This window comes from Enterobacter sp. Li2LvB3, assembly GCF_056156645.1.
In genome coordinates this window covers 1-115,343 of sequence record NZ_JBSICG010000018.1, presented here as the reverse complement: position 1 = coordinate 115,343, position 115,343 = coordinate 1, and the positions used below count along the sequence as shown (strand labels likewise).

Below are 115,343 nucleotides of genomic sequence, written 5' to 3'. Positions count from 1 at the left end.
CACTCCCACAAAGTAACGGCGGCCATCTTCCGTGTAGCTGTAATCGTCACGGTTCAGGTCTTTATCCAGCAAGTTCTGCACGCCGGCACGTAGCTTCACGCTTTTCGTTGCCTGCCATGCCGCGCCGGTGTTCCAGATAACATAACCACCCGGCGTCGCTTCCCCCGACGTCAGCGCACGCTTCTCACCGGTGTAGTTCCCCTGAACATAGAATGACCAGTCCTGCGTTGCCTTCCAGTCGACGGTACCATTGGCGGTATGGAACGGCAGCTCAGACAACGGTTTGTTACCACCGTTGCTGATATCACGGCCATCGTTATAGGTGTAGTTCAGCGTCACTTTCCAGTCTTCTGCAACCGGGAACTTCAGCTCAGTTTCTACCCCACGGATACGGGCCTTATTGACGTTGTAATATCGGAAAATAGGTTCGCCGTCAGCGTTCAGCCCGACATAGTTCGGGTAGCTCTGAGCCTGGTTTACGTTAGCGGTACGGCTGATGCTGATCCGGTCATCCACATCGTTCTGGAATGTGGTAATGCTGGCCTGCACGTCTTCTAACCAGCCCTCTTCCCCGCTGTAGTACAGCCCAAGTTCGACGCTTTCGCTGGTTTCCGGTTTCAGATCCGGGTTACCCACAATTTCGCAGGCGCCGCGGCACGAACCGGTCACCCAGTCCGGGCTAAGTTGCAGCAGCGATGGTGCTTTAAATGCGGTTGCCCACCCCCCTTTCACCGTGACGGTATCGGTCGCGTTATAGACCAGATAGGCACGCGGGCTCCAGTGATCGCCGTAAGTTTCATGGTCATCCATACGGATGCCGGTGGTCAGTGCCAGCGGTTCAAAGATCCGCCATTCGTCTTCCAGGAAGAGTGCATACTGGCTCGCAGATGTCGCACTGCTGGAGCTGCCCGTCAGGTTAACCGGGTCTTTAAGCTTGTCGTGACGCCACTCCCCACCGAAGGTCAGAAGCTGGTTAATCTCAGACAGCGGCAACACGTATTTACCGTCAACAGAATTGCTTTCGGACGTAATAGTGCCGGTGTTCCCCGGGTTCTTGTTATCAACTTTCTCACCGTAGAATTTGAGCTCACTATTGCCCATCCCCCAGCGACCATTGTGGCTCAGGGAGTAGTTTTGGCGCTCCAGGCGGTTCTGGTCCAGCGAATCGGAATCACGATCCTGGCGATCGAAACCATAGCCCGCGGTAAAGTCATGATCTTCATTTGGTGTCCAGGCGAATTCAACGTTGGCATCGCGGCTGGTGAAGCCCTCAATACGCGGCGTTTCCCCGGTGGCAGACGTGGAAGATTGTTGTTGGTCGTCTTTTTCGCGCTTAGACAGGCTACCGTAGGCTTTCAGCCCCAGAACGCCGTCCACCAGCGGACCGCTGGTATAGAATTGGCCGTTATAGGTGTCGCCACGATCGCGGTGTTCCTGAATGGTGGAATCTGCACTCAGCGTCCCCGTCCATTTCTGGCCGATTTTTTTAGTGATGATGTTCACCACCCCGCCCAGGGCATCAGAGCCGTACAGCGAAGACATTGGCCCGCGCACCACTTCGATACGCTCAATGGCGTCTACCGGGACCCAGTTCAGGTCAAAATCGTTGTGACGGAAAACCGCATTGCGGGAGTTCACGCGTTTTCCGTCGACCAGGATCAGCGTATAGCTGCTGTCCAGGCCACGGATGCTGACCCCTTTGCGGTTATCCCCTTCGTTGGTGAGCTGTACACCCGGCACGTCCTGTAACACATCTTTCAGGTTCTGGACGGGTTTACGCTGCAAATCTTCCTGAGTAATGACGCTGATACTGGCCGGTGCATCTTTCAGGTTTTGCTCGGTAGCGGCGGCCGTCACCACCATAGTGTCGCCGGATTCGGCTGCGATGACAGGCAGTGCCAGGGACATTGCGGACGCAAAAAGTCCTCCCCGGACGAAGGGATTCAACCTAAACATTCCATATCTCCATGAGGTAAATACAATTAAAACAAATAATTATTGCTCGCAATGCCTTGCTGCCCGCCCGCATCTCCGGCTGGTCGGGTTGCTGCTTATTTTTCCGTAACGATAAAGCAAACGATAACTATTATCAATTTAATTGTTAAGAAATATATCTGTTCTTCATAATGTGGAGATAAAAAAACCCGCTCAGTTGAGCGGGTTAAAAGAGAGGAAGTGCGATTATTTTTTAAATCGTTCCGGGAAATCCATTTCGCTGTAGCGAACGAATTGGGTTCCTTTCGTCAGTTTGTAACCAAACCAGATGACCAGGAACAGCGGGATACCAATGTACGTGGCCGTTACTGCGCCCCAGTCAATGGTGTCCGCAAGGAAGGCTTCATAGTTCTGACCAAGCGTAATAATCAGGCACAGAATGAAGGCGAAAATCGGCCCCAGTGGGAAGAAACCTGAACGGTACGGCAGGTTGTTAAGGTCATGCCCCTGCATCACATAACCGCGACGGAAGCGGTAATGGCTGATAGCAATCCCCAGCCAGGCGATGAAGCCCGTCATACCGGACGTGTTAAGCAGCCACAGGTAGACCGTCTGGTTGCCGAACATCGAGGTCAGGAAGCACAGACCCGCAATCACAGTGGTGGCATACAGCGCGTTACGCGGCACGCCGCCACGGGACAATTTGGCGAAGATGCGTGGCGCTTTACCATCGCATGCCAGGGTGTAGAGCATACGGGTTGAGGCGTACATACCTGAGTTACCCGCAGACAGCACCGCGGTCAGGATAACGGCGTTCATTACCGCAGCCGCAGAGAGCAGGCCCGCGTGCTGGAAGACCAGCGTAAACGGACTCACGCTGATGTCTTTCACATCATTACGCAGCAGGCTCGGATCGGTATAAGGAATGATCAGGCTGATAATCAGGATGGCGAACACATAGAACAGCAAGATACGCCAGAACACCTGACGCACCGCGCGCGGAATGTTCTTCTCTGGATCTTCGGATTCCCCTGCGGCGATACCGATAAGCTCTGTCCCCTGGAAGGAGAAGCCAACAATCATCGCCACACCAATCATTGCTGAAAACCCGCCAGCAAACGGTGCATCGCCAATCGTCCAGTTGCTCCAGCCCACAGGTTCAGCACCTTTGAAAATACCGACGATCATTGCCACACCGACAACGATAAAGATAATGACGGTCGCCACTTTGATCAGAGAGAACCAGTATTCTGCTTCACCAAAACCGCGAACGGAGATGTAGTTCAGCAGGAAAATTACGCACAGGAAAAGTGCGCTCCAGATCCAGCCCGGCGTATCCGGGAACCACCAGTTCATGACCAGCTGTGCGGCCACCAGGTCCACGGCGATAGTCACCGCCCAGTTGTACCAGTAGTTCCAGCCCAGCGCGAAGCCAAAGCCTTCTTCAACGTATTTTTGACCGTAGGTTGAAAACGAACCCGACACTGGCATGTATGCCGCCAGTTCACCCAGACTGGTCATCAGGAAGTACACCATCAGGCCAATCAGGATATAAGAAAAGAGTGCCCCACCCGGGCCTGCCGCGGAAATCGTTGCGCCAGAGGCAACGAAAAGACCTGTACCGATAGAACCGCCGATGGCGATCATCGTCAGGTGGCGCGCCTTAAGTTCGCGACGTAGCGCGGGCGCTTCTGTGGTTTTAATTTCTGAAACCATGTGAAAATGCTGTCCATTTAATAAATGAGGCGCGATTGTAACAGACGATAAGCGTTCCTTCTGGCAGAAATGCCCAGTTATAAGAGAGCTTCATGACTCGGCCTGGATTATAAGTAACGTAGAAAAAGGCAGGACAAAAAGAGGCCCTTCCCCGGCCCGCGAAGCGCCACCGGGGAGAGAAATTCAGATTTCGCAGTAACGCAGAAAACGCTGGAGCGAGCTGGAAAGGTGCTTTTGACGATGGTGAATGCACCACAGCGTTCTCACCAGTTTAGGCAACGGCACCGGAATTTCGACCAGGGAGCCGGATTCAAGCTGTTCTGCAATCACTCGCCGGGAGAGGCAGCTGATCCCTAATCCGTGGCGCACCGCGTGCTTGATGGCTTCGGAATTCCCAAGCTCCATCCCCAGCTGAAACTGCGGCAGGTGGGATAACAACAGATAATCAACTATTTCGCGCGTCCCGGAACCGTGTTCGCGTAAGATCCACTGCGCCTGGGCCAGACGCTCCAGGGTTACCTCTCCTTCTAATAAAGGAGAGGCAGGAGATGCAAACACCACCAGCTCATCTTCCAGCCAGGGTTCAGCAATCACATCCACGTTATGACAAGGTCCTTCGATAAGACCGATGTCCACACGGAAATCGATCACCGCATTAATGACGTCCTGGCTGTTTCCCACGCTCATCTCCAGCGGCAAGGTGGGAAAATCACGGCGATAGCGGGCAATCACTTCCGGGAGAATGTAGTTACCAATGGTACTGCTGGCGAAAACGCGGATCGCGCCGTTGTCTTCGCGGAACAGCTGCTCGATTTCTGTCGCCTGCTCCAGCAATGCCAGCGCGCGCGGGTAAAGCAGACGACCATGTTCGTTCACCACCAGGCGCTTCCCTACCCTGTCGAAGAGCTGAACGCCGAGCTGCCCTTCAAGATCGGTCAACGCCGCACTGACCGCAGACTGAGACAAAGCCAGCATCTGCGAAGCCTGGGTTGTTGACCCGCTTTTCAGCACTTCGGCAAAAACTTCCAGCTGACGCAATGTAATGTGCATGGTTGCTTACCACTTATAAAGATTAATTATAAATATATAATCAATTTTATTTTTAAGCCAGACCGCCGTAACCTTTTAGCCAGATAAAGGAGAAGGTTATGACAGAACTCACCCTACAGAATCATCGTACAGTGTGGCACTTCGTGCCCGGTCTTGCGCTCAGTGCCGTTATCACGGGCGTGGCATTATGGGGCGGCAGCATTCCGGCGGTCGCTGGCGCAGGTTTCAGCGCATTAACGCTGGCTATTTTGCTTGGCATGGTCGTCGGGAATACCGTCTATCCACATATCTGGAAATCCTGCGACGGCGGCGTTATCTTCGCCAAGCAACACCTGCTGCGTCTGGGGATCATCCTGTATGGCTTCCGCCTGACCTTTTCGCAGATTGCAGATGTCGGTGTCAGCGGTATCGCCATCGATGTACTCACGCTGACCAGTACCTTTTTACTGGCCTGCTTTATTGGGCAGAAAGTCTTCGGGCTGGATAAACAAACCAGCTGGCTTATCGGGGCAGGCAGCAGTATTTGCGGCGCCGCAGCCGTGCTGGCAACCGAGCCGGTGATTAAGGCTGAATCCAGCAAAGTGACCGTGGCCGTGGCGACCGTTGTTATCTTCGGTACGCTGGCGATATTCCTCTACCCGGCCATGTATCCGCTGGTCGCTCACTGGTTTACACCTGAAACCTATGGCATCTACATTGGTTCAACAATGCATGAGGTTGCACAGGTGGTGGCCGCCGGTCACGCCATTAATCCGGATGCAGAGAACGCGGCGGTGATTGCCAAAATGCTGCGCGTGATGATGCTGGCACCGTTCCTGATTATCCTGGCGGCGCGTGTTAAACAGCTGGCTCCGGCAGGCAGTAGCCAGCAAAGCAAAATCACTATTCCGTGGTTCGCCATTCTGTTTATTGTGGTGGCAGTGTTTAACTCCTTCCATCTGCTGCCTAAAGCCGTGGTTGATATGCTGGTCACGCTGGATACGGTTTTACTGGCGATGGCGATGGCGGCGCTGGGTGTCACCACGCACGTCAGCGCGCTGAAAAAAGCCGGTGCTAAGCCGCTGCTGATGGCGCTGGTGCTCTTTATCTGGCTGATTGTGGGCGGCGGCGCAATTAACCTGGTCGTTCACAGTTTGATGGCATAAACCACCTCGTCCTTCTCCTGTTAACCCGCTATCATAAGCATTTCGGGTTAACAGGAGTTCTTGTATGAAATATGTTGGAGCGCACGTAAGCGCTGCCGGTGGCCTTGCGAATGCCGCCATTCGTGCTGCTGAAATCGACGCGACCGCTTTCGCTCTGTTCACCAAGAACCAGCGCCAGTGGCGCGCCGCCCCGCTTACCAGTGACGTGATTGATGATTTCAAAGCCGCCTGTGAGAAATATCACTTCGGGCCGGGCCAGATCCTTCCCCACGACAGTTATCTGATTAACCTCGGCCATCCGGTTGAAGAAGCGCTGGAGAAATCCCGTGAAGCCTTCCTCGATGAAGTGCAACGCTGCGAACAGCTTGGCCTGACGCTGCTGAACTTCCACCCGGGCAGCCACCTGACGCAAATAGATGAAGATGCCTGCCTGGCGCGCATTGCGGAGTCCATCAACATTACGCTGGATAAAACCAAAGGCGTGACGGCGGTTATCGAAAATACTGCCGGTCAGGGCAGTAACCTCGGATTTAAGTTCGAGCATCTGGCGGCCATCATCGACGGCGTGGAAGACAAGACCCGCGTCGGTGTGTGTATTGATACCTGCCACGCCTTCGCCGCCGGTTACGATCTGCGCACCCTCGAAGAGACCAAAAAGACCTTCGACGAATTCGAGCGCATTGTCGGCTTTAAATACCTGCGCGGGATGCACCTAAACGATGCCAAAAGCACCTTTGGCAGCCGTGTTGACCGCCATCACAGTCTGGGTGAAGGCAATATCGGTCATGACGCTTTCCGCTTTATCATGCAGGACGCCCGGTTTGATGGTATCCCGATGGTGCTGGAAACCATTAACCCGGATATCTGGGCAGAAGAGATAGCCTGGCTGAAAGCACAGCAGACTGATAAGGCGGTTGAGTAATAATGAACGACAGAGAGAAGCAGATACTCAAGATCCTGCGTCGTAATCCTCTTATCCAGCAAAACGAGATCGCCGATATTTTGCAGATCAGCCGTTCACGTGTGGCGGCACACATTATGGATTTAATGCGCAAAGGGATGATCAAAGGGAAAGGCTACATCCTGACCGAGCAAGAGTACTGTGTGGTGGTCGGCGCGATTAACATGGATATTCGCGGCGTGGCGGATATCCATTATCCGCAGGCCGCATCAAACCCCGGGAACATTCAATGTTCGGCGGGTGGCGTGGGCCGCAATATTGCGCATAACCTGGCCCTGCTGGGGCGCGATGTGCATTTGATCTCCGCCGTAGGCAGCGATTTTTACGGCGAAACCCTGCTGGAGCAGACCCGTCAGGCAGGGGTAAATATCTCCAGCTGTATCCGTCTGCATGGGCATAATACCTCCACCTATCTTTCCATTGCCAACCAGCAGGAAGAGACGGTTCTGGCAATTAACGATACCCACATTCTGGAAAAACTGACCCCGCAACTGCTGAACGGCTCCAGGGATCTTATCCGCCACGCCGGAGTTGTGCTGGCTGACTGCAACCTGACGGCTGAAGCTATCGAGTGGGTATTTACCATTGCGGGCGATATCCCGGTCTTTATTGATACCGTTTCTGAATTCAAAGCAGAAAAAATCAAGACCTGGTATTCGCGGATCCACACTCTGAAACCGACGCAAAAAGAGCTGGAGATCCTGTGGGGCCAGCCAATTCACTCCGATGCCGACCGCATAAAAGCGGTGAATGCGCTCCATCAGCAGGGTGTTGAGCACATTTATGTGTGCCTGAAAGATGAGTCGGTCTTTTGCAGCAAGAAGAATGGCGAACAGTTTCTGCTTACGCCCCCAGCTCACACGGTAGTGGACAGCTTTGGCGCCGATGATGGCTTTATGGCCGGGCTTATCTACAGTTTTCTGGAAGGGAGCGATTTTCGCGACAGCGCGCACTTCGCCATGGCCTGCGCCGCGTTATCGCGCGCCAGCGTCAGCATTAACAACCCGACACTTTCCGCGGATAACGCACTTTATCTGCTGCAAACCGCCCAGGCGTAATGCCCGGGCAGTTTCGTTATGAACCAATAAAAAACCCTGCAATAGTGGCATCACTCCAGTCCACGCCCATAATCCTGGCCAGTGGAGCCAGCATGTAACCGAAGATCCCTACCAGCGAGCCAAAAATAAAGGCACTTCCCGCGTCGCTATAGGACATCACCTTGTGAACGTCGAACGCGGCCTGCTCCACCAGCCATTTCCCCGGTGGAAAATAGAGCATAACCCCGCCGATAGCGATTTGTAGCACCAGCGCAGCGCTCACGGTTCGCAGGCTGATGCGCTTTTCATTTACTGACAACAGGAAAGCAATTGCCAGTAATACCACCATCCCCACAACACTTCTCATGATGTCCATAATGAATTCCCTTCATGCCAGGAAACCCGGCGCTATCGGCAGGTTTCCTGGCATAAAGGCATAAAAAAAGGGCAGAGAAATCTCTGCCCTTGTGAAGTGGAGTGGGATCAGGCAACTTTTGCTGCGGATTCCACTTCTGGACGTTTCAGCACGGCATAAGACAGACCTGCTATAAGCGTACCGGCAATAATCGCCATCAGATAACCCAGAACCGGGGTGATCGCGCCGGGGATCAGCAGAACAAACAGACCACCGTGTGGTGCCATCAGTTTCGCGCCAATCGCCATAGAGATTGCGCCTGTCACCGCACCGCCAACGATACAGCATGGCAGTACACGCATCGGATCACGCGCTGCAAACGGGATTGCACCTTCAGTAATGAAGCACAGACCCAGTACCAGTGCGGCTTTACCACCTTCCTGCTGCGCTTTATCGAACTTACGACGCGCAATAATGGTCGCCAGACCCAGTGCCAGAGGAGGTACCATACCCGCAGCCATAATCGCCGCCATCGGAGCGTAGGTCTGAGTACTCAGCAGGCCCACACCAAAGGCGTATGCCGCTTTGTTCACCGGCCCACCCATGTCGGTACACATCATACCGCCGAGGATAGCACCCAACAGAACCGCGTTCGCCGTACCCATCGTTTGCAGCCAGTGGGTCAGACCCGCCAGGATGCCAGCAACCGGTTTACCAATCAGGTAGATCATCGCCAGACCCACCACCAGACTGGAAATCAGCGGGATGATCAGGATCGGTTTCAGCGCTTCCATACTTTGCGGCAGTTTCAGTTTCGAGCTGATAAGTTTCGCAACATAACCAGCCAGGAAGCCCGCAATGATACCGCCAATAAAGCCGGAACCGGTGCTCACCGCCAGCATACCGCCGATAAGACCCGGGGTCAGGCCCGGACGGTCCGCAATGGAGAAGGCAATAAAGCCTGCCAGAACCGGAACCATCAGTGCGAAGGCTGAACCACCGCCGATTTGCATCAGCGCAGCCGCCAGCGTGCCTTGTTCTTTAAACGCCTGAATACCAAACGCAAACGACAGCGCGATACACAGACCGCCAGCCACCACCATCGGCAGCATGTAGGAAACACCAGTCAACAGGTGACGGTAGGCCCCCGCAGACTCTTTCTTACCTTCAGTCGCGCTCTGTGCAGCACCGGTTGCCTGATAAGGTTTGGCTTCCACCAGCGCTTTATCAAACTCCTGAGCGGTCTTTTTCAGCGCCAGGCCGGTAGAGGTACGGTACATTGGCTTACCGGCGAACTTCGCCAGATCCACTTCGATATCGGCCGCGACAATCACCAGATCGGCTTCAGCCACCTCTTCCGGGGTAATCGCATTGCCCGCACCCACGGAGCCGCGGGTTTCAACTTTTACCCACCAGCCGCGTTTTTTGGCTTCAGTTTCAATGGCTTCAGCAGCCATAAAGGTATGTGCAACGCCGGTCGGGCACGCGGTGACTGCGACAACGCGTTTTGGACCAGAGGCGGCAACTGGAGCGGCCGCAACAGGTGCGCTGTAAACAGACGCGTGACCTTTCGCTTCACTCAGGAACAGTTCCGGGTGTGCCACTGCGCGATTAATATCGCCCAGCCACACTTTTTTACCGTTCAGCGCGCTATCCGCCGGGATGTTATCGCCAAGAACAACTACCAGTTCGGCATCGCTCGGGTTATCGATAAACTCCAGATGTGCTTTGCTTGCCGCCGCTCCCAGCAAGGTCTTCGCCATATAAGTGCGAGCCTGTCCAAGACCGGAGTCAATAATCAGCAGCGTTTTCATTATTCCTCTCCTGCTGTTAGTTAAAAGGTTTTAAGTCAACGCGCGCCATCATCGCGGCTAACTGGGTACGATCGGTAATACCGACATTGCTCTGACTCACGGCCAGGGCAGCAACGGCGGTGGCAAGACGTAAGGTATGTTCACTGGATTCGCGCATCAGCAGGCCATAGATCAGACCGCCAACCATTGAATCCCCTGCACCAACGGTACTCACAACTTCAACCGATGGCGGTTTGGCGATCCATTCGCCAGAAGCGTTAACCCACAACGCCCCTTCTGCACCCAGAGAAATCACCACGTGAGCGATACCTTGTTCGCGCAGCGCATGTGCAGCTTCAATCACATCTTTTAATTCTGGCAGCTTACGGCCAGCCCAGATCTCCAGTTCGCGGCGATTTGGTTTAACCAGCCACGGCGCAGCTTTAAGACCCGCAACCAGCGCATCGCGGCTGCTGTCGAAAATAATGCACGGGCACTGGCTGCGCAGGCGCGTCATCCAGTCGGTGAACGCTTCCGGGCTCACGCCGGACGGCAGGCTGCCGCTGACACACACCATGTCGAACTGACCAAGCCAGGTCAGGGAATCATTAACAAAACGCTCCCAGTCTGCCGGCGTCACTTCAAAGCCGGAGAAGTTCAGGTCGGTAACTTCACCGTCTTTCTCCGTCAGTTTGACGTTGATACGGGTACGGCCCTGCACAACCTGGAAACGGTTAGCAATTCCCAGCTCGCTGAAAAGCTGCTGGAAACCATCCTGGTTATCTTTGCCGAGGAATCCGCCCACGGTGACATCGATACCGAGATCCTTGAGCACTTTCGCGACGTTAATCCCTTTGCCTGCTGCATGAAGGCCAGTGGTACGCACGAGGTTTACTTCGCCACGCTCAATCTCCGGGCAAAACCCCACCAGGTCGTAAGCCGGGTTCAGCGTAATAGTCGCAACACGTCTGCTCATTATGCGCCCTCCCCAAGACCTGCCGCGATGGCGTCGCCAATCGCTTTCAGCGCCTGTTCTGCATCAGCACCCTGTGCAGTGAAACGCAGGCGGTGGCCTTTTTTCACACCCAGAGCAACCACTTTCATCAGGCTACGGCCATTCGCTGGCTTACCTGTGCCATCAAGGTTCGCTACGGTGATTTCACTGTCGAATTGTTTGATGGTATTCACCAGCATAGTACCTGGACGCGCGTGCAGGCCGTGTTCGTTACGCACAACGAATTCAGCATTCAGCACATCGTCAGTCAGCGCATCATCGCTGGTCAGCAGCGCCAGTACGGTCGCCGCATCTGCGTTCAGCAGTTTTTCAGCTTTATTGTTCAGCAGCAGATCGCCCAGACGCTTCAGCACGGAAACCGGCTGGTCATCAGTCATTGCTACGGTCACCAGCATCTCGGCACGGTCACCGTCAACCTCAAAGGCGTTTGCCGCACGGCTCACTGCGACAGCGCTGCGCAGGTTGCCTTCCGCACTGTCGTTCAGCCAGATACCCTGGCCCAGATTCAGCGGTTTATCGTTGATGACGTGCGCGACAAATGTTGCATCAGCAGCGCCTGCCTCTTTCAGACGGGCAGCGTTCAGTGCCTGCAAGGTCACCAGATCGGTGGCAGCCACATCCAGCGTCAGCGTTTCATTATCCAGTTTCAGCGCTTCGCTCTGTTTTTCACCCATCAGCAATGCACGCAGCTCTTCAGCTGTGGTTGCTGATTGCAGCTGTTCTGCAACTGAGTCATCGCTCAGCACATGCGTCAGCTGACGCAGCAAACCTAAGTGCTCGTCGCTGCTGGCGGCGATACCGATAGCCACGTAAGCCACCTGCCCGTCACCCCACAGCACGCCCTGAGGGAACTGATAAACCTGAACACCGGTTTTCAGCACCTGGTCGCGGGTGTCAGTTGTCCCGTGCGGAATAGCGATACCATTGCCGAGGAAGGTAGAGGTTTGCTGCTCGCGCGCCAGCATCCCGTTAACGTAGCCGTCAGCAACGTTGCCTGCCTGTACGAGTGCAGCGGCAACCTGGCGAATGGCCTCTTCTTTATTCCCGGCCTGAGCGCCCGGGTGAATATCCTGAACAGATAACTGGAACATGGTTCTCCTCTCCTGCTGAACTTGAATCGTTTCAGCCCAAATGAGAAAAAATGCGCTAACCTGCTCCTTCAGTTAAAACAAGATAGCGCTGAAACGTTTCAAGAAGTCTTGCTCTTTCTACAAGGCGTTGCAAGGAAAGTTACATTTCTCGTTTCAGAATTTAGAGATGCAGCACATTTCTTCTTCGCTCAGCTGAAACTTGCTGACGTTCAGCAACCAGTTTCAGCTAAACTCAGCCTGAATGTGTAAGTTGAAATGCCATTTTGATTTTTGTGGCGAAATTGACCGCACCATCTGTTTATTTTCTGACAAGCGGCGTACACTCCGCGTCTCTCACGCAATCACTGATATAGAAACATGCATAACACCCCCGCTGCCGCCTCACCAAAGCCTTTTGATTTGACGTCAACGGCGTTTTTGATTGTTGCCTTCCTCACCGGAATTGCCGGTGCGTTACAAACACCAACGCTAAGTCTATTTCTGACCAACGAAGTCCATGTCCGCCCGGCTATGGTCGGCTTCTTTTTTACCGGAAGCGCCATCATCGGCATCCTGGTCAGCCAGTTTCTGGCCGGGCGTTCGGATCGAAAAGGCGACCGCAAGAGCCTTATCGTCTTCTGCTGTTTGTTAGGTGTTTTTGCATGTGTGCTGTTTGCCTGGAACCGTAACTACTTCATTTTGCTGTTCGTAGGCGTGTTTCTGAGCAGCTTTGGCTCCACTGCCAACCCGCAAATGTTTGCCCTCGCCCGCGAGCACGCCGACCGCACCGGACGTGAAGCCGTCATGTTCAGCTCAATTCTTCGTGCTCAGGTATCCCTTGCCTGGGTGATTGGCCCGCCGCTGGCCTATGCGCTGGCGATGGGTTTTGGCTTTACGGTGATGTACCTGAGTGCGGCGGTTGCCTTTGTGGTGTGTGGCGCGATGGTGTGGTTTTTCCTGCCGTCGATGCGTAAAGAGCCCAAAGCGGCTACCGGCGCACTGGAAGCTCCCCGCCGTAACCGCCGCGACGCACTGTTGCTCTTTATTATCTGCACCTTAATGTGGGGCACTAACAGCCTCTATATCATCAATATGCCGCTATTTATTATTGATGAACTGCATCTGTCGGAAAAACTGGCCGGGATAATGATGGGTACGGCCGCAGGTCTGGAAATTCCCACCATGCTGATTGCAGGTTATTACGCAAAGCGCTTCGGAAAACGTTTTTTGATGCGCATAGCAGCAGTGGCAGGATTGCTGTTCTATATTGGAATGCTGACCGTTCACACACCGGCGTTGCTGCTTGCTTTACAGCTGCTGAACGCGATTTATATCGGGATCCTCGCCGGGATTGGGATGCTCTACTTCCAGGATCTTATGCCGGGTCAGGCGGGGTCAGCAACAACCCTTTATACCAATACCACCCGCGTGGGCTGGATAATTGCCGGTTCAATGGCCGGTGTCGTTGCCGAAATCTGGAACTATCACACGGTGTTCTGGATTGCGCTGGTGATGTGCACGCTGACTATTGGCTGTCTGACGCGCATTAAGGATGTTTAAGGCGCAGTGAGGGATTCCAGCTCCAGAAGATAAGTCATGGCCTGCGCACGGGTGTTACCGCACATCTCAGCCGACGGCATCAGCCCGGAACACACTTTTGGGCGCAGGGGTGAGCCAAAAATCATACACAGATTGTTTTCAGAAAGCTGAACACAGCGCGTATTAGCAGGCTTGCCATCCGGCATCCCAGGAATGGAGCTTGAAATGGACGGTGCAGTGCAACATGCGCCACAGTCTGGACGGCAATCCATAAATGTTCTCTTTCAGCGACGGATACCCGCACAATCGGGCGTGGCGCGCACAGTAACACCTTTTGCGTATTGATAGCAAAAGCCACGAAATCCACTTGCCTGAAAGGCCGCGCGCGAGTAATTTGGCGCGATATTTTTTACCTCCCGTAAACAGGATTACTGCAATGCCAAGAGCGAACGAAATTAAGAAAGGTATGGTACTGAATTACAACGGCAAACTGCTGATTGTGAAAGATATCGATATTCAGGCCCCTAGCGCCCGTGGAGCAGCAACGCTGTACAAAATGCGTTTCGCCGATGTTCGTACCGGCCTGAAGGTAGAAGAACGCTTTAAAGGTGACGATATCGTGGATACCGTGACCCTGACCCGTCGTTATGTGGATTTCTCTTACATCGATGGCAACGAATATGTGTTCATGGATAAAGAAGACTACACCCCGTACATCTTCACCAAAGATCAGATTGAAGAAGAGTTGCTGTTCATTCCTGAAGGTGGGATGCCGGACATGCAGGTTCTGACCTGGGATGGCGTGCTGCTGGCGCTTGAACTGCCGCAGACCGTAGACCTGGAAATCGTTGAAACAGCACCTGGCATCAAAGGCGCTTCCGCCAGCGCACGTAACAAACCAGCCACCCTGACCACCGGCCTGGTGGTACAGGTTCCTGAATACCTGTCCGCTGGCGAGAAGATCCGTATCCATATCGAAGAAAAACGTTATATGGGTCGTGCTGACTGATTGTGGCATTTGCCGGGTGGCGTCTCCGCCTTACCCGGCCTACGAAAGCGCGAATAAAAAAACCGGCCCGATGGCCGGTTTTTTTGTAGGCCCGGTAAGCGCAGCGCGCTCCGGGCAACAGAACCTACAGCAGTTCCGGGTACTTCGTCATCTTCAGTGCCAGCTCAACGCCGCGTACTTCCGCCATCCCTTTCAGTCGGCCAATGGCTGAATAGCCTGGGTTGGTTTTCTTACGCAGATCGTCCAGCATCTGATGACCATGGTCAGGGCGGAACGGAATAGGACGTAAATCACCTGCGTGTTTACGGCGCTGCTCTTCCGCCAGAATAGCGTCAACCACTGCCACCATGTTCACATCACCACCCAGGTGTGCGGCTTCGTGGAAGGTTTTCGGGTTATCTTCACGGCAGGTTGCGCGCAGGTGGGTGAAGTGAATACGATCGCCGAAAGTTTCAATCATTCGCACCAGGTCGTTATCCGCACGCACGCCATATGAACCGGTGCACATGGTAAAGCCGTTGTAGATGCTGTTTACCGTCTCTTTCAGCCACTGCATATCTTCAATGGTGGATACAATGCGCGGCAGGCCGAGGATTGGACGCGGAGGATCGTCAGGGTGCACGGCCAGGCGTACACCTGCCTCTTCGGCTACCGGCACAATCGCGCGCAGGAAATGCGCCATGTTTTCACGCAACTGGTTCTTATCTATATTGCCGTACTCCGCCAGACGCGCGCGGAACTGATCCAGCGTGTAGCCTTCTTCGGCACCCGGCAGGCCAGCAATAATATTGCGGGTCAGTTTTTCGATATCGGCTTCGCTCGCGGCGTTAAACCATGCCAGCGCCTGCTGCTGCTCTTCTGCGGTATAATCCGCCACCGCACCTTCGCGCTTCAGGATATGTAATTCAAATGCCGCGAACGCAATCTGATCAAAGCGCAGCGCTTTTGAACCGTCCGGCAATGTGTACTCCAGGTCGGTACGCGTCCAGTCCAGAATCGGCATAAAGTTATAGCAAACCGTGTCAATCCCGCAGACAGCCAGGTTGCGAATGCTTTGCTGATAGTGAGCAATCCAGGTTTCACATTCGCCTGAATGCGTTTTGATATCTTCGTGAACCGGGATACTTTCAACAACAGACCAGGTTAAGCCCTTTTCAGCCAGCAGTGCCTGGCGCTTTTTGATTTCGTCTACCGGCCAGACCTGGCCGTTAGGGATATGATGCAGCGCGGTAACGACACCCGTTGCGCCAGCCTGACGCACATCATCAAGAGAAACCGGATCGTTCGGCCCATACCAACGCCAGGTTTGTTCCATTGTCTCACCCTCTCAAGTTGTTATACCAATACATGTTAATGCAATGACGACTACCATACATGTTTAATGGGAAGGGTCAACACACCGCGACACATTGATTGATCAAACTCACAGAACAGGGATATTTACGGCTCACCAATTTAATTTGTTGTCATATAACTTTACACTGACGTTGTTAATTAATGGTTAATCAGGTGTGTACTTAATGAAGACTATTGCCTCCGCCTCGCTTCCTGCCCACGTCCAGCAGCCACGCTACGATCGCCAGCAGTTACGCTCACGTATCGTTCACTTTGGGTTTGGTGCTTTTCACCGCGCGCATCAGGCACTATTGACCAATCGCGTACTGAATGCGAAAGGAGGCGACTGGGGGATTTGTGAAATAAGCCTCTTCAGCGGTGATGTGCTGATGAGCCAGCTGCGCGCACAAGACCACCTGTTTACCGTGATGGAAAAAGGGGCCGACGGAAATCAGCCGATCGTTGTCGGTGCCGTCCATGAATGCCTGAATGCAAAGCTGGATTCACTGGCTGCCATCATTGAGAAATTCTGTGAGCCGCAGGTAGCCATTGTTTCACTCACCATCACTGAAAAAGGCTACTGCATTGACCCGGCCACCGGGAAACTGGATCTGAACAATGCCCGCATTGTTCACGATCTGGAAACACCTTGCGAACCGCATTCCGCACCAGGGATCCTGGTGGAGGCCCTGCACAGGCGTCGCGAGCGCGGCTTGCCGCCATTTACCGTACTCTCCTGCGATAACATCCCGGACAACGGCCATGTCGTGAAAAATGCGGTACTGGGGATGGCCCAGAAGCGTTCAGCCGAACTCGCCGAGTGGGTTAGCGCACATGTCAGTTTTCCGGGCACGATGGTAGACAGAATTGTCCCCGCCGCTACGGACGCCTCGCTTTCGGAAATCACACAAGCGTTGGGCGTTGAAGATCCCTGTGCCATCAGCTGCGAACCTTTTATTCAGTGGGTCGTCGAAGACAACTTTGTCGCCGGACGCCCTGAGTGGGAATTGGCTGGCGTGCAGATGGTGCAGGACGTTTTACCCTGGGAACAGATGAAACTGAGGATGCTGAACGGCAGTCACTCTTTCCTGGCCTACCTGGGTTATCTTGCCGGATACGCACATATCAGTGACTGTATGCAGGATGCCAGCTTCCGCACCGCTGCACGCAGGCTGATGCTGGATGAGCAAGCTCCTACGCTGCGTATCACCGACGTTGACCTCACGGCGTATGCCGATAGTCTGATTGACCGTTTTGCCAATCCGGCGTTACAGCACCGCACCTGGCAAATCGCCATGGACGGTAGCCAGAAACTCCCTCAGCGAATGCTGGAGGGTATTCGTGTTCATCTGGAGCGTGGCAGCGCGTGGCCGCTGCTGGCGTTAGGCGTTGCTGGCTGGATCCGTTATGTCAGCGGTGTGGATGACAGTGGCAACGCCATTGATGTGCGCGATCCGCTCAGCGATAAGATCCGCGCGATTGTCGATGCCAGCAGTAATGACGAGCGCGTAAATGCTCTGCTGACGCTGAATGAAATCTTCGGCCAGGACCTGCCGCAATCGCCGCTGTTTGTTGACGCGGTCAATCAGGCCTATCAGCGTATTGTACAGCGTGGTGCGCGCCAGGCTGTTATCGAAACGTTAAATATTTAGCGATAATTGCGCTTAACGCGAATGGAAATGTTCTCCGTTCGCCTTTCCCCCTTCTCATTGCGCTCTTTTTTCGTCAGGATAATGTGCATAGCATCACACTGATTTCTGGAGCGCACGTGACCAAAACCAACCTTATCACCGGCTTTCTCGGCAGCGGTAAAACCACCTCAATTCTGCATTTGCTGGCCAATAAAGATCCGGCAGAAAAATGGGCCGTTCTGGTGAACGAATTTGGCGAGGTCGGTATTGATGGCGCATTGCTGGCGGACAGCGGCGCGTTGATCAAAGAGATCCCCGGCGGATGCATTTGTTGTGTAAATGGTTTACCCATGCAGGTTGGACTAAACACTCTGCTGCGCCAGGGCAAGCCAGACCGTCTGCTGATTGAACCGACCGGGCTCGGCCATCCAAAACAAATTCTCGATTTGCTGACCGCGCCCGTGTACGAGCCGTGGATCGATCTGCGGGCGACGCTGTGCCTGCTTGATCCACGTCAGTTGTTGGATGAACGAGCCGTTAACAATGAAAACTTCCGTGATCAACTTGCCTGCGCCGATATTGTCATCGCCAATAAAGAGGATCGCGCAACCGCAGAAAGCCATGTGGCGTTTGATACCTGGTGGCAACATTTTGGCGGTGAACGTCAGCGTGTTTACAGCACACAGGGCAAGATTGACAACGCCCTGCTCGACCTTCCCCGGCTGAATCAGGCTGAACTGCCTGCCAGCGCAGCGCATAGCCACAGCCAAAGCGCCAAGCAGGGTCTGGCAGCACTGAGCCTGCCTGAACATCAGCGCTGGCGTCGTAACCTGAATAGCGGCCAGGGGCATCAGGCCTGCGGCTGGATTTTCGATGCCGATACGGTTTTTGACACCATTGGGATCCTGGAGTGGGCGAGGCTTGCCCCGGTGGATCGCGTGAAAGGGATCATGCGTACGCAGGATGGTCTGGTTCGCATCAACCGTCAGGGAGAAGATTTCTTCATTGAAACCCAAAATGTCGCGCCGCCTGATAGCCGAATAGAGTTAATTAGTGCGGTTAACACCGACTGGAACGCCTTGCAGTCCAGCCTGTTGAAGCTTCGTTTAAGTTCGGGCGGCTAACGTTGCCCCTGATTTAACTGTATGCTGAATAGTGATGACGACTCGATTTCCCCTGATTTTATTGCTTAACGTTGCCGGCCTGGCGCTCTTTTTCTCCTGGTATCTTCCAGCGAATCACGGTTTCTGGTTCCCGCTGGATTCCGCGATTTTCCACTTCTTTAACGAAGAATTAGTGAAGAGCCAGGCTTTTCTGTGGCTGGTAGCCCTCACCAACAATCGCGCTTTCGACGGCTGTTCGCTGCTGGCGATGGGTGGCCTGATGCTCTCTTTCTGGCTGAAAGAAGATAAATCAGGACGCCGCCGTATTCTGATTATTGGTCTGGTGATGTTACTGCTGGCAGTAGCGATTAATCAGCTGGCATCCAACATTATTCCCGTGAAACGCTCAAGCCCAACGCTCTTTTTCGACAATATCCATCGCGTCAGCGAGCTGTTGTCTGTTCCGACAAAAGATGCCTCTAAAGACAGTTTCCCGGGTGATCATGGAATGATGTTGCTTATTTTTGCTGCAATCATGCTTCGTTATTTCGGTCAAAAAGCGTTCACGGTTGCCCTGATTATTTTTGTGGTTTTTGCCTTCCCACGGGTAATGATTGGCGCTCACTGGTTCACTGATATTGCCGTTGGCTCCCTTTCCGTTGCGCTTATAGCGCTGCCGTGGTGCCTGATGACACCTTTGAGCGACTGGATAATAGAGCTATTTGATCGCCATCTGCCCTGTCGAATGCAACAAGTTCAAAACAAATAATTAACTTAAATTCAAGTTATCCATCAGGGATCATTTTCGATCCTTGATGGATTTTCACCCAAATCCTGCCGTTTCTGTCATAATCTCGTAATACTATTCGTGATATAAATGAATGCATTGCACGGTTTTTAACCTAAATTGACTTCATTTTGAGCAATTCCGTTTATTCACTTTGTGTATCACAATTTCTTATAAAAAAACGGATATTTTTGCTCGCAATGCCCCTGCCAATCGGTTAATCTCGAACTCGTTTTGCCCCATAGAGACAATTATTTTCAGGGTGAATAATTTTGTGCGTTGTGCCACAAATCTGACCAGAAAGAATTGTCTCATTGTGAACAGATAATTAGTCTCGTCACGGTTGGCATTTTTATAACGATATTTATCGTTAAGGACTTCAAGGGAAAATAAACAAAATGGTCAAATCTCAACCGATTTTGAGATATATCTTACGGGGGATCCCGGCGATTGCAGTTGCGGTACTGCTTTCAGCATGTAGTACATCTAACACCGCGAAGAATATGCATCCTGAGACGCGTGTTGTGGGAATGGAAGATTCCTCTTCACTGCAAGCCTCTCAGGATGAATTTGAGAATATGGTTCGTAACCTGGACGTGAAGTCCCGAATTATGGATCAGTATGCTAGCTGGAAAGGCGTGCGTTATCGTCTGGGTGGCAGCACCAAAACAGGTATCGATTGTTCCGGTTTTGTACAGCGTACTTTCCGCGAGCAGTTTGGGTTAGATCTTCCGCGTTCAACCTATGAACAGCAGGAGATGGGCAAGTCGATTTCTCGTACCAAACTGCGTACAGGTGATTTAGTCCTGTTCCGTGCAGGCTCTACGGGTCGACATGTTGGCATCTACATTGGTAACGACCAGTTTGTACATGCTTCCACCAGCAGTGGTGTGACTATCTCCAGTATGAATGAACCTTACTGGAAGAAGCGCTACAACGAAGCGCGACGAGTTCTGACCCGCAGTTAATCTGTCATGTTGCTGGTTATCCCTTGGCTAGTAACACGACAAAAAAAAGCACTGCTTCGGCAGTGTTTTTTTTTGCCTGTCACTCGAAATTCACTTTACGCTGTACCAGGCTGTAGTCTTGTCATAACGTAAGTTTAGCCGTGCTGATGGCACTCACGGCAATCCAGGAACCACGACGTCTATGTTCACCCGCTACCTGTCCAGTAACCGCAAGATCCTTACCGTCAGTATTCTCGCTGGTTTCTTCATTGCTCTGCTCCTGGGGACATTGCAGTTTTTCTGGAGCTACCATAAGCGGGAAGTCAAATTCGACACCTTAATTACGGATTTGAGCGTTTACATGGAGAGCTATTTCGAAGAACTAAAAACCTCAATTGATACGCTCCAGCCGCTCACCCTGAATAATTGCCACGACGTTAGCGCTGAGTTAACCTCCCGCGCCGCCTTTAGCATCAACGTTCGCGCTTTTTTGCTGGTGAGGGATAAAAAGGCGTTCTGCTCTTCCGCGACCGGGCCGATGGACGTCCCACTGGAAGAGCTAATACCTGAGCTGCATATCAACAAGCCACTCGATATGGTGCTGTTGCCTGGCACGCCTATGCTGCCCAATAAGCCTGCAATAGCTATCTGGTATCGAAATCCACTGGTGAAAGACGGCGGTGTCTTTACGTCAGTTAATATCAATCTGACCCCTTATCTGCTCTACACTGCGCGCCAGGACGAGTTTGCGGGCATTGCGGTGATTATTGGCGACCAGGCGTTATCGACGATGTCTGGCTCTCTGCTCAAGGCGCACGATCTCCGTGAACCCCCTTCCCGCACCGCCACACTGAAAGATTTTCCCCTCACTATTAATCTGTATGCCGAACAGTGGACGACGGATGAGCTGCTGTTTGCGCTCTTTTTTGGGCTGGTGTGTGGTATTGCGGCTGGCTCGCTCAGTTTCTATATCCTGACTATCCGCCTGAACCCGGGAAAAGAAATTTTAACCGCCATCAAGCTTGGCCAGTTTTATGTGGTCTACCAGCCGGTAGTGGATGCTAAAGAACTCAAAATGCGCGGCGTTGAAGTGCTGATGCGCTGGAAACACCCGACAATGGGAGAGATCCCACCGGATGCCTTTATCAATTTTGCTGAAGCACAGAAACTGATTGTCCCGCTCACGCTCCATCTTTTTGATCTCATCATCCGGGATGCCCCGGTTTTACAAACGATGCTACCGCCGGGGGCAAAACTGGGGATTAACATCGCACCAGGGCATCTGCACGCTGACAGCTTTAAAGAAGATATGCGCACCTTCAATGCCGCTCTCCCGCGGGATCATTTCCAGACAGTACTGGAAATAACCGAACGCGACATGATTCAGCAGCGTGAAGCCAACCAGCTTTTCGAGTGGTTACACAACGAAGGGTTTGAAATTGCAATTGACGATTTTGGCACCGGCCACAGTGCGCTGATTTATCTTGAACGTTTCACGATGGACTATCTCAAGATTGATCGTGGTTTTGTGAACGCAATTGGTACTGAAACCGTCACCTCTCCGGTGCTTGATGCCGTTTTGACGCTTGCAAGACGCCTGAATATGTCCACCGTGGCAGAAGGGGTAGAAACCCCCGAACAGGCCGCCTGGCTGCGCGAGCACGGGGTGAATTTCCTGCAAGGATACTGGATAAGTCGCCCGATGCCGCTGGAGCAATTCAGAAAATGGCAGCCGGATATGCACCCTGACCGTGAATAATTTCACAACGGTGGCGGCGTCACTTATTATTCAGCTTAACTAAGTGCGCCGACGCGCATGAGTCAGAATAAAAGAGGGAACCGCCGCAAGATGTTAATGCGCTCCGTGTTGCTGCTGCTGGCATTCGTCAGTTTTTCCGGTCAGTCGGAAACCATCAAAGAAAACTACGCATTTGCCGTGCTTGGTGAGCCTAAGTACGCCATTAACTTTAATCATTTCGACTACGTCAATCCTGCAGCCCCCAAAGGCGGGAAAGTGACTCTCTCGGCGACCGGGACATTTGATAACTTTAACCGCTTCGCGTTACGTGGCGTGGCGGCGGCGCGTACTGAATCACTTTACGACACGCTCTTTGTCACCTCTGACGATGAGCCTGGCAGCTATTATCCGCTGGTGGCAGACAACGTCCGCTACGCAGATAACTTCTCCTGGGCAGAAATATCGATTAACCCTCAGGCTCGTTTCCATGACGGCTCGCATGTTCAGGCAAGCGATGTGGCCTTCACGTTTCATAAGTTTATGACCGAAGGTGTTCCCCAGTTCCGCCTGGTGTATAAAGGCGCAACGGTTAAGGCCATCGCCCCGCTGACTGTGCGCATCGAACTGAGTGAACCGAATAAAGAGAACATGCTCAGCCTGTTCTCACTGCCCGTCATGCCAGAGTCTTTCTGGAAAAACCATAAACTTAGCGACCCCTTATCCACACCGCCGCTGGCGGGCGGGCCTTATCGCATTACGGACTGGAGCATGGGGCAATATGTGGTCTATTCCCGCGTAAAAGACTACTGGGCTGCCAATCTGCCCGTAAATCGTGGCCGCTGGAACTTCGATACCCTGCGCTATGATTACTATCTCGACGACAACGTGGCGTTCGAAGCCTTTAAAGCCGGTGCCTTTGATTTACGCGTGGAGAACAGCGCCAAAAACTGGGCCACTCGCTATATCGGCAAAAACTTCACCAATGGGTATATCGTCAAAGACGAACACAAAAATGAGTCTGCGCAAGATACGCGCTGGCTGGCGTTCAATATCCAGCGCCCTGTTTTTACCGATCGCCGGGTTCGCGAGGCCATTACCCTGGCATTTGATTTTGAATGGATGAACAAAGCGCTGTTTTACGGCGCCTACAGCCGCGCTAACAGCTATTTCCAGAATACCGAATATGCCGCGCGCAATTATCCGGACGCCGATGAACTCACCCTGCTGGCCCCACTGAAAGCGGAGATCCCGCCAGAGGTGTTTACCACCGTGTTTCAGCCACCGACATCCGACGGTAAGGGCTTTGATCGCGAAAACCTGCTGAAAGCCAGCAAACTGCTGGATGACGCGGGTTGGGTTCTGAAAAATCAAAAACGGATCAATACCCAAACAGGTAAACCGCTGAGCTTTGAGCTTTTGCTCTCTTCGGGCGGAAATGACCAGTGGGTGCTGCCGTTTAAACAGAATCTTGCCAGACTTGGCATCACCATGAACATTCGCCAGGTCGATAACGCGCAGATAACCAACCGGATGCGCAGTCGCGATTACGATATGATGCAGCGTCTGTGGTCCGCCCAGCCGTGGCCAAGCTCTGATCTGCAAATCTCGTGGGCCTCCAGCTACATCAATTCGTCCTATAACGCACCTGGCGTTAAAAGTCCGGTTATTGATGCGCTGATCGCCAAAATCGTGGCGGCACAGGGAGATAAGGACAAGCTGTTACCTTTAGGGCGTGCCCTCGACAGGGTGTTAACCTGGAATTACTACATGCTGCCGATGTGGTATATGGGGGAAGACCGCGTGGCCCAATGGAACAAATTCTCGCAGCCCGCCGTACGCCCCATTTACTCACTGGGATTCGATAACTGGTGGTACGACGTTAATAAAGCCGCCAAACTGCCCGCAGAGCGGCGTTAAGGAACCAAAATGGGTGCTTATCTGATACGCCGCTTATTGCTGGTTATCCCTACGCTGTGGGCAATTATCACCATTAACTTTTTTATCGTGCAAATCGCCCCAGGCGGCCCGGTTGATCAGGCTATTGCCGCCATTGAGTTTGGCAATAACAGCGGAATGCCCGGCGGCGGCGGTGAAAACCTGAGCGCCAGCCACGCCAGAACCGGAACAGGTAATATCAGCGAAAGCCACTACCGGGGCGGACGCGGGCTTGATCCCGAAGTGATCGCTGAGATAACCCACCGATACGGTTTTGATAAACCCATTCATGAGCGTTATTTCAAAATGCTCTGGGACTATGTACGTTTTGACTTTGGCGACAGCCTGTTTCGCAGCGCCTCAGTCCTGACGTTGATCAAACAAAGCATGCCTGTCTCCGTGACGCTCGGTCTGTGGGGAACGCTGATTATCTATCTGGTGTCTATTCCGCTTGGGATCCGCAAGGCGGTTTACAACGGCAGTCGGTTCGATATCTGGAGCAGCACATTTATTATCATTGGTTACGCCATCCCGGCGTTCCTGTTCGCGGTTTTGCTGATTGTCTTTTTTGCTGGTGGCAGTTACTTCGACGTCTTCCCGCTGCGCGGGTTAGTGTCAGCCGATTTTAGCACTCTGCCATGGTATAAAAAGATCGCTGATTACTTCTGGCACATCACGCTGCCCGTCCTCGCTACGGTGATTGGCGGGTTTGCGGCGCTGACAATGCTTACTAAAAACGCCTTTATGGATGAGATCCGCAAACAGTATGTAGTGACCGCGCGCGCAAAGGGCCTGGCTGAGAAGCAGATTATGTGGAAGCACGTGTTCCGCAACGCCATGCTGCTGGTAATTGCCGGATTTCCTGCCACGTTCATCAGTATGTTTTTTACCGGTTCGCTGCTGATAGAAGTCATGTTCTCGTTAAACGGCCTGGGTCTGCTGGGTTATGAGGCCACCGTCTCGCGCGACTACCCTGTGATGTTTGGCACACTCTACATTTTCACCCTGATTGGCCTGCTGCTGAATATCATCAGTGATATCAGCTATACGCTGGTTGATCCACGAATCGATTTTGAGGGTCGCTGATGCCGCGTTTAAGCCCCGTCAACCACGCCCGCTGGGGCCGTTTTCGCCACAATCGCCGCGGCTACTGGTCACTGTGGATTTTTGCCGTGATCTTTATATTCAGCATGTGTTCTGAACTGATTGCTAACGATAAACCGCTACTGGTGCATTTTAATGACCGATGGTATGTCCCGGTGCTGGCAAACTACAGCGAAAGCGATTTTGGCGGCCCCTTTGCCACGCCGGCGGAGTATCAGGATCCATGGCTTCGCGAACAGATAGACCAACACGGCTGGGCGCTCTGGGCCCCTGTCCGCTTTGGTGCGAACAGCATTAACTATGCGACATCCACCCCCTTCCCGTCGCCCCCTTCCACGCAAAACTGGCTGGGAACCGATGCAAACGGTGGTGATGTTCTGGCACGCATTCTCTACGGTACGCGTATCTCCCTGCTTTTCGGACTGATGCTGACGCTTTTCTCAAGCGTGATGGGCGTTGTGGCCGGTGCGGTTCAGGGCTATTACGGCGGAAAAATCGATCTCTGGGGACAACGCGTGATTGAGGTCTGGTCCGGGATGCCAACGCTGTTTTTAATTATCCTGCTCTCAAGCGTGGTGCAGCCAAACTTCTGGTGGTTACTGGCCATTACGGTGCTCTTTGGCTGGATGGCGCTGGTGGGCGTGGTTCGCGCCGAATTTTTACGCACCCGTAATTTTGATTATATCCGCGCCGCGCAAGCGCTGGGGGTCAGCGATCGGGGGATCATCTTCCGCCATATGCTCCCCAATGCCGTAGTAGCTACCCTCACCTTCCTGCCATTTATTTTGTGCAGCTCCATCACCACCCTGACGTCGCTCGATTTTCTCGGGTTCGGGTTGCCGCTTGGGTCGCCTTCGCTCGGTGAATTATTGCTGCAAGGCAAGAATAACTTGCAGGCGCCCTGGCTTGGCATAACAGCCTTCCTTTCTGTGGCAGTATTGCTCTCTCTGCTGATTTTTATTGGCGAAGCGGTGCGTGATGCCTTTGACCCGAACAAGGCGGTATAAGATGACGCAACCCCTTCTCAGTATCGATAATCTGTCGATTGCGTTTTCGAATCAGGGTGAAACTCGCACCGTGGTCAGCGATTTGTCGCTGCGCATCCAGGCGGGCGAAACGCTGGCGCTTGTGGGTGAGTCGGGCTCAGGTAAGAGTGTTTCCGCCCTTTCCGTACTGCGTTTGCTGCCCTCGCCGCCGGTGAGTTATCCCCAAGGCGATATCCTGTTTCAGGGTAAGTCGCTGTTACATGCCGACGAACACACGCTGCGTGGCATTCGCGGGAATAAGATTGCCATGATCTTTCAGGAACCGATGGTGTCCCTTAATCCGCTGCATACGCTGGAAAAACAGCTGTACGAAGTCTTGTCGCTACACCGGGGAATGCGTAAAGAGGCGGCACGGGGCGAGATCCTGGATTGTCTTGAACGCACGGGTATTCGCCATGCGGCTAAACGGCTGAGCGATTTTCCACATCAGCTTTCAGGGGGAGAGCGCCAGCGCGTGATGATTGCGATGGCCCTGCTGACACGCCCGGAACTGCTGATTGCCGACGAACCCACCACCGCACTGGACGTAACGGTACAGGCGCAAATCCTTCAGCTTCTGCGGGAGCTGAAAGATGAGTTAAATATGAGCCTGCTGTTCATCACGCATAATCTTAGCATCGTGAAAAAACTGGCAGACAGCGTTGCGGTGATGCAAAACGGGCGCTGTGTTGAGCAAAACACCGCGCACATGCTCCTGAACGCCCCTCAGCACCCTTACACACAACGTCTGCTTGATAGTGAGCCTTCTGGCGACCCGGTCCCGCTTCCCGTGAACACCGTGCCTTTGCTAAGCGTTACCGATCTGGCCGTTTCGTTCCCGATACGCAAAGGCCTGTTAAGGCGCATTGTCGATGAAAATCCGGTGCTGAAAAACATCAGCTTTTCCCTGCGGCCAGGAGAAACGCTGGGGCTGGTCGGTGAATCGGGCTCGGGCAAAAGTACCACCGGCCTGGCGCTACTGCGCTTAATCACCTCTCAGGGGACAATCCAGTTTGACGGAATGCCGTTACACAGCTGGAACCGCCGCCAGATGCTGCCCGTTCGCCCGCGAATGCAGGTGGTGTTTCAGGATCCCAACTCCTCACTCAACCCTCGACTGAGCGTTTTGCAAATTATCGAAGAGGGACTTCGCGTTCACCGCCCGGCCCTCACGCCACAGCAGCGCGAAGAAGAGGTGATAAGGGTAATGGAAGAAGTGGGTCTGGAGCCCCAGGCCCGGCATCGCTACCCGGCGGAGTTCTCTGGCGGGCAGCGTCAGCGTATCGCCATCGCCCGCGCCCTGATCCTCAAGCCTGAGTTGATCATTCTGGATGAACCTACGTCGTCGCTCGACAGAACCGTACAAGCGCAGATCTTAGCGCTTCTGAAGGGGTTACAGGAAAAACACCGGCTGGCCTATATCTTTATCAGCCACGATTTACAGGTCGTCCGTGCGCTATGCCATCAGGTGATTGTGTTGCGACAGGGGGAAGTGGTAGAGCAAGGGGAGTGCCAGCACGTGTTCACTGCACCGACGCAGAGCTACACGCGCCAGCTGTTAGCCTTAAGCTAGCACTTAGAAAGGATATTGCCCTGAAAATGGCTCTGCAATCGCCACACCGAAGTTTTTCAGTCGGCAGGTAGCGGCAAATTCGTCCTGGCTTTTAACAAACAGGCACGGCTCACCTTCACACTCCAGTACTGAACTGTCGACTTCGATATCCGTCAGCGCCTGGCTCAGGCGCTCCATTACCGGCCATGCGCTTTCATCGCTTGGGCTCAGCAGTTTGAGCGCGACCAGACAATTCTCGCACCCGGCCACGTTTTGCGGAATCGGTTCAACTTTCGAACCTGCAAAACCCGCCGACCAGCGATAGCTCTGGGGCAAGCGATGGACTATGGAGAGTTGTAATGTATTCACGTTCGTTCCCCGGAAGCAAAATTTACTTCACAATTTATTTACATTCATAGTAACACATCGTCGCTAACCTGCCCTGTTTTTGATAAGAAAACGCTTACAGCCGCAGTTTACGGGCATTAGCATCTTATTTATCCGAGCTTTTTTAAAGGAGGTGCAGGTTCGCGTCGGCGCTATATGTACCCGTTTCTGCGATCTAACTCAACCTTTTTAACTACAATGATGTGACTTTTTACATAAATAGATTTTACATAAAAGAAACAAATACGGGGTAAACGAACGATGCTTTGGTTGATATGCATCAACAAAAAGGCCCGTAACGGGCCTTTTAAGTGATTCAGTGCGCCGTTTTTCGCGGGCGACTAGCGTAGAGATAGAACAGAATGGAGCTGGTTGCGCAAAAAGCGATAGCCCACAGCATCGGCCAGGCGGTGTTAAACGTTGCCATCGACAGCAGCGCCCCCACAATAGCACCAATGCCAAAGCGAAACGTCCCCGCAAGCGATGAGGCCGTCCCCGCCATATGAGGGAACTCATCAAGAATAACGGCCATCGCGTTTGAGGAGATCATCGACACGCAGCCCACAAACGCCGCAACGCCCAGCACCAGTGCCCAGAAACCGATCCCCAGAAACGCGCTCACCACAAGCCAGATAGCCATCACAAACTGGATCCAAAGCCCGGCACGGAACATGTTCAGCGCCCCAACCCGCCGGACAAAACGGCTGTTGATAATGGTCAGGATAAACAGGAACACGATGTTCAGCGCAAAGTAATAGCCAAAATGCTGCGGTGAAACATGGTTAAGCTCGATGTAAACAAACGGCCCGGCACTCAGGAAAGAGAACATCCCGGCGAAGCTAAAACCGCTCGCCAGCATATAGCTCAGCACACGCTTATGGCGGAACAGTGAAGCAAAGTTACCCAGCGTGGTGCGGATGTGGAATTTCTGCCGACGCTCAACGGGTAGCGTCTCATCGATGAAGAAGAAAATCATCGCCGATGCCAGCAGCGCCGCAAGCGCCAGGATCCAGAAAATCGCATGCCAGCTAAACCACACCAACACCGCCCCACCCGCCATCGGCGCAATCAGCGGGGCAATGGTTGTGACCAGCATGACAAACGACATCATGCGGGAGAACTCTTCTTTCGGATACACATCGCGCATCAGGGCGTTAATTACTACGCTGGCCGCCGCCGCTGCAAGCCCGTGGAAAAAGCGCATGACAATCAGATGATCGATAGTTTGCGCCAGAGCACAGGCGACTGCTGCGCCCGCAAACACCAGCGTGCCACCCAGAATGACCGGTTTACGGCCAAGACTGTCGGCCATTGGCCCATATAACAGCTGCCCAATCGCAAAGCCAAGAATATAGGTACTGAGTGTCATCTGCGCGCTGCCCGCCGGTACGCCAAACTGCGCGGAAATGACCGGCAGTGCTGGCAAATACATATCGATGGACAATGGCATCAGCATGGCCAGCAGGCCAAGGATGAAAACAATTTTGAAAGACGAGTGTGGCCTGGTGGTCACAGAGTTCTCCTGAAATTAGCGCGAAGGCAACCCTACGCTGGCGATTTCTTCTTCCGTCAATGGGCGGTATTCACCTGGTTCAAGTTCCGGGTCGAGTTCAATCGCACCAATACGCTCACGGTGTAAGCCCACAACATGATTTCCTACAGCTGCAAACATGCGCTTAACCTGATGATAGCGGCCTTCGCTGATAGTCAGACGCACCTCGGTCGGGGCTATCACTTCCAGCACAGCCGGTTTCGTCAGGTCTTTCTCATTATGCAGCTGAACGCCTTTTGCGAATTGTTCTGCTGTGTCATCGGACACCGGCGATTCCAGCGTCACAAGGTAGGTTTTTTCGCAGAGATGGCGCGGGGACGTAATGCGGTGTGACCATTGACCGTCATCAGTCATCAGCACCAGCCCGGTGGTGTCGATATCAAGACGCCCGGCCGCATGTAGCTTGTGCGCCACAGGCTCGTCGATAAAATAGAGGACCGTCGGATGATCGGGATCATCCGTGGAACAAACATAACCTTCCGGTTTGTTCAGCATGAAATAGCGTGGGCCATTTTGCTGAGTCAGCGGGTTACCGTCGTACTCCACCTGATGTTCAGGCTGAAGTTTGAAGGACGTGTCTTTTACAATGTCGCCATCCACGGTAACGCGGCTGGCGCGAATTTCACGCCCGGCAATAGCGCGGCTAACGCTGAGTTGCTGAGCGATAAACTTATCAAGTCGCATGAAGTCTTTTTAGCCTTAATGGTGCTGGAAGTCGGACGACGCGTCCGAAAAAAGAAGCAGTCAAGAGTGGTTCAGTATAATGGTCTGGTTGCGCCACTCAAGGGAAAAAGTTTCGTGGCATACTATGGATGAGTTAACCAATCAGAGAACCCATGACTTTTACACTTCGCCCCTATCAGCAGGAAGCCGTCGACGCCACCCTCTCCTGGTTTCGAAAACATAAAGAGCCGGCTGCCATTGTGCTCCCGACGGGGGCTGGAAAAAGCCTGGTGATCGCCGAACTGGCGCGCCTGGCGCGTGGGCGCGTGCTGGTGCTGGCGCACGTAAAAGAGCTGGTGGCGCAAAACCACGCCAAATATTGTGCGCTTGGCCTTGAGGCTGATATTTTCGCCGCCGGGCTTAAACGTAAAGAGAGCCGCGGCAAAGTGGTGTTTGGCAGCGTGCAGTCGGTTGCGCGTAATCTGGAACATTTTCTAGGCGAATTCTCGCTGCTGATTGTCGATGAGTGTCACCGCATCAGCGATGATGACGATAGTCAGTATCAGCAAATCCTTTCGCACCTGAAAGAGGTAAATCCTCACCTGCGCCTGCTCGGCCTGACCGCCACGCCGTTTCGCCTGGGGAAAGGCTGGATTTATCACTTTCATTATCATGGGATGGTTCGCGGGGATGAGAAAGCGCTGTTCCGCGACTGCATCTATGAACTCCCGCTGCGCTATATGATTAAACATGGTTATCTGACGCCACCCGAACGCCTGGATATGCCCGTGGTGCAGTACGATTTCAGCCGCTTACAGGCGCAAAGCAACGGCTTATTCAGTGAAGCCGATCTCAACCATGAGCTGAAAAAACAACAGCGTATTACCCCGCATATCATCAGCCAGATTGAAGAATTCGCCCAGACGCGCAAAGGGGTGATGATCTTTGCCGCCACCGTTGAGCACGCCAGGGAAATAACCGGCTTACTTCCGCCAGGGGACGTTGCGCTCATTACCGGCGAAACCCCTGGCCCTGAACGTGACGCGCTGATTAACGCTTTCAAGGAACAGCAGTTCCGCTATCTGGTCAACGTCTCGGTGTTAACCACCGGATTTGATGCGCCGCACGTCGATCTGATTGCCATTTTACGCCCCACAGAATCCGTCAGCCTGTATCAGCAGATCGTCGGGCGCGGCCTGCGTCTGGCACCGGGTAAAACCGATTGCCTGATTCTGGACTACGCCGGAAACCCGCACGATCTCTATTCCCCGGAAGTGGGTACACCGAAAGGGAAAAGTGACAATGTGCCGGTTCAGGTCTTTTGTCCGGCCTGTGGTTTCGCCAATACCTTCTGGGGCAAAACCACCGCCGACGGCACGCTGATTGAACATTTCGGGCGCCGCTGCCAGGGCTGGTTTGAAGATGACGAAGGGCATCGTGAGCAGTGCGATTTTCGTTTCCGCTTTAAAAACTGCCCACAGTGTAATGCCGAAAACGACATTGCCGCCCGACGCTGCCGGGAATGTGACACGATACTGGTCGACCCGGACGATATGCTGAAGGCTGCGCTTAAGCTCAAAGATGCGCTGGTGCTTCGCTGTTCCGGTATGGCGTTACAGCCGGGTGCAGATGAAAAAGGTGAGTGGCTGAAAATTACCTATTACGACGAGGACGGGGCCGACGTCAGCGAGCGATTCAGGGTGCACACACCAGCCCAGAGAACGGCCTTTGAACAACTTTTTATCCGCCCGCATACTCGTACGCCAGGAGTGCCTCTGCGCTGGATAACGGTGGCCGATATCGTGCATCAGCAGGTGCTGTTGCGCCATCCAGATTTTGTCGTCGCCCGCAAGAAAGGCCAGTTCTGGCAGGTGCGTGAAAAGGTCTTTGACTATGAAGGACGCTTTCGCCGGGCGAATGAAATGCGCTAGTGTGGGATCTCGCTGTAGTTCATGGCATTGGCGACAAAGCAACTGGAGGATATCGCACTGGAGTTTTCGACATTTATCGTTGATGGGCGACCGGACTTAATCATGATGGTTATTAACCCCGCAGACGACGAAAGCCAGCGGCGGCTCCGCCAGGTGACAACCTCAGCGGTATAGTCCTTTATTTAATCCTGAAAAATGAGATAAGCCACGCTTTCAGAGAGCACAGAATAGTATCAGCATTCATGCTCAAACCTTTACTTATTGCAACCTGTGAATAATAAAACGGTTGTATCTCATGGTGTAAGAAATATAAACAACCACTTTAAGATAAACCTGATATGAAATAATTTTAGCCATTAGAATGGCTACACTCAAAAATGTAAACCACCTCTCAATATCACTTTCATTATCATTTAGTGCACTTTATTCATTGAGACTGCCTGATTGAGAAGATATTTACACCCTAATAGTTCTCTCTTAGTGAGACTGAAAAAATCCTTCGATTAGGTGAATGAAGAACCCCCTACTTAGGGGGATAATTTCGTTTGGAGTTGAAAAAGTATAACAACTATAAAACTTATGCGCCTGGTCTCCGCAGAGGGTTGGTTGTAATGCGGGATAACGGTCACGGTAATTTATTGGTCTAAACATTTATAATGTATAGGACTGATATACTTTATATTTTATTTCCTTCGGTATCTGACTGAATCTTTCGGAATTGACAGATGCAAAGGCCGATATTCTACGCTGACGTGCCAGGATAAAACGACAGGGTAAAAACAGACGCTTACTAACCGTGTACAGAACAAATGCAAACAGGAGAATCAAATGTACAACCCTACTTTAGTACCGATTGATATTTCTGAAAGCGGCCTCACAGAGATGGTTATACCTCACGTTCAGAGGCATACGGTCCTGAATACAACAAAAGTCCATTTTCTTACCGTCGTTCCTTTTTTTCCTTACTACTCTTCTCTTGGGATGGGCTATGCGCCGGAAATGTCGGAAATAAGTGAAATGACACAGAAAGCACTAGCAAAACTCAATGAAATCGTTAAAGAATTCAAGTTACCTGCCGAGAAGGTTGTAACACATGCAGTCGTCGGAACGCCTAAAGATAAAATTCTCGAATATTCTGAGGAAATTGGAGCAAAGTTGATCATTATTGCCTCTCACCGTCCTGACCTGACAACCTATCTTTTAGGATCAAATTCATCTGCAATTGTACGACATTCGAAATGCCCAGTGCTGGTAGTTCGTTGAATCAGCTAACATCCGCAGAGGCAGTTATGTGGGTAAGATAACGTTCATCGTTAAAATTAAAAGATATATATCTGTTTATCCAGGAGACAATGTTAAACCAGACAACGGTTAATGGTTCATATGTTCTACTTTTAACCGACCCAGGAGCATAGCTCTGGAGGCAAAAACCCATGAAAAACAGCCGATTATTACTCGATATTATGCTGTTAATTTTCCCTCTACTGGCTTTGATGCTGTATATCTTCAATCAGGATGCTACCTGGGTACAGAGTATCTCCATTATATTAATCATTTCGACTATCCCCTCTTTGCTTTTATTAATTTATGAAGTGGTTAAATCATTATTAAATCATAAGTTTGGGGTGGATTTACTCGCCATTCTTTCAATGTCAGGGGCTCTCTGGATGAATGAACCGGCCACTGCGGCCGTCATTGCTGCTATGACGGCTTCAGGCCGATTTCTAGAAAACTACGCCCGGGGTCGTGCAGAACGTGAAATGGTTGCGTTGCTGTCCAGAGTCCCTCGTGTCGCCAACCGACTGACTGAGGATGGCATTCAGGTCATTCCCGTTGAATCCATTCAACCTGGTTATCTACTACTGGTTAAGCTGGGAGAAACCATTCCAGTAGATGGTCCGTTGGTGAGTGTGAGCGCTGTGCTAAATGAATCCTCTATTACCGGGGAATCGTTGCCGGTCACCAGGCAAACTGGTGAATTACTGCTAAGTGGTACCATTAATGCTGGTGATGCTCTGAAAATGCACGCTGCCCGTGCAGCTAAAGACAGCACACTTCAGGGTATCATCAGTGTGGTTGAACAAGCAGGCCAGGCTCGTGCGCCAGCAGCCAGACTCGCTGATCGCTATGCGGTCTGGTTCATCCCTTTCACCCTTATTGTTGCCTGGCTGGCCTGGTTAGTGAGTCAGGATCCAATACGTGCACTGGCCGTTCTGGTTGTTGCAACGCCTTGCCCCCTCCTGCTGGCTGTGCCGGTGGCACTGGTATCCGGGATTTCTCGTTGTGCAAAGCGGGGAATTTTGATCAAAGGTAGCGCTGCGCTGGAACAACTTGCCCGGGCTGATTATTTGTTTTTTGACAAGACCGGCACTCTGACTGGTGGTATGGCAAAACTGATGTCGATTCACAGTTTCTCTCCCCATTTCTCACAACCTGAATTGCTCAGACTGGCAGCCAGCATGGACCAGCTTTCCTGTCATGTTATAGCCAGTGCCATTTTGCAGGCTGCACAAGAGCAAGGTCTCGGATCCTTGCCGATGCCAGAGTCAGTACAGGAAGTGGCTGGAGCAGGCCTGACAGGAAAAGTGAACGGACAACAGGTTTGTCTCGGCACACTGGATTTTGTCCTGAGCCAGGCGCGCGCGGGAAGCTGGCTGGAGTCTGCCCGTCAGCGCTTATTTATTGAGAACTCGACGGTCGTTGCGATTGCGGTGAATGCCGAACTGGTCGGCTGGTTGTTGTTTTCTGATCAGTTACGACTTGAGACCCCGCGGGCTTTACGTATGTTACGCAAATCAGGCGTTCACGAGATCGTCATGCTGACAGGTGATAAGCAGGAAGTAGCGGATAGTATTGGCACCGGTCTCGGCGTAGATCAGGTACTGGCAGAATTAACTCCAGAGATGAAACTGAAGTATGTCTCAAGCGCTTCATCCGCTCACTGCACAATGATGGTTGGTGATGGGGTGAATGATGCCCCAGCTCTGGCAGCTGCGGGCGTCGGGGTTGCAATGGGGGCAAGAGGCACGGCTGCCGCAGCAGAAAGCGCAGATGTTGTATTGCTGACAGACCGCTTAGACCGGCTGGCTGAGGCCAAAGCCATAGCCAAACTGTCAATTCGTATTGCCAGACAAAGTGTCTGGCTAGGGATGGGTCTGTGCTGTGTTGCCATGGGCTTTGCCGCCCTGGGTCTGCTTCCCCCCTTTGAAGGTGCCCTTTTGCAGGAGTTAATAGATCTGCTGGCCATTATGTCGGCATTGCGGGTTCTTGCGAGTGGGATAGCTCGCCCGGCGGACAAGACAATGAGTGCAGAGCAGGTTGCTACCTTACGTAATGAACACCAAATGTTGCAGCCACTACTCCAGCGTTTGACCGAGGTTGCAACACAGTTACCTCTGGCAAGTCCGGAAGAACGACGCACGCTCATGAAGACACTCCATGAGCAACTGACCCAGGATATCCTTGCTCATGAACAGCAAGACGAACAAGGGCTGTACCCCACCATGACATTGATGCTGGCCGGTGATGACCCTCTGGCTGCCATGAGCCGAAGTCACCAGGAGATTTATCTGCTTGTCAGAAAACTGGGCCAGTTGAGCAACCTTCTACAGAATACAGACGGCTCTTCAGGTACTGTTCAGGATATTCAACAGTGTCTTTATGGCCTTGATGCGATTCTGAGATTGCATTTTGCCCAGGAAGAAGAATTATTTAGCGGTCTTCAAAAGTAGCCTCTACCATCCACTTTCTGAGAGTTTCAGTGAATAAAGACAAGCCGTGTCTCTCCCGCAATTTCTCGCTGGCAAGTGTAAAAATCAGCGTAGCTGTCTCTTTAATCATGAAAAATCCCCCCGAGAATCGCCTGGGGACATTACAGCTTAGGATTAACAGACCGTAGGTTTTGATTGCCCCGTGGGGGATTGGGGGCTATAATGCCGCCCGCTTTTGCATCCGCAAAGCAGAACACTCACCTGCTGCTGGGTCGCCTGTAGTAGGGTTTTAAAATACAGAGAGAAATCAATGTTTACTATCGAAGCAGAAGTACGTAGCGTTCAGGGTAAGGGTGCGAGCCGCCGCCTGCGTAACGCCAACAAGTTCCCAGCTATCGTTTACGGTGGCGAAGCTGCTCCAGTTGCAATCGAACTGGACCACGACAAACTGTGGAACCTCCAGAACAAAGCTGAATTCTACAGCGAAGTTCTGACCATCGTTGTTGGCGGTAAAGAAGAAAAAGTGAAAGTTCAGGCTGTTCAGCGTCACCCGTTCAAGCCAAAACTGTCTCACATCGACTTCGTTCGCGCGTAATCGCAAACTTGTCGAAAAAAAACCCCGCGTCTGCGGGGTTTTTTTATGGCTGCTATTTACCGCCAGAGGTGCGGCGTTGCAGCTGATCGCGCAGGTTTGGTGGCGTCCCTTTGATGGTCAGGGTGTCAGTCGCCGGATCCCAGAAAATACGTTCACCAAGCAGCATGGCATCAAAGTTAACCGTTAACCCACCGCCGCTGCCGGCGAATTTGGTTAACTGACGCAGCGTACTACGGTCTGCCGGGAAACTCTCTTCCAGCTCATAACCTTTATCAGCCGTAAATTCCTGGAAGCTCACTTCACTCACGCCCGCCAGTTCTTTGGAAAGCGACTCCAGCTCAATCTCTTCGCCCGCCTGCAACTGTTCGTTGCAATAGCTGTAAACCTGCTGACGCACATTCTGGCGTTCTGATTTATCAAGCTGGGCTTCCGCGGTGAAGTCATCTACCGCCTGCAACAGACCTTTATTCTGTGCCTTGGCGTTAAGGCCTTCGCTGGCACCCAGGAAGTCCATAAAGAAATCCGCCACTTTGCGGCCTACCCGTCCTTTGAGGAAAGTCAGGTAGCGGGTGGATTCCGGGTTGGTTTCCCATTCGGTCAGATCGATACGCGCGACGATATCGGCATGGTTAATGTCCAGATAGTGCGTAGAGCTGATATCCAGCTGCTCATTGACGCGCATACTGCTTAAATTATTCAGCACGGTCACCAGCAGGTACTCAACCGCAAGATAGCGATACTGGCAGAACAGAACGATGCCGCCATCAGCGAACGGGTATTTTGCCAGTTCATCACGCAGACGCCCGGTTGCCGCCCGGCTGAATGCCAGAAAATCTTCTTTGCCCTGGCGTTGCAGACGCAGGCTATCCGCCAGTTCGCTCTCTTCGCTGAACAGGCCATAGGCTTTATTTTTAGCGCTATAAACGCGATGCAATTCCGCCATCATTTCAACAACAGTAGGCGTTGGTTCAAGTAACGAATCGCGCAGCACCACTTCAAGGGTTTGCTCATCACGCTTGATAAGCTGGTGCAAGGCAATCTGGTTGATATCCAGACTCATGATAAACTCTCCTTTTAGACCGGGCGGTATTCAACCACCACCAACGCATGTGTGCAACAAGAGATAAAAAAGGGGAAAAAAAGCTGTTCCTACGGTAATATGTTGCCCTTTCATCAACAAACTGATTTTGATTTATGCCACAACATTCCCGCTACAGTGACGAACACGTTGAACAACTGCTCAGTGAGCTGGTCAACGTACTGGAAAAACATAAAACGCCGACCGATCTTTCCCTGATGGTATTGGGAAATATGGTTACCAACCTTATCAATACCAGCGTTGCTCCGGCTCAGCGTCAGGCGATCGCCAGGTCTTTCGCCCAGGCTTTGCAGTCATCCGTTAGCGACGACCAGGCCCACTAAGGGAAACGAACAACAGTTTATGGTGACGAATCGTCAGCGCTACCGTGAAAAAGTCTCCCAGATGGTTAGCTGGGGGCACTGGTTTGCCCTGTTCAACATTTTGTTGGCCATGGTGCTTGGCTGCCGTTATCTGTTTGTGGCGGACTGGCCAACCACGCTGACCGGGCGCATCTATTCCTGGATGAGCGTTGTCGGCCACTTTAGTTTTCTGGTTTTCGCCACCTATCTGCTGATTCTGTTCCCGCTGACGTTTATCGTCATGTCGCAACGCCTGATGAGGTTCTTATCCGCCATCCTTGCGACGGCGGGCATGACGTTATTGCTTATCGACAGCGAAGTCTTTACCCGTTTCCACCTCCATCTCAACCCCATCGTCTGGGAACTGGTGATTAACCCGGACCAGAACGAAACCGCGCGTGACTGGCAGTTGATGTTTATCAGCGTGCCGGTGATCCTGCTGATTGAGATGCTGTTTGCCACCTGGAGCTGGCAAAAGCTCCGCAGTCTGACGCGGCGTCGTCATTACGCGAAGCCCGTTGCTGCGCTCTTTTTTGTCTCATTTATTAGTTCGCACATCATGTATATCTGGGCCGATGCGAACTTCTATCGCCCTATCACCATGCAGCGCGCTAACCTGCCGCTCTCTTATCCGATGACGGCACGTCGTTTCCTTGAAAAACACGGTCTGTTGGATGCGCAGGAGTATCAGCGTCGTCTGGTCGAGCAAGGCAACCCGGAAGCCGTCACCGTTCAGTATCCGCTGAGCGACCTGCGTTACCGGGATATGGGACGTGGTCAAAACGTACTGCTGATAACCGTTGATGGTCTGAACTACTCGCGTTACGAGAAGCAGATGCCTGCGCTCGCCGAGTTCGCTGATAAGAACGTGTCGTTCACGCAGCATATGAGTTCCGGTAACTCAACCGATGCCGGTATTTTTGGCTTGTTCTATGGTATTTCGGCCGGTTACATGGACGGCGTGCTTTCGGCGCGCGTTCCCGCGGCGCTCATTACCGGGCTTAACCAGCAGGGTTACCAGTTGGGGCTGTTCTCTTCGGATGGCTTTAACAGCTCGCTGTATCGCCAGGCACTGTTGTCTGATTTCTCACTGCCTGCTGCGCAGAGCCAGTCTGATGAACAGACCGCTAATCAGTGGGTGAACTGGCTTCAGCGTTATGCTCAGGAAGATAACCGCTGGTTCTCCTGGGTTGCGTTTAACGGCACCACACTTGATGACAGCAACCAGAAAGGCTTTGCACGCCGTTATAGCCGTGCGGCTGGCGACGTTGACGCACAAATTGGCCGGGTGCTGAACGCACTGCGTGAATCCGGCAAGCTGGATAACACCGTGGTCATTATTACCGCCGGACACGGTATCCCGCTGGGTGACGAAACGAAAAGTATGGTCTGGTCGCGCCCTAACTTGCATGTTCCGCTGGTCATCCACTGGCCGGGAACGCCAGCACAGCGCATCAATATGCTTACCGATCATAAAGACGTGATGACCACCCTGATGCAACGTCTGCTGCACGTAAGCACTCCGGCGAATGAGTACTCGCAAGGACAGGATCTGTTCAGCGCCACTCGCCGCCATAACTGGGTGACTGCTGCCGGGAATAATACGCTGGTGGTAACCACACCGGAACTGACGCTGGTGCTGAACAGTAATGGCAATTACCAGACGTATAATCTGCAAGGTGAAAAATTGCATGACCAGAAACCGCAGCTCAGCCTGCTTCTGCAAGTGCTGACGGATGAGAAGCGGTTCATTGCTAACTGATTAATTATAAACCAGTTAGCACCTGACTCCCTTGCATTCAAAAAGGAATCGAGTAGTATTCTTTTTACGCGTCGGCACGTAGCGCAGCCTGGTAGCGCACCGTCATGGGGTGTCGGGGGTCGGAGGTTCAAATCCTCTCGTGCCGACCAATTTTTCCCAAGTATGGCAACAAGTTACGTTGCCATCTTTTTCTATTTCTGCTATCCGTTCTTTCTCTAACATGTGGTTCGTGACGGGCAGCAGGAACGCCGGTAGACTTCGCAGAACCGCTCCAATAAAATCCCTAAATACTGCCAGAGGCCAGACAACGCGGCCATTTTCGACACCGTTGACTGTTGCCTCGCAAGCTCGCTGATTTGCGCTACCAGCGCTGCGCTATATCCTACAAAGAACAATGTAAAAGTTGACCCACCATCTGCGTTGTCACCTGCCAGCTAATTACCAAAGAAAGAGCTTGATTCTAACCCCTTTGACCTCTTTCTTAATTTTTGCCAAGAGCATTGATAATCAGATTCAGTGTACCAAAACCAAAAAGCGTGTCCTTTCCTTTCACCTTTCATTGGCTTTTCCCAACGATAATTAATAGAGTGAATTTACTTCATATTCTTATCCAAACACAAAGATAAATCTCGGTACTTTCATACCATTTTTCTGGGCTGTTAATGTGGGTGGGGGTTATTATGTTTGCCAGGACTAACGTTATAGTTATATATGCACAGTAAGAAATTAAATCATCATTTTCCAAAGCCTTGCATAGACATTGTACTCCAGCAGTTCGTAGATACGCTTTCGAATTATTGATATTTACTGACCACCATACACTATCGCGATTGGCTTTGTATTCTGGATTAATGACAAATCTTCCCCCAGAAATAAACACATCCATTAAGTATTATTCATGACGATTTTTTAGTAATTCTAATTTTGCATCCACATTCATTTAGGCATAGGTAAAAAAACAGAATCCTCTTTCTCATATTCTTCCGCAGCACTAAGACTGAACACAATCACATCCCCTTCAACTAAACCGGCACAGATCTTTGTCATTTCCTTTAGTCACCTTTTTGTTATTATTTTTCTTTTGTAAGGGACCTCCTTATGACTACTTATCACACAGTTGATAGAATTGGCGAATACAGGGCAGGACTTCAATACACCCACCAAATACGCAATACTCAAAAAGCAGGCTCAAACGAGCTTATCCCAGTACCAGTGTCTCGACATGGTATACGGTATGTTCCTATGGATATCCGTAACAACAATACGATGCTTGAGGGAATCTTCGAGATGGTTCGTGCTCAGCACTTTCCCTGTCCTGCAGTTTGCTGAATCAATGCTTCTTTTCAAACCCTCCTTGATAATCACATCCTTAGAGTAACTATTAGTGAGAATGGAATCTTCCTTCCGAAATAATTCGCCTAAGTCAAAGCAGCACCGAACAACTAACTAGCGTTCTTTCGCGTGACATCCTCCCGGCCTTTGTACTAAGAGTCAAAAAGTAAAAAACGAAACAGTAGAAGTGCTAACACATTAATTTAATTTTACTTAAATCACTTTGATTTTAAGAGCTTTCCCGGAAAACAAAACTCTCTTTTCTATTTACGTAGGTGTACGATTACCGAGCAAACCAATACAGAGTCTAGGGTTAAATATGGCTATACATGGAAAGTTATTGCTTAACGGTTCTGATTACGCCCCTCTTAATATGTACGGAGTCGGCGTATTCATGGCTTTTTCCGGTCGTGGTGACTACAGAAACAAAGGAGCGTGTGGTGCTGTTGTTGATGACGGTCCATTGCCACCGGGAAAATACTGGATCGTTGACCGCAAAGAAGGGAACTGGTTTTCACAAAAAGGATTGGAAATTAAAGACGCGATAAACAAAGCAATCAGACGTTACGATGTAGGCCGTTCTGACTGGTTTGCCCTATGGCGTGATGATTGGAAAATTGACGATTGGATGTATATTGAGGGGATAAAGCGTGGTCATTTTAGACTACATCCAGGGCATGTTTCAGAGGGCTGCATAACTCTTGCACATGATTCTGATTTTATGATCTTGCACGATGCGCTGATGAAACACCCGCCTTTTCAAGTACCCTGCACAAAATCAATGATGGCTAGAGGCTGGATCGAGGTGATAGCTAATGACTATTCGAGCACTTGCCCTTAAAGCCAGTAAATTTATTTATTTCATTCTTCTCTTTATAGGGATTGGGAGGGTTATACCTAAACCATATGAATATATTAATTATGATTTTCAGGCCAGAGTGTGCCACTTGATCTACGGTGATCGCAACGCTGATACGATGTATGACACATCATTTTATATTGATATGGGCGTTATTCTGATCATCACCATTACTATCTACATCATAACTATGACGTTAATCAGAAAAACAAGGAGTTAGTGAAATGCCTATTCCCGCTTACATGTGGCTTAAAGACGATGGTGGCGCAGATATCAAAGGATCTGTAGATGTTCAGGATCGTGATGGTTCAATAGAAATCATTGGTTTGGGGCATGGGATTCACCTTCCTGTAGATTCTGCAAACGGTAAGATTACAGGAACCCGCCAACATTCATCTATGATGATTGAAAAAGAAGTTGATAGCTCTACCCCCTACTTTTACAAAGCAGTGGCCACAGGGCAGACACTGGAAAGTGCGGTAATCCGCTTCTATCACATCAACGACGCAGGGCAAGAGGTTTGCTATTACTCTGTACTGATGGAAAACGTGAAGATTACAGGCGTTAACTGTTCAATCCCAAATGTAAAGCTAGTCGGTAATGAGAAGTTCAATCATGTTGAAAGCATTAGCATTCAGTATGAAAAAATCACATGGAAAATCCACGATGGAAATATACAGTTTTCTGATGCCTGGAACGAAAGAAACACAACCGGTAAAGCCTAGTTTATTTTATAGGTAGAACGTTAACTCAAATAACGGAATTTCAGTTTCCTGATGGTATTTGAAGAATTGTAGCCATTTTCACTCGTTCCCTAAGCAGTAAAATATGGCGTATTTCATTTAAAAATAAAGTTTCGAACCGTCATGGGGGTCGGAGGTTCAAATCCTCTCGTGCCGACCAAAAGTCCTTGAAAAACCAGCCATATGGCTGGTTTTTTATTGCACTTCATCCGGCGTTCTAATCAGGTAACAGAGCGTCAGCAGACAGATAACCGCCCCGGTATAAAACGTATATTCCGCGCCCCACGTTTCCCAGATAACCCCGGCCACCACACTGGCAATCAATAATCCGACGCCACTGATCATGCTGAAAATACCGTAAGCCGTGCCGCGCAAATCCGCGGGCGCCGTTTTCGCAATCATTGCCGCAAGCAGTCCCTGGGTCATTCCCATATGCACGCCCCAGAGCGCAACACCCAGAATAATACCTGTCCAGTGGGTCGTGAACGCCAGCACAATATCCGCTGCGATTAATACCACCAGCCCCCACTGCAACAGGCGGGTATGACTCATCGCATCGGATAATTTGCCAAACGGATAGGCAGAAAGGAAATAGAGCAGGTTCATGGCAACCATGACCAGCGGGATCAGAGCTAGCGGTACGCCCGACTGCTGCGCCCGAAGCACCAGAAATGCTTCACTGAAACGCGCAAGGGTGAAGACAGCCCCTAAACCGATGACCCACCAGCACCCTTTACCCAGCCGCTTAAGATTCTCTTTTTTTACCGGATTGCTCCGTTTGTGCTCAACCGGCGTTTTTGGCTCATGCAGTCCAAAAAACAGCAGCGCGACAGCGAGCACGCCGGGGATCACCGCGACCCAGAAAATAGTGCGGAAGTCATTATTCCACAGCAGCATTAACCCTACGGCGATCAAAGGCCCGAGAAAAGCGCCGACGGTGTCCATTGACTGACGCAGGCCAAACGCTGCACCGCGCAGTTCGGGTGGCGTAACATCCGCGACTAACGCATCTCGCGGTGCACCGCGTATCCCCTTCCCCACGCGGTCGATTAATCGCGCACCTAAAATCATGCCGGACGACGAGGCTATCGCAAACAACGGTTTACTTAACGCCCCCAGCCCATAACCCAGCACTGCTAGTCCTTTTCTTTTACCGATGTAATCACTGATCGCCCCGGAAAAGATTTTGATAAACAACGCGGTGGCTTCTGCCAGTCCTTCAATCAGGCCGATAAAAATCACGCTGGCCCCAAGCGTAGTCACCATAAACAGCGGCAACAGGCTATGGATAATTTCTGATGAGATGTCCATCAGCATACTGACACCGCCCACCACCCAGACTCCCTTTGGGATCCGGCTAAGCGTTGCAAACCGGGATAGCATTAACGTCTCCTGCTTTCTGTTGAACAATCATGCGGTCGAAACAGAGCATCATAGAAATGAGAATAAATATCGTTAATGAAAATAATGACATAAAAAAAGCCAACCCGAAGGATGGCTTTAGTATAGCAATATGGGGACTTAATGCTTTTCGCGGTCACCCAGGAAATAGATCCCCAACGGGATGGCGAGCAGAACGGTAAACACCAGGCTGTAAACGCAGATCATCGCTGATTGCAGCACATACATGCTGGTCGTCCACTCGGAAAGTGGGATGTTATACTGCTCGATAACACCGACAATGGTTGCCCGCCCAACGCCTGCGGCAGCAATCATAAACACAACGAGCAGTGCCAGTAAAAACTTCCGGCCTTCAGGTGTTTTCAGTTTTGCGCGAACCATGTCTCTCTTTCCTTTACAGATGAACAACATTATTTAGCGCTAACACTAACACGATCTCCAGCCTGACTCCATGACAGAATTAACAACCACCAAAACTCTTAAAATGCAGTTTATTGCACTAAAACAAATTAAAATATAAGTAAATACGTCCAACCATTCACTAACGTTATGCTAATCTGGACAGGATCGTTTTGACATAAAGGAATAACTGTGAAAAACGCACCTAAATTTGCCATTGCCCTCATCGCCGCAGCGTGCGTCAGCACCAGCGCTTTTGCCAGTGAAACCTCAAAAGAGCAGCCTCTGGAAAAAGTCGCGCCTTATCCGCAAGCAGAAAAAGGCATGAAGCGTCAGGTGATCCAATTACCGGTTCAGCAGGATGAAGCAAATTTCAAAGTGGAACTGTTGATTGGGCAGACCCTGGAAGTGGACTGCAACCAGCATCGCCTGGGCGGTCAACTGGAAAGTAAAACCCTGGAAGGCTGGGGTTACGACTACTACGTCTTTGATAAAGTCACCTCTCCGGTATCGACCATGATGGCCTGCCCGGACGGTAAAAAAGAGAAGAAATTTGTGACCGCGTATCTGGGTGATAACAGTCTGCTGCGCTACAACAGCAAGCTGCCCATTGTGGTCTATACGCCTGAAAACATCGACGTGAAATATCGGGTGTGGAAGGCAGATGAGACTATCGGACAAGCGGTAGTACGTTAAAAATAAGTCGGGTCACAGCTTCGCCTTACCCGACCTGGAAAGGGTGCGCTCTGGTGCCCTCACCCCACCCCTCTCCCACCGGGAGAGGGAGAAAACACTAAAAACGGTAACGTCTGTTACCGTTTTGCTTTTACCTTACAGCGCGATATCCGCAACCGGTTTGTTTTCCGCCTGAGGCTTCAGCTCTGCCTTCGGCGCCGCTTCAGCAGCCTGTGGCTTAACATATTGCAGTTGCAGAACGTGGCTGGTGTACTCCAGCTCTTGCTCCGTTGCTGCCACGTTACCGTTCAGCTTTGTACCGTAAGACGGGATAATGGTTTTCAGCTTCGCCTGCCATTCCGGGCTGGCTACTTTATCTTTAAACACTTTTTCCATCAGATGCAGCATGATTGGTGCAGCGGTGGACGCTCCCGGTGACGCGCCCAGCAGGGCCGCGATGGTGCCGTCTTTATCGCTCACCACTTCAGTACCCAGACGCAGCACACCGCCCTCTTTTGGATCGCGCTTGATGATCTGCACGCGCTGACCCGCCTGCCACAGACGCCAGTCTTCTTTCTTCGCCTGCGGATAGTACTCTTTCAGCGCCGCGAAACGATCGTCGTCAGAAAGCATGACCTGGCTAATCAGGTATTTCACCAGATCAAAGTTATCCAGACCCACGTCGACCATCGGTTTGAAGTTGGAGGTAGTGGTCGCGCTCAGCAGATCGAACAGAGAACCGTTTTTCAGGAATTTGGTAGAGAAGGTCGCGAATGGCCCGAACAGCACGACGCGCTTACCGTCAAGAATACGGGTATCAATGTGCGGAACGGACATCGGCGGCGCCCCTACAGAAGCCTGACCGTACACTTTCGCCAGATGACGGTTCACCACTTCCGGGTTATCCGACACCAGGAACTGCCCGCCTACCGGGAAGCCAGCATAGTCGTCAGCTTCAGGAATGCCTGATTCCTGAAGCAATTTCAGCGCTGCACCGCCCGCACCGATAAAGACAAACTTCGCTTTAATTACATGTTCAGCGTCGTTGTTTTTCAGATCGGCAACCGTCACGCTCCAGCTGTTATCCGCATTGCGCTTGAAGCCGCGCACTTCGGTGCTCAGTTGCAGATTGAAGTTCTCTTTTTTCTTCAGAGAGCCCACCAGCTGGCGGGTAATTTCGCCGTAGTTGACGTCCGTACCAATTTCAGTGCGGGTGGCGGCCACTTTCTGATTTGGATCACGACCTTCCATCACCAGCGGAGCCCACTCTTTAATCTGCGCGTGGTCTTCTGAGTACTTCATACCGCGGAACAGCGTGCTCTGCTGTAAGGCCGCGTAACGCGCGCGCAGGAAGTTGACGTTCTGATCGCCCCACACAAAGCTCATGTGCGGCACGGTATTGATGAAGGCGTGCGGATCGTGCATCACACCGCTGTTTACCTGGTGTGACCAGAACTGGCGGGAGATCTGGAACGCTTCGTTGATCTCTACCGCCTTCTCGATACTAATGGAACCGTCCTTTTTCTGCGGTGTGTAGTTCAGTTCCATGAGTGCCGAGTGCCCGGTGCCGGCGTTGTTCCAGCCGTTAGAGCTCTCCTGAGCCACACCATCAAGACGTTCGACCATGGTCATCGACCAGTCCGGCTCTAATTCTTGCAGATAGGTTCCCAGCGTGGCGCTCATGATGCCACCACCAATTAAAAGGACGTCCGTTTCCTGCTCTTTTGGCGCGGCAGCGTTAGCCACCATCGAGACGCTATTCAGCCCCATAGCCAGAGAAAAGAGCATGGCAGTCATTTTTTTCATAATTTATGCCTTAGATTAATAGTGCTTTATGCGTGGAAATTGCAGGTGAAAAAAGCTGCGGGGGGAACGGTAACAACTTTTAAATATTGTTTAAAGGTTACGAAATTATTGTAATTGTGAAATTTAATGATGGATTGTTTGTAGGGGATTGGGGGTTCAACTGGCAAAACGCTGTTTTTCTGGCTACTATGCTGCACTTTGTGATCGCGCGCACGGAAGCCTGCCCTAACCTGCGAATTGTTATGTCATTACCACACTCTTCTCTGCCCGATGAGGGCCGCATTGCTGTTGTGCTGCGATCCCCGACGCTCTTCATCCGTGAAACACTGGCCGGGGTGATTACCGCGCTGGCACTGATCCCTGAAGTCATCTCCTTCTCCGTGGTTGCGGGCGTTGACCCGAAAGTCAGCCTGATCGCCTCTGTGGTGCTTTGTCTTGCACTCTCGGTACTCGGTGGTCGCCCGGCCATGGTCACGGCTGCGGCGGGTTCAGTGGCGCTGGTTATCGGCCCGATGGTGCACCAGCACGGCGTACAGTACATTTTGCCTGCGGTGATTATGGCGGGGGTGATTCAGATCCTGTTTGGCGCACTCGGGATGGCGCGGTTGATGCGTTTCATACCGCAGTCGGTGATGACCGGGTTCGTTAACGCGCTCGGGATTTTGATTTTCTTTGCTCAGGTGCCCCATTTCTGGAGCAGAAGCCCGCTAATTGTTGGCCTGTTCGTGCTGACGCTGCTGATTGTACTGTGGGTTCCGCGCTATATAAAAAGCATTCCCTCTCCGCTGATTGCCATTGTGGTATTAACCCTGTTCACGGTGACCACCGGACAAATCCTGCCTACCGTAGGTGATGAAGGCTCGATGAGTGGCGGTCTTCCCGGGCTGACTCAGTTACTTGTCCCCCTGAATCTGGAAACCCTGAGCATTATCTGGCCCTGTGCGTTAAGTATCGCGTTTGTCGGCCTGCTGGAATCATTGCTGACGGCAAAACTGGTGGATGAACTGACGGTTACGCCATCGGACAAGCGCCGCGAAAGCATTGGTCTGGGCATCGGTAATATCATGGCCGGTCTTTACGGGGGCATTGCCGGTTGTGCCATGATTGGGCAAACCATCGTCAACGTGGAGATGGGTAAAGGCCGTAGCCGCATTTCGACCCTCGCTGCAGGCATTGTGCTGCTGGTGCTGGTCACCGCGCTGAGCGAAGTGATGGCCAACATCCCGATGGCAGTTCTGGCCGGGATTATGGCGATTGTCGCCATCAAAACCTTCAGCTGGCACAGCATTCAGCCTGCGACGGTGAAAGGGGCACCCATCGCAGAAACGGTGGTGATGCTGGTCACCGTAGCCGCGACGGTATCGACCGGTAATCTGGCCATTGGCGTGCTCGGCGGGATTATTGTAATGGCGATCCTCCCTGGGCGTATTAAGCGCAGGCACGAACTTACATCAGAAAAATCGTCGCCAGCCCAAGAAAAATAAAGAAACCGCCGGTATCGGTAATGGCGGTGATCATCACGCTCGACCCCACCGCGGGGTCGCGCCCAAGCCTGGTCATCGTCATTGGGATAATCACCCCCATCATGGCGGCCATCAGCAGGTTAAGCACCATCGCCAGCATCATCACACCGCCTAGTGCCATATCGCTGTACAGCCACCATGTTATCCCTCCCATGATCCCGCCCCATACCAGGCCGTTAATCAGTGCCACCCCCATTTCCCTGAAGATGAGGAACGCGAAGTTACCGGGCTGAATGTTTTCCAGCGCCAGAGCACGAACAATCATAGTAATGGTCTGGTTTCCGGTGTTCCCGCCAATCCCGGCGACGATAGGCATCAGAGAGGCCAGCGCCACCAGTTGCGAAATCGTGTGTTCAAAGCCATCAATCACGCGGGAGGCAATGAACGCGGTACAGAGGTTAATGGCAAGCCATGCCCAGCGCGTTTTAACGGCTTTTCCCACCGAGGCGTGTACGTCATCTTCCGCACTCAACCCCCCGAGAGCACGCAGGTCGTTATCGGTTTCTTCGTAAACCACGTCAACAATCTCATCGACGGTCAGACGCCCCATCAGTTTGCCCACGGAATCCACCACCGCCGCACTGACCAGGTCGTCACGTTCGAAGGTTCGTGCCGCTTTTTCGGCGTCATCTTCAGGTGAGAAGACCATTGGCTCGGTTTCCATCACCTCACTCACCCGCCGCTGCGCACTGTTCAGCAGAATGGTTTTCAGCTCAAGCTCACCCAGCAGGGTTTTATCACGCGAGGTCACAAACAGCTTATCGGTGTTGTCCGGCATCTTGCCCAGGCGGCGCAGATAGCGCTGCACCGCCCCAAGCGTCACATCCGGGCGTACCGTGATGACGCCAAACTCCATAATCGCGCCGACGCTGTTTTTCTCGTAATGCATCACCTGGCGTACACGGGCACGCTCATCGGCTGGCAGTGACGCCAGCAGTCGGCCGGTCAAATTTCGCGGCAGGTGCTGAACAAGGTAAATCTGCTCGTCGATATCCAGGGTCTGCACGGCATCGAGAATATCCCGGTCACTCATCTCATCAATGAGGTCATCCCAGACGTTTTCGGAAGCTTCCAGTAATACCTGACCACGTTCGTGATCCTCAACCAGTCGCCACAGTGCGTGACGCTCTTCGGATGGGAGAGCTTCAAGAGTATCCGCCAGGTCAGGCGGCGGAAGATGAGCAACCAGCGCACCTACCTCAGCAATATCGTCGGATAAGGTGCCGACATCATATTGCTCAGCCAGGGTCAGTTTGCCTAATAACGCTGAAGTGACCGCTTTATCGGTCGTGAGAAGCCAGATGAGCCGCGCACGCTCCTGGTCGCGCAGCCTTGCGCTGTTTTTGTTTATTACCGACATCAATCATTAATCCATGAAATGAGATGACATCAAGCATAGCGCGGGGATATGTAAATAAGAATAAACAACGGGACAGGATGGGCAAAAAAGCAGCGAGGAAATATAAAAAGTAGGCCGGGTAAGGCGAAGCCGCCACCCGGCACACAAACTCTTACGCCGTACGCGCCACCGCATCACGGGACGCAGCATCGCGCTCTTTACCTATCAACTCACTCAACTGTCCGTCACGCATCTCCAGCAGGCGATCGGCGTGAATGAAGTAGTGATCGTCGTGGCTGATGGCAAAGATGGTTTTGCCCATTTCCTGCATCAACGGCAACAGCACCTGATAAAATTCGCGGCGGAAATGCGGATCCTGATCGGCGGCCCACTCATCCAGCAGGATGATGTCACGCTCCTCCGCCAGCGCCAGCAGCAGCGCCACGCGTTTCTTCTGCCCTTTGGACAGCTTGAGGTTCAGGATCTTGCCCTCTTTCAACTCCAGCTTATGCGACATTTGCAGATGCGAAAGCCACTTCTCCACCAAAGCCGGATTCGCCTGCTGCCCCTCTGATCCCAGCAGTTGCTCGAACAGCCAGACATCGGTGAACACCGCTGAAAACAGCTTGCGGTAGTCCTCCGGTTTCTCTGCGTTCAGCGTATTGCCATCCAGCAGGATCTCACCGGACTGCGGCTGGTATAGCCCGGTCAGTAACATCGCCAGTGTTGATTTCCCGCTGCCGTTACCGCCAATAAGGAAAAGCAGCTCACCCCGGTGAATGGTGAGATTAACCGGACCAACCGAAAACGCGTTGTCCTGGTAGCGGAAAGTCACATTACGCAGTTCCAGGGTTTTCCAGTCCGGGAATGCCTTAGGGCGCGGGAACTCGGCCTTAAACGGCGCGAGGTCGAATTTTTTCAGTTTGTTGAAAGCTACCTGGGCGCTCAGCAGCGTCGGCAGGGCCCCTACGGCAGAAAGCAGCGGCGTGCGCAAAAACAGCAGCGTCAGCGAGTAGGTCGCCGCGACATTGGTGTCAGCCCATCCCAGACTGTTTGCCATCCAGAACACCAGGCCAATGGCACCCAGCATCATGATGTTTGACCAGTTCACCGCGCTCAGGTGGAAGGTATCCGCCCGGATAATGTGATGACGATACTCGCGGGCATCCGGGATATAGAGATGATTAAAGATATGCTCGGCACGTTCGCGGTTCAGCGTCAGCTCTTTGCGCCCTTCCAGCACCGTCTGATAATCGTTATAGAGCTTATCTTCCGTTTCACGCAGCACCGCCATGTGTTTATAGACACGCGCCACCAGCAGGTAACCGCCCCAGATGGTGACCACAATCCACAGCGCGGTCACTGCCAGCATTTTGGTTGAGAGCCAGGCAAGATAAGCCGCCGAGCCAAAGGTCAAAATAATCCCCTGCACCAGCTCCGGCAGACGCACAAATGCGATGGTAATGGCACGCACATCGCTGGTCAGCCCCGCCAGCAGAGAAGCACTGCCGAGTTGCTCGACGCGCTCTACCTGGGTGTCCAGAATTCGCTTGATAAACTCGCTACGCAGGCGATAAACAAAGTGGTGGCCCAGCGCGGTTAACGCCAGCTGGGAGCCTAACGTCACGGCCATCAACAGTAACAGCAAACCCAGAAACTCTGGCAGAACGGACAATGACGTGTCGACCATTTCAATCAGTCGCACATTGATGAACGCGATCAGGCCAATACCTAACGCCGCGCTGGCCAGGCTTAATGCCATCACCGCCATAAAAGGCCAGCGGTACTGACGCCAGACAAGAAGAAGTAGTTGCATACAGAGCAATCCAGGCAATAAAAATCAGCCAGCAGTGTAAACTGCCCCGTGCCCACATCAAGAATAATTCTTATTTTTATTCGCTATACGCTGCCTGACGGAAGGTCAGGTTATAGCGGAACGCTTGCGTCTGCGGATGAAAACCCGGTTTAAGCGGCTGAATACCGTGATAGTAGAGTCGCGATTCCCCGCCCCACACCACCACGTCGCCATGCTCCAGCATCAGGCGTTTCAGCGGATCGTTACGCCGCAATCCGCCAAACTGAAAGACCGCCTGCAGCCCTAAAGAGACTGAGACGATGGGCGCCCGTAAATCCGGCTCATCTTTATCCTGATGCAGCGAGAGCTTCGCGCCGACGGCATAACGGTTAATCAGGCAGGCATCCGGGGTAAAATCGGCATAACCCGCAGCCACGGCGGCATCATGGCACAACGCCAGAAACGCATCGGGCATGGCTGGCCAGTGGTTACCCGTTATTGGATCTACTGGGGCGTAAAGATAACCGCGATCGTCCGTCGTCCAGCCTAACCTGCCGCAGTTGGTCATCGCCACTGACATGGTATAGCCGCCCGGCGTCACCATATGGCGAAACGGCGAGCGTGCCGCGACGGTATTTATACCGTCAAACAGCGCCGCCGCGCGGGATAGCGCAAAACGACGCAGGATCACCGCGCCCGGTGCCAGCGGCTCTTGCCAGGGTTCAGCCTCTGCGAACAGATCGAGCATTATCCCTCCCGGTTTTTCGCTTCACGTTGTAATAACAGCGCCTTGCGCGCAGTGCCCCAGCGGTAGCCTGAAAGTGCGCCATCGTTGCGCACCACCCGATGACAGGGGATCACTATCGCCAGCTTATTGGCAGCACATGCCCCGGCAACGGCGCGCACCGCGGCGGGTTTCCCAATGGTTTTCGCCACCTGCTGATAGCTTGCCGTTTCACCGCAGGGGATGGCGCGCAACGCCTGCCAGACCTGCTGCTGGAAAGCGGTGCCGCGAATATCCAGCGGTAACGTTAACGGGGTATTTTGGTTGTCGAGGCTTGCGATAACCTGGCGAACCCGCAGCGCAAAAGCGCCGTCCGCAGGCTCGGGCTGGGCATGGGGAAACAGGGAATGCAGCTCATCCGTTAACGTCGCGTCGTCATCACCCAGCAAAATAGCGCAGATCCCCCGCTCGCTTTCCGCCACCAGGCAGCGGCCTAAGGTGCAGTTACTCAGCGCGTAATGCACCGCAACGTCACCTTTACGGTACTGTTTTGCGGTCATACCCAACGCGCTATCGGCTTTACGATAATAACTGCTGCTGTCGGGAAAACCTGCGGCCAGCACGGCATCGGTAATTTTATCGCCCTGTGCCAGCGCACTGCGCAGGCGACGATCGCGTGCTGCCTGCTGCCAGGCTTTGGGCGTCATGCCGGTGATGGATTTAAACAGGCGATGGAAATGGAATGGACTCATCGCCACCTGCTGCGAAAGCAGTTCAAGGGTAATGGACGAGTCATGTTCCAGCAGACGGCAGGCCTGTTCGACTTTTGCCAGTTTCTGCTCCTGCGGGTCACGTTTATCCGGCATACAGCGCTTGCAGGGGCGAAAGCCATCCTGCCCCGCATGTTGGGCATCAGGATAAAAGCGAACATTTTTGCGCAGCGCATGGCGTGCCCGGCAGGACGGGCGGCAAAAGATACCGGTCGTTTGCACGGCAAAGACAAACTGATTATCGGCGCGTGGATCGCGGGCGAGCACGGCCTGCCAGCGATCCTCATCGGTTTTAAAGGTCAGGTTTTTCATCATCGGCTCCTCTTACAAGCATACTCTTACCTTGCCTGAGTGCCACCGGACAAAAACCCGTAACCTTGCTTTTTAATTTTGTTCGCTCACGAGGAAACTTTCAAACTGCGGGGAGCTCCAGGTTTTAAACCCATCGCCCTCTTTGGTTATCATGTACACCGCAAGGCCTTCCTGACGCACCACCTCTTTAGCCTTTTCCGGGCCAAGGACCATTAACCCGGTGTCCCAGGCATCGGCTTCCAGGGCGGTCGGGGCGATCACCGTCACGGACACCAGATTGTGTTCGATCGGACGCCCCGTTTGCGGATCGATAACATGTGAAATGCGTTTGCCGTCCAGCTCGTAATAGTTGCGGTAGCTGCCGGACGTACTGATCCCGTGGCCGTTGATATCTACAATTGCCTGCACGGCGTTTTGTTGATCGGTCGGTTTTTGAATGGCCACGCGCCACGCTTTGCCCGTGGCGTTCATCCCCCGGCTGACTAAGGCTCCACCTACCGACACCAGATAACGCGAGATCCCTTCCTGGGTCATCAGTGCCGCAAGGTGATCGGCGGCATAGCCCTCTCCTACCGTTGAGAGATCGACAAACAAATCAGGAATGTCTTTTTGCAGATACTGCTGCCCGTACTGATTAATCACCGTTAAATGCTGCAAACCCGTTCTGGCGCGCGCATCATCAATAGCCGCCTGATCGGGCGTTGTCACCGGCTGTTTATTCGGACCAAATCCCCACAGGTTTACCAGCGGCCCAACTGTGACATCCATAGCGCCGTTTGTTTTATAACCCACGCGCATCGCCTCGGTCACGATATCAGCCATCGCTTCACTTACAGGCCAGAGCGAGGTGCTTTTCGAGAGGTTAAAGCGCATCAGCGCAGAGTCATTTTTGTATGTGGAAAGCAGTTGATCGTCGGCATCAAGCTGTGCCTGAATTTTACCGCGCAGATCGTCGGCACGTGCACTATCGAGGTGCATCACGCTGACACGCCAGAAGGTGCCCATCGTTTTGCCTTCCAGAACGGTTGCCGCTGGGGTGTCTGTTTTCGCCACCGGGGGGGTGGAAGAGTCACATGCTGTCAGGAAAAAAAGGGTAGCCAGAAAGCTGGCGCGTAAAAAAGTCATGTCCATTCATTATTATCCTCATGCCAGGCCGGCAAGAGTACACCAAAAAGGGTCATTTGTAAGACCCCAAAAAAAGTATGAAAAAAGGGGCCAGATGGCCCCTTTGTAATACTGAGAAGCGATTAGAACTGGTAAACCAGACCCAGCGCTACGATGTCATCAGTACCGATACCAGCCTGTTTGGTGAAGTTGTTGTCATCCAGCAGGTTGATTTTGTAGTCCACGTAGGTAGACATGTTTTTGTTGAAGTAGTAAGTCGCGCCAACATCAACATATTTCAGCAGATCTTCGTCGCCGTAACCTTCGATGTCCTTACCTTTAGACTGGAGGTAAGCCACGGAAGGACGCAGGCCGAAGTCGAACTGGTACTGAGCAACCACTTCGAAGTTCTGCGCTTTGTTTGCAAAACCGTAGATGTCGCTGCTGCTCTGGGAGTTACCAAAACGGGTTGCGTTATAGGTCTGAGAGTACTGAGCGGCCAGATAGATGTTGTTCGCATCATATTTCAGACCACCAGAGTAGACTTCAGCGTGATCGCCGTTACCCAGCGCTGCGGTGTTGTTCTGATCGTAAGTACGTTTGGAAGAAGACATAGCACCACCGATGCTGAAGCCTTCGCCCAGGTTGTAGGTCAGGGATGCACCGTAACCGTCACCGTTCTGTTTCAGGGTGCTACGACCGGTGTTGTTCTCACCGTCTACGCTACCGTTTTTGCCCTGATACTGAAGAGCAAAATTCAGGCCATCAACCAGACCAAAGAAGTCCTGGTTACGGTAGGTTGCTACGCCGTTAGCACGGGATTGCAGGAAGTTATCTGCACCGTAGGTGTCGCCGCCGAATTCTGGCAGAACGTCGGTCCAGGAGGTCACGTCGTAGATAACGCCGTAGTTACGACCGTAATCGAAAGAACCCGCATCGGCGAATTTCAGACCTGCGAACGCAACACGCGTCCAGGCCTGGTTGTCGCTTTCAGAGGTATTACCCTGAATCTGGTATTCCCATTGGCCATAACCGGTCAGCTGATCGTTAACCTGAGTTTCGCCTTTGAAGCCGATACGCATGTAGGTCTGGTCGCCGTCGTTACCTTTGTCGTCGGAGAAATAGTGCAGGCCGTCGACTTTACCGTACAGATCTAATTTGTTGCCGTCTTTGTTATAAATTTCAGCCGCATTTGCTGCGCCTGCTACCAGCAGTGCTGGTACCAGGAGGGACAGTACTTTAACTTTCATGTTATTAACCCTCTGTTATATGCCTTATTATTACCACTGCTTACTGATTAACCCTCTTAACCAGTCGGCAATTTCATTCTCCTTAAAATTACAGAATAATCCAACGGGAATATGATACGAAAACTTTGAAGATGTTTCATTTTCCACTCAAGATGTTTCATTTTGTAAATTCACGGGAACTTTTACAAAGCACGAAGAGCTTAGAAATATAGCACTTATAATCAAACGAAAAAGTTCACCATACAAAATCAATGAGTTACATTGAAAAATGTTACAGCACTGAATGACAAAACAAAATCCAGCAAAATCACTAAAATAACTCTCGCTATCATCATTAACTTTATTTATTACCGTCATTCAGTTTTGAATGTCTGTTTATCCCTAATTGAACCGAATGCTGAGCATTCGGTTTTTTTTTACCTTTCTTTACGTAATTATATTTTCGTTGTGCTACCGCCATGAAATCATAACGACTATTAATTAAATACAACCGAAATCATCTCTCCGTATTCACTGTTGCTACAAACCATAATTTCTTGTTAAATCGTGCTATTTTCTGAACCTCGCCGCTCCTTATTTGTACAAACGTGCGCGAGTTGTACACGTTTAATGCAACGTTGTGCAGGGATAATCGCCACGGAAAAAGTCATCTATTCACAGGCTACGGCGCTGGAAATTCAGTTATTACCCTTTATACTGCCCTATCCCATTAAAGCGCGGCCATCACGGGTTAACATATCAATGAGTCAGTCTGAAACCACCGCCCCGAACAAATTCTCCCTTCTTCCCGGGAGCATCACCCGTTTCTTTCTTCTGTTGATCGTCGTGCTGTTAGTCACGATGGGGGTGATGGTTCAGAGTGCGGTTAATGCCTGGCTGAAGGATAAAAGCTATCAGGTCGTGGATATCACCCATGCGGTGCATAAGCGCATCGATACATGGCGATACGCCACCTGGCAGATTTACGACAATATTGCCGCAGCGCCTGCAACGTCATCCGGAGAAGGGTTACAGGAAACGCGCCTTAAGCAGGACGTTTACTACCTGGAAAAACCGCAGCGTAAAACAGAAGCGCTCATTTTCGGTTCGCACGACAGCGCAACGCTTGAGATGACCCAGCGCATCTCCTCGTACCTTGATACCCTTTGGGGTGCAGAAACAGTGCCGTGGTCGATGTACTACCTGAACGGTCAGGACAACAGCATGATCCTGATTTCGACCTTACCGCTCAAAGATCTCTCCTCCGGGTTTAAAGAAACCACGGTGGGCAGCATTGTGGATTCCCGTCGTGCAGAAATGCTGCAACAGGCTAACGCGCTTGATGAACGCGAGAGTTTCTCTTCATTACGCCGCCTTGCCTGGCAGAACGGTCACTACTTTACGCTTCGTACCACCTTCAATCAGCCTGGGCATCTGGCGACCGTGGTGGCATTTGATCTGCCTATCAACGACCTGATCCCACCCGATATGCCGCTGGACAGCTTCCGTCTCGACCCCGATAACAACACGCAAAACATGCGCACGCCGCCGGAGAAAGAAGGCGCTGAAAGTGTCGCTATCTCCTTCAACGGCTCGAAGATAGAGATAGCCTCCTCGCTGAACTCAACCGGGATGCGCCTGGTGTGGCAAGTGCCATTTGGCACCTTACTGCTTGATACACTGCAAAACATTTTACTGCCGTTGCTGCTGAACATTGGTCTGCTGGCGCTGGCGCTTTTTGGTTACAGCACTTTCCGTTTTCAGCCCGGGCGTCAGAGCGAAACCGCATCTGTCCCGGCGGGAACCAGTAATGAACTGCGCATACTGCGGGCGTTGAATGAAGAGATTATTTCCGTTCTGCCGCTTGGAGTACTGGTTCACGACCAGGAGGCGAACCGCACGGTGATGAGCAATAAGATTGCCGATCACCTGCTGCCGCATCTTAACCTGCAAAACATCACCACCATGGCGGATCAGCACCAGGGTGTGATTCAGGCCACCATCAATAATGAACTGTATGAAATCCGTCAGTTCCGCAGCCAGGTCGCTTCCCGCACGCAAATCTTTATTATCCGCGACCAGGATCGTGAAGTGCTGGTCAACAAGAAGCTCAAGCAGGCGCAGCGACTTTACGAGAAAAACCAGCAGGGTCGTGCGGCATTTATGCAGAATATTGGCGAGGCATTTAAACGCCCATTGAAAGCCCTCGCGAGCGGTGTGGCCAGCATCAACACGCCTGAAGGTCATCAGATAGCCAGCCAGGCGGATTCACTGGTTCGCCTGGTGGATGAAATTCAGCTGGCGAATATGCTGGAAAATGACAGCTGGAAAGGAAGCTCTACCCTCTTCTCTATCCAGGATTTGATCGACGAAGTGGTCCCTGAAGTGCTGCCGGTCATTAAACGCAAAGGCCTGCAACTACTGATCAACAACCACTTGCCTGCCAATGACGAACGCCACGGCGATCGGGAAGCACTGCGCCGTATTCTGCTGATGCTGATTCAGTATTCTGTGACCACTACCCAGATTGGCAAGGTGACGCTCGAGGTCAGCACCGACGAATCGGCTGACGACAGGCTGACGTTCCGTATTCTGGATACCGGAGAAGGCGTCACCCCGAGTGAAATTGATAATCTGCACTTCCCGTTCCTGAACGATACCCAGAACGATCACTACGGCAAAGCCAATGCCCTGACCTTCTGGCTGTGCGATCAGCTGGCGCGCAAACTTGGCGGGCATCTGAATATCAAAGCCCGAGAGTCGCTCGGCACCCGCTATTCTCTGCATGTGAAAATGGCCGCGAATCCGCAAGAAGAAGATGAAGAACGCCTGCTGGATGAAGTGACGGTGATGGTTGATGTGACCTCAAATGAGATCCGCAATATCGTGGTTCGTCAGTTAGAAAACTGGGGAGCAGCGTGCATCACGCCTGATGAAAGGCTCACGAGTCAAGAATTTGATCTGTTTTTAACAGATAATCCGTCTAATCTTACAGCCTCCGGCTTGCTTTTAAGCGATGATGAGCCAGGCGTGCGAAAAATCGGCCCAGGCCAGATGCGCGTCAACTTTAATATGAGCAATGCTATGCAGGAAGCTGTACTACAACTAATAGAAGAACAGCTGGCGCAAGAAGAGATCCTGGAGTCCCCTTTGGGCGGTGACGAAAATGCCGAACTCCATGCCAGTGGCTACTATTCACTCTTTGTTGATACAGTACCAGATGATGTTAAGCGGTTGTATACTGAGTCCGCTGCGAATGATTTTGCAGCGCTGGCACAGACAGCACACCGGCTTAAAGGGGTGTTTGCCATGCTTAATCTGGTTCCCGGCAAGCAGTTATGTGAAACGCTGGAACATCTAATTCGTGAGAAAGATGCCTCTGGCATTGAAAAATATATCAGCGACATTGACGCCTACGTCAAAAGCTTGCTGTAGCAAGGTAGCCTAATACATGAACAATATGAACGTAATTATTGCCGATGACCATCCGATTGTACTGTTCGGTATTCGCAAATCACTTGAACAGATCGAGTGGGTGAATGTAGTCGGTGAATTTGAAGACTCCACAGCACTGATCAATAACCTCCCAAAGCTTGATGCCCACGTGCTCATTACCGATCTCTCCATGCCTGGGGACAAGTACGGTGATGGGATCACGCTTATCAAATACATTAAACGCCATTTCCCGGACATCTCGATTATTGTTCTGACCATGAACAACAACCCGGCGATTTTAAGCGCCGTGCTGGATCTGGATATCGAAGGGATTGTGCTGAAACAAGGCGCGCCGACCGATCTGCCAAAAGCGCTGGCCGCGTTGCAGAAAGGCAAGAAATTCACCCCTGAAAGCGTTTCCCGTCTGCTGGAGAAAATCAGCGCGGGTGGCTACGGTGACAAACGCCTGTCGCCAAAAGAGAGTGAAGTTCTGCGCCTGTTCGCTGAAGGTTTCCTGGTGACAGAGATTGCCAAGAAGCTGAACCGCAGTATTAAAACCATCAGTAGCCAGAAGAAATCAGCCATGATGAAACTGGGTGTGGATAACGATATTGCACTGCTGAACTATCTCTCCTCCGTTACGCTGAGCGCGACGGACAAGGATTGATCCCCGGCGGGTGTGCGACCTGATGCCCTCACCCACTGGGAGAGGGAGAACAAACAAAAAGGCCCTTACGGGCCTTTTTTTATTTCCGCGTTTTTCTCACGCGATCGGCATAAATTGACAACGTCTGCTTGAGCACGTCCAGCGTCACCGGTTTCGACAGACAGCTATCCATGCCGGATTCCAGACAGCGCTGTTTCTCTTCCGCCAGCGCATTTGCCGTCACCCCCACCACCGGCAGAGTCAGGCCAAGCTGGCGAATACGCTGCGTCAGGCGATAACCGTCCATGTTCGGCATGTTGACGTCGCTTAACACGATATCGATGTGGTTTTTACTCAGGACATTCAGGGCATCCACGCCGTCATTGGCGGTTTTACACTGGTAACCCAGAGAGCCTAACTGGTCGGCAAGCAGTCGACGGTTAATTGGGTGATCGTCCACCACCAGAATCATCATATCGTCGTTCTCAGACGCCAGAGATTCTGGTGACGGCAGCGCCGCAGCCCCTTCGCTGTCTTCCAGCTGAACGCTGTAAATACGCGCCAGCAGCCCCAAAATTTCATGCGGCGTGGCGACACTGTGGATCCATTCCCCGGGAGCGCGTTCAAGCGGGATGCCGATATGACGACGGCAGAACGTGACCACGCCTCTTCCCGTCCAGGCCTGTTCCAGCTCGTCATCGGTGACCAGTATATCGTCAGCGTCCGGCGTTTGCCCTTCATAACGCGAAACCCGCATCCCGCTGTTGCTCAGCAATGAGACCAGGAAATCATGCAGCGAGGCGTTGTGAACGACCAGCCAGCAGCGCTTGCCGTTCAGCCCATCCAGCGTTGATTTCACCGGATACTGCGCCGAATAGAGCGGAATACGGATGGTGAACTGGCTCCCCATACCGGGTTCGGTGTCTACGGAGATATCGCCGTCCATCATACTGATCAGTTTTTCACAAATTGCCAGCCCCAGCCCTGTACCCTGGAAGTTACGCTGCACACCGGTACCGACCTGGAAGAACGGGTCAAACAGGCGAACGACTTCCTTTGCCGGGATCCCCACACCCGTATCACGCACGCGAATGCTCAGGTAATCCCCATCGTGGCCGACATGCAGCACAATACACCCGATGTCGGTAAACTTAATGGCATTGCTCAGCAGGTTAGAAATCACCTGCTGTAAACGCATCGGATCGCCCTGTAGCGTCAGCGGCACATCCGGTTCGATAAAGCAGTAAAGTCCGAGCTGTTTGCGCACCACCAGCGGCATGTAGTTGGCGCTGATGTGGTTCATCACTTCACGCGGGGAGAACTCGCGCGGCTCAATTTTCAGTTGCTCAGATTCAATTTTGGAGAAGTCGAGGATATCACTGATGATTTTCAGCAGCAGGCTCGACGAGTTGTTCATTGCCGTTACCAGGCGCTCAACGCCGTTTGGCAACTCTTTGGTTTGCAGAAGATCGAGGTTACCGATGATCCCGTACAGCGGGGTTCGCAGTTCATGGCTGACTGTCGCAAGGAACATGGATTTCGACTGGCTGGCCTGCTCTGCCGCCTGGGCCATCTCCTGCAATGACTCTTCCATTTTCACGCGGGCAGAAACATCCACCAGTACACAAATCGCCACGTTTTCATTGCGATAGCGGGAATGGACGAAACTGATTTGCAGGTTGGTATGGGTGCTGGTCAGCACATCAACAAAGTTAACCTGTTGCCCACAGATAATCTGCGTCAACCGTTGCCTGTCTTCATGCGTCAGCATGTTCAGGTAGTTATGCGCCAGCTCGTTACTGAGGATGTTCGTACCATCCTGGGTGCGCAGGATACAGATACCCACCGGGGCGGAAGCAACAATCTTACGGTTAAATTGCTCGTGCTCTTCCAGCCTCTGCGCGTCAATTTCCGCCGGGATAAAGATTTTCCGCTCGTACATACGCGCCAGTGTAAACAGCGCAATCCCGACCAGGACATTAAGAATAATGGCGTTGAGGATAAGGATTCGAATCCGCTCCAGCACCATGTCCACTGGCACGGAGTAAACAATGCTGAGCGAAGACGGGGGTAAACTTTTCTTCAGCACCAGCTCACGAAAACCAGACGTATAGCCAAACCAGGAACGTTCCTGCATCCAGTGGGAATCGACTTTTAACCGGTTTTCCGGCCCGGTCAGTGAAATCAGGGCATGACCATTTTCATCCAGAACGGTCACGCCCATCGGCAGGCTACCAGGAGTGAAGAAGTTCTCCATACGGATGGTTTGTTCAATGCCCAGCAGTGCCTGTAAGCGATTCCCCAGATAGACCGGCGTCAGGGCATAGAAATAACCCACGCCCATACGCGGCCCCTGGCTTATCCAGAAAAGATTGTTGCCGCGCTCGTCCTGCGGCGCATTACGGTACTTCACGATCCGTTCATGCAGGCTTTTCAGGGCGTCATCGCGCTCAACCGGAACATCACGCAGACCGAAATCAGCCATACACAGGTTGTCGCTGCCTATCAGGAAGACGCGATTAAGATCATAGGCGGCAGAAAAATTATCGCGCCAGTAGCGCATAAACCAGGCCAGTGATTCCAGTGACCCTCGCCAGGTGTTGCCCATTGCAGAGCAGTCAGAGTCCGGGAACAAAGGTTCGAAGTCCGGCACTTCCGTTTTGTCATTACGCCCGCGCGTGGCAAGCACCCCGTTTTCCGCCGTCAGGCGGTTTTCAGCGATGTACTTCAGCTCTTTCATCACATCAGAGGTGCGCTGAATATAACGCTGAGCCTGATCGGAACTGAGATTGAACTCCTGGCGGATCTCAGATTCTTTCTGGTGTAGCGCGTTTACGATGTAAAACACCGAGAACAGGGCCACCAGCAACCAAAGCAAAAGCGCCAACGCCCGGAACAGATAGCGAGAAACTTTAAGCGTGGTACGAAAGGAAACGAGGTATTTCAAGGGGGCGAGGCTCCGCCGTCGGGGTCAAAAAGAATGTGGTTTAAGGTAGCGGTAAACGCGCCTTGTCGCAACGTTCACTTGTCTGCATCTGAAAAAGAAAAGGGCCGGAATCCGGCCCTTTTTGCATCAGGAGACATTACTCTTCAGCGTCATCCGCTGCATCATCGTCGGTGTCGGCTTCTGGCGCGATTTCATCATCGCCTTCTGCTGCGCTACCGTCGATAGAGTCGAGCTCTTCGTCATCCACTGGCTCTGCCACACGTTGCAGACCCACGACGTTTTCATCTTCCGCAGTACGGATGAGGATAACGCCCTGGGTGTTACGGCCAACCACGCTGATCTCGGAAACACGTGTACGCACCAGCGTACCGGCATCGGTGATCATCATGATCTGGTCGGTATCATCTACCTGAACCGCGCCCACAACGGAACCGTTGCGCTCAGTCACTTTAATAGAGATAACGCCCTGCGTGCCACGGGACTTGGTCGGATATTCAGTTTCCGCCGTACGTTTACCATAGCCGTTCTGCGTCACGGTCAGGATTGCACCTTCACCGCGCGGAACGATCAGGGAAACCACGGAGTCTTCGCCCGCCAGTTTGATCCCACGAACGCCGGTCGCCGTACGACCCATCGCACGTACCGCGTTCTCTTTAAAGCGCACCACTTTACCGGCGGCGGAGAACAGCATCACTTCATCAGAACCGGAGGTCAGATCCACGCCAATCAGTTCATCGCCTTCGTTCAGATTCACCGCGATAATACCGGCAGAACGTGGACGGCTGAACTCGGTCAGTGCGGTTTTCTTCACGGTACCGCTTGCGGTCGCCATAAAGACGTTCACACCTTCCGCATACTCACGTACTGGCAGGATAGCGGTGATACGCTCGTTCGCTTCCAGCGGCAGCAGGTTGACTATCGGACGACCACGCGCGCCACGGCTCGCTTCTGGCAACTGATACACTTTCATCCAGTACAGACGACCACGGCTGGAGAAGCAGAGGATCGTGTCATGGGTGTTGGCCACCAGCAGGCGGTCGATAAAGTCTTCTTCTTTAATGCGTGCCGCAGATTTACCTTTACCACCACGACGCTGTGCTTCGTAGTCGGTCAACGGCTGATACTTCACATAACCCTGGTGAGACAGGGTAACAACAACGTCTTCCTGGTTGATCAGGTCTTCGATGTTGATGTCCGCAGTATTCGCGGTGATTTCGGTGCGACGCTCATCGCCGAACTGATCGCGGACCAGCTCCAGCTCTTCACGGATCACTTCCATCAGGCGATCTGCGCTACCCAGGATATGCAGCAGCTCAGCAATCTGCTCCAGCAGCTCTTTGTACTCGTCGAGCAGTTTTTCATGCTCAAGGCCGGTCAGTTTCTGCAAACGCAGATCCAGAATGGCCTGGGCCTGCTGTTCAGTCAGGTAATACTGACCATCACGCACGCCAAACTCTGGCTCCAGCCACTCAGGACGCGCAGCGTCATCGCCCGCACGTTCAAGCATTGCCGATACATTACCCAGCTCCCACGGACGCGCAATCAGAGAGGCTTTCGCTTCAGCTGGCGTCGGCGCACGACGGATCAACTCGATGATCGGATCGATGTTAGCCAGAGCAACGGCCAGCGCTTCAAGGATGTGCGCACGATCGCGTGCTTTACGCAGTTCGAAAATAGTACGGCGAGTCACCACTTCACGGCGGTGACGCACGAACGCGCTCAGGATCTCTTTCAGGTTCATGATCTTCGGCTGACCATGGTGCAGTGCGACCATGTTGATACCGAAGGAGACCTGAAGCTGAGTCTGGGAATACAGGTTGTTCAGAACAACCTCACCCACCGCGTCGCGTTTGATTTCAATCACGATGCGCATCCCGTCTTTGTCAGACTCGTCACGCAGCGCGCTGATACCTTCAACACGTTTTTCTTTTACCAGCTCGGCGATTTTCTCAATCAGACGAGCCTTGTTCACCTGATACGGGATCTCGTGAACAATAATGGTTTCACGGCCGGTTTTGGCGTCGGCTTCTACTTCGGCGCGGGCACGGATGTAGATCTTGCCGCGACCGGTGCGATACGCTTCTTCGATACCACGACGACCGTTGATGATCGCCGCCGTCGGGAAGTCCGGCCCCGGAATGTGTTCCATCAGCCCTTCAATGCTGATCTCTTCATCGTCGATAAAGGCCAGGCAGCCGTTGATCACTTCCGTGATGTTATGCGGTGGGATGTTGGTTGCCATCCCGACTGCGATACCGGACGAACCGTTAACCAACAGGTTCGGGATCTTGGTTGGCATGACGTCTGGGATGCGTTCGGTGCCGTCGTAGTTATCGACGAAATCAACGGTCTCTTTTTCCAGGTCGGCCATCAGCTCATGGGCGATTTTCGACATACGGATTTCCGTATAACGCATCGCCGCAGCGGAGTCGCCGTCGACCGAACCAAAGTTACCCTGTCCATCTACCAGCATGTAACGCAGGGAGAATGGCTGCGCCATACGGACGATCGTGTCATAAACGGCAGTATCACCATGCGGGTGATATTTACCGATAACGTCACCCACGACACGGGCAGATTTTTTATAGGCTTTATTCCAGTCATTGCCCAATACGTTCATGGCGTATAGTACGCGACGGTGTACCGGCTTAAGGCCATCGCGGACGTCCGGCAGCGCACGGCCAACAATGACCGACATCGCATAGTCCAGATAGGAGCTCTTCAGCTCTTCCTCGATGTTAACCGGTGTAATTTCTCTCGCAAGGTCGCTCATCTAACCGCTATCCCTCTACTGTATCCCGGATTCAAAGGTCGCAAATTATAACACACCCACAGGGTTATAAACCAATTTGGTTTATTATCCTGATATACTGCCCCGTCTTTAAATTACGGAGTAAAAGCGTCCATGAATGCCGAAAAATCCCCGGTGGCTCACAACGTTGACCATGAAGAGATTGCCAAATTCGAAGCGGTGGCGTCCCGCTGGTGGGATCTCGAAGGTGAGTTTAAACCTCTGCACCGTATTAACCCGCTGCGTCTGGGCTATATCGCGGAGCGTTCCGGCGGTCTGTTCGGGAAAAAAGTGCTCGATGTTGGTTGTGGCGGCGGCATCCTGGCGGAAAGCATGGCACGCGAAGGGGCAACAGTTACCGGCCTGGACATGGGGTTTGAACCTTTGCAGGTTGCGCGCTTGCACGCGCTGGAGTCCGGTGTGCAGGTCGAGTATGTGCAAGAAACTGTCGAGGAACATGCAGCGAAGCACGCCCATCAGTACGATGTGGTGACCTGCATGGAGATGCTCGAACACGTACCCGACCCACAGTCGGTGGTGAATGCCTGTGCAAAACTGGTTAAACCCGGCGGCCAGGTGTTTTTCTCCACCATTAACCGTAACGGTAAAGCCTGGCTGATGGCCGTGGTCGGTGCAGAATATGTCCTGCGCATGGTGCCGAAAGGGACACATGATGTGAAGAAATTCATCAAGCCTGCTGAATTACTGAGCTGGGTGGATCGCACATGGCTCAAAGAGCAGCACATCACGGGTCTGCATTACAATCCATTAACAGACAAATTCAAGCTCGCCCCGGGTGTTGATGTTAACTATATGTTGCATACAACAGCCAAAAATGACTAACGTCATCAAATAATCTTATAAAGATTGCGCGACATCATGTTGCGCAATTTTGACCTCCCGTTGAAGAAATCAGCACTCGATCAAATTTTGAATTTTTTTTCTAAATTATTGACATGTCTTCCAGGCCTTACGGTACGAGGACTTAGGCTTTTTTACCCTTTCACAACCTCAATTTAACGTCAAAATCAACCCTTGTGCTGAAATGATTCGATACTAGAATACTCACCATATAGCGTTTATCTTATCGCAAACCCCCTATATGTAGTATTTATCCACAGAGTTAGTCACAAGGCTGCCCTGTGGATAAACGGGGGATATTTTTTTATTTCACGGACAGGTAAAAACCCACATGAATCAGAGTCTGCTGGTGACAAAACGCGACGGTACTACCGAGCGTATCAATCTGGACAAAATCCATCGAGTTCTCGACTGGGCAGCAGAAGGACTGAACAACGTATCTATTTCCCAGGTTGAACTGCGTTCCCATATCCAGTTCTACGACGGCATCAAAACGTCTGATATTCACGAAACCATCATCAAAGCAGCGGCAGATCTGATCTCCCGCGAAGCACCGGATTATCAGTACCTGGCTGCACGCCTGGCCATTTTCCACCTGCGTAAAAAAGCCTACGGCCAGTTTGAGCCGCCAGCGCTGTTTGACCACGTCGTGAAAATGGTTGAGTTAGGAAAATACGACACGCATCTGCTGGAAGACTACACGGAAGAAGAGTTCGAGCAGATGAACGGGTTTATCGATCACTGGCGCGATATGAACTTCTCCTACGCGGCAGTGAAACAGCTTGAAGGTAAATACCTGGTTCAGAACCGTGTAACCGGCGAAATCTACGAGAGCGCCCAGTTCCTCTATATTCTGGTTGCTGCCTGCCTGTTCTCTAACTATCCGCGTGATACCCGTCTGGAATACGTGAAGCGTTTCTACGATGCGGTGTCGACGTTCAAGATTTCTCTGCCAACGCCAATCATGTCTGGCGTGCGCACCCCTACCCGTCAGTTCAGCTCCTGCGTACTGATCGAGTGTGGCGACAGCCTGGATTCCATCAACGCCACCTCCAGCGCCATTGTGAAATACGTCTCCCAGCGTGCCGGTATCGGTATCAACGCCGGTCGTATTCGCGCCCTGGGTAGCCCAATTCGCGGCGGCGAAGCGTTCCACACCGGCTGTATCCCGTTCTATAAGCACTTCCAGACGGCAGTGAAATCCTGCTCTCAGGGCGGCGTGCGTGGTGGTGCAGCAACCCTGTTCTACCCAATGTGGCATCTGGAAGTTGAAAGCCTGCTGGTACTGAAAAACAACCGTGGTGTTGAAGGCAACCGCGTGCGCCACATGGACTACGGCGTGCAGATCAACAAACTGATGTACACCCGTCTGCTGAAAGGTGAAGAGATCACCCTGTTCAGCCCGTCCGACGTCCCGGGCCTGTACGATGCCTTCTTCGCCGATCAGGATGAGTTTGAGCGTCTGTACACCAAATACGAAAAAGACGACAGCATCCGTAAGCAACGCGTGAAAGCGGTAGACCTGTTCTCTCTGATGATGCAGGAACGTGCCTCTACTGGCCGTATCTACATTCAGAACGTTGACCACTGCAACACTCACAGCCCGTTCGACCCGGCTGTTGCGCCAGTGCGCCAGTCTAACCTGTGCCTGGAAATCGCCCTGCCAACCAAACCGCTGGACGATGTAAACGACGAAAACGGTGAAATTGCGCTGTGTACGCTGTCTGCTTTCAACCTGGGTGCCATTAAGAGCCTGGACGAGCTGGAAGAGCTGGCTGTGCTGGCTGTACGCGCACTCGATGCCCTGCTGGATTACCAGGATTACCCAATCCCGGCGGCAAAACGTGGCGCAATGGGTCGTCGTACCCTGGGTATTGGCGTGATCAACTTCGCCTACTGGCTGGCGAAAAACGGCAAGCGTTACTCTGACGGCAGCGCCAACAACCTGACCCACCAGACGTTTGAAGCAATTCAGTATTACCTGATGAAAGCGTCCAACGAGCTGGCGAAAGAGCAAGGTGCGTGTCCGTGGTTTAACGAAACCACTTACGCGAAAGGCATTCTGCCAATCGACACCTATAAGAAAGACCTGGATGCGATCGTCAGCGAACCGCTGCACCTCGACTGGGAAGGTTTGCGCGAGTCCATCAAAACGCACGGCCTGCGTAACTCTACGCTCTCTGCCCTGATGCCGTCCGAGACCTCTTCGCAGATCTCTAACGCCACCAACGGTATTGAGCCACCACGCGGCCATGTGAGCATCAAAGCATCGAAAGACGGCGTTCTGCGTCAGGTGGTGCCAGATTACGAAACGCTGGGCAACAACTACGAGCTGCTGTGGGAAATGCCAAACAACGACGGTTACCTGCAGCTGGTGGGTATCATGCAGAAGTTTATCGACCAGTCGATCTCTGCGAATACCAACTATGACCCAACGCGCTTCCCGTCTGGCAAGGTTCCGATGCAGCAACTGCTGAAAGACCTGCTCACTGCCTATAAATTTGGCGTGAAAACCCTGTACTATCACAACACCCGTGATGGTGCTGAAGACGCCCAGGACGACATGGTACCGTCAATTCAGGACGATGGCTGCGAAAGCGGCGCATGTAAGATCTAATGAAGGGCGGGGATATCCCCGCCTTTATTTCGTAAGACAGGACTCCAATTCATGGCATATACCACCTTTTCACAGACGAAAAACGACCAGCTCAAAGAGCCGATGTTCTTCGGCCAGCCGGTCAACGTGGCACGCTACGATCAGCAAAAATATGACATCTTCGAAAAGCTGATCGAAAAGCAACTCTCCTTCTTCTGGCGCCCGGAAGAAGTTGACGTTTCCCGCGATCGTATTGATTTCCAGGCTCTGCCGGATCACGAAAAGCATATCTTCCTCAGCAACCTGAAGTACCAGACGCTGCTGGACTCTATTCAGGGTCGTAGCCCGAACGTAGCGCTGCTGCCGCTGATCTCGATTCCAGAACTGGAAACCTGGGTTGAAACCTGGGCGTTCTCAGAGACGATCCACTCCCGCTCTTACACCCATATCATCCGCAATATCGTTAACGATCCGGCGGTGGTGTTTGACGATATCGTCACCAACGAGCAGATCCAGAAACGTGCGGAAGGTATTGCGCACTACTACGATGAGCTTATCGAGATGACCAGCTACTGGCATCTGCTGGGCGAAGGCACGCACAACGTGAATGGCAAAACCATTACCGTGAACCTGCGCGCACTGAAAAAGCAACTGTACCTGTGCCTGATGAGCGTAAACGCGCTGGAAGCCATTCGCTTTTACGTAAGCTTCGCCTGCTCCTTCGCTTTCGCTGAGCGCAAACTGATGGAAGGTAACGCTAAAATCATCCGTCTGATCGCCCGTGACGAAGCCCTGCACCTGACCGGCACTCAGCATATGCTGAACCTGCTGCGCAGCGGCGCGGACGACCCGGAAATGGCGGAAATCGCCGAAGAGTGCAAGCAGGAGTGCTACGACCTGTTTGTACTGGCTGCACAGCAAGAGAAAGAGTGGGCAGATTACCTGTTCCGCGATGGCTCCATGATCGGCCTGAACAAAGACATTCTGTGCCAGTATGTTGAGTACATTACCAACATCCGTATGCAGGCTGTTGGCCTTGATCTGCCGTTCCAGACCCGCTCCAACCCGATCCCATGGATCAACACCTGGCTGGTATCCGATAACGTGCAGGTTGCGCCGCAGGAAGTGGAAGTGAGTTCTTATCTTGTCGGTCAGATTGACGCTGAAGTGGATACTGACGACCTGAGCAACTTCCAGCTCTGATGACACGCGTAACGCTCAGTCTTTCTGGTACAGAAGTGCTGTGCCAGGAAGAGCACCCTTCTCTGCTGGTGGCGCTTGAAGCGCATCAGGTTGAGGTAGAGTACCAGTGTCGTGCCGGGTATTGCGGCTCCTGCCGCTGCCGCCTGGTCGCAGGCCAGGTCGACTGGCTGACCGAACCGCTGGCCTTTATCAACGAAGGGGAAATTTTGCCCTGCTGCTGCCGGGCAAAAGGCGATATCGAAATCGAGATGTAAAAAAAGGGCCTTACGGCCCTTTTTCTATTTTAAGAACGTTACTGCTTTATCCGGGAAATCCGTAAACAACCCGTCCACACCCGCCTGGTTATACAACACGTCGTAAAGCTGGTTTACGTCCGTCGCATACTCTGGCAACTGGTCTGCACGCACCGTATACGGATGCACCTGCATTTTGCTGGCGTGTGCTTCTTTCACCATCGCCGTCAGCTTCACGTGGCCCGGCGTTGAACCTTCAGCCACCAGCATATGGTAATCCGGCCCGATGCCGTCGGCGTACTGCGCAATCTGCTTCATCGCGCCAGGCTTAAACATCCAGTCGTAGTTGTAGTTCACCCACTTCCCGTCTGGCTGTTTCTCCTGGGTTTCATTCCAGTCGGTATACGCAATCAGCTGCACCAGATTGAGGTTCATCCCCATTTTTGGCTCCAGCTCGGTTTTAATGCGCTTCAGTTCAGCGGCATCAAAACATTGCAGATAGACTTTGTCCTGTTTGCTGGTGTAGCCGTACTTCTTCAGTACCTCCAGCGTTCTGGCAGCAATGTCCTTGCCTTCCTGATGATGGAACCACGGCGCTTTTATTTCCGGGTAGATGCCAATGTTTTTGCCCGTCGAGTGGTTCAGCCCCTGAACAAACTCTATCTCCTCTTCGAAGGTATGAATGCGGAAATCAGATTTGCCCATCGGGAAACGTCCCGGATAGACCTGCACTTTCTTGCCGTTTTCAATCTCAAAGCCTTCGGTAAATTTCAGCGAGCGAATCTCCGCCAGCGTGAAGTCGATGGCGTAATAGCGCCCGTCTTTACGGGCGCGATCCGGGAAACGTTCGGCCACATCTGTCACACGGTCAAGATAGTGGTCATGCAGGACAACCAGTTGGTCGTCCTTCGTCATCACCAGATCCTGCTCCAGGTAATCCGCGCCCTGCGCATAGGCCATCGCTTTCGCCGGCAGCGTGTGTTCCGGCAGGTAACCGCTCGCGCCACGGTGGGCAATAACAATCTTATCGGCTGCCAGTGCGGAGCCTGTTATCAGACCGGCCAGCAACAGGCCGGTCGCAAGTTGCGTCAATTTCATCGTAATATTCCTTATCGACGACGCGCCAGCACTTCAGCGTGGTGACGTTTTTCACCAATCATCACAACAATCAGCAGCAGTACAGCCAGCACGCTACCGCCAATCATCACCATAAAGCCGCCATCCCAGCCGAAGAAGTCAACGGTATAGCCCACAATGGCGCTCGCCGCGACCGAGCCGCCCAGATAACCAAACAGCCCGGTAAAGCCTGCTGCCGTCCCTGCCGCTTTTTTCGGTGCCAGCTCCAGCGCGTGAAGGCCAATCAGCATCACCGGGCCATAAATCAGGAAGCCAATTACGATCATACAGGCCATATCCACACCCGGGTTGCCCGGCGGGTTGAGCCAGTAAACCACGGTAGCGATGGTCACCAGGGTCATAAAGAACACGCCCGTGGCACCACGGTTGCCTCTGAACACTTTGTCCGACATCCACCCACACAGCAGCGTGCCTGGGATCCCGGCATATTCATACAGGAAGTAAGCCCAGGAAGATTTATCCAGCGCGAAGTGCTTAACCTCTTTCAGGTAAGTTGGCGACCAGTCGAGGATGCCGTAACGCAAGAGGTAGACAAACACGTTCGCCACTGCGATGTACCACAGCAGTTTATTGGGCAGCACATACTTCATGAAGATCTGTTTCGCCGTCAGCTCTTCTTCGTGTTGCTCGCTGTAATCATCCGGGTAGTCATTTTTATACTCTTCAATCGCTGGCAGACCGCAGGACTGCGGCGTATCGCGCATCAGCGCGAAGGCAAAAATGGCTACCACAATTGCGCCAAAGGCAGGCATGTAGAGTGCGGCTTTCCAGTCGTTGAACCAGGCCATCCCCAGCAGGAACAGCAGCGGCGGAATACCGCCACCCACGTTATGCGCACAGTTCCACACCGACACGATGCCGCCACGTTCTTTCTGCGACCACCAGTGCACCATGGTACGTCCGCACGGCGGCCACCCCATCCCCTGGAACCAGCCGCACAGGAACAGCAGCACAAACATAACGGCAATGCTCGACGTCGCCCATGGCACAAAGCCCATAAACAACATCACTGCGGCCGCCAGAATCAGACCGGCAGGCAAGAAAACGCGCGGATTCGAACGATCCGACACCGACCCCATAATGAATTTAGAAAAACCGTAGGCAATTGAAATCCCGGACAGCGCGAACCCCAGGTCACCGCGCGAGAAACCCTGCTCTACCAGATACGGCATGGCGAGCGCAAAGTTCTTACGTACCAGATAGTAAGCCGCGTACCCGAAGAAAATCCCGAGGAAGATTTGCCAACGCAGGCGACGGTAAAGCGGATCGATTTCTGCCTCTGGCAGACGCGCCCGATGTGGGGCAGGTTTGAAGATACTGAGCATGATAGCCTCCGTGGCCGTATTTGAATTTTCAGAGGGTTATCTACCCCCTAACTCCAGAGAGGCGGCGATGTTAAAAAATCACAGTGATTGTTACTGTGAAACAACGCACAGATTGTTACAGAAATATGACAGGATGCGCAAAAAAGGCGCATGAAATCACGTTTCACTTTCGATTCTTGCTCGATTATGTTCGAAATCAAACAAACCACAGAATTGATGTGGCTAAATGGTAAAAAAACGAACATGAGGGAAGACAATGACAATTCACGATCCCCGCTATAGCGATGTGATTATCATTGGCGGTGGGGCAACAGGTGCAGGTATCGCACGCGACTGCGCCCTGCGAGGGTTAAATGTGACGCTACTCGAGCGTCACGATATCGCAACGGGCGCAACCGGGCGTAATCATGGTTTGCTGCACAGCGGCGCGCGGTATGCCGTCACAGACGGTGAATCTGCGCGCGAGTGTATTGCCGAAAACCAGATCCTCAAACGCATCGCCCGCCACTGTATTGAACCGACCGATGGCCTGTTCATCACCCTTCCCGAAGATGATCTCGCGTTCCAGCACACCTTTCTTACGGCCTGTACTGCCGCGGGTATTCACGCCGAAGCGATAGATCCCGCCATGGCGCGTCGCCTTGAGCCTTCTGTAAACCCGGCGCTGATGGGTGCTGTTAAAGTCCCCGACGGCACCGTGGATCCGTTTCGTCTCACGGCCGCCAATATGCTGGATGCCCGTGAGCATGGCGCCCGCATCCTGACCGGACATGAAGTCACTGGCCTTATCCGCAAGGGAGATAGCGTGTGCGGCGTGCGGGTGTTTGACCCGCAATATAATGAATACAGCGAACTGTATGCTCCCGTGGTGGTCAATGCGGCGGGGATCTGGGGGCAGCGCATTGCAGAATATGCCGACTTATCCATCCGCATGTTCCCGGCCAAAGGCTCGCTGCTGATCCTCGATCACCGCATCAATAACCATGTCATTAACCGCTGCCGTAAACCGTCTGACGCCGATATTCTGGTGCCGGGTGACACAATCTCGTTGATTGGCACCACCTCAACCCACGTTGACTACAGCGAGATTGATTACAACCGGGTGACCGCCGAAGAGGTCGATATTCTGCTGCGCGAAGGGGAAAAGCTGGCCCCGGTAATGGCCCGCACTCGTATTCTTCGTGCTTATGCTGGTGTACGCCCACTGGTTGCCAGTGATAACGACCCCAGCGGTCGTAACGTCAGCCGTGGCATTGTGCTGCTCGATCACGCACAGCGCGACGGCATGGAAGGCTTTATTACCATCACCGGCGGTAAACTGATGACCTACCGTCTGATGGCGCAGTGGGCCACAGACGCCGTGTGTCGCAAACTGGGCAATACTGAGCCCTGCGTTACCGCAGAGAGGCCCCTCCCTGGATCACAGCAATCCACCGAAAAAACGCTGCAAAAAATCATCTCATTGCCCGCGCCACTGCGTGGGTCTGCGGTCTATCGCCACGGTGACCGGACACCAGCGTGGCTCGGTGAGGGGCGACTTAGCCGAAGCCTGGTGTGCGAGTGCGAGGCGGTGACCGCTGGTGAAGTGCAGTACGCGGTTGAAAACCTGACGGTGAATAACCTGCTCGATTTACGCCGCCGCACGCGCGTCGGCATGGGGACCTGTCAGGGCGAGCTTTGCGCCTGCCGCGCGGCCGGGCTGCTGCAACGTTTTCACGCCACCACCTCAACCCAGTCGCTTGCTCAGCTCAGCGATTTTTTAAACGAACGCTGGAAAGGCATTCAGCCTGTTGCCTGGGGCGATGCCCTGCGCGAAAGCGAATTCACCCGCTGGGTCTACCAGGGGCTTTGCGGTCTGGAGAAGGAACAACACGATGAAATTTGATACGGTTATCGTTGGCGGCGGGCTGGCAGGTGTGCTTTGCGGTATCCGGCTGACACAGCAGGGCCTGCGCTGTGCGATTATTACTCGCGGCCAAAGTGCCCTGCACTTCTCTTCAGGCTCTCTGGATCTGCTGGGCGCGTTGCCTGACGGCTCGCTGGTCCACACGCCGCTAAAAGCCCTCGACAATCTGCCGCCTGAACACCCTTACACCCTGATTGGCGCACAAAATGTTACCCGTTTTGCCCATCAAACCGAAACCCTGCTGGCGACTTGCGGCGCGCGCTTACAGGGCAGCGCCCAGCTCAACCATCAGCGGGTGACGCCGCTCGGCACGCTGCGTAGTGCCTGGCTTAGCCCGGAAGAGGTTCCCGTCGCGCCATTCAAAGCCAGACACGTGCTGGTGGTGGGTATCAGCGGTTTTCTCGATTTCCAGCCGCATCTTGCTGCGGCCTCGCTTAACCAGCAGGGTATCAGCGCCGACACGGCGGAAATCGAGCTGCCCGAACTGGATGTTCTGCGGGAAAACCCGAGCGAATTTCGGGCGGTCAACATCGCCAGGCTGCTTGATAACGAAGACAAATGGCCGCTGCTGTTTGAAGCGCTTAAACCCCTCAGCGAAAAATACGACACTCTGTTTATGCCCGCCTGCTTTGGCTTAACGGACAACCGGCTCTGGCGCTGGCTGTCGGACCGTCTCCCATGCTCTGTTGGTTTACTTCCCACACTGCCTCCGTCCGTGCCTGGCATTCGTTTGCATAACCAGTTGCAACGCCAGTTCATCGCCCAGGGCGGTATCTGGATGGCGGGAGATGAGGTGAAAAATATCACCCTGAAAGACGGCGCAGTCAGTGAAGTCTGGACCCGAAACCATGCTGATATTCCCCTGCGCACCCGTTTTGCCGTACTCGCCAGCGGGAGTTTCTTCAGCAATGGGCTGTTAAGCAGCCGCACTGGCATCCGCGAAGCCATTCTGGGGCTGGATGTCCGGCAAAGCACGTCCCGTGCCGACTGGTATCAGAGCGATTTCTTCACTCCACAGCCCTGGCAGCAGTTCGGCGTCATTGTCGATAACACCCTGCGCCCGCAGTTATCAGGCGCGCCCATCGATAATCTCTACGCCATCGGTTCCATTCTGGGCGGATACGATCCCATCGCCCAGGGCTGTGGCGGCGGTGTTTGTGCCATTACGGCGCTCAGTGTTGCAGAACAGATTTGCCAGCGCGCGGAGGCGGAACAATGAACGACACCCATTTTGAAAGCTGCATTAAATGTACGGTCTGCACCACGGTTTGCCCGGTAAGCGGCGTTAACCCTGCCTATCCGGGGCCAAAGCAGGCCGGGCCAGACGGTGAACGCCTGCGCCTGAAAGATGGCGCGCTGTACGATGAAGCGCTGAAGTACTGTATCAACTGTAAACGGTGTGAAGTGGCCTGCCCGTCAGATGTCAACATTGGCGACATCATTCAGCGGGCGCGGGCGCGCTACAGCCGGCAAAAGCCGACGCTGCGCGATGCCATTCTCAGCCATACCGACCTGATGGGCAGTGTCTCAACGCCTTTCGCTCCGCTGGTAAATGTCGCCACATCGCTCAAACCGGTGCGCCAGCTGCTGGATGCCACGCTTAAGATCGATCACCATCGTAGCCTGCCGAAGTATTCCCACGGCACTTTCCGGCGATGGTACAAATCCGTGGCGGCAAAACAGGCGCAGTTTGCCGATCAGGTGGCCTTCTTCCACGGTTGCTACGTGAATTACAACCATCCGCAACTGGGGAAAGATCTGCTGAAAGTGCTGAATGCGATGGGCACCGGCGTGCAGCTGCTGAGCAAAGAGAAGTGCTGCGGCGTGCCGTTGATTGCCAACGGTTTTACCGATAAAGCACGTAAACAGGCCAAAAGCAATGTCACGTCGCTTCGTGAGGCGATTGTCGATAAAGGTATTCCGGTGCTGGCGACCTCTTCCACCTGTACCTTCACGCTACGCGATGAGTATCCGCACGTGCTGGATGTGGATAACAGCGGACTGCGTGAACACATCGAACTGGCGACCCGTTTTCTGTGGCGCAAGCTCGATAGCGGACAGACTCTGCCGCTGGGCAAATTACCGCTGAAAGTGGTCTATCACACTCCCTGCCACATGGAAAAAATGGGATGGTCGCTCTATACGCTCGAACTGTTGCGCCTGATCCCAGGGCTGGAACTGACGGTGCTGGATTCACGTTGTTGTGGTATCGCGGGAACGTACGGCTTCAAAAGTGAAAACTACGAAACATCGCAGGCGATTGGGGCGCCCTTGTTCCGCCAGATTGAAGAGAGCGGTGCGGATTTGGTGGTGACCGACTGCGAAACCTGTAAATGGCAGATTGAGATGTCCACCAGCAAACGTTGCGAACACCCTATTACCTTGTTGGCTAAAGCACTGGGGTAAACAGTGCCGGGGTGCGTTCACCCCGGCAAAGGTGTTACCCGATAAACATCGACTCGACGACGTTGATCCAGCCGTGTTCGCTGGCTACCTCTTTTCCGTTCAGCCAGCGGCGCAGCATGTTCAGCGCCATCATGGCGCACACCTCCTGACGCACGGCTAAACTGTGGCGGGTAATGCTCATTTTCACCCGCAGCGCGTGCGTCCCTTCCGGGGTGGCGAGCGCAAAGTTAAGGTGGTCATCGTCAATCCCGCCGATGGCAAGCGCCAGCCCGGCAAAATGATTCACCCTGCGCTCAGACGCCCAGTGCGCCGTTTGCGCCAGCGTCTCTTGCTGGAACGGTACAACCTCGCTGGCCAGCAGCGGTGCTTCGGCTCTGGAAAGCTGCAATGCCAGCAATCCGCCGGTGAACTGTTCGCTTAAAGTGACGCTCAGTTGGCGGGATTGCAGACTGCGGGCAATTTGCGCGGGCAGCCCTTCTGTCCCTTCAAAAATCAGGCTTTCACCCGCCACACGCTGTACTTCTGGCCACAGCGCCAGCATGGCCGCTTTTTGCGTTGCCGGCCCCGTCAGTTTGAGCTCGATAATCGGCATTGAGGAGCGGTAGCCCATCGACACGCCAGGCGGCAGTTGCAGGTGATCAAGGCTTTGCGCCAGATCGCTTTCAGAGCGGCCAAAGGTGGTCAGGCGCAAGCACAGCGGCGGTTCAGGCAGCGTAAAGCGCTCACGCAGGCGCGGCAGAATTTGCTGCTCCACCATGACTTTAAATTCAGAAGGGACACCCGGTGTGAAGAACATCAGGCAACGGTTCAGTTTGATGGCAAATCCGCAGGCGGTGCCTACCGGATTATCCACCAGTTCGGCGCTGGCGGGAATTTCAGCCTGCTTGCGGTTGCTCGGGGCCATGACCCTACCGCGTTCTGTGAAGAAGCGCTCCATCTGAGTGAGCCACTCTTCATGCATCACCAGGCCTTCGCCTTTGGCCGTGGCGGCGGCCAGCGCGCTTAAATCATCACTGGTGGGGCCAAGCCCGCCGTTCACGATCAGTACATCGGCGTGTTCACTGCGTTCGCGCAGAATATTCACCAGTGACTCAAGATTGTCGCCCACTGTATTGCGGCGCGTTAACGGTAATCCTTGCTCAAAGAATAAATCGGCCAGCCAGGCAGCATTGGTATCAATAATTTGTCCATGCAGCACTTCGTCGCCAGTGGATAACATTTCCACGCTTATCATTGTGTTCTCCCACTTCTATGGTCAAAACACTATAACGCAATGAGCATAGGTGGGAAGAGAAACTGGCGCGGCAGAACACCGCGCCGAAGAGATTAGAAGCCTGCGCTGACACCCACATACGGGCCATCGGCCAGGGCGTTGTCGCGATTGCCATCTTTACCTGCCAGATTCAGGTAACGGTAGCCTGCTTCAATCGTGATCGGACGCATGATAGTCCAGCGCGCACCGGCGTTGGCTTCTTCATAGCTCTCAATGCCGCTGGAAAGCGAATCCGGAGAGTAGTAGTACTCGCCAAACAGGCCGAAGCTGTCGCCGATTTTCCACTGCAAACCGCCACCCACAGCCGCCGCGTAGCCTTCATCACCGTCATTTGGATTGGTGTAAACGCCTTTGCCGCCTACGGTCGCCAGGAATGGTCCCAGAGGAATGTTCAGACCCAGGCCGAGGCTTGCCGCATCGCCATCGTCGTCGTTATGCGTCCAGCCGCCGGTCATTGCCAGGCCGGAGCTTTCCGTGCCCAGGCCAAAGCCCAGGTGGGTGTAATCCTGACCCGCCGAGCCGTTAAAGCTGATGGCGTTAGCCGCCGCAGAAACAAAAATAAGGCCGCTGAGGCCCAGTAATGCCACTTTTTTCATTGTCGTGATCCCACACCGTTTAATTAGAGATGTCCCAAAACCGCGAGATTTTAACCCGAGTCTCTCTGGGATCAAGCACTCTGCGTGCGCCAGACAAGAAGATTGTAACTATTTGATACTCTGGCAGGTGTGGCTATCCCTTTAAGGTTGCATTGACCCACTGCTGCAATGCGCGGCGCGAAACCTTAATGCCGCCATTTTTTAGCTCTGCAGGCAACGCCAGCCAGCGCACGGGCTGCTGGAAACGCGCCAGCTTATCTCTTATCCAGTCAGGGAAAAGCGTAATATCCGTGCCCGGCTCGCATTCCACTACCGCCACCGGACGCTGGCCAAATTCGGCGTCATCCAGCGGGACGACAAACACCTGGCTTATCTGCGGATGGGTGGCGATAACACGCTCCAGTGATTCCGGCTGAACCCCTTCACCACCGCTGAAAAAGAGATTATCCATACGCCCAAGGATGGACAGCCTGCCGTTATGCAACTCCCCACGATCGCGGGTGGCAAACCAGCCCTGACCGTTGGTGAGCGGGATCAGCGCGCCGTCTCGCCAGTAGCCTGCGGCCATACTCTGCGCCCTGACCCAGACTTCACCTTCCACCACCTGCACGTCCCTGCCCGGCAGGGCGACACCGACATCCGGCTCACCGTCGGCCTCTTTAGCACAAACGGTAGAGGCAAATTCGGTCAGGCCGTAGCCGCAGAACGTGCGGATCCCCTGCTCCCGCGCTTTATGCGTCAGCTCAACAGGGATTGCCGCCCCGCCGAGTAAAACTGCTTTCAGCGCAATATGATGCGGGACATTGAGTAGACGCCAGAGCTGTGTGGGCACCAGTGAAGCATGAGTGCACCCCTGTAATGCCTGCTCCAGCGGCTGTTTTTCCCGCACGGTTAAGCGCGCCCCTGAGAGCAACCAGCGCCACAAGATCCCCTGGCCGGAAACATGAAAAAGCGGCAACGACAGCAGCCAGTCGTCCTCATCGCCATACGGCATTAACGACAACACGCCACGTGCGCTGGCAAGATGGGCAGCACAGGTATGCACCGCCGCTTTGGGTAATCCGGTGGAACCAGACGTCAGCGTCATGGAAGCCAGACGCTCAGGCTGCCACATCACCGCATCGTCGCCAGACCTATCCTCCATCTGTAGTGGCGGAAGTCCGTCATAGGTTGCGTCCAGCACCAACGCAAAGCGAAGCGTCATCTGTGGGATCAACACATCCAGCAGTGGGCGCGGCAACTGTGGATTAACAGGCAGAATACGGGCACCGCATTGCAGCAGCGCCAGCCATGCCAGTAACGTCTGCGGATGGTTATGGGCGAGCAGCATGACGCCATCGCCCTCTTTTACCCCTTGCTGATGAAAGCCGGCTGCAAGGCTATCGATACGCGCGCACAACATCGCCCAACTGAGGACGCTGTCGTCTAAGCGCAGCGCCGGTTTATCGGCAAATTGTGCACGCCAGTGCCGCCACGGCCAGTCACTAAAACTCATCGCAGCGGCTCCAGCGCCTCAACACCCAGGCACGGCAGCGTGCTGCCAGGCCACTGGCGGATAAGCTGCGCCTGCATCAGGTTTAGCGTATCCAGCCCGGGAACGGTGTGTGGCGTTAACCATGCGGCAATGCGCGCCAGTTGCGTCAGGCCAAGACTGGATTCAATGGACGAGCTGATCACCGCCGTCATTCCCAGGGCATGTGCCGCAGAAACCTGCTCGCGTACTTTTTCCAGGCTGCCGGTCAGCATGGGCTTAATCACCACCGCGCTGACGCCCGGTTCCGCCGCAAACACAAAATCTGGCTCACGCAGGCTTTCATCCCAGGCAATCGCGATCCCCGTATCCATGGCAAAGGCTCGCGAATCGTCACGGGTTTTACACGGTTCTTCCAGAAAGGCGATACGGTCGCGATACGCAGGATTGACGTACTTTGCAAACTGCTGCGCCTTAAGCGGCGTCCAGGCGCGATTGGCATCCAGACGCAGACGCAAATCGGGGATGGCTTCCAGCAGCAGGTTAGCCACCATTCCGTCGCGCACCGCTTCATATAATCCGACTTTAATTTTCGCCACTTTCTCGCCGGGCATGGCCGAGAGTAGCGCAAACAGTTCATCAGGATCGCCGGTACACAGGGGGGCTGTGCGGTAGTCCGCATCGGCAGGCAGACTGCCGTCAAGCTCTGCCAGCGCGCAGCTTATCCCGAACGCCGCAGAAGGCACGTCAGGTAACGCGGGATCAACTCCCGCACGCCATTCGTTCGCCCAGGCCAGCAACGCCGCCTGAGCGTCATCCAGCGATTCCAGGCTAAAGCCCGGAAGCGGTGACACTTCACCCCACCCGTGATTGTCGCCCTGCTGTAAGTAAACGAAAAATCCGTCACGGGTTTTTAACCGCCGTTCACGCAGCACCACGCCCGCGTCCATGGGTATCTGCCAGCGATAAACCTGCGCGCGACGCATTATGGATTCCGTTTGTATTTGCTGAAGTCTGGCTGGCGTTTTTCGTTAAACGCGTTGCGTCCTTCCTGACCTTCTTCGGTCATGTAGAACAGCATGGTGGCGTTACCCGCCAGCTCCTGTAAACCGGCCTGGCCGTCGCAGTCGGCGTTCAGAGCGGCTTTCAGGCAACGCAGTGCCATTGGGCTGTTTTGCAGCATCTCGCGGCACCAGCGCACAGTCTCTTTTTCGAGGTCAGCGTTCGGTACAACGGTGTTAACCAGCCCCATATCGAGAGCTTCCTGGGCATTGTACTGACGGCACAGGAACCAGATCTCACGGGCTTTTTTCTGCCCAACGATACGCGCCATATAGGAGGCGCCCCAGCCACCGTCGAAAGAGCCGACTTTCGGGCCAGTCTGGCCGAAGATGGCGTTTTCAGCGGCAATAGTCAGGTCGCACATCATGTGCAGCACGTGGCCGCCACCGATGGAGTAACCCGCCACCATCGCAACAACCGGTTTCGGGCAGGTGCGGATCTGACGCTGGAAATCGAGCACGTTCAGGTGATGCGTACCCGCATCATCCTGATATCCGCCGTAGTCGCCACGCACTTTCTGATCGCCACCGGCGCAGAATGCTTTGTCACCTTCGCCGGTCAGAACGATTACCCCGATATTGTCGTCATAGCGCGCATCGGCCAGCGCCTGAATCATCTCTTTGACGGTCAGCGGACGGAAGGCGTTACGTACCTGCGGGCGATTAATCGTGATTTTGGCAATGCCGTCAGCGGATTTGTGGTAACGAATGTCGGTGTAGCCTTCGGAGCAGTCTTGCCATTCAACCGGTGCGTAGAGCATTTGTTCATCAGGATAGATCATAGAGAGTCCTTTATTCGAAGACGCAGTATCTGAGCCAGACTCGCGGCAACCGCGGCCGGGTTTTCCCGGTGGGCGTTGTGTCCGGCATTAGGGATCACATGGCAAACGGCATCCAGTTCACGCGCGATGGCGGCAAACTTTTCATCACGTTCACCATATAAATAGTGAAAAGGGAAATCGCGTGCGCGAAGTGCCACACGCAAATCGGGCTGGACGGCAAGCGAGGTTGCCTCAAGCATATCCGCCAGCTGTGCACCGCGGTTCTGGCGGCGCAGCATAATCAGGTCATGACGTTGTGCGTCAGTGAGGGATGCAAAGACAGGCTGTTGATACCAGTCGGCAAAAACAGACTCAAGTGGCTGCTGGCGAAAACGCGTTGCCCAGCGCCCGTCGGACTGACGTCGGGCATTGCGTTCTTCGGCATTTTGCAACCCCGGATGCCCACCTTCGACAATCAAACCACACAGCCCCGCAGGTTGCTGAGCCGCATGGCACATCGCAATGCGGCCGCCGAGAGAGTACCCCACCAGCCAATAGTTAAGTATGTTGTAACTAAGAAGGGTATTTTCCAGTAACGCGTTAACCGCTTCAAAACCAGAGACAGTGATATGCGCAGATCCCCCGTGCCCGGGCAGATCAAGATACAGTCGGGGAGAGTCACACAGCGATTCCCCGACGGCCTGCCACTCGCGGCAATCGCCTGAAAATCCATGTAAAAAGACCAGCCAGGGAGTTCCTGGCTTTCCGGCCTGCTGCGCACCCGCAAGGATCACAGGTGGCTTACCTGTGCCAACAGACTTTGCAGCTGCTGTGCCCCGGCGGAATCATTTACCACCAGCTCAATCAACGTTGCACCCGGCTGACGCCATGCGCTACTCAGCGCGGTTTCCAGCTCTGACCAGCTTTCAGGGCGGTGATATTTCAGGCTGAACATCGCCGCCGCGTGTTCAAACTGCACATTCTGCGGCATCAGATAGAACTGTTCGCGCTCACTCTGCGGCGTGGGCAGTAACGAGAAAATCTGCCCGCCATTGTTGTTCACCACAATCAGCACAAACGGAGCCGAAGCCTGGCGCAATAACGCCAACGCGTTGAGATCGTAAAGTGCAGAGAGATCACCCACCACCGCCAGAGTCGATTTCGCACTGGCGCGCTGCACGCCCGCCGCCGTAGAGATAAGCCCATCAATCCCGCTCGCGCCACGGTTGCTGTAAACCGGGTATCCGGCAGGCAGCTTAGAGAATGCATCAATCAGACGCACCACCAGGCTATTGCCGACAAACAGCTGCCCCTGCTCTGGCAGATACTGACGAATGCGATGCGCAAGCCCGGCTTCGCCAAAGCCTTCGCACTGTGATTTGGTTAACTCCCACGCCTGGCGCGAAAGCTCGGGGATTTCCACCGCCCAGGGTTTACGTTTTTCTGCGGGGTGAAGTTCCAGCCAGGTATCAATACTGCTGACCAGACGACGGCCACGATGGTGCGCCGGGTCAAGCCGCCCTTCCAGCGGATCCACCAGCCAGTACTCTTCCGGCTCACAGGCGGCCTGCCACTGCAAGACGCGTTTTCCCGTGAGGCTGGAGCCAATCTGGACGACAATTTGCGCTTGCGCCAACTCGGTAACCGCTTTTGCGTTACCCAGCCAGAGATCGGCGCACGGCAGCGGCTGCCCGGTTTGTGAAAGGACATCGCCAATCAGCGGCCAGCCGAGGGTTTGTGCCCATTCAGCCACCTGCCTGCCTTCTGCCGCGCTCATGCGCCCGGCAATGACCACACCGCGCTTTTGCCGCCAGAAGAACCAGTCACGCTGCTTCGCGCTTTCCAGATGAGTCTGTTCGCGCAGCCAGGTTTTTTCACTGTTCCACCAGTCGCCAAGTGTCTGCTGCCATTCAAGCCCAGTGTCATCCAGCTCGCCATACAGCGGCTCGGCAAACGGACAGTTGATATGCAATGCCCCACCGCGCAGCGTGCCCATCGCGTGATCGAGCGTCGATACCAGCCAGCTTGCCGGGATGTCCTGGGTTGGGCGCGGCAACGAAATACTCTGCGAAGGATGAGACGCAAAAATACCCGGCTGACGAATGGCCTGATTTGCGCCGCAGTCAATAAGCTCTGGCGGGCGATCGGCGGTTAGCAGGATCAATTTTTCACCGGTTAACCCGGCTTCAATAATTGCCGGGTAGAGGTTAGCCACCGCCGTACCGGATGTAACAATCACCGCCACGGGCTCTTTACTGACTTTTGCCAGCCCCAGCGCCAGGTGGCCTAAACCGCGCTCATCAAAATGGGTGTGATGAATAAACGTCCGGTTTTCAGCTGCCGCAAGGGTCAGCGGCGTAGAGCGGGAACCGGGTGCAATACACACGTGCCTGACACCATGGCGGGTCAGGGCTTCAAGGATCACCGTCGCCCAGCGTCGGTTAAAAGAACTTACTGACATGAGATTGTCCGGTATCAATATTGCGACACAGTATAAATAATAGAAAAAGATGGAATTTTGATATGAATCGGGAATGCGCGACTCAGTATTAATCCCTAAGGAGCAGAGTGCGCAACCCTGCGGCTTTATTTTCTATCTCCAGCCACTCTTGCTCCGGGTCAGAGCCGCTAACAATTCCGGCCCCGGCATATAGCCTCAGCGCGTCGTTGTGCAGCCGTGCGGAGCGGAGCGCCACACAAAACTCGCTTTTTCCGGGTGATAAATACCCGGCAGAGCCGGCATACCACTCTCTGTCGAACGGTTCGTTATTTTCGATAAAATCGCGTGCCGCCTGACGCGGTAACCCCGCCACGGCGGCGGTCGGTTGCAATACGTGCAGGCATTGTTCGTCATCGGTATGTTTTAGCGCAGTCCAGATACATCGACGCAAATGCTGCACCTTGCGCAGACGCACAATCTGCGCGGGCAGAACGTCCAGCGTCCGGGTGTGATGTTGCAGACGCTGGCAGATATCCTCTACCACCAGCATATTTTCGCGCTGGTTTTTGTCGTCATTCATCAGCCATTCGCCCAGCCGCTGCGCCTGTTTATCTTCAGCATGGCTGGCAACCGTCCCGGCCAGCGCCTCAGTGCGTAACAGTGCGCCCCGGCGTCGCCACAAGCGTTCAGGCGTGGAACCCAGAAACGCGTTGCTGGCGTCAAACACCATGCAGAAATGGTAGCAATGTAAATTCAGCGCCCGGCTGGCGGCCATCAGCGCGATGGCGTTAACGGGCTGGTTAAACTGCACGTCTGTCGCCCTGGCGAGCACCACCTTTTCAAAATCACCGTGCGCAATGGTCTGCGTTGCAAGGCGGACAAGGCGCAGCCATTCCGGTTTGTCGGGCTGATGCGTCTCTCTGAGAGCCTGAAGCGACAGAGCGGGAATCGGCTGGGATTCACCCAACTGCTGTAAACAATCCAGCGCCTGACGCGCATCATCCTGAAGGGAAGTGGCACTCCACAGGTGCAGGCGTAATGTGGCTATTCCCGCATTACGTAACCACAGCAGGCGCGGCAAAAACAGACTGCCCTGCTCCGGGTTAAAGGCATTAAGCCCACAGATCCGGGTGGTATCCGGCGCGTCACAGGCGTTTAAAAACTGTGATGCCAGAGCCAGAGAAGAAAAGTGTGCGACGGCACCCAGCGCGGCCAGCTCTTCATCGCCGTTACGCTGTTGCCAGTAGAACTGGGGATAAGATGCCTGGGAGCCAAGCCAGGCCAGGGGATCAAAAGCATCATTTAGCGGGAAAGAGACATCGAAATGACGTAAACCGGGCGTAGCCGGTAGTGCTTGCGCAAGCTGGTCACGCAGACGTTCCAGCGCGATGAAAATCGATTGCACGCGAACCTCTCCCTGTTAAAACCTCACATTATACGGGGTACTGATAATAAATAGCAGTACCCACGTATAGGGAGTGGTTTACCGTCTGCATCAACCTCTTAACGACGCGCCAGCAGCAGCCCTAATACCAGCCCCGCCGCAGCACCAACCCCGATGCCGTGCCAGGGTTTTTCATGCACATAGTCATCAGTACGATACACAGCGCGTTTGGCGCGGTAGTAGTAGGTATCTGAAGCCTGACTGACGCGGGACTGCACGTCACGCAATGCATGCTCGGCACGCTCTTTTAGCTCGATATACTTCTGATCGGCGGGGTCACCTGAAGAACGTAACACCTCTTCCAGCGTTTCGCTCAGTAAAGCCAGGTCGTCGTCGATACGGGTCTCCCAGGAATGAAAAGACATATTTTTCTCCATGTTAGTACGCCAGTCCGCTAACTATAGACAACGACACCCCATTACGCCTGTTTCGCTTCTCGCGCCATGCCGATATGCGCAATGCCGTCTTCATCATACACATCCGTCACCGGAGCGAACCCGAAGTGCGCATAGAATGACTGAAGATGCGCCTGTGCACCCAGGTATAACGCCTTGTCTGGCCACTGTTTTTCGCAGGCAGCCAGCGTTTGTTCCATTAAGCGATAACCTAGCTTTTCACCACGCGCGCTGCCGCTGATGATAACGCGGCCAATCACCACCGGCTCAAATTCGTCTTCGCTTTTCAGAATCCTCGCATACGCGACCAGCTCGTTATCTTTCCAGCCCAGAATGTGATGGTTTTCCCCTATCAGGTCATCACCATCGATGTCCTGATACGGGCAGGTTTGTTCAACAATGAACACTTCACAACGCAGTTTCAGAAGTGCGTACAGGGAAAAGGTGGTCAGCTCGCTATGGTGTAAATCTTGCCACTGGATCATGTCAGGCTCCTTCTTAGGGTTCATCACGTTATACTAAACCCCTTCCCATTCAGCAAAGGGTCTGACTGTGTTATGGAACTGATTTTTCTGGGTACTTCCGCCGGCGTGCCAACCCGCTCACGAAATGTAACGGCCATGCTGCTGGATTTGCAGCATCCCACCCGTGGCGGGCTGTGGTTGTTTGACTGTGGCGAAGGCACGCAGCATCAGCTATTACACACGACTTATCATCCCGGTAAGCTCGATAAAATCTTCATTACCCATCTGCACGGTGATCATCTGTTTGGTCTGCCCGGCCTGCTTTGCAGCCGCTCGATGGCCGGGAATGCCAATCCCCTGACCATTTATGGCCCTGCGGGGATCGCGGAATTTGTTGAAACGACCCTGCGTCTGAGCGGTTCGTGGACCGACTACCCGCTGGAGGTAGTTGAGATTGCCGACGGGCTGGTCTTCGATGACGGTGCTTATCGGGTCATTGCCAGGCCGCTAAATCACCCGGTTGAGTGCTACGGTTATCGCATTGAAGAGCATGATAAGCCGGGTACGCTCAACGCCGCGGCGCTGATTGCCGATGGCGTGCGCCCGGGGCCACTGTTCCAGCGGCTGAAACTGGGCGACACTGTCGAGCTTGAAGACGGGCGCATGATTAACGGTCTGCAATATCTCTCGGCCCCATTGCCCGGCAAGACGCTGGCGATTTTTGGCGATACCGCGCCATGCCCTGACGCACATGAGCTTGCTCAGGGTGTTGATGTGATGGTGCATGAAGCCACGCTCGAAACGGCAATGGAAGAGAAAGCCAACAGCCGTGGCCATAGCTCTACCCGCCAGGCCGCCCGGCTTGCGCTGGAAGCAGGTGTCAGGAAACTGATCGTGACGCATGTCAGCTCTCGTTACGACGCCCGAGGCTGTGAAAATCTGCTGGCGGAGTGCCGGGAAGTGTTTGAAAACTGCGAGCTGGCGGAAGATTTCACTCAGGTCAGCGTTTAGTCCTTCATTTTTCCCTCAGGATGCCGATAACGATTAAAAGGTCAGCATTTCACTTGAGGGTAGAATGGATAATTTCCAGAAAGATATTGATGACAGGGCGAATCTGACCCTGTCGAACCGTTTTGAGCTGTTGCTGTTCCGTCTTGGCACCTCTCTGAATGCAAACAAATCCGAGCTGTTTGGCATTAACGTCTTTAAGCTGCGCGAAATTGTGCCAATGCCGGAATTCACCAAACCCGCGGGAATGAAATCACCGCTGATGGGGATGGTGAACATTCGTGACCAGGTGATCCCGGTGATCGACCTGGCTGCCGTCGCGGGTTGTAAGCCTACAACCGGGCTGAATATCCTGCTGATCACGGAATATGCCCGCAGCGTACAGGCTTTTGCCGTGGAATCAGTCGAGAACATTATGCGTCTGGACTGGAAGCAGGTGCACGCGGCGGAAACCGCCGTCAGCGGGCGGTACATCACCAGCATTGCCTGTCTTGATGAGAAGACCGATACCAACGATCTGGCGATGGTGCTGGACGTTGAGCAGATCCTGTATGACATCACACCGGCAAACCACGATCTACACGCCACCAATCTGCAAACAACGAAATTCAACATCAAGCCTGGCGCGGTGGCTATCGTGGCGGAAGATTCCAAAGTTGCGCGTTCCATGCTGGAGAAAGGCTTGCAGGCCATGGAGATCCCGGCGCAGTTGCATATCACCGGCAAAGACGCATGGGAAAAAATTGGCGTTCTCGCTGCCCAGGCGCAGGCCGAAGGTGTGCCAATCACCGATAAAATCGCCCTGGTGCTGACCGACCTCGAAATGCCAGAGATGGACGGTTTTACGCTGACGCGCAAAATCAAATCCGACCCGGTACTGAAAGATATTCCGGTAGTGATCCACTCGTCCCTTTCAGGGAATGCCAACGAAGATCATATCCGCAAGGTGAAGGCCGACGGATATGTGGCGAAGTTTGAATTGAACGAGCTGTCGTCGGTTATCGAAGAAGTGCTGGAGCGTTCGGTGAAGAAGATTGACGGGCCGTTGATTAGCCGGAAGCAGCTGGTATAGCCGGGTGGCGCTTCGCTTACCCGACCTACAAAACCCGTAGGCCCTGCAAGCGCAGCGCCGCTGGGCACTCTGTGCGGGCTGATGCCCTCACCCCGTCCCTCTCCTACAGGGCTGAGGGTTCCCCAGTAATTTTTGTCTTTAATTCAGCGATGATATTACGCCATTGAATTAAGGGACTTACAGCGGTGCCATGGTCCGGCTGAAAATCGCCGAAGCGTTTACGGAAGGCCGGGGCGACGCGCATGGATGCGCGGCGAGGGCGACTTTACAGGGACGTTTCATCCGCCCGTCCCCGGTTAGCCTGGAGCAAACGCTGAGGGCATCGCGAAGCGACGATTTTCTTGCCGGGAGCCCGGGTCGCCAGGGTAGCGGCGGTGAGCTACCCTGGCACGTTCACCGGTATTGTGGTGACAGAGTAGCAAGGAACGTAAAGTGAACGGAATGACCACCTGAGCCGTATGTTCCCCCTCACCCCAGCCCTCTCCCAAAAAGGAGAGGGAGCCGTCCGTGCTCGTATTTTTGTGGGGATTCCTCGACCTACAGGGAGAGGGCGCAAACATTAAAAAAGGCAACTTTCGTTGCCTTTTTGCTTTCACCTTACATCAGCGGCATCGCGTGTTGCACGATGGTGATCAGCGGCTGCGGATAGATACCGAAGATCAGTACCAGCAGCGCAGAGATCAGCACCACAATACCACCAGCGCTGTACTGCCAGTTGGTTGGCGCATCGCGGTTGAGTTGCTGAGGGGCACTCAGGTACAGGCTCACAGCCACCCGCAGGTAGTAGTACAGACCAATCGCGGAGCCAATCACCACACCGGCGGTCAGCCACCACAGGCCCGCCTGCACACCGACTGCCAGTACGTAGAACTTACCGATAAAGCCCAGCGTCATCGGAATACCGGCCAGGGACAGCATCATCACGGTCATTACCGCAGACAGAATCGGACGGTGCCAGAACAGACCACGGTAAGAGAACAGTGAATCTGCATCCGGGCCACGGTACGGGCTGGACATCAAACTCACCACGCCGAACGCGCCGAGGCTGCTGAACAGATAACCTGCCAGATACACACCAACGGCTTCCATCGACATCTCACCGCTTTGCAGCGCGATCAGTGCCACCAGCAGGTAACCCAGATGGGAGATAGACGAGTAGCCCAGCAGACGTTTGATATTGGTCTGGCTCAGCGCCATCAGGTTACCGAAGATGATGGAAACAAACGCGATAATGCCCAGCACCACGCGAACCGCTTCACTATCACCCACTGGTGCGTACAGGAACAGACGCATCACCACACCGAAGATAGCGATTTTGCTCGCCGTCGCCAGGAAGGTAGATACCGGTGCCGGAGCACCCTGGTATACGTCTGGCGTCCACAGGTGGAACGGAACCAGAGACAGTTTAAAGCCAAGGCCAACAATCATCATACCCAGGCCTGCCAGCAGCAGTGGTTCGTGCAGCATCCCGTCGCCGAGGCTCTTGCCGAGCGCCACGAAGGAGAGGTTACCGGACTGTGCGTACAGCAGCGCAATACCAAACAGCAGGAACGATGATGCCGCCGCTGACAGGATGGTGTACTTGATACTCGCTTCCAGTGAACGCTTCTGACGGAAGGCGTAACCAATCAGGCCGAACAGCGGCAGAGAGATAAGCTCAATACCGAGGAACAGCGCAGCCAGGTGGTTCGCATTCGCCAGCAGAATGCCGCCCAGTGCGGCAATCAGTACCAGCAGGTAAAACTCTTCTTTGTTGTCGTTGTAGCCTTCAAGCCACGGGTACGCAAAGGTGCAGGTTGCCAGACTCGCCAGCAGAACCAGCCCTGTGTATAGCATGGCATAGCCGTCAACACGCATCAGCGGGGTGACATCCATCGCGCCCGCCTGGCCAACAAACCAGAGGGAAACCAACGCAGCGTTCAGACCCAGAACGGACAGGGTCGCATTCAGGAAGTGATTGCGTCGCCACGCAATGGAGAGCATCACAACCACCACCGTCAATCCGACGATCAGCAGCGGTAGCAGCGCGATCAGTTGTTGTGGAGTTATTGTCATGGCGAATTACGGCCTTGTAGTAGAAGCAGAATTAACAAACCACTGCTGGATGTTACCCATCGCGGAATGCGAGGTATCCAGAATCGGCTGTGGATAGAAGCCCAGCAGCACCAGCAGTACGACCAGCAGCAGGATGATGAACAACTCACGCAGCGACATCCCAGGCAGTTCTTGTGCAGCAATCTCACTCTTCGCTTTACCGAAGTAAGCGCGGTGCAGCATCGCCAGTGAGTACACAGAAGCAAACACCAGACCGAAGGTGGAGACAACGGTAATCATCGGAACCACTTTGAAGCTGCCGAACAGAATCATAAATTCGCCGACGAAGTTACCGGTGCCTGGCATCCCCAGGGTGGCAACAGCGAAGAACATGGACAGCGCTGGCAGCCATTTCATTTTGCCCCACAGGCCGCCCATCATACGCATGTCACGAGTGTGCAGACGTTCGTACAGCTGGCCACACAGGATGAAGAGGCCGGCTGCGGACAGACCGTGCGCAATCATCTGGATAACCGCGCCCTGGTACGCCAGCTGGCTGCCGGTATAGATAGCAATCAGCACGAAGCCCATGTGGGAAACGGAGGTGTAAGCAATCAGACGCTTGATGTCGTACTGCGTAAACGCCATCCAGGCACCGTAGAAGATACCAATCACACCCAGCCACATGGCAATCGGTGCGAACTCAGCGGAGGCGTTCGGGAACAGCGGCAGAGCGAAACGCAGCAGGCCATAGGCTGCGGTTTTCAGCAAGATACCCGCCAGGTCAACGGAACCCGCCGTTGGTGCCTGAGAGTGCGCATCTGGCAGCCAGCCGTGCAGCGGAACCACCGGCATTTTCACCGCGAAGGCGATGAAGAAGCCCAGCATCAGCAGATATTCAACACCGTGAGACATTGGTGTCTTCAGCAGATCCTGATAGTTGAAGGTCCAGATACCGGTCGCGTTGTGGTGAACAAACACCAGCGCCAGGATCGCAATCAGCATTACCAGACCACTCGCCTGGGTATAGATGAAGAACTTGGTTGCCGCCGTGATACGCGTTTTACCGTCGGATGCCTTATGGCCCCACAGCGCGATCAGGAAGTACATCGGCACCAGCATCATCTCCCAGAAGAAGAAGAACAGGAACATGTCGATGGCAAGGAACACGCCGATGACGCCGCCCAGGATCCACATCAGGTTCAGGTGGAAGAAGCCCTGGTATTTTTCGATTTCTCGCCAGGAACAAAGTACCGCCAGAACACCGAGCAGACCGGTCAGCACGACCATCAGCAGCGACAGACCGTCGATCGCCAGGTGAATCGTAATGCCGAAACGTGGGATCCACGGCAGGATAAACTCAGACTGCCACTGCGGAATACCCGCAGACTGGGTCAGAGAGTAACCACCCTGCAACCAGAGTTGCAGACCAAGCGCGAGCGTTAATCCCATGGTGATCAGCGCGATCCAGCGCGGCATCTTCACGCCAAAGCGTTCAGTCTGCCAGCACAGGAAGCCGCCGATGAAGGGAATTAATATTAGCCAGGGTAGTAACATGGCGATTTACATTCCTTTTTAAGGCCCCCAGCAGGGGCCTGATTTTCAACGAATTCGAATAAAATTCACTTAACGATCAACGCAACACCATCAGCAGCGCCAGCACGACAACCGCACCGATGCTCATGGACGCCACATACCAGCGCAGGTAACCGTTCTCGCTGTACAGCAGGCCTTTACCTGCAAAGCGGGACAGGATCGCCGGGATATTCATCATGCTGTTCAGTGGATCGCGCTTCACCAGCCACGCAACACCCAGGAACGGCTTGACGAAAATCATGTCGTACAGCCAGTCGAAGCCCCACGCGTTGTACCACCAGGTGCCCAGCAGACGGCCTGGCGCACTGTTGGCAACAGAGGTTACCAGCGTCCGTTTACCCAACCACAGCCATGCCGCAATCAGGATGCCCGCGATAGCGACCACACCAGAGGTGATTTCAAGCGTCAGAACGCGACCGTGCTCAAGCTCGGTTGTCGCCGGCAGTACGCCCTGCAACGGTGGCACAATCATCGCGCCAACGAAGGTGGAAAGTACCAGCAGCACAATCAGCGGCAGGTGGTGGGTAATCCCCTTCCCTGCGTGAGCATGAATTTGTTCTTTACCGTGGAATACGATGAAAATCATACGGAAGGTATACAGAGAGGTCATGAACGCACCGACCAGACCTGCAACCATCAGATTGATATGACCATTCGCCATGGCACCCGCAAGGATTTCGTCCTTACTGAAGAAGCCCGCGGTAATCAGCGGCAGTGCCGCCAGCGCCGCGCCGCCCACCAGGAAGCAGACATACACCAGCGGGATGGACTTACGCAGTCCGCCCATTTTGAAGATGTTCTGCTCGTGGTGGCAGGCCAGGATCACGGAACCGGATGAGAGGAACAGCAGCGCTTTAAAGAAGGCGTGCGTCATCAGGTGGAAAATTGCCGCGTCCCATGCCTGAACACCCAGTGCCAGGAACATGTAACCAATCTGGCTCATAGTGGAGTACGCAAGAACACGTTTGATGTCGGTCTGAACCAGCGCGGCAAAGCCTGCCAGCACCAGCGTGACCGCACCCACAATACCCACCAGATGCAGAATTTCCGGAGTCATCAGGAACAGACCGTGGGTACGCGCAATCAGGTAAACACCCGCGGTAACCATGGTCGCTGCGTGGATCAGCGCGGAGACAGGGGTTGGACCCGCCATCGCATCTGCCAGCCATGTCTGCAACGGCAGCTGTGCGGATTTACCCACAGCACCACCCAGCAGCATCAGCGTTGCCCACATCAGCATGTTGTTGCCTGCTTCGAAGTGAGCCGGCGCCAGTTCCACCATTTCGCGGAAGTTCAGCGTGCCCAGTTCGTTGTAGAGAATGAACAGCGCGAAAGCGAGGAACACGTCACCCACACGGGTCACGACGAACGCTTTCATGGCCGCTGCGCCATTCTTCGGATCGGTGTAGTAGAAACCGATCAACAGGTAAGAACACAGACCCACGCCTTCCCAGCCCAGATACATCAGCAGCAGGTTATCGGCCAGCACCAGAACCACCATGCTTGCGATAAACAGGTTGGTGTAGGCGAAGAAGCGGGAGTAACCCTCTTCACCGCGCATATACCAGGAGGCGAACATGTGGATCAGGAAGCCCACGCCGGTCACCACGGAGAGCATGGTCAGAGACAGACCATCCAGCACCAGGTTGAAACCGATGTTGAAATCACCGACCGACATCCAGGTCCACAGCGGCACGCTAAAAGGCTGACGTCCGTTGTTGAAGAAATCGATACCCGCGTACGCTGTTACCAGCGCCGCCAGACCGATGGAGCCAATGCCCACGGTAGCCGACAGATTCTCAGACCAGCGGCCACGAGAAAATGCCAGCAGCACGAAGCCAATCAGCGGAAAAATAATGGTTAAGGCAAGCATGTTCATCCACGCAACTCACTTACTGAATCGATGTTCAGGTTCTGGCGGCGACGATGGAGCTGCAACAACAGCGCCAGGCCAATACTCGCTTCGGCAGCCGCGAGGCTGATGGCGAGAATGTACATCACCTGACCATCGGTCTGGCCCCAGTAGCTACCGGCAACCACAAAGGCCAGCGCGGAAGCGTTAATCATGATTTCCAGGCCGATCAGCATAAACAGCAGATTGCGGCGGATAACCAGACCGGTCAGACCCAGAACGAATAAAATCGCCGCGAGGATCAGTCCATGTGTTAAGGGGATCATGCGCGTTCCTCCGTTTTTCTTTTCGCGCGGTCGTCAGTGCGGTTGCTCAGCACCTCGCCAACACGCTCTTCGCGGCCAACGTGGAAAGCAACAACCAGGCCTGCCAGCAGCAGCATCGAGGCCAGTTCAACCGCCAGAACGTACGGACCAAACAGGGAAATACCCACGGCTTTCGCGCTGATTGGCGTGCCGTCGATGCCCTGGTCGTTCACGCCCAGAATGGCGTAAACGATCACCGCCAGCATGATGGCCGACAGAATTGCCGGGCCAATCCACACCTGCGGTTTTAACCACTGACGTTCCTGCTCAATTTCTGAGCCGCCCAGGTTCAGCATCATCACCACGAAGACGAACAGCACCATGATGGCCCCGGCGTAGACGATGATTTCCAGCGCACCAGCAAAATGCGCGCCCAGCGCAAAGAACACCCCGGAAATAGCCAGCAGCGAAATGATTAAATAGAGCAGCGCATGCACCGGGTTGGTGTGCGTAATCACTCGCAGCGTAGCCAGGATGGCGATAAGGCCACAGATATAAAAAGCGAATTCCATTGCCCTCTCCTTACGGTAACAGGCTCTTGACGTCGATAGGCTTAGCTTCGTTCTCTGCTTCGCCCTTATCTTTGCCGTCGATTGCCATACCCGCCATCCGGTAGAAGTTATATTCCGGGTATTTGCCCGGACCGGAAATCAGCAGATCCTCTTTCTCGTACACCAGATCCTGACGCTTGTACTCACCCAGTTCGAAGTCTGGAGTCAGCTGAATCGCCGTGGTTGGGCACGCTTCTTCACACAGACCACAGAAGATGCAGCGTGAGAAGTTGATGCGGAAGAACTCAGGATACCAGCGGCCATCTACCGTCTCTGCTTTTTGCAGAGAGATACAGCCTACCGGACACGCTACCGCACACAGGTTACAGGCAACGCAGCGCTCGGAACCGTCCGGATCGCGCGTCAGCACAATACGACCACGGTAGCGCGGCGGCAGATATACCGGCTCTTCCGGGTACATCTGGGTTTCGCGTTTGGCAAACGCGTGCAGGCCGATCATCCAGATACTGCGTAGCTGGGTGCCGGTGCCTACCAATAATTCTTTTAAGGTCATGGTCTAAAGCCCCTTATGGCTGCTGCCAGAGAATGACAGCTGCCGTTACCAACAAGTTGACGAGCGTCAGCGGCAGGCACACTTTCCAGCCGAAGGACATTACCTGGTCATAACGAGGACGCGGTAAGGACGCACGAATCAAAATGAACATCATCATGAAGAACGCGGTTTTCAACGCGAACCAGATGAACGGCGGTAAGAACGGGCCATGCCAGCCACCAAAGAACAGCGTTACCATCAACGCGGAAATGGTGACAATACCGATGTACTCGCCCACGAAGAACAGACCGAATTTCATACCGGAATATTCAATGTGGTAACCGTCGGCCAGTTCCTGTTCGGCTTCTGGCTGGTCAAACGGGTGACGGTGACACACTGCCACGCCCGCGATAGCAAAGGTAACAAAACCAAAGAACTGCGGGATAACGTTCCAGATGTCGGCCTGGTTGTTGACGATGTCGGTCATGTTGAATGAACCGGCCTGCGCCACCACGCCCATCAGGGAAAGACCCAGAAATACTTCGTAGCTCAGCGTCTGCGCAGAAGCACGCATTGCACCCAGCAGGGAGTATTTGTTGTTACTGGACCAGCCTGCGAACAGCACCGCGTAAACCGCGAGACCTGCCATCATCAGGAAGAACAGAATGCCGATGTTCAGGTCAGCCACAACCCAGGTCGGGCTGACAGGAACGATAGCAAACGCCAGCAGCAGCGAGGTAAAGGCGATCATCGGTGCCAGAGTAAAGATCACGCGATCCGAGAAGCGCGGGATCCAGTCCTCTTTAAAGAACATCTTGATCATGTCCGCGACCAGCTGGAGTGAACCACCCCAGCCCACGCGGTTCGGTCCGTAACGGTTCTGGAACAGACCGAGCAGACGACGTTCACCAAAGCTCATGAATGCACCGCAGGTGACCACCACCAGCAGAATCACAACCGCTTTCAGAATGCTCAGCAGGATGTCGATAAGGTCCGGCGTTAACCAACTCATGCTTTTGCCTCCTGCAAGTTATCAAGACGCGCGCCCGCCAGTACCGGAGCGATGCCAGGCATCCCCATTGGCAGACCCACCTGCCCTGCTGTCAGACCTTCGGAGATAATCAGCGGCAGGCTGATTGTCTGGCCATCGTAGCTAAAGGCAATGTTCGCGCCCGCATTCACGCCAAGCTTCGCGGCGTCTGCCGGGTTGAGCTTGATGTAAGGCTGCGGCATACGTTGCTGGAATACAGGAGAACGCTGGGACATTTCGTCGCTACCAAACAGATGGTAGTACGGCGCAATACGCCAGTTACCTTCCTGAGCCTGGAAGCTTGCCGGTACGGCGCTGAAGAAATCCAGACCGCTTTCGGAGGCTTCAATCAGACGCACACCCGGATCGCCGTGACGCAGGGAGCCACCCACTTCTGCCTGGAACTTGTTCCATGCCTGTGGGGAGTTCCAGCCCGGTGCCCATGCGAACGGAACCTGAGAGCGCGGCGCAGACGGCTGGTTGTTCCCTTCCATAGAGAAGGCGAACATCGTGTCTTTGTCCTGCGGCTGACGAGGTTCATGCACGCTGATGTTGGCACGCATTGCGGTACGACCGCTGTAACGGTGTGGTTCACGCGCCAGTTTCTGGCCGCGAATACGGAAGCTTGCGTCAGGTGCAGCATCTTTGATGCCCGCCAGCTGAGGCAGCTTTTCCACAACCGCGTCGATAACGTGGTCAAGCTGCGTCCAGTCCACTTCACGGCTCTGCACGGTGCTGTCCAGGGAGTGCAGCCAGCGCCAGCTTTCCAGCATAATGGTGTTGCTGTCGTAGTACGCCGGGTCATAAACCTGGAAGAAGCGCTGTGCGCGGCCTTCGTTGTTAATCACCGTACCGTCGCTTTCTGCGAAGCTTGCCGCAGAGAGCACCAGGTGCGCTTTATCCATAATCGCGGTGCGCTGATGGTCAATCACCATCACCAGCGGTGCTTTTGCAAGCGCAGCGTCAACGCGTGCCGCAGAGGCATGACGATGCAGGTCGTTCTCAAGCACGATAACCGCGTCAGCAGCACCGGTTTCCAGTTCGCTTAACGCTGCGTCCAGAGAACCGCCGCCAATCATACCCAGGCCAATGCTGTTCACCGCACGGGCAATCATGGTCACGCCAACGTCTGAACCGCGGCCTTTCAGGGCTTTGGCAACGTTTGCTGCAGCCTGAACGATCTCAACGCTACCGGCATTAGTACCGGAAATAATCAGCGGTTTCTTCGCACCCGCCAGCGCCTGAACAATCACGTCAACCTTGTTTTGCAGGTCGCGATCCAGTTCAACTGCCGGAGAGTTGCTGTCCAGCGCGTGTGCAATGGCAAAGCCGAGACGGGCCTGGTCTTCAACCGGCGCGCGGTAGGTCCACGCTGCGATATCATCCAGACGGGTATCATCAATGCTGGTAACAAACAGAGGATGCTTGGCGCGCTGGCCGATATTCAGGATTGCCGCAATCTGCCAGTCAGCCACTTTCTGGGCTGCCGCCATTTCGCGTGCTTTACCTTTCACCGCCTGGCGAACCGCCAGAGCCGCGCGAGCGCCGGTCTGAGTCAGGTCTTCACCTAACACCAGAACTGCATCATAGGATTCGATTTCGCGCAGCGCAGGAGTATGAATACCGCCTTCGCGCAGCACTTTCAGCACCAGTTGCAGACGTTCCTGCTCGCCCTGGGCGATACCGGTGTAGAAGTTTTCAGCTCCAACCAGTTCACGCAGCGCGAAGTTACTTTCGACGCTGGCACGTGGGGAGCCGATACCGATCACTTTCTTCGACTGGCGCAGAATATCTGCCGCGCCCTGCATCGCTTGTTCAGCGTTCAGGGTGATCAGGTCATCGCCACGGCGCTGAACCGGCTGACGCGGACGGTCTTTCAGGTTCACATAGCCATAACCGAAACGACCACGGTCGCACAGGAAGTAGTGGTTAACGGTACCGTTATAGCGGTTTTCGATACGACGCAGTTCGCCGTAACGTTCACCCGGGCTGGTGTTACAACCAAGGGAGCACTGCTGGCAGATGCTTGGTGCAAACTGCATGTCCCATTTACGGTTGTAGCGCTCGGAGTGGGTTTTGTCCGTGAATACGCCGGTCGGGCAGATTTCTACCAGGTTACCGGAGAATTCGCTTTCCAGCGTACCGTCTTCCGGACGACCGAAGTAGACGTTGTCATGTGCGCCATATACGCCCAGATCCTGACCGTCTGCATAGTCTTTGTAGTAACGCACACAGCGGTAGCAGGCGATGCAGCGGTTCATTTCGTGAGAGATGAACGGCCCCAGATCCTGATTGCGGTGGGTACGTTTGGTAAAGCGATAGCGACGGAAGCTGTGACCGGTCATAACGGTCATATCCTGAAGGTGGCAGTTACCGCCCTCTTCACAGACCGGACAATCGTGCGGGTGGTTGGTCATCAACCATTCCACAACGCTTTCGCGGAACTGTTTGGCTTCTTCATCGTCAATCGAAATAAAGGTGCCTTCGGTAGCTGGCGTCATACAGGACATCACCAGGCGACCACGCGTGTCTTCCGCGTTTTGATATTGCTTCACCGCACACTGGCGGCAAGCACCGACGCTGCCCAGCGCCGGATGCCAGCAAAAGTACGGAATATCAAGGCCGAGCGACAGACAAGCTTCTAGCAGGTTGTCCGCCCCGTTGACCTCGTATTCTTTGCCGTCTACATGAATCGTAGCCATTAGCATGCTTCCAGTTGGCTCAGATTAGCTCTGAGCGTTAATCAAAATTCTGTCTTTACCAGCGCGCTTTCAGCAGGTTCGGCTGAATACCATTAATTGAATGGGTATTGCTGAACGGCTGCTTGATGCCTGCTTCGAATTCGTCGCGGAAATATTTAATCGCGCTCTGCAATGGCTCTACAGCACCCGGTGCGTGGGCACAGAAGGTTTTACCTGGGCCCAGGAATCGACACAGTTGCTCAAGTGTCTCGATATCGCCCGGCTGGCCTTCGCCACGTTCAATAGCACGCAGGATCTTCACGCTCCACGGCAGACCATCACGGCACGGTGTACACCAGCCGCAGGACTCACGGGCGAAGAACTCTTCCAGGTTACGTACCAGCGACACCATGCCGATCTCGTGGTCGACAGCCATCGCCAGCGCCGTACCCAGACGGCTGCCTGCTTTACCAATGCTTTCGAATTCCATTGGCAGATCAAGGTGGGCCTCGGTCAGGAAATCTGTCCCTGCCCCGCCTGGCTGCCAGGCTTTGAATTTCAGCCCGTCACGCATCCCGCCTGCATAGTCTTCAAGAATTTCGCGCGCGGTCGTGCCAAATGGCAGCTCCCAGACACCCGGGTTCTTCACGCGGCCAGAGAAGCCCATCAGCTTGGTACCTGCATCCTTACTTGAAGAGATGCCCTGATACCACTCCACGCCATTGGCGAGGATTGCCGGGACGTTACACAGGGTTTCGACGTTGTTTACGCAGGTCGGTTTACCCCATACGCCAGAGCTCGCCGGGAACGGTGGCTTGGAACGCGGGTTCGCACGACGGCCTTCAAGGGAGTTAATCAGCGCGGTTTCTTCACCGCAGATGTAACGCCCTGCACCGGTGTGCACGAACAGTTCGAAGTCAAAACCGGTGCCCAGAATGTTTTTACCCAGCAGACCCGCTTCGGTCGCTTCGGCAATCGCGCGACGCAGGTTTTCTGCCGCTTCGATGTACTCACCGCGCAGGAAGATGTAGCCACGGTACGCTTTCAGCGCGAACGCGGAGATCAACATGCCTTCCACCAGCAGGTGCGGCAGCTGTTCCATCAGCAGGCGGTCTTTATAGGTGCCCGGCTCCATTTCATCGGCGTTACACAGCAGGTAACGGATGTTCATGGACTCGTCTTTCGGCATCAGACTCCACTTCAGACCGGTGGAGAAGCCCGCACCGCCGCGCCCTTTCAGGCCAGCGTCTTTCACCACATTAACGATGTCGTCCGGTGCCATGCCACCCAGGGCTTTACGCGCACCGGCATAGCCGTTTTTGCTTTCGTATTCTTCAAGCCATACCGGCTGTTTGTCATCGCGCAGACGCCAGGTCAGCGGATGAGTCTCAGCAGTACGAATTACAGTTTTCATTTGTACTGCTCCAGAAGGTCAGGAATGGCTTCCGGCGTCAGATGGCTGTGAGTGTCCTCATCAATCATCATGGTCGGCCCCTTGTCGCAGTTACCCAGGCAGCAGGTTGGCAGCAGGGTAAAACGACCGTCGAACGTGGTCTGGCCCGGTTTGATATCGAGTTTCTTCTCAATAGCAGCCTGAATGCCCTGATAACCCGTAATGTGACAAACCACGCTGTCACAGTAGCGGATCACGTGGCGGCCAACCGGCTGGCGGAAGATCTGGCTATAGAACGTTGCCACACCTTCTACGTCACTTGCCGGAATACCCAGCACTTTTGCGATCTCATAGATCGCCCCATCCGGCACCCAACCACGCTGTTTCTGTACGATTTTCAGCGCTTCAATGGACGCCGCACGCGGGTCTTCGTAGTGGTGCATCTCGTGCTCAATGGCGGCACGTTCTGCTTCACTCAGCTCAAAAGCCTCGGTCTGTGGTTGTTGATTTTCGTGCATAATTAGCGGTCCACATCTGACATAACAAAATCGATACTACCCAGATACACAATCAGGTCAGAGACCAGACTGCCGCGGATAGCGGCCGGGATCTGCTGCAAGTGCGCGAAGCTTGGCGTACGCACACGGGTACGGTAGCTCATGGTGCTGCCGTCGCTGGTCAGGTAGTAACTGTTGATACCCTTGGTCGCTTCGATCATCTGGAAGGATTCCTGCGCCGGCATGACCGGGCCCCAGGACACTTGCAGGAAGTGCGTGATAAGGGTTTCGATATGTTGCAGCGTGCGCTCTTTCGGTGGCGGCGTCGTCAGCGGGTGATCCGCTTTGAACGGGCCTTCCGGCATGTTGTTGAGGCACTGCTCAAGGATGCGCAGACTCTGGCGCAGCTCTTCAACTTTCAGCATCACACGGGTGTAGCAGTCGGAAACGCCGCCGCCAACCGGGACTTCAAAGTCGAAGTTCTCGTAACCAGAGTAAGGACGGGCTTTACGCACGTCGAAATCAATACCGGTCGCACGCAGACCTGCCCCTGTTGTACCCCACTCCAGCGCTTCTTTCGCACCGTAAGCGGCAACGCCCTGGGAACGGCCTTTCAGGATGGTGTTACGCAGCGCGGCTTTCTCGTAAGAAGCCAGACGTTTTGGCATCCAGTCGAGGAATTCACGCAGCAGACGGTCCCATCCGCGCGGCAGATCGTGTGCCACACCGCCGATACGGAACCAGGCCGGGTGCATACGGAAACCGGTAATCGCTTCTACCAAATCGTAAATTTTCTGACGGTCAGTAAAGGCGAAGAAGACCGGGGTCATCGCGCCAACGTCCTGAATGAACGTGGAGATGTACAGCAGGTGGCTGTTAATACGGAACAGTTCTGAGAGCATCACGCGAATCACGTTAACGCGATCTGGCGTAGTGATACCTGCCAGTTTCTCAACGGCCAGCACGTATGGCATTTCGTTTACGCAGCCGCCGAGATATTCGATACGGTCAGTATACGGAATGTAGCTGTGCCAGGACTGACGCTCGCCCATCTTCTCAGCACCACGGTGGTGGTAGCCGATATCCGGTACGCAGTCGACAATCTCTTCACCATCGAGCTGAAGAATAATACGGAATGCACCGTGCGCAGACGGGTGGTTTGGACCGAGGTTAAGGAACATGAAGTCCTCGTTTTCGGTACCACGCTTCATGCCCCAGTCTTCCGGCTTGAAGGTCAGCGCTTCCATCTCCAGATCCTGCTTGGCTTTGGTCAGCTCAAACGGGTCGAATTCAGTGGCACGCGCCGGGTAGTCTTTACGCAGCGGGTGGCCTGTCCAGGTCTGCGGCATCATGATGCGCGTCAGATGTGGGTGGCCGTCAAAGGTCATACCGAACATTTCCCAGGTTTCACGCTCATACCAGTTGGCGTTCGGGAAAAGTTTGGTGATCGTTGGCAGATGCATGTCGTTTTCAGACAATGCCACCTTGAGCATGATATCCGTGTTGCGGTCTATTGAGATCAGGTGGTAGAAAACGGAAAAATCCGCAGCAGGGAGGCCCTGGCGGTGGGTACGCAGACGTTCATCCATGCCGTGTAAGTCAAACAGCATGACGTATGGTTTTGGCAATTTCTTGAGGAAATCGACGACTTCCAGTAATTGTTCACGCTTCACCCAAACAACGGGTACCCCGGTGCGGGTGGCCTGAACAGTAAAGGCATCCGGCCCAAAACGGTTGCGCAGCTCGCCAATGACCGGGTCATCCAGATGATCCCGGGTTTGCCATGCGGCTTCTTGCGCGGTTAAGTCGGTCATATTGTTCACCATTGCAAATGGTCCGTGGTGACTGTCAAGCCTGGCTTCGCGCTATTTGAGTAGTGATATGCGAAGGTGTTCTCCAGGCCTACAGGCGCAAATTAAATTTCGTCAGGCGTACGCAGATTGGTGACGGCAATACGTTCACCGCGTTTACGCTCGCGCTCAGACTGCATGTTGGCGCGATACACACCCTGATCGCCTACGACCCAGGAGAGCGGACGGCGTTCTTTACCGATGGACTCCTGCAACAGCATCAGAGCCTGCATGTAAGCTTCCGGACGTGGCGGACAACCTGGGATGTACACATCCACGGGAATGAACTTATCAACGCCCTGCACAACGGAATAAATGTCGTACATACCGCCTGAGTTTGCACATGCGCCCATGGAGATAACCCATTTTGGCTCCAGCATCTGGTCATAAAGACGCTGAATGACAGGTGCCATTTTGGTAAAGCATGTACCGGCTACCACCATCAGGTCGGCCTGACGTGGGGAAGCACGCAGTACCTCTGCCCCAAAACGCGCAACGTCATGCACCGCAGTGAATGACGTCACCATTTCAACGTAGCAGCAAGAAAGGCCAAAGTTGTATGGCCAGATGGAGTTCTTACGACCCCAGTTGACCATATCGTGCATGGCGTGCTCGAGCTTGCCCATGTACACGCTTTTATTGACTTCTTGCTCCAGGGGGTCGGTTACGATCTCCTGTTTTTGCAGGGGGTAACGGTCATTCTCACCGTTAGGATCTATGCGGGTGAGCGTATAATCCATCTTATTGCCTCGCTGTTACTGCTGACGATTAGAGATACTGTTTTCCGGGTTGATGTGTTCACGACGTGAACGCACAGGCGTCCAGTCCAGCGCGCCGATACGCACCAGATAAACCAGACCGGCCAGTAGCACTAAAATGAAAATTGCGGCCTCGACAAAGCCCACCCAACCACTTTCGCGGATGGAGGTAGACCATGCGAAAAGGTAAAGCGCTTCAACGTCGAAGATGACGAAGAACATGGCTACCAGGTAGAACTTGGCAGACAGGCGTAAGCGAGCGGAACCTACTGAATCAATGCCTGATTCGAAAGGTGTGTTTTTGTGCCTTGCGCGGGCGCGACCGCCCAGGAACCAGCCGCCGACTAACATCAGGCAGCACAGGCCAATGGCTACAATAAGAAAGATTGCGAATGCCCAGTGATGAGCGATGACTTCTGTGGATGTTGACATACTCATTGCTTACTCATCAAAAGTGATACCGACGACACTGCTCTTGCTGGCAGATGGGCATCACATCGATTCATGGGGAGGAACAAATAACCTTACACTAACTGTCGGAAATGAGGCGTAGACAGCAAAATGATGTGGTTTTTTACTCCTTTCTATAACCTTTTGTCAACTTTAACAAAGGTTTCTTCACATTAAATTACATCGAACGATTCCCATTAACATTTCATGCCATTTAACCCTGGTGGGTGCCTGACTTTACGTCAACAGCATGTTGTTGAATCGTGTCCGTTTTGGAAGTAAAAAAAATAACCCTCCTATTTTGACAGGATTTGCCAACGATTCCTCCCCCCAAATAGGAGTATTTTCTTGATCTGAGACACGCTTTTGTTAATTCAATCAAAAAAACGGCAACATATTTCCCGTTTTTTTAACATGAACACCCCAGAAAGGAACTGAGAACAGAAATTGTTTAAATTTTAAACCAATCACACTAACTTAATGATAATTAATATTTATTTTCATAACCCTTATTTTGACGAAGGTTATTTTTATCAAAAAAAAACCACTCCGTGAGAAAATCACGCGAGTGGCTCTTTTTTACACTTACATTTTGTTACCAGAAATTTGAGCTATTGATCACTCAAATCCCCTTGAACCACCAGGGAGTCGCCCCCCCCTTCGGGAGTAACATGCTCATATTGCCAGGGGTTATGGTAGTTTTCCATGGCCTCAAACACGACCTTCGCCAGTTCGTTATTGCTGGACGCGTTGTGGCAGAGCAAGTATTCCGTATCCGGCAGTACCGGAAGACCGTCGGCTTTACCCAATACGCGCAGATCCGGGCTCATCATCTCTACCGGACGAGCCGTTACGCCAAGCCCCGCTTTCACGGCGGCACGCACTGCTGGCAAGGTCGACGCCACATAAGCCAGACGCCACGGGATATTGGCTTCATTCAGCGCTGAAATCACCATATCGCGGAACGGGCTCGGCTCATCGAGCAAGACCAACGGAATAGCCTCACCTTTTTGCAGAACATATTCGGCTGCGCAATACCAATGTGTTGGTGAGGTCCGTAACGTCAGACAATCAAATTGCCCAGGACGATGTGTAGTCACCACCAAATCAACTTCATTCTCCTTCAACATATCCACCATAAAGGCGTTACGTTTTACGCTAACATCTAGCGCAAGTTTCGGATAAACCGAACTAATACGGTTGAGAAGGAAAGGCAATATGGTATCAGCGGATTCATCAGATGCGCCTAATGTTAGCACTCCCTGAAGGTTGCTAAACATTAATGACATACATGCTTCATCATTAAAGCGAAGTATTTTCCTGGCATAACCTAAAAGCTGAATACCGTGCTCAGTTAAAAGTTTATTACGCCCATGGCGTGCAAAAAGCTCTTTACCGACCAGTTGTTCCAGCCTTTGCATTTGTTGGCTAACGGCTGACTGGGTACGGCAAACTGCGGCAGCAGCTGCTGCAAAAGTGTTGAGATCGGCGACCGCAACAAACGTTCTCAGCAGATCGAGGTCGAGATTCATTATCGGACGATTTGCATTTATCATATCTATTCACTTACAGGTTGCTCGTGCGGAGCTGCCCGGGTTGAAGCTGTGTAACAGTTAAACAATTCCTTCTGAAGGATTTCCCTCGCATCCCGGCCCGGCAGACTGCCTGACAGATAGTTATTGTGCTGCTGTGAACCAACAGTCAGAAATCACGTTTCATGACGTTATTTTTATTCTCTAAAACGTTCAGGATATTTAGATGTTTGCAGGTTTATGTAAATTCCATTAAAGGAAATGCACATTACCTGCCATCTTGATCGCAGCGCTGTTAACGTAGCAGGATGTAGTTTACACATTCCCGCCAGAGATAACTCTAACAATAACAATCAATTATATAAAAAAAGTTGATTCAGATAGGCAATACATGAGTATCTCTCATCTACTCTTCTGAAAGACATCTTAACCCAAATCCACTTTATTTATAAGTATTATTGCAATATTCAGGATTTAACAGGGCTGGTAAGCAACTTAACTAATTTTATTAAAATTAACGAAAGTTGCATTTTCATCGGTAATAATAAATAAATTTTAATTTAGATTAAGGTTATTCATTAATAACACTTAACATTAATTTTACATGGACAACTTTTAACCCTGTTAATCAATATAATGCGCAACACCCCTTAAAACTCAGGTTTTACGAAAAGTCACGCAGGGAAACTGCTCTGCAGTTCCCCGTCTTGCAGATCTGAGCTTTATTTATTCCAGCATAAAATGCAACAAATCAATACATAAAAAGCACAATAAACCTAATTCCACACTAAATACGTTACTTTAGTGCAGGCAAATCGTTTACGAATAGGGTAATAGATTGCAAAGAATTTATCCCATTGTGCAAAATCTTCTTCTGTACGCCCTTCAAAACGACGCGAGGTGGGAGTACATTGTTCCGTGCTGACTTCCACGGCAGGGAGTGGCAATAATAGCGAAAAGGTTAAAGGTTCATGTCCCCTATCGAAAAATCCAGCAAACTAGATAACGTCTGTTATGACATTCGCGGCCCGGTTCTCAAAGAGGCAAAACGTCTCGAAGAAGAAGGCAACAAGGTTCTGAAGCTCAACATTGGTAACCCCGCGCCATTTGGTTTTGAAGCGCCGGATGAAATCCTGGTTGATGTGATCCGCAACCTACCTACTGCGCAAGGTTACTGCGATTCCAAAGGACTCTACTCAGCACGTAAAGCCATCATGCAGCATTATCAGGCGCGTGGGATGCGTGATGTGACCGTGGAAGATATCTATATCGGTAACGGCGTTTCCGAACTGATCGTACAGGCGATGCAGGCACTGTTGAACAGCGGTGACGAAATGCTGGTTCCGGCACCGGATTACCCACTGTGGACGGCAGCCGTGTCGCTGTCCAGCGGTAAAGCGGTGCACTACCTGTGCGATGAATCCTCCGACTGGTTCCCGGATCTGGATGATATCCGCGCCAAAATCACCCCACGTACGCGCGGGATTGTGATTATCAACCCGAACAACCCAACGGGTGCGGTGTACTCCAAAGAGCTGTTGATGGAGATCGTAGAGATCGCCCGCCAGCACAACCTGATCATTTTCGCTGACGAAATCTACGACAAGATCCTGTATGACGCAGCGCAGCACCACTCTATCGCCGCGCTGGCCCCAGACCTGTTAACCGTCACCTTCAACGGCCTGTCAAAAACCTACCGCGTGGCGGGCTTCCGTCAGGGCTGGATGGTTCTGAACGGCCCGAAAAAACACGCGAAAGGTTATATCGAAGGGCTGGAAATGCTGGCGTCTATGCGCTTGTGCGCAAACGTCCCGGCGCAGCACGCGATCCAGACGGCGCTGGGCGGTTACCAGAGCATCAGCGAGTTTATTGTCCCTGGCGGGCGTCTGTATGAGCAGCGCAACCGTGCATGGGAACTCATCAACGATATTCCGGGTGTGTCCTGCGTGAAGCCAAACGGCGCACTTTATATGTTCCCGAAAATTGACGCTAAGCGCTTCAATATTCATGACGATCAGAAAATGGTGCTAGATTTCCTGCTTCAGGAGAAAGTGCTGCTGGTTCAGGGGACTGCGTTTAACTGGCCGTGGCCGGATCACGTGCGTATCGTTACCCTGCCGCGCGAAGATGATCTGGAAATGGCCATCAGCCGCTTCGGGCGTTTCCTCTCCGGTTATCATCAGTAATCTTAAAAATCAGGCTACTTCGGTAGCCTGATTTGCATCTTGCCTCCCCTCCCCGCACAATGAAACCTGTCGCAGTGAAGACAAAAGGTAACCTATGAGTCAGAGCCATTTCTTTGCCCACCTCTCCCGCCTAAAGCTCATCAACCGCTGGCCGCTGATGCGCAATGTGCGCACTGAGAATGTGTCAGAACACAGTTTGCAGGTCGCGATGGTCGCCCACGCGCTGGCAGCCATTAAAAACCGTAAATTTAACGGACAAGTCAACGCAGAACGCATTGCCCTGCTGGCGATGTACCATGATGCGTCAGAAGTTCTGACCGGGGATTTACCCACCCCGGTGAAATATTTCAATTCGCAAATTGCCCAGGAATATAAGGCCATCGAGAAGATTGCTCAGCAGAAGCTGATCGACATGGTGCCGGAAGAGTTACGCGATATCTTCGAGCCGCTAATCGATGAGCATAGCTACACCGAAGACGAGAAATCACTGGTGAAGCAGGCAGATGCGCTGTGCGCCTATCTGAAGTGTCTGGAAGAGTTGTCAGCGGGAAACAACGAATTTTTACTGGCAAAAACGCGTCTGGAGAAAACGCTGGAGTCCCGCCGCAGCGATGAGATGGACTATTTTATGCAGGTGTTTGTGCCGAGCTTCCATCTATCGCTGGACGAGATTAGCCAGGATTCGCCGTTGTAATTTTTTTGCCGGGTAGCGGCTTCACCTTACCCGGCCTATGTTTCTGCGCTGGCGCTAAAACGGGAATAAAACCGGAATTAACACCACGCACACCACCATCACCAGCACCGTAAATGGCACCCCAATCTTCACGAAATCACTGAATTTATAGTTACCCGGCCCCAGCACCAGCGTGTTAACCGGTGAAGAGACAGGCGTCATAAAGGCCGCCGACGCCGCCATCGCCACCATCATGGCAAACGGATAAGGCGAGACGCTCATTGATTTCGCCATCGCCAGGGCAATGGGCGCCATTAATACGGCTGTTGCGGTGTTTGAGATAAACAAGCCAATCGCGGCACACATAACAAACAAGCACACCATCATCATATAAGGCCCGTAGCCACCGCCAACGTCCATCAACCCTTTCACAATCAAGTCCACACCGCCGGTTTTTTGCAGCGCCAGCGCAAAGGGCATCATCCCGACGATAAGAATAATGCTCGGCCAGTGAACGGCTTTGTAGGCGCTTTCCGCATCTATGCAACGGAATTTACCCATTAGCAAACAAGCAATAATTGCCGCCACCGGATTGGGGATCTCGTCGGTAAGCATCAGAGCAACCATCAGCACCAGGCAAAAAATCGCATGAGGTGCCTGGCTGTGAGCAGGTGAGGCATCGCTCTCTTCAATGGGCATGTTGAGCACCACAAAATCACGGCCTTTTTGCCCCAGCTGGCTGATAAGCTTCCAGTTGCCCACGACCAGGAAGATATCTCCCAGCAGAATAGGTTCATCGACCACGGCGCCTTCAAGCGCCACGCCGTCACGCTTCAGACCAACAACATTCAGGCCGTAGCGGGTACGAAAACCAATTTCGCGGACGGTTTTGCCCAGCAGTTCCGATTCAGGAATAAGTGAGACTTCTGCCATGCCCACATCCAGCGCCTGATCCGAAAAATACTCGCCGCGCAGAACCATGGGCTCAAGCAGCTGTTCGCTGCAAAACTCGCGCAGATCGACGTCTGCCGTGGACATATCAATCAGCAAAACATCGCGCGCACGGAATTCTGATACCCCGTTAACATTGACAATAACCCGACGAAAGCGACGCCAGCGCTCCACACCGATAACGTTCGCGCCGTAACGCTCGCGCAGCCTGAGGTCATCAAGCCGCTGACCAACCATCGGCGAACCCGGGCGGATCGCCAGGCGGCGGGCCCGGCCAGTCAGGCGATACTCTTTAATCAAATCGCGGAAGGTGCGCCGCTTCCAGCCATCTTTCGCTTTATCCTGTTTTTCGCCCTTTAGCGCAAAACGGGTTAACAGCATATAGATAACGCCCAGAACCAGAATCACCAGCCCAAGCGGGGTGACGCTAAAAAAGCTAAACCCCTGCAACCCTTCGCGGATTAACTCACTGTTGACCACCAGGTTTGGCGGCGTGGCCACCAGCGTCATCATGCCGCTGATAAGCCCGGCAAAGCTCAGGGGCATCATCAGACGTGACGGCGAGGTCTGCATTCGCATGGAGACACTCAGGACAACCGGAATGAAAATGGCCACCACGCCGGTTGAACTCATAAACGCGCCCAGCCCGGCAACGGTTACCATCAGGTAGACCAGCATTTTGGTTTCACTGTTACCCGCAACCTTGACCAGCCACGCCCCCATAATGGTCGCCACACCGGTGCGCACCAGGCCATCACCGATAATAAACAGGGCCGCAATCAGAATGACGTTAGGGTCACTAAACCCTGAGAAGGCTTCAGGCAGCGTGAGCGTGCCGCTCAGTACAAAGGCAACAATGACAAACAAGGCGATGGCGTCCATGCGCACCTTGCCTGTGGCAAAGAGAATGATGGCGATTAAAAGCAGGCTGAGGACCCAAATCAGTTCACCGTTCACAACATATCCTTGTCAGAGGGATCAAAGGAAAAGAGTGCCATAAAAAAGCCCCAACAAAGTGGGGCTAAATCATGGGATTACATTTTCAACGAGACAGTTACAACTCCGTCAGGCGACTTAGAGACCGCTATCGCCGTCAGAGAGCTGAGGACAAAATCGGCTTCGTCCAGCCGGGGAGAGTCCGCCGGTACGTTAACCGCGATAACGTGGCTGCCGGCATTCAAACCAGCCAGAACACCGGCCGCCGCATCTTCCACCACGACACACTCTGCGGGTGCAAGCCCCAGTAACTCAGCGCCCAGTAAAAATGCATCAGGCTCTGGTTTGCCGCGCTTAACGCGTTCTGCGGTAATAAACACTTCAGGCTTAGGTAAACCTGCTGCTTTATGACGCGCATGTGCAACAGGGATTGAACCCGATGTCACGATAGCCCACGGGATGTGCGCTTCGTTCAGATGTTCAAGCAGTTCACGCGCACCAGGAAGTGCAACGATCCCGTCAGTATCTGTCGCTTCAATTTGCTCAAGATATTTGAACTCCGCCTGAATCTCTTCCTCCGGGCTCCCCGCCAGGAAATGGCGCAACGAGGTAATGGCCTGTTTGCCATGGATGAAATTCAATACTTCCTGGTGGTCTATGCCATGCCTGTCGGCCCAATGGCACCAGGAGCGCTCCACAACCGGCAGCGAATCCACCAGCGTACCGTCCAGATCAAACAGAAAACCTTTACACTGCACATGCACCTCCGTCAGGCATTAATGATTTGTTGAATTTCGTTGCTACTTAAATGGTACTGGCGCGGGCAGGAGTGCCAGACGCTCAACATACGCTGGTATTTTTCCCACATTGGAGTCTGCGCATTAAAACCGTGTGTGCCCGCATCAAAGTGGGTATAACGCCCTTCTGTGTTCACCATAAAGCGCACATAGCTGAGATAACGCGCTTCAGTTGCAGCATCAAAACCCAGGAACGTGACGCGACGTTCATCGATGGACTGCTGATCTTTGAGATTGGTCCAGGAAACGTTCAGTGCGTGATACATCTCCATGATATCGATAACGGTACGGCAGGTTTCTTCTTTAAGCTCGCCAAACTCGCGATCCAGTTCGCGCATCTGCAAACCAAACCCGCGTTCAACGATAGTCTGCAAGCGGCTGTAGCGCTCAGCGTTGTCGGGATCAAGCATAGTCATCATCTTGTACTGGTTAGACAAAATCAGACGTTGAGCATGGGTCATTTCCATCTTTCGACTCCTGTAGCGCATTGCACTTAAAAAAAAAAGACACGGTAACTGTTTGTTACTGTGCCTTCTTTTAATAGTCGTTTCGATGATCAATCACAAATCATCGAGGAATGTTTTATCAAGTTGTTTAAATGCTCGCTTAAGGGTATCGGCCAGCGCCTGATAATCCGGTTTACCTTCAACCGGGGCTAACGCCTGCCCTGCCTCTTCAAGTTTTCCGCGAACTTCATAAAACCAGTGTAAAATTGTTGGTGGCAACGGCGTTACCGAACGTTTGCCTAACCACCACAGGCCCTGCATTGGCAGGCTCAGCGCAAACAGCGCTGTGGCAACGGCCGGCCCAAGCTGGCCACCCAGTGCAATTTGCCAGCACAGGGTAAAGATAGCCACAGGCGGCATAAAACGAATCGCATAACGCGTGGCGCGTATCACGCGATTCTCAACGAACATTGGCGCAAGGCGCTTTTCCATGGGCCACGTCTTTGCGTAATGCTGGCCCCGACGAAACAGACTGAAAAAGCTCACGGAGGGGATCTCAGGTGTCGACATGGCTGTACCTCAACTTCACATATAAAAATTAAAATTTTCGTGCAAAACCACAACAAGCTATGACAACGTTCAAAATATTTTGTCATCGCTACCCAGTATCGGGTATTCTGTGCCAGCCTGATAGGGCCTTAGACGAGAATCGTTAACTCGTCAAATTATCGCATATTATGCCATTGTCTGAAAAATGTTCAAAATGGCATAAAATCATATGTATTTCTTCCATCATGCCAGAATGTTCGTTCGGCATGATGTTAATCATAAATGTCTGGGTCCGATTGCGTTACGCTTCACGACTCACTGACGTTTTTTTAGCCACGTATCAATAATAGGTACTTCCATGTCGAGTAAGTTAGTACTGGTTCTGAACTGCGGTAGCTCCTCACTGAAATTCGCCATCATCGATGCGCTCAACGGTGACGAGTACCTCTCTGGTTTGGCCGAATGTTTCCACCTGCCAGAAGCACGTATCAAGTGGAAGATGGACGGCAGCAAACAAGAAGCGGCTTTAGGTGCAGGCGCCGCTCACAGTGAAGCGCTGAACTTTATCGTTAACACTATTCTGGCACAAAAACCAGAACTGTCTGCTCAGCTGACTGCGATTGGTCACCGTATCGTCCACGGCGGCGAAAAATACACCAGTTCCGTGGTGATCGACGAATCTGTGATCCAGGGTATCAAAGACTCTGCATCCTTCGCGCCGCTGCACAACCCAGCTCACCTGATCGGTATCGCTGAAGCACTGAAATCCTTCCCGAATCTGAAAGACAAAAACGTGGCCGTATTCGATACCGCGTTCCATCAGACTATGCCGGAAGAGTCTTACCTGTATGCCCTGCCGTACAGCCTGTACAGAGAGCACGGCGTACGTCGTTACGGCGCGCACGGCACCAGCCACTTCTATGTCACTCAGGAAGCGGCAAAAGTGCTGAACAAACCGGTTGAAGAAGTGAACATCATCACCTGCCACCTGGGCAACGGCGGTTCTGTTTCTGCTATCCGCAACGGTAAATGTGTTGATACCTCCATGGGCCTGACCCCACTGGAAGGTCTGGTGATGGGTACGCGTTCCGGTGATATCGACCCGGCGATTATCTTCCACCTGCACGACACCCTGGGCATGAGCGTTGATCAGATTAACAAGATGCTGACCAAAGAGTCTGGCCTGCTGGGTCTGACCGAAGTGACCAGCGACTGCCGTTATGTTGAAGACAACTACACAGATAAAGCAGACGCTAAACGTGCAATGGACGTTTACTGCCACCGTCTGGCTAAGTACATCGGTTCTTATACTGCACTGATGGAAGGTCGTCTGGACGCGGTTATCTTCACCGGTGGTATCGGTGAAAACGCCGCAATGGTCCGTGAACTGTCCTTGGGTAAACTGGGCGTTCTGGGCTTCGAGGTTGATCACGAACGTAACCTGGCTGCCCGTTTCGGTAAGTCTGGTTTCATCAACAAAGAAGGCACCCGTCCTGCTATCGTTATTCCAACTAACGAAGAGCTGGTCATCGCGCAAGACGCGAGCCGCCTGACAGCCTGATTCCACACCGCCAGCTAAGCTGGCGGTGCTGTTTTGTAGCCCGCCCAATTTCGGCGGTAACGAAAGAGGATAAACCGTGTCCCGTATTATTATGCTGATCCCTACCGGAACCAGCGTCGGCCTGACCAGCGTCAGCCTTGGCGTTATCCGTGCTATGGAACGCAAAGGCGTTCGTCTGAGCGTCTTTAAGCCAATCGCCCAGCCACGTGCCGGTGGCGATGCGCCTGACCAGACCACCACCATCGTGCGCAAGAACTCCAATCTGCCAGCAGCTGAACCGCTGAAGATGAGCCACGTTGAATCTCTGCTTTCCAGCAACCAGAAAGACGTGTTGATGGAAGAGATCATCGCCAACTACCACGCCAGCACGCAAGATGCAGAAGTGGTACTGGTTGAAGGCCTGGTGCCAACGCGCAAGCATCAGTTTGCCCAGTCTCTGAACTTTGAAATCGCGAAAACGCTGAATGCTGAAATCGTCTTTGTGATGTCCCAGGGTACTGATACTCAGGAACAGCTGAAAGAGCGTATCGAACTGACTCGCAGCAGCTTCGGCGGCGCGAAAAACACCAACATCACCGGCGTTATCGTTAACAAACTGAACGCACCGGTTGATGAGCAGGGTCGTACTCGCCCTGACCTGTCCGAAATCTTCGACGACTCTTCCAAAGCGAAAGTGGTTAAAGTTGACGCGGCTAAACTTCAGGAAGCCAGCCCACTGCCTGTTCTGGGCGCGGTGCCATGGAGCTTTGATCTGATTGCGACCCGTGCAATTGATATGGCGCGTCACCTGAACGCTACCGTAGTTAACGAAGGCGACATCAACACCCGCCGCGTGAAGTCTGTCACCTTCTGTGCGCG

The 115,343-nt window shown here is 53.3% G+C and carries 93 protein-coding genes, 1 tRNA gene and 1 pseudogene (1 of these 95 running past the window's edge); 41 read left to right on the top strand and 54 right to left on the bottom strand.

The window, feature by feature from the left end; translation table 11 throughout:
- The 3 genes from cirA to yieE form a co-directional block, all read right to left on the bottom strand.
- Positions 1-1,956, bottom strand: partial view of a catecholate siderophore receptor CirA gene (cirA, locus tag ACS603_RS15785; RefSeq protein WP_474944550.1) — the 5' portion only. The gene continues 15 nt to the left of window position 1, outside the view; 1,956 of the gene's 1,971 nt are visible here — the first part of the coding sequence; it begins with the start codon at positions 1,954-1,956; its stop codon lies beyond the left edge, outside the window.
- A gap of 225 nt (positions 1,957-2,181) precedes the next feature.
- Positions 2,182-3,651 (bottom strand): amino acid permease, encoded by a 1,470-nt coding sequence (locus ACS603_RS15780; RefSeq protein ID WP_182061762.1) that lies wholly within the window; start codon positions 3,649-3,651, stop codon positions 2,182-2,184.
- Between the two features lie 183 nt (positions 3,652-3,834).
- Positions 3,835-4,701, bottom strand: a complete 867-nt coding sequence (gene yieE / locus ACS603_RS15775) for a DNA-binding transcriptional regulator YeiE (RefSeq protein ID WP_315686197.1) — start codon at positions 4,699-4,701, stop codon at positions 3,835-3,837.
- Positions 4,702-4,799: 98 nt separating this feature from the next.
- Here yieE and ACS603_RS15770 point away from each other — a divergent pair, with 98 nt between their 5' ends.
- The 3 genes from ACS603_RS15770 to ACS603_RS15760 all read left to right on the top strand — a co-directional run bounded on the left by ACS603_RS15770 (position 4,800) and on the right by ACS603_RS15760 (position 7,865).
- Positions 4,800-5,846, top strand: a complete 1,047-nt coding sequence (locus tag ACS603_RS15770) for a YeiH family protein (protein ID WP_315686199.1) — start codon at positions 4,800-4,802, stop codon at positions 5,844-5,846.
- A 64-nt stretch (positions 5,847-5,910) separates the two neighbouring features.
- Positions 5,911-6,768: a deoxyribonuclease IV gene (gene nfo, locus ACS603_RS15765; RefSeq protein WP_182061765.1), complete on the top strand. Its 858-nt coding sequence runs from the start codon at positions 5,911-5,913 to the stop codon at positions 6,766-6,768.
- Positions 6,769-6,770: 2 nt separating this feature from the next.
- Complete coding sequence (locus tag ACS603_RS15760) at positions 6,771-7,865, top strand: sugar kinase (protein WP_315686204.1); 1,095 nt, start codon at positions 6,771-6,773, stop codon at positions 7,863-7,865.
- Between the two features lie 106 nt (positions 7,866-7,971).
- Here the strand turns inward: ACS603_RS15760 and ACS603_RS15755 are convergent.
- The 4 genes and pseudogenes from ACS603_RS15755 to fruB all read right to left on the bottom strand — a co-directional run.
- Positions 7,972-8,220 (bottom strand): annotated as a pseudogene (locus tag ACS603_RS15755) (Na+ dependent nucleoside transporter N-terminal domain-containing protein); the annotation flags it as partial.
- Between the two features lie 107 nt (positions 8,221-8,327).
- Complete coding sequence (fruA, locus tag ACS603_RS15750) at positions 8,328-10,013, bottom strand: PTS fructose transporter subunit IIBC (protein WP_474944549.1); 1,686 nt, start codon at positions 10,011-10,013, stop codon at positions 8,328-8,330.
- A gap of 16 nt (positions 10,014-10,029) precedes the next feature.
- The gene (fruK, locus tag ACS603_RS15745; RefSeq protein WP_014071044.1) at positions 10,030-10,968 is read right to left on the bottom strand and encodes a 1-phosphofructokinase; all 939 of its coding nucleotides are present in this window, start codon (positions 10,966-10,968) and stop codon (positions 10,030-10,032) included.
- Positions 10,968-12,098 carry a fused PTS fructose transporter subunit IIA/HPr protein gene (gene fruB, locus ACS603_RS15740; RefSeq protein WP_315686207.1) on the bottom strand — a complete coding sequence of 377 codons (1,131 nt, stop codon included), beginning with the start codon at positions 12,096-12,098 and terminating at the stop codon, positions 10,968-10,970. Before fruB ends, fruK begins: the two co-directional genes overlap by 1 nt.
- A 357-nt stretch (positions 12,099-12,455) precedes the next feature.
- Here fruB and setB point away from each other — a divergent pair, with 357 nt between their 5' ends.
- Entirely contained in the window at positions 12,456-13,637 is a 1,182-nt protein-coding gene (gene setB, locus ACS603_RS15735) for a sugar efflux transporter SetB (protein WP_182061770.1), read from the top strand.
- Here the strand turns inward: setB and ACS603_RS15730 are convergent.
- The gene (locus ACS603_RS15730; protein WP_182061771.1) at positions 13,634-13,888 is read right to left on the bottom strand and encodes a YkgJ family cysteine cluster protein; all 255 of its coding nucleotides are present in this window, start codon (positions 13,886-13,888) and stop codon (positions 13,634-13,636) included. The two genes, setB and ACS603_RS15730, sit on opposite strands and share 4 nt — an antisense overlap.
- Positions 13,889-14,052: 164 nt before the next feature.
- Here ACS603_RS15730 and yeiP point away from each other — a divergent pair, with 164 nt between their 5' ends.
- Positions 14,053-14,625: an elongation factor P-like protein YeiP gene (gene yeiP / locus ACS603_RS15725; RefSeq protein ID WP_008500940.1), complete on the top strand. Its 573-nt coding sequence runs from the start codon at positions 14,053-14,055 to the stop codon at positions 14,623-14,625.
- A gap of 124 nt (positions 14,626-14,749) precedes the next feature.
- On the opposite strand, the gene uxuA is transcribed toward yeiP, so the two are convergent.
- On the bottom strand, positions 14,750-15,940 hold the full coding sequence (gene uxuA, locus ACS603_RS15720) for a mannonate dehydratase (protein WP_474944548.1): 1,191 nt from the start codon (positions 15,938-15,940) through the stop codon (positions 14,750-14,752).
- Positions 15,941-16,145: 205 nt separating this feature from the next.
- On the opposite strand from uxuA, the gene ACS603_RS15715 reads away from it, so the two are divergent.
- From ACS603_RS15715 to yejF, 9 genes are all read left to right on the top strand, one after another.
- Complete coding sequence (locus tag ACS603_RS15715; protein ID WP_474944547.1) at positions 16,146-17,612, top strand: mannitol dehydrogenase family protein; 1,467 nt, start codon at positions 16,146-16,148, stop codon at positions 17,610-17,612.
- Positions 17,613-17,728: 116 nt separating this feature from the next.
- Positions 17,729-18,715, top strand: coding sequence for a CobW family GTP-binding protein (locus ACS603_RS15710; RefSeq protein ID WP_474944546.1), 987 nt, complete (start codon positions 17,729-17,731; stop codon positions 18,713-18,715).
- Positions 18,716-18,749: 34 nt separating this feature from the next.
- On the top strand, positions 18,750-19,463 hold the full coding sequence (locus ACS603_RS15705) for a phosphatase PAP2 family protein (protein WP_182061775.1): 714 nt from the start codon (positions 18,750-18,752) through the stop codon (positions 19,461-19,463).
- Between the two features lie 416 nt (positions 19,464-19,879).
- On the top strand, positions 19,880-20,449 hold the full coding sequence (gene mepS, locus ACS603_RS15700; RefSeq protein ID WP_014071052.1) for a bifunctional murein DD-endopeptidase/murein LD-carboxypeptidase: 570 nt from the start codon (positions 19,880-19,882) through the stop codon (positions 20,447-20,449).
- 181 nt (positions 20,450-20,630) lie between these two features.
- Complete coding sequence (locus ACS603_RS15695; RefSeq protein WP_474944545.1) at positions 20,631-22,187, top strand: cyclic di-GMP phosphodiesterase; 1,557 nt, start codon at positions 20,631-20,633, stop codon at positions 22,185-22,187.
- Between the two features lie 90 nt (positions 22,188-22,277).
- Positions 22,278-24,083, top strand: coding sequence for an extracellular solute-binding protein (locus ACS603_RS15690; protein ID WP_182061777.1), 1,806 nt, complete (start codon positions 22,278-22,280; stop codon positions 24,081-24,083).
- A gap of 9 nt (positions 24,084-24,092) precedes the next feature.
- On the top strand, positions 24,093-25,187 hold the full coding sequence (locus ACS603_RS15685; RefSeq protein WP_182061778.1) for a microcin C ABC transporter permease YejB: 1,095 nt from the start codon (positions 24,093-24,095) through the stop codon (positions 25,185-25,187).
- The gene (locus ACS603_RS15680; protein ID WP_474944544.1) at positions 25,187-26,212 is read left to right on the top strand and encodes an ABC transporter permease; all 1,026 of its coding nucleotides are present in this window, start codon (positions 25,187-25,189) and stop codon (positions 26,210-26,212) included. The genes ACS603_RS15685 and ACS603_RS15680 overlap by 1 nt, the downstream gene beginning before the upstream one ends.
- Position 26,213: 1 nt before the next feature.
- Positions 26,214-27,803 carry a microcin C ABC transporter ATP-binding protein YejF gene (gene yejF / locus ACS603_RS15675; protein WP_474944543.1) on the top strand — a complete coding sequence of 530 codons (1,590 nt, stop codon included), beginning with the start codon at positions 26,214-26,216 and terminating at the stop codon, positions 27,801-27,803.
- A 3-nt stretch (positions 27,804-27,806) separates the two neighbouring features.
- Here the strand turns inward: yejF and ACS603_RS15670 are convergent, their stop codons facing one another.
- The 3 genes from ACS603_RS15670 to rsuA form a co-directional block, all read right to left on the bottom strand.
- Entirely contained in the window at positions 27,807-28,151 is a 345-nt protein-coding gene (locus ACS603_RS15670; protein ID WP_014071058.1) for a YejG family protein, read from the bottom strand.
- 334 nt (positions 28,152-28,485) lie between these two features.
- Complete coding sequence (locus ACS603_RS15665; protein WP_182061781.1) at positions 28,486-29,682, bottom strand: Bcr/CflA family multidrug efflux MFS transporter; 1,197 nt, start codon at positions 29,680-29,682, stop codon at positions 28,486-28,488.
- 15 nt (positions 29,683-29,697) lie between these two features.
- The gene (rsuA, locus tag ACS603_RS15660) at positions 29,698-30,405 is read right to left on the bottom strand and encodes a 16S rRNA pseudouridine(516) synthase RsuA (RefSeq protein ID WP_182061782.1); all 708 of its coding nucleotides are present in this window, start codon (positions 30,403-30,405) and stop codon (positions 29,698-29,700) included.
- Positions 30,406-30,557: 152 nt separating this feature from the next.
- On the opposite strand from rsuA, the gene radD reads away from it, so the two are divergent.
- From radD to rplY, 5 genes are all read left to right on the top strand, one after another.
- Positions 30,558-32,315 (top strand): DNA repair helicase RadD, encoded by a 1,758-nt coding sequence (gene radD / locus ACS603_RS15655; protein WP_474944542.1) that lies wholly within the window; start codon positions 30,558-30,560, stop codon positions 32,313-32,315.
- 21 nt (positions 32,316-32,336) lie between these two features.
- Complete coding sequence (locus ACS603_RS15650; RefSeq protein WP_315686223.1) at positions 32,337-32,489, top strand: hypothetical protein; 153 nt, start codon at positions 32,337-32,339, stop codon at positions 32,487-32,489.
- 654 nt (positions 32,490-33,143) lie between these two features.
- A complete protein-coding gene (gene uspF, locus ACS603_RS15645) occupies positions 33,144-33,578 on the top strand; it encodes a universal stress protein UspF (protein ID WP_182061784.1) in 435 nt (144 codons plus the stop codon).
- Between the two features lie 170 nt (positions 33,579-33,748).
- On the top strand, positions 33,749-36,046 hold the full coding sequence (locus ACS603_RS15640; RefSeq protein WP_474944541.1) for a heavy metal translocating P-type ATPase: 2,298 nt from the start codon (positions 33,749-33,751) through the stop codon (positions 36,044-36,046).
- Positions 36,047-36,335: 289 nt separating this feature from the next.
- Entirely contained in the window at positions 36,336-36,620 is a 285-nt protein-coding gene (rplY, locus tag ACS603_RS15635; RefSeq protein ID WP_182061786.1) for a 50S ribosomal protein L25, read from the top strand.
- A 52-nt stretch (positions 36,621-36,672) separates the two neighbouring features.
- Here rplY and yejK read toward each other — a convergent pair whose 3' ends face one another.
- A complete protein-coding gene (gene yejK, locus ACS603_RS15630) occupies positions 36,673-37,680 on the bottom strand; it encodes a nucleoid-associated protein YejK (RefSeq protein ID WP_474944540.1) in 1,008 nt (335 codons plus the stop codon).
- Between the two features lie 134 nt (positions 37,681-37,814).
- Between yejK and ACS603_RS15625 the strand changes: the two genes are divergently transcribed.
- From ACS603_RS15625 to ACS603_RS15605, 5 genes are all read left to right on the top strand, one after another.
- Complete coding sequence (locus tag ACS603_RS15625; protein WP_182061787.1) at positions 37,815-38,042, top strand: YejL family protein; 228 nt, start codon at positions 37,815-37,817, stop codon at positions 38,040-38,042.
- Between the two features lie 19 nt (positions 38,043-38,061).
- Complete coding sequence (gene yejM / locus ACS603_RS15620) at positions 38,062-39,822, top strand: LPS biosynthesis-modulating metalloenzyme YejM (protein ID WP_182061788.1); 1,761 nt, start codon at positions 38,062-38,064, stop codon at positions 39,820-39,822.
- Between the two features lie 72 nt (positions 39,823-39,894).
- A tRNA-Pro gene (locus tag ACS603_RS15615) sits at positions 39,895-39,971 on the top strand.
- A 1,502-nt stretch (positions 39,972-41,473) separates the two neighbouring features.
- Complete coding sequence (locus ACS603_RS15610; RefSeq protein WP_474944539.1) at positions 41,474-41,995, top strand: DUF2778 domain-containing protein; 522 nt, start codon at positions 41,474-41,476, stop codon at positions 41,993-41,995.
- Between the two features lie 242 nt (positions 41,996-42,237).
- Positions 42,238-42,738: an Hcp family type VI secretion system effector gene (locus tag ACS603_RS15605; protein ID WP_474944538.1), complete on the top strand. Its 501-nt coding sequence runs from the start codon at positions 42,238-42,240 to the stop codon at positions 42,736-42,738.
- 213 nt (positions 42,739-42,951) lie between these two features.
- Here the strand turns inward: ACS603_RS15605 and ACS603_RS15600 are convergent, their stop codons facing one another.
- Positions 42,952-44,139: an MFS transporter gene (locus tag ACS603_RS15600; RefSeq protein ID WP_474944537.1), complete on the bottom strand. Its 1,188-nt coding sequence runs from the start codon at positions 44,137-44,139 to the stop codon at positions 42,952-42,954.
- Between the two features lie 138 nt (positions 44,140-44,277).
- Positions 44,278-44,538, bottom strand: coding sequence for a DUF2534 family protein (locus tag ACS603_RS15595; RefSeq protein WP_014071065.1), 261 nt, complete (start codon positions 44,536-44,538; stop codon positions 44,278-44,280).
- A gap of 210 nt (positions 44,539-44,748) precedes the next feature.
- Here ACS603_RS15595 and eco point away from each other — a divergent pair, with 210 nt between their 5' ends.
- Positions 44,749-45,252: a serine protease inhibitor ecotin gene (eco, locus tag ACS603_RS15590; RefSeq protein WP_217187482.1), complete on the top strand. Its 504-nt coding sequence runs from the start codon at positions 44,749-44,751 to the stop codon at positions 45,250-45,252.
- Positions 45,253-45,387: 135 nt separating this feature from the next.
- On the opposite strand, the gene mqo is transcribed toward eco, so the two are convergent.
- On the bottom strand, positions 45,388-47,037 hold the full coding sequence (mqo, locus tag ACS603_RS15585; protein WP_315686233.1) for a malate dehydrogenase (quinone): 1,650 nt from the start codon (positions 47,035-47,037) through the stop codon (positions 45,388-45,390).
- Between the two features lie 188 nt (positions 47,038-47,225).
- On the opposite strand from mqo, the gene ACS603_RS15580 reads away from it, so the two are divergent.
- Positions 47,226-48,521: a SulP family inorganic anion transporter gene (locus ACS603_RS15580; RefSeq protein WP_474944536.1), complete on the top strand. Its 1,296-nt coding sequence runs from the start codon at positions 47,226-47,228 to the stop codon at positions 48,519-48,521.
- Here the strand turns inward: ACS603_RS15580 and mgtE are convergent.
- From mgtE to ACS603_RS15550, 6 genes are all read right to left on the bottom strand, one after another.
- Positions 48,484-49,920 (bottom strand): magnesium transporter, encoded by a 1,437-nt coding sequence (mgtE, locus tag ACS603_RS15575; protein WP_182061827.1) that lies wholly within the window; start codon positions 49,918-49,920, stop codon positions 48,484-48,486. The genes ACS603_RS15580 and mgtE overlap by 38 nt on opposite strands.
- Positions 49,921-50,071: 151 nt before the next feature.
- A complete protein-coding gene (locus ACS603_RS15570; RefSeq protein WP_474944535.1) occupies positions 50,072-51,715 on the bottom strand; it encodes a multidrug ABC transporter permease/ATP-binding protein in 1,644 nt (547 codons plus the stop codon).
- A gap of 76 nt (positions 51,716-51,791) precedes the next feature.
- Positions 51,792-52,442: a DNA oxidative demethylase AlkB gene (gene alkB / locus ACS603_RS15565; protein WP_182061829.1), complete on the bottom strand. Its 651-nt coding sequence runs from the start codon at positions 52,440-52,442 to the stop codon at positions 51,792-51,794.
- Positions 52,442-53,500: a bifunctional DNA-binding transcriptional regulator/O6-methylguanine-DNA methyltransferase Ada gene (gene ada / locus ACS603_RS15560; protein ID WP_474944551.1), complete on the bottom strand. Its 1,059-nt coding sequence runs from the start codon at positions 53,498-53,500 to the stop codon at positions 52,442-52,444. The genes alkB and ada overlap by 1 nt, the downstream gene beginning before the upstream one ends.
- A 72-nt stretch (positions 53,501-53,572) precedes the next feature.
- Positions 53,573-54,631 (bottom strand): FAD:protein FMN transferase ApbE, encoded by a 1,059-nt coding sequence (apbE, locus tag ACS603_RS15555; RefSeq protein WP_315686241.1) that lies wholly within the window; start codon positions 54,629-54,631, stop codon positions 53,573-53,575.
- 116 nt (positions 54,632-54,747) lie between these two features.
- Positions 54,748-55,854: a porin OmpC gene (locus ACS603_RS15550; RefSeq protein ID WP_182061832.1), complete on the bottom strand. Its 1,107-nt coding sequence runs from the start codon at positions 55,852-55,854 to the stop codon at positions 54,748-54,750.
- Between the two features lie 741 nt (positions 55,855-56,595).
- Here ACS603_RS15550 and rcsD point away from each other — a divergent pair.
- Positions 56,596-59,268 carry a phosphotransferase RcsD gene (rcsD, locus tag ACS603_RS15545; protein ID WP_182061833.1) on the top strand — a complete coding sequence of 891 codons (2,673 nt, stop codon included), beginning with the start codon at positions 56,596-56,598 and terminating at the stop codon, positions 59,266-59,268.
- A 16-nt stretch (positions 59,269-59,284) separates the two neighbouring features.
- The gene (gene rcsB, locus ACS603_RS15540) at positions 59,285-59,935 is read left to right on the top strand and encodes a response regulator transcription factor RcsB (protein ID WP_003859405.1); all 651 of its coding nucleotides are present in this window, start codon (positions 59,285-59,287) and stop codon (positions 59,933-59,935) included.
- Positions 59,936-60,014: 79 nt separating this feature from the next.
- Here rcsB and rcsC read toward each other — a convergent pair whose 3' ends face one another.
- On the bottom strand, positions 60,015-62,861 hold the full coding sequence (gene rcsC, locus ACS603_RS15535) for a two-component system sensor histidine kinase RcsC (protein ID WP_182061834.1): 2,847 nt from the start codon (positions 62,859-62,861) through the stop codon (positions 60,015-60,017).
- Between the two features lie 136 nt (positions 62,862-62,997).
- Complete coding sequence (gene gyrA / locus ACS603_RS15530; RefSeq protein ID WP_395675375.1) at positions 62,998-65,634, bottom strand: DNA topoisomerase (ATP-hydrolyzing) subunit A; 2,637 nt, start codon at positions 65,632-65,634, stop codon at positions 62,998-63,000.
- A gap of 132 nt (positions 65,635-65,766) precedes the next feature.
- Between gyrA and ubiG the strand changes: the two genes are divergently transcribed.
- The 4 genes from ubiG to yfaE all read left to right on the top strand — a co-directional run bounded on the left by ubiG (position 65,767) and on the right by yfaE (position 70,566).
- Positions 65,767-66,495 carry a bifunctional 2-polyprenyl-6-hydroxyphenol methylase/3-demethylubiquinol 3-O-methyltransferase UbiG gene (gene ubiG, locus ACS603_RS15525; protein WP_474944534.1) on the top strand — a complete coding sequence of 243 codons (729 nt, stop codon included), beginning with the start codon at positions 65,767-65,769 and terminating at the stop codon, positions 66,493-66,495.
- Between the two features lie 349 nt (positions 66,496-66,844).
- Positions 66,845-69,130, top strand: a complete 2,286-nt coding sequence (nrdA, locus tag ACS603_RS15520) for a class 1a ribonucleoside-diphosphate reductase subunit alpha (protein WP_182061837.1) — start codon at positions 66,845-66,847, stop codon at positions 69,128-69,130.
- A gap of 51 nt (positions 69,131-69,181) precedes the next feature.
- Complete coding sequence (nrdB, locus tag ACS603_RS15515; protein WP_182061838.1) at positions 69,182-70,312, top strand: class Ia ribonucleoside-diphosphate reductase subunit beta; 1,131 nt, start codon at positions 69,182-69,184, stop codon at positions 70,310-70,312.
- Positions 70,312-70,566 (top strand): class I ribonucleotide reductase maintenance protein YfaE, encoded by a 255-nt coding sequence (yfaE, locus tag ACS603_RS15510; protein WP_182061839.1) that lies wholly within the window; start codon positions 70,312-70,314, stop codon positions 70,564-70,566. The genes nrdB and yfaE overlap by 1 nt, the downstream gene beginning before the upstream one ends.
- A gap of 24 nt (positions 70,567-70,590) precedes the next feature.
- On the opposite strand, the gene glpQ is transcribed toward yfaE, so the two are convergent.
- Positions 70,591-71,643 carry a glycerophosphodiester phosphodiesterase gene (gene glpQ / locus ACS603_RS15505; protein WP_182061840.1) on the bottom strand — a complete coding sequence of 351 codons (1,053 nt, stop codon included), beginning with the start codon at positions 71,641-71,643 and terminating at the stop codon, positions 70,591-70,593.
- 11 nt (positions 71,644-71,654) lie between these two features.
- A complete protein-coding gene (glpT, locus tag ACS603_RS15500) occupies positions 71,655-73,007 on the bottom strand; it encodes a glycerol-3-phosphate transporter (protein ID WP_182061841.1) in 1,353 nt (450 codons plus the stop codon).
- Positions 73,008-73,263: 256 nt separating this feature from the next.
- Here glpT and glpA point away from each other — a divergent pair, with 256 nt between their 5' ends.
- From glpA to glpC, 3 genes are read left to right on the top strand one after another with little or no spacing between them, the layout of a single operon-like run.
- Positions 73,264-74,892: an anaerobic glycerol-3-phosphate dehydrogenase subunit A gene (gene glpA, locus ACS603_RS15495; protein ID WP_446493612.1), complete on the top strand. Its 1,629-nt coding sequence runs from the start codon at positions 73,264-73,266 to the stop codon at positions 74,890-74,892.
- Positions 74,882-76,132, top strand: a complete 1,251-nt coding sequence (gene glpB / locus ACS603_RS15490) for a glycerol-3-phosphate dehydrogenase subunit GlpB (protein ID WP_474944533.1) — start codon at positions 74,882-74,884, stop codon at positions 76,130-76,132. Before glpA ends, glpB begins: the two co-directional genes overlap by 11 nt.
- Positions 76,129-77,319 carry an anaerobic glycerol-3-phosphate dehydrogenase subunit GlpC gene (gene glpC, locus ACS603_RS15485; protein WP_182061844.1) on the top strand — a complete coding sequence of 397 codons (1,191 nt, stop codon included), beginning with the start codon at positions 76,129-76,131 and terminating at the stop codon, positions 77,317-77,319. Before glpB ends, glpC begins: the two co-directional genes overlap by 4 nt.
- A gap of 34 nt (positions 77,320-77,353) precedes the next feature.
- Here the strand turns inward: glpC and ACS603_RS15480 are convergent, their stop codons facing one another.
- The 10 genes from ACS603_RS15480 to ACS603_RS15435 form a co-directional block, all read right to left on the bottom strand.
- Positions 77,354-78,553 carry a nicotinamide mononucleotide deamidase-related protein YfaY gene (locus tag ACS603_RS15480; RefSeq protein WP_315686250.1) on the bottom strand — a complete coding sequence of 400 codons (1,200 nt, stop codon included), beginning with the start codon at positions 78,551-78,553 and terminating at the stop codon, positions 77,354-77,356.
- A gap of 92 nt (positions 78,554-78,645) precedes the next feature.
- A complete protein-coding gene (locus ACS603_RS15475; protein ID WP_182061846.1) occupies positions 78,646-79,188 on the bottom strand; it encodes a YfaZ family outer membrane protein in 543 nt (180 codons plus the stop codon).
- A gap of 133 nt (positions 79,189-79,321) precedes the next feature.
- Positions 79,322-80,683, bottom strand: coding sequence for an o-succinylbenzoate--CoA ligase (gene menE, locus ACS603_RS15470; RefSeq protein WP_474944532.1), 1,362 nt, complete (start codon positions 80,681-80,683; stop codon positions 79,322-79,324).
- Entirely contained in the window at positions 80,680-81,645 is a 966-nt protein-coding gene (gene menC / locus ACS603_RS15465) for an o-succinylbenzoate synthase (protein WP_315686255.1), read from the bottom strand. Before menC ends, menE begins: the two co-directional genes overlap by 4 nt.
- A complete protein-coding gene (gene menB, locus ACS603_RS15460; RefSeq protein WP_182061849.1) occupies positions 81,645-82,502 on the bottom strand; it encodes a 1,4-dihydroxy-2-naphthoyl-CoA synthase in 858 nt (285 codons plus the stop codon). The genes menC and menB overlap by 1 nt, the downstream gene beginning before the upstream one ends.
- On the bottom strand, positions 82,499-83,275 hold the full coding sequence (gene menH, locus ACS603_RS15455; protein WP_182061850.1) for a 2-succinyl-6-hydroxy-2,4-cyclohexadiene-1-carboxylate synthase: 777 nt from the start codon (positions 83,273-83,275) through the stop codon (positions 82,499-82,501). The genes menB and menH overlap by 4 nt, the downstream gene beginning before the upstream one ends.
- The gene (gene menD, locus ACS603_RS15450; RefSeq protein ID WP_446493620.1) at positions 83,272-84,942 is read right to left on the bottom strand and encodes a 2-succinyl-5-enolpyruvyl-6-hydroxy-3-cyclohexene-1-carboxylic-acid synthase; all 1,671 of its coding nucleotides are present in this window, start codon (positions 84,940-84,942) and stop codon (positions 83,272-83,274) included. Before menD ends, menH begins: the two co-directional genes overlap by 4 nt.
- An 88-nt stretch (positions 84,943-85,030) precedes the next feature.
- Positions 85,031-86,326, bottom strand: coding sequence for an isochorismate synthase MenF (gene menF, locus ACS603_RS15445; RefSeq protein WP_474944531.1), 1,296 nt, complete (start codon positions 86,324-86,326; stop codon positions 85,031-85,033).
- 98 nt (positions 86,327-86,424) lie between these two features.
- Positions 86,425-86,730, bottom strand: coding sequence for a stress response protein ElaB (gene elaB, locus ACS603_RS15440; RefSeq protein ID WP_182061853.1), 306 nt, complete (start codon positions 86,728-86,730; stop codon positions 86,425-86,427).
- Between the two features lie 53 nt (positions 86,731-86,783).
- Positions 86,784-87,245 (bottom strand): GNAT family N-acetyltransferase, encoded by a 462-nt coding sequence (locus ACS603_RS15435; RefSeq protein ID WP_182061854.1) that lies wholly within the window; start codon positions 87,243-87,245, stop codon positions 86,784-86,786.
- A 72-nt stretch (positions 87,246-87,317) separates the two neighbouring features.
- Between ACS603_RS15435 and rnz the strand changes: the two genes are divergently transcribed.
- Together rnz and ACS603_RS15425 are read left to right on the top strand one after the other, a co-directional pair.
- Complete coding sequence (gene rnz, locus ACS603_RS15430; protein ID WP_474944530.1) at positions 87,318-88,235, top strand: ribonuclease Z; 918 nt, start codon at positions 87,318-87,320, stop codon at positions 88,233-88,235.
- 64 nt (positions 88,236-88,299) lie between these two features.
- Positions 88,300-89,304: a chemotaxis protein gene (locus ACS603_RS15425; RefSeq protein ID WP_315686264.1), complete on the top strand. Its 1,005-nt coding sequence runs from the start codon at positions 88,300-88,302 to the stop codon at positions 89,302-89,304.
- A 597-nt stretch (positions 89,305-89,901) separates the two neighbouring features.
- Here the strand turns inward: ACS603_RS15425 and nuoN are convergent.
- From nuoN to lrhA, 14 genes are all read right to left on the bottom strand, one after another.
- Complete coding sequence (gene nuoN, locus ACS603_RS15420; RefSeq protein ID WP_182061857.1) at positions 89,902-91,359, bottom strand: NADH-quinone oxidoreductase subunit NuoN; 1,458 nt, start codon at positions 91,357-91,359, stop codon at positions 89,902-89,904.
- Between the two features lie 6 nt (positions 91,360-91,365).
- On the bottom strand, positions 91,366-92,895 hold the full coding sequence (nuoM, locus tag ACS603_RS15415) for an NADH-quinone oxidoreductase subunit M (RefSeq protein ID WP_474944529.1): 1,530 nt from the start codon (positions 92,893-92,895) through the stop codon (positions 91,366-91,368).
- Between the two features lie 76 nt (positions 92,896-92,971).
- Positions 92,972-94,813 (bottom strand): NADH-quinone oxidoreductase subunit L, encoded by a 1,842-nt coding sequence (gene nuoL, locus ACS603_RS15410; RefSeq protein WP_315686265.1) that lies wholly within the window; start codon positions 94,811-94,813, stop codon positions 92,972-92,974.
- Positions 94,810-95,112 carry an NADH-quinone oxidoreductase subunit NuoK gene (gene nuoK, locus ACS603_RS15405; protein WP_003861496.1) on the bottom strand — a complete coding sequence of 101 codons (303 nt, stop codon included), beginning with the start codon at positions 95,110-95,112 and terminating at the stop codon, positions 94,810-94,812. The genes nuoL and nuoK overlap by 4 nt, the downstream gene beginning before the upstream one ends.
- Complete coding sequence (nuoJ, locus tag ACS603_RS15400) at positions 95,109-95,663, bottom strand: NADH-quinone oxidoreductase subunit J (RefSeq protein ID WP_182061860.1); 555 nt, start codon at positions 95,661-95,663, stop codon at positions 95,109-95,111. Before nuoJ ends, nuoK begins: the two co-directional genes overlap by 4 nt.
- A gap of 10 nt (positions 95,664-95,673) precedes the next feature.
- The gene (nuoI, locus tag ACS603_RS15395; RefSeq protein WP_014071104.1) at positions 95,674-96,216 is read right to left on the bottom strand and encodes an NADH-quinone oxidoreductase subunit NuoI; all 543 of its coding nucleotides are present in this window, start codon (positions 96,214-96,216) and stop codon (positions 95,674-95,676) included.
- Positions 96,217-96,229: 13 nt separating this feature from the next.
- Positions 96,230-97,207: an NADH-quinone oxidoreductase subunit NuoH gene (nuoH, locus tag ACS603_RS15390; protein WP_006176509.1), complete on the bottom strand. Its 978-nt coding sequence runs from the start codon at positions 97,205-97,207 to the stop codon at positions 96,230-96,232.
- Entirely contained in the window at positions 97,204-99,927 is a 2,724-nt protein-coding gene (gene nuoG / locus ACS603_RS15385) for an NADH-quinone oxidoreductase subunit NuoG (RefSeq protein WP_182061861.1), read from the bottom strand. The genes nuoH and nuoG overlap by 4 nt, the downstream gene beginning before the upstream one ends.
- A 55-nt stretch (positions 99,928-99,982) precedes the next feature.
- The gene (nuoF, locus tag ACS603_RS15380) at positions 99,983-101,320 is read right to left on the bottom strand and encodes an NADH-quinone oxidoreductase subunit NuoF (protein ID WP_182061862.1); all 1,338 of its coding nucleotides are present in this window, start codon (positions 101,318-101,320) and stop codon (positions 99,983-99,985) included.
- The gene (nuoE, locus tag ACS603_RS15375; RefSeq protein ID WP_014071107.1) at positions 101,317-101,817 is read right to left on the bottom strand and encodes an NADH-quinone oxidoreductase subunit NuoE; all 501 of its coding nucleotides are present in this window, start codon (positions 101,815-101,817) and stop codon (positions 101,317-101,319) included. The genes nuoF and nuoE overlap by 4 nt, the downstream gene beginning before the upstream one ends.
- A gap of 2 nt (positions 101,818-101,819) precedes the next feature.
- Positions 101,820-103,622 carry an NADH-quinone oxidoreductase subunit C/D gene (nuoC, locus tag ACS603_RS15370; protein ID WP_014071108.1) on the bottom strand — a complete coding sequence of 601 codons (1,803 nt, stop codon included), beginning with the start codon at positions 103,620-103,622 and terminating at the stop codon, positions 101,820-101,822.
- Positions 103,623-103,711: 89 nt separating this feature from the next.
- Entirely contained in the window at positions 103,712-104,386 is a 675-nt protein-coding gene (gene nuoB / locus ACS603_RS15365) for an NADH-quinone oxidoreductase subunit NuoB (RefSeq protein WP_003861482.1), read from the bottom strand.
- Positions 104,387-104,401: 15 nt separating this feature from the next.
- Positions 104,402-104,842 (bottom strand): NADH-quinone oxidoreductase subunit NuoA, encoded by a 441-nt coding sequence (nuoA, locus tag ACS603_RS15360; protein WP_014071109.1) that lies wholly within the window; start codon positions 104,840-104,842, stop codon positions 104,402-104,404.
- Between the two features lie 623 nt (positions 104,843-105,465).
- A complete protein-coding gene (gene lrhA / locus ACS603_RS15355; RefSeq protein ID WP_182061864.1) occupies positions 105,466-106,410 on the bottom strand; it encodes a transcriptional regulator LrhA in 945 nt (314 codons plus the stop codon).
- Between the two features lie 947 nt (positions 106,411-107,357).
- Between lrhA and alaA the strand changes: the two genes are divergently transcribed.
- A complete protein-coding gene (gene alaA / locus ACS603_RS15350) occupies positions 107,358-108,572 on the top strand; it encodes an alanine transaminase AlaA (protein WP_003861471.1) in 1,215 nt (404 codons plus the stop codon).
- 94 nt (positions 108,573-108,666) lie between these two features.
- Positions 108,667-109,266 (top strand): 5'-deoxynucleotidase, encoded by a 600-nt coding sequence (gene yfbR, locus ACS603_RS15345; protein WP_182061865.1) that lies wholly within the window; start codon positions 108,667-108,669, stop codon positions 109,264-109,266.
- 54 nt (positions 109,267-109,320) lie between these two features.
- On the opposite strand, the gene ACS603_RS15340 is transcribed toward yfbR, so the two are convergent.
- The 4 genes from ACS603_RS15340 to yfbV all read right to left on the bottom strand — a co-directional run bounded on the left by ACS603_RS15340 (position 109,321) and on the right by yfbV (position 112,945).
- On the bottom strand, positions 109,321-111,153 hold the full coding sequence (locus ACS603_RS15340) for an SLC13 family permease (protein ID WP_474944528.1): 1,833 nt from the start codon (positions 111,151-111,153) through the stop codon (positions 109,321-109,323).
- Between the two features lie 77 nt (positions 111,154-111,230).
- Positions 111,231-111,890 (bottom strand): sugar phosphatase, encoded by a 660-nt coding sequence (locus ACS603_RS15335; protein ID WP_315686272.1) that lies wholly within the window; start codon positions 111,888-111,890, stop codon positions 111,231-111,233.
- Between the two features lie 11 nt (positions 111,891-111,901).
- The gene (locus ACS603_RS15330; protein WP_182061868.1) at positions 111,902-112,396 is read right to left on the bottom strand and encodes a YfbU family protein; all 495 of its coding nucleotides are present in this window, start codon (positions 112,394-112,396) and stop codon (positions 111,902-111,904) included.
- Between the two features lie 93 nt (positions 112,397-112,489).
- Positions 112,490-112,945, bottom strand: coding sequence for a terminus macrodomain insulation protein YfbV (yfbV, locus tag ACS603_RS15325; RefSeq protein WP_014071115.1), 456 nt, complete (start codon positions 112,943-112,945; stop codon positions 112,490-112,492).
- Between the two features lie 337 nt (positions 112,946-113,282).
- Here yfbV and ackA point away from each other — a divergent pair, with 337 nt between their 5' ends.
- The gene (ackA, locus tag ACS603_RS15320) at positions 113,283-114,485 is read left to right on the top strand and encodes an acetate kinase (protein WP_182061869.1); all 1,203 of its coding nucleotides are present in this window, start codon (positions 113,283-113,285) and stop codon (positions 114,483-114,485) included.
- 76 nt (positions 114,486-114,561) lie between these two features.
- Positions 114,562-115,343, top strand: a 782-nt coding sequence (locus ACS603_RS15315) for an AAA family ATPase (protein ID WP_474944527.1), incomplete at its 3' end; no start/stop codon positions are given.

Excerpts from the sequence above, each read along its gene's own strand:
- ACS603_RS15780 (WP_182061762.1), bottom strand. The coding sequence starts at position 3,651 with ATGGTTTCAGAAATTAAAACCACAGAAGCGCCCGCGCTACGTCGCGAA.
- yieE (WP_315686197.1), bottom strand. The coding sequence starts at position 4,701 with ATGCACATTACATTGCGTCAGCTGGAAGTTTTTGCCGAAGTGCTGAAA.
- ACS603_RS15770 (WP_315686199.1), top strand. The coding sequence starts at position 4,800 with ATGACAGAACTCACCCTACAGAATCATCGTACAGTGTGGCACTTCGTG.
- nfo (WP_182061765.1), top strand. The coding sequence starts at position 5,911 with ATGAAATATGTTGGAGCGCACGTAAGCGCTGCCGGTGGCCTTGCGAAT.
- ACS603_RS15760 (WP_315686204.1), top strand. The coding sequence starts at position 6,771 with ATGAACGACAGAGAGAAGCAGATACTCAAGATCCTGCGTCGTAATCCT.
- fruA (WP_474944549.1), bottom strand. The coding sequence starts at position 10,013 with ATGAAAACGCTGCTGATTATTGACTCCGGTCTTGGACAGGCTCGCACT.
- fruK (WP_014071044.1), bottom strand. The coding sequence starts at position 10,968 with ATGAGCAGACGTGTTGCGACTATTACGCTGAACCCGGCTTACGACCTG.
- fruB (WP_315686207.1), bottom strand. The coding sequence starts at position 12,098 with ATGTTCCAGTTATCTGTTCAGGATATTCACCCGGGCGCTCAGGCCGGG.
- setB (WP_182061770.1), top strand. The coding sequence starts at position 12,456 with ATGCATAACACCCCCGCTGCCGCCTCACCAAAGCCTTTTGATTTGACG.
- ACS603_RS15730 (WP_182061771.1), bottom strand. The coding sequence starts at position 13,888 with ATGGATTGCCGTCCAGACTGTGGCGCATGTTGCACTGCACCGTCCATT.
- yeiP (WP_008500940.1), top strand. The coding sequence starts at position 14,053 with ATGCCAAGAGCGAACGAAATTAAGAAAGGTATGGTACTGAATTACAAC.
- uxuA (WP_474944548.1), bottom strand. The coding sequence starts at position 15,940 with ATGGAACAAACCTGGCGTTGGTATGGGCCGAACGATCCGGTTTCTCTT.
- ACS603_RS15715 (WP_474944547.1), top strand. The coding sequence starts at position 16,146 with ATGAAGACTATTGCCTCCGCCTCGCTTCCTGCCCACGTCCAGCAGCCA.
- ACS603_RS15705 (WP_182061775.1), top strand. The coding sequence starts at position 18,750 with ATGACGACTCGATTTCCCCTGATTTTATTGCTTAACGTTGCCGGCCTG.
- mepS (WP_014071052.1), top strand. The coding sequence starts at position 19,880 with ATGGTCAAATCTCAACCGATTTTGAGATATATCTTACGGGGGATCCCG.
- ACS603_RS15695 (WP_474944545.1), top strand. The coding sequence starts at position 20,631 with ATGTTCACCCGCTACCTGTCCAGTAACCGCAAGATCCTTACCGTCAGT.
- ACS603_RS15690 (WP_182061777.1), top strand. The coding sequence starts at position 22,278 with ATGTTAATGCGCTCCGTGTTGCTGCTGCTGGCATTCGTCAGTTTTTCC.
- ACS603_RS15685 (WP_182061778.1), top strand. The coding sequence starts at position 24,093 with ATGGGTGCTTATCTGATACGCCGCTTATTGCTGGTTATCCCTACGCTG.
- ACS603_RS15680 (WP_474944544.1), top strand. The coding sequence starts at position 25,187 with ATGCCGCGTTTAAGCCCCGTCAACCACGCCCGCTGGGGCCGTTTTCGC.
- yejF (WP_474944543.1), top strand. The coding sequence starts at position 26,214 with ATGACGCAACCCCTTCTCAGTATCGATAATCTGTCGATTGCGTTTTCG.
- rsuA (WP_182061782.1), bottom strand. The coding sequence starts at position 30,405 with ATGCGACTTGATAAGTTTATCGCTCAGCAACTCAGCGTTAGCCGCGCT.
- radD (WP_474944542.1), top strand. The coding sequence starts at position 30,558 with ATGACTTTTACACTTCGCCCCTATCAGCAGGAAGCCGTCGACGCCACC.
- ACS603_RS15650 (WP_315686223.1), top strand. The coding sequence starts at position 32,337 with ATGGCATTGGCGACAAAGCAACTGGAGGATATCGCACTGGAGTTTTCG.
- uspF (WP_182061784.1), top strand. The coding sequence starts at position 33,144 with ATGTACAACCCTACTTTAGTACCGATTGATATTTCTGAAAGCGGCCTC.
- ACS603_RS15640 (WP_474944541.1), top strand. The coding sequence starts at position 33,749 with ATGAAAAACAGCCGATTATTACTCGATATTATGCTGTTAATTTTCCCT.
- rplY (WP_182061786.1), top strand. The coding sequence starts at position 36,336 with ATGTTTACTATCGAAGCAGAAGTACGTAGCGTTCAGGGTAAGGGTGCG.
- yejK (WP_474944540.1), bottom strand. The coding sequence starts at position 37,680 with ATGAGTCTGGATATCAACCAGATTGCCTTGCACCAGCTTATCAAGCGT.
- ACS603_RS15625 (WP_182061787.1), top strand. The coding sequence starts at position 37,815 with ATGCCACAACATTCCCGCTACAGTGACGAACACGTTGAACAACTGCTC.
- yejM (WP_182061788.1), top strand. The coding sequence starts at position 38,062 with ATGGTGACGAATCGTCAGCGCTACCGTGAAAAAGTCTCCCAGATGGTT.
- ACS603_RS15610 (WP_474944539.1), top strand. The coding sequence starts at position 41,474 with ATGGCTATACATGGAAAGTTATTGCTTAACGGTTCTGATTACGCCCCT.
- ACS603_RS15605 (WP_474944538.1), top strand. The coding sequence starts at position 42,238 with ATGCCTATTCCCGCTTACATGTGGCTTAAAGACGATGGTGGCGCAGAT.
- ACS603_RS15600 (WP_474944537.1), bottom strand. The coding sequence starts at position 44,139 with ATGCTATCCCGGTTTGCAACGCTTAGCCGGATCCCAAAGGGAGTCTGG.
- ACS603_RS15595 (WP_014071065.1), bottom strand. The coding sequence starts at position 44,538 with ATGGTTCGCGCAAAACTGAAAACACCTGAAGGCCGGAAGTTTTTACTG.
- mqo (WP_315686233.1), bottom strand. The coding sequence starts at position 47,037 with ATGAAAAAAATGACTGCCATGCTCTTTTCTCTGGCTATGGGGCTGAAT.
- ACS603_RS15580 (WP_474944536.1), top strand. The coding sequence starts at position 47,226 with ATGCTGCACTTTGTGATCGCGCGCACGGAAGCCTGCCCTAACCTGCGA.
- mgtE (WP_182061827.1), bottom strand. The coding sequence starts at position 49,920 with ATGTCGGTAATAAACAAAAACAGCGCAAGGCTGCGCGACCAGGAGCGT.
- ACS603_RS15570 (WP_474944535.1), bottom strand. The coding sequence starts at position 51,715 with ATGCAACTACTTCTTCTTGTCTGGCGTCAGTACCGCTGGCCTTTTATG.
- alkB (WP_182061829.1), bottom strand. The coding sequence starts at position 52,442 with ATGCTCGATCTGTTCGCAGAGGCTGAACCCTGGCAAGAGCCGCTGGCA.
- ada (WP_474944551.1), bottom strand. The coding sequence starts at position 53,500 with ATGAAAAACCTGACCTTTAAAACCGATGAGGATCGCTGGCAGGCCGTG.
- apbE (WP_315686241.1), bottom strand. The coding sequence starts at position 54,631 with ATGGACATGACTTTTTTACGCGCCAGCTTTCTGGCTACCCTTTTTTTC.
- ACS603_RS15550 (WP_182061832.1), bottom strand. The coding sequence starts at position 55,854 with ATGAAAGTTAAAGTACTGTCCCTCCTGGTACCAGCACTGCTGGTAGCA.
- rcsD (WP_182061833.1), top strand. The coding sequence starts at position 56,596 with ATGAGTCAGTCTGAAACCACCGCCCCGAACAAATTCTCCCTTCTTCCC.
- rcsB (WP_003859405.1), top strand. The coding sequence starts at position 59,285 with ATGAACAATATGAACGTAATTATTGCCGATGACCATCCGATTGTACTG.
- gyrA (WP_395675375.1), bottom strand. The coding sequence starts at position 65,634 with ATGAGCGACCTTGCGAGAGAAATTACACCGGTTAACATCGAGGAAGAG.
- ubiG (WP_474944534.1), top strand. The coding sequence starts at position 65,767 with ATGAATGCCGAAAAATCCCCGGTGGCTCACAACGTTGACCATGAAGAG.
- nrdA (WP_182061837.1), top strand. The coding sequence starts at position 66,845 with ATGAATCAGAGTCTGCTGGTGACAAAACGCGACGGTACTACCGAGCGT.
- nrdB (WP_182061838.1), top strand. The coding sequence starts at position 69,182 with ATGGCATATACCACCTTTTCACAGACGAAAAACGACCAGCTCAAAGAG.
- yfaE (WP_182061839.1), top strand. The coding sequence starts at position 70,312 with ATGACACGCGTAACGCTCAGTCTTTCTGGTACAGAAGTGCTGTGCCAG.
- glpQ (WP_182061840.1), bottom strand. The coding sequence starts at position 71,643 with ATGAAATTGACGCAACTTGCGACCGGCCTGTTGCTGGCCGGTCTGATA.
- glpT (WP_182061841.1), bottom strand. The coding sequence starts at position 73,007 with ATGCTCAGTATCTTCAAACCTGCCCCACATCGGGCGCGTCTGCCAGAG.
- glpA (WP_446493612.1), top strand. The coding sequence starts at position 73,264 with ATGACAATTCACGATCCCCGCTATAGCGATGTGATTATCATTGGCGGT.
- glpB (WP_474944533.1), top strand. The coding sequence starts at position 74,882 with ATGAAATTTGATACGGTTATCGTTGGCGGCGGGCTGGCAGGTGTGCTT.
- glpC (WP_182061844.1), top strand. The coding sequence starts at position 76,129 with ATGAACGACACCCATTTTGAAAGCTGCATTAAATGTACGGTCTGCACC.
- ACS603_RS15480 (WP_315686250.1), bottom strand. The coding sequence starts at position 78,553 with ATGATAAGCGTGGAAATGTTATCCACTGGCGACGAAGTGCTGCATGGA.
- ACS603_RS15475 (WP_182061846.1), bottom strand. The coding sequence starts at position 79,188 with ATGAAAAAAGTGGCATTACTGGGCCTCAGCGGCCTTATTTTTGTTTCT.
- menE (WP_474944532.1), bottom strand. The coding sequence starts at position 80,683 with ATGAGTTTTAGTGACTGGCCGTGGCGGCACTGGCGTGCACAATTTGCC.
- menC (WP_315686255.1), bottom strand. The coding sequence starts at position 81,645 with ATGCGTCGCGCGCAGGTTTATCGCTGGCAGATACCCATGGACGCGGGC.
- menB (WP_182061849.1), bottom strand. The coding sequence starts at position 82,502 with ATGATCTATCCTGATGAACAAATGCTCTACGCACCGGTTGAATGGCAA.
- menD (WP_446493620.1), bottom strand. The coding sequence starts at position 84,942 with ATGTCAGTAAGTTCTTTTAACCGACGCTGGGCGACGGTGATCCTTGAA.
- elaB (WP_182061853.1), bottom strand. The coding sequence starts at position 86,730 with ATGTCTTTTCATTCCTGGGAGACCCGTATCGACGACGACCTGGCTTTA.
- ACS603_RS15435 (WP_182061854.1), bottom strand. The coding sequence starts at position 87,245 with ATGATCCAGTGGCAAGATTTACACCATAGCGAGCTGACCACCTTTTCC.
- rnz (WP_474944530.1), top strand. The coding sequence starts at position 87,318 with ATGGAACTGATTTTTCTGGGTACTTCCGCCGGCGTGCCAACCCGCTCA.
- ACS603_RS15425 (WP_315686264.1), top strand. The coding sequence starts at position 88,300 with ATGGATAATTTCCAGAAAGATATTGATGACAGGGCGAATCTGACCCTG.
- nuoN (WP_182061857.1), bottom strand. The coding sequence starts at position 91,359 with ATGACAATAACTCCACAACAACTGATCGCGCTGCTACCGCTGCTGATC.
- nuoM (WP_474944529.1), bottom strand. The coding sequence starts at position 92,895 with ATGTTACTACCCTGGCTAATATTAATTCCCTTCATCGGCGGCTTCCTG.
- nuoL (WP_315686265.1), bottom strand. The coding sequence starts at position 94,813 with ATGAACATGCTTGCCTTAACCATTATTTTTCCGCTGATTGGCTTCGTG.
- nuoK (WP_003861496.1), bottom strand. The coding sequence starts at position 95,112 with ATGATCCCCTTAACACATGGACTGATCCTCGCGGCGATTTTATTCGTT.
- nuoJ (WP_182061860.1), bottom strand. The coding sequence starts at position 95,663 with ATGGAATTCGCTTTTTATATCTGTGGCCTTATCGCCATCCTGGCTACG.
- nuoI (WP_014071104.1), bottom strand. The coding sequence starts at position 96,216 with ATGACCTTAAAAGAATTATTGGTAGGCACCGGCACCCAGCTACGCAGT.
- nuoH (WP_006176509.1), bottom strand. The coding sequence starts at position 97,207 with ATGAGTTGGTTAACGCCGGACCTTATCGACATCCTGCTGAGCATTCTG.
- nuoG (WP_182061861.1), bottom strand. The coding sequence starts at position 99,927 with ATGGCTACGATTCATGTAGACGGCAAAGAATACGAGGTCAACGGGGCG.
- nuoF (WP_182061862.1), bottom strand. The coding sequence starts at position 101,320 with ATGAAAACTGTAATTCGTACTGCTGAGACTCATCCGCTGACCTGGCGT.
- nuoE (WP_014071107.1), bottom strand. The coding sequence starts at position 101,817 with ATGCACGAAAATCAACAACCACAGACCGAGGCTTTTGAGCTGAGTGAA.
- nuoC (WP_014071108.1), bottom strand. The coding sequence starts at position 103,622 with ATGGTGAACAATATGACCGACTTAACCGCGCAAGAAGCCGCATGGCAA.
- nuoB (WP_003861482.1), bottom strand. The coding sequence starts at position 104,386 with ATGGATTATACGCTCACCCGCATAGATCCTAACGGTGAGAATGACCGT.
- nuoA (WP_014071109.1), bottom strand. The coding sequence starts at position 104,842 with ATGAGTATGTCAACATCCACAGAAGTCATCGCTCATCACTGGGCATTC.
- lrhA (WP_182061864.1), bottom strand. The coding sequence starts at position 106,410 with ATGATAAATGCAAATCGTCCGATAATGAATCTCGACCTCGATCTGCTG.
- alaA (WP_003861471.1), top strand. The coding sequence starts at position 107,358 with ATGTCCCCTATCGAAAAATCCAGCAAACTAGATAACGTCTGTTATGAC.
- yfbR (WP_182061865.1), top strand. The coding sequence starts at position 108,667 with ATGAGTCAGAGCCATTTCTTTGCCCACCTCTCCCGCCTAAAGCTCATC.
- ACS603_RS15330 (WP_182061868.1), bottom strand. The coding sequence starts at position 112,396 with ATGGAAATGACCCATGCTCAACGTCTGATTTTGTCTAACCAGTACAAG.
- yfbV (WP_014071115.1), bottom strand. The coding sequence starts at position 112,945 with ATGTCGACACCTGAGATCCCCTCCGTGAGCTTTTTCAGTCTGTTTCGT.
- ackA (WP_182061869.1), top strand. The coding sequence starts at position 113,283 with ATGTCGAGTAAGTTAGTACTGGTTCTGAACTGCGGTAGCTCCTCACTG.